This is a genomic window from Thermus sp. KWY1 (assembly GCF_057547025.1).
The window spans coordinates 248,524-343,020 of sequence record NZ_BAAJPG010000023.1 but is presented as its reverse complement, the minus strand read 5'-3'; the positions used below and the strand labels follow the sequence as shown (position 1 = coordinate 343,020).

At 65.5% G+C, this 94,497-nt stretch carries 109 protein-coding genes and 1 tRNA gene; 51 read left to right on the top strand and 59 right to left on the bottom strand.

What is annotated here, in order from left to right:
• The coding region (locus AC27GT_RS08530) for a transposase family protein (RefSeq protein ID WP_487223479.1) at positions 1-166 on the bottom strand (166 nt) is incomplete at its 3' end.
• A 71-nt stretch (positions 167-237) separates the two neighbouring features.
• Here AC27GT_RS08530 and AC27GT_RS08525 point away from each other — a divergent pair.
• From AC27GT_RS08525 to AC27GT_RS08510, 4 genes are all read left to right on the top strand, one after another.
• Positions 238-1,188, top strand: a complete 951-nt coding sequence (locus AC27GT_RS08525) for a potassium channel family protein (RefSeq protein WP_487223935.1) — start codon at positions 238-240, stop codon at positions 1,186-1,188.
• Positions 1,185-2,630: an NAD(P)H-hydrate dehydratase gene (locus AC27GT_RS08520; protein WP_487223934.1), complete on the top strand. Its 1,446-nt coding sequence runs from the start codon at positions 1,185-1,187 to the stop codon at positions 2,628-2,630. The genes AC27GT_RS08525 and AC27GT_RS08520 overlap by 4 nt, the downstream gene beginning before the upstream one ends.
• A gap of 136 nt (positions 2,631-2,766) precedes the next feature.
• On the top strand, positions 2,767-3,645 hold the full coding sequence (gene thrB, locus AC27GT_RS08515; protein WP_015717953.1) for a homoserine kinase: 879 nt from the start codon (positions 2,767-2,769) through the stop codon (positions 3,643-3,645).
• Positions 3,630-4,370 carry a DUF4388 domain-containing protein gene (locus AC27GT_RS08510; RefSeq protein ID WP_041438679.1) on the top strand — a complete coding sequence of 247 codons (741 nt, stop codon included), beginning with the start codon at positions 3,630-3,632 and terminating at the stop codon, positions 4,368-4,370. Before thrB ends, AC27GT_RS08510 begins: the two co-directional genes overlap by 16 nt.
• 65 nt (positions 4,371-4,435) lie before the next feature.
• Here AC27GT_RS08510 and AC27GT_RS08505 read toward each other — a convergent pair whose 3' ends face one another.
• Genes AC27GT_RS08505 through AC27GT_RS08495 form a run of 3 tightly spaced genes read right to left on the bottom strand, consistent with a single transcriptional unit; the run spans position 4,436 to position 5,258 of the window.
• On the bottom strand, positions 4,436-4,519 hold the full coding sequence (locus AC27GT_RS08505; protein WP_008632889.1) for a 30S ribosomal protein THX: 84 nt from the start codon (positions 4,517-4,519) through the stop codon (positions 4,436-4,438).
• A gap of 10 nt (positions 4,520-4,529) precedes the next feature.
• Positions 4,530-4,823, bottom strand: coding sequence for a 30S ribosomal protein S20 (gene rpsT / locus AC27GT_RS08500; RefSeq protein ID WP_015717955.1), 294 nt, complete (start codon positions 4,821-4,823; stop codon positions 4,530-4,532).
• Between the two features lie 57 nt (positions 4,824-4,880).
• On the bottom strand, positions 4,881-5,258 hold the full coding sequence (locus AC27GT_RS08495) for a hypothetical protein (RefSeq protein ID WP_015717956.1): 378 nt from the start codon (positions 5,256-5,258) through the stop codon (positions 4,881-4,883).
• Positions 5,259-5,280: 22 nt separating this feature from the next.
• Between AC27GT_RS08495 and tyrS the strand changes: the two genes are divergently transcribed.
• Positions 5,281-6,585, top strand: a complete 1,305-nt coding sequence (gene tyrS / locus AC27GT_RS08490) for a tyrosine--tRNA ligase (protein WP_487223933.1) — start codon at positions 5,281-5,283, stop codon at positions 6,583-6,585.
• Here the strand turns inward: tyrS and AC27GT_RS08485 are convergent.
• From AC27GT_RS08485 to AC27GT_RS08375, 23 genes are all read right to left on the bottom strand, one after another.
• Positions 6,582-7,136, bottom strand: a complete 555-nt coding sequence (locus tag AC27GT_RS08485; protein ID WP_015717958.1) for a QcrA and Rieske domain-containing protein — start codon at positions 7,134-7,136, stop codon at positions 6,582-6,584. The two genes, tyrS and AC27GT_RS08485, sit on opposite strands and share 4 nt — an antisense overlap.
• Positions 7,133-8,113, bottom strand: a complete 981-nt coding sequence (locus AC27GT_RS08480) for a c-type cytochrome (RefSeq protein ID WP_015717959.1) — start codon at positions 8,111-8,113, stop codon at positions 7,133-7,135. Before AC27GT_RS08480 ends, AC27GT_RS08485 begins: the two co-directional genes overlap by 4 nt.
• Positions 8,110-8,541 (bottom strand): cytochrome c-type biogenesis protein, encoded by a 432-nt coding sequence (locus tag AC27GT_RS08475; RefSeq protein WP_015717960.1) that lies wholly within the window; start codon positions 8,539-8,541, stop codon positions 8,110-8,112. Before AC27GT_RS08475 ends, AC27GT_RS08480 begins: the two co-directional genes overlap by 4 nt.
• The gene (locus tag AC27GT_RS08470; protein WP_049775673.1) at positions 8,538-9,074 is read right to left on the bottom strand and encodes a TlpA family protein disulfide reductase; all 537 of its coding nucleotides are present in this window, start codon (positions 9,072-9,074) and stop codon (positions 8,538-8,540) included. The genes AC27GT_RS08475 and AC27GT_RS08470 overlap by 4 nt, the downstream gene beginning before the upstream one ends.
• A gap of 20 nt (positions 9,075-9,094) precedes the next feature.
• Positions 9,095-11,026 (bottom strand): heme lyase CcmF/NrfE family subunit, encoded by a 1,932-nt coding sequence (locus AC27GT_RS08465; protein WP_015717962.1) that lies wholly within the window; start codon positions 11,024-11,026, stop codon positions 9,095-9,097.
• Positions 11,023-11,451, bottom strand: a complete 429-nt coding sequence (gene ccmE / locus AC27GT_RS08460; protein ID WP_015717963.1) for a cytochrome c maturation protein CcmE — start codon at positions 11,449-11,451, stop codon at positions 11,023-11,025. Before ccmE ends, AC27GT_RS08465 begins: the two co-directional genes overlap by 4 nt.
• Positions 11,452-11,542: 91 nt before the next feature.
• Positions 11,543-12,229 carry a cytochrome c biogenesis protein CcsA gene (ccsA, locus tag AC27GT_RS08455; protein WP_219760111.1) on the bottom strand — a complete coding sequence of 229 codons (687 nt, stop codon included), beginning with the start codon at positions 12,227-12,229 and terminating at the stop codon, positions 11,543-11,545.
• Positions 12,230-12,300: 71 nt separating this feature from the next.
• Complete coding sequence (locus tag AC27GT_RS08450; RefSeq protein ID WP_015717965.1) at positions 12,301-13,023, bottom strand: heme exporter protein CcmB; 723 nt, start codon at positions 13,021-13,023, stop codon at positions 12,301-12,303.
• Positions 13,020-13,589, bottom strand: coding sequence for an ABC transporter ATP-binding protein (locus AC27GT_RS08445; RefSeq protein WP_038031175.1), 570 nt, complete (start codon positions 13,587-13,589; stop codon positions 13,020-13,022). The genes AC27GT_RS08450 and AC27GT_RS08445 overlap by 4 nt, the downstream gene beginning before the upstream one ends.
• Before the next feature lie 77 nt (positions 13,590-13,666).
• Positions 13,667-14,335 carry a cytochrome c biogenesis protein CcdA gene (ccdA, locus tag AC27GT_RS08440; RefSeq protein WP_487223932.1) on the bottom strand — a complete coding sequence of 223 codons (669 nt, stop codon included), beginning with the start codon at positions 14,333-14,335 and terminating at the stop codon, positions 13,667-13,669.
• Between the two features lie 9 nt (positions 14,336-14,344).
• A complete protein-coding gene (locus AC27GT_RS08435) occupies positions 14,345-14,893 on the bottom strand; it encodes a c-type cytochrome (protein WP_487223931.1) in 549 nt (182 codons plus the stop codon).
• A complete protein-coding gene (gene soxC / locus AC27GT_RS08430; protein ID WP_487223930.1) occupies positions 14,886-16,169 on the bottom strand; it encodes a sulfite dehydrogenase in 1,284 nt (427 codons plus the stop codon). The genes AC27GT_RS08435 and soxC overlap by 8 nt, the downstream gene beginning before the upstream one ends.
• Positions 16,170-16,234: 65 nt before the next feature.
• Positions 16,235-17,524: an FAD-dependent oxidoreductase gene (locus tag AC27GT_RS08425; RefSeq protein ID WP_487223929.1), complete on the bottom strand. Its 1,290-nt coding sequence runs from the start codon at positions 17,522-17,524 to the stop codon at positions 16,235-16,237.
• Between the two features lie 27 nt (positions 17,525-17,551).
• Entirely contained in the window at positions 17,552-18,403 is an 852-nt protein-coding gene (locus AC27GT_RS08420) for a translation initiation factor 2 (RefSeq protein ID WP_487223928.1), read from the bottom strand.
• Positions 18,400-18,846 (bottom strand): rhodanese-like domain-containing protein, encoded by a 447-nt coding sequence (locus AC27GT_RS08415; protein WP_038031178.1) that lies wholly within the window; start codon positions 18,844-18,846, stop codon positions 18,400-18,402. The genes AC27GT_RS08420 and AC27GT_RS08415 overlap by 4 nt, the downstream gene beginning before the upstream one ends.
• Positions 18,847-18,848: 2 nt before the next feature.
• Positions 18,849-19,652, bottom strand: coding sequence for a sulfur oxidation c-type cytochrome SoxA (gene soxA / locus AC27GT_RS08410; protein WP_015717973.1), 804 nt, complete (start codon positions 19,650-19,652; stop codon positions 18,849-18,851).
• A gap of 3 nt (positions 19,653-19,655) precedes the next feature.
• The gene (soxX, locus tag AC27GT_RS08405) at positions 19,656-20,219 is read right to left on the bottom strand and encodes a sulfur oxidation c-type cytochrome SoxX (protein WP_038031180.1); all 564 of its coding nucleotides are present in this window, start codon (positions 20,217-20,219) and stop codon (positions 19,656-19,658) included.
• Positions 20,216-21,937 (bottom strand): thiosulfohydrolase SoxB, encoded by a 1,722-nt coding sequence (soxB, locus tag AC27GT_RS08400; protein ID WP_487223927.1) that lies wholly within the window; start codon positions 21,935-21,937, stop codon positions 20,216-20,218. Before soxB ends, soxX (AC27GT_RS08405) begins: the two co-directional genes overlap by 4 nt.
• Positions 21,934-22,512, bottom strand: coding sequence for a sulfur oxidation c-type cytochrome SoxX (gene soxX / locus AC27GT_RS08395; protein WP_487223926.1), 579 nt, complete (start codon positions 22,510-22,512; stop codon positions 21,934-21,936). Before soxX (AC27GT_RS08395) ends, soxB begins: the two co-directional genes overlap by 4 nt.
• 10 nt (positions 22,513-22,522) lie before the next feature.
• Complete coding sequence (gene soxA, locus AC27GT_RS08390; RefSeq protein WP_487223925.1) at positions 22,523-23,305, bottom strand: sulfur oxidation c-type cytochrome SoxA; 783 nt, start codon at positions 23,303-23,305, stop codon at positions 22,523-22,525.
• 53 nt (positions 23,306-23,358) lie between these two features.
• Positions 23,359-23,685, bottom strand: a complete 327-nt coding sequence (gene soxZ, locus AC27GT_RS08385) for a thiosulfate oxidation carrier complex protein SoxZ (RefSeq protein ID WP_487223924.1) — start codon at positions 23,683-23,685, stop codon at positions 23,359-23,361.
• 11 nt (positions 23,686-23,696) lie between these two features.
• Positions 23,697-24,149, bottom strand: coding sequence for a thiosulfate oxidation carrier protein SoxY (gene soxY / locus AC27GT_RS08380; RefSeq protein ID WP_015717979.1), 453 nt, complete (start codon positions 24,147-24,149; stop codon positions 23,697-23,699).
• A complete protein-coding gene (locus AC27GT_RS08375) occupies positions 24,142-24,576 on the bottom strand; it encodes a SoxW family protein (protein WP_038031190.1) in 435 nt (144 codons plus the stop codon). Before AC27GT_RS08375 ends, soxY begins: the two co-directional genes overlap by 8 nt.
• Before the next feature lie 229 nt (positions 24,577-24,805).
• On the opposite strand from AC27GT_RS08375, the gene cycA reads away from it, so the two are divergent.
• The 5 genes from cycA to AC27GT_RS08350 all read left to right on the top strand — a co-directional run bounded on the left by cycA (position 24,806) and on the right by AC27GT_RS08350 (position 28,085).
• The gene (cycA, locus tag AC27GT_RS08370) at positions 24,806-25,252 is read left to right on the top strand and encodes a cytochrome C-552 (RefSeq protein WP_487223923.1); all 447 of its coding nucleotides are present in this window, start codon (positions 24,806-24,808) and stop codon (positions 25,250-25,252) included.
• Positions 25,253-25,307: 55 nt separating this feature from the next.
• On the top strand, positions 25,308-26,258 hold the full coding sequence (locus tag AC27GT_RS08365) for an ABC transporter ATP-binding protein (RefSeq protein WP_054392190.1): 951 nt from the start codon (positions 25,308-25,310) through the stop codon (positions 26,256-26,258).
• Positions 26,255-26,866, top strand: a complete 612-nt coding sequence (locus AC27GT_RS08360; RefSeq protein WP_015717983.1) for a thiamine diphosphokinase — start codon at positions 26,255-26,257, stop codon at positions 26,864-26,866. Before AC27GT_RS08365 ends, AC27GT_RS08360 begins: the two co-directional genes overlap by 4 nt.
• 70 nt (positions 26,867-26,936) lie before the next feature.
• Positions 26,937-27,012 (top strand) — tRNA-Lys (locus tag AC27GT_RS08355).
• A 47-nt stretch (positions 27,013-27,059) separates the two neighbouring features.
• On the top strand, positions 27,060-28,085 hold the full coding sequence (locus AC27GT_RS08350; protein WP_158305237.1) for a DUF815 domain-containing protein: 1,026 nt from the start codon (positions 27,060-27,062) through the stop codon (positions 28,083-28,085).
• Here the strand turns inward: AC27GT_RS08350 and pyrG are convergent.
• Positions 28,082-29,731: a CTP synthase gene (gene pyrG / locus AC27GT_RS08345; protein ID WP_038031196.1), complete on the bottom strand. Its 1,650-nt coding sequence runs from the start codon at positions 29,729-29,731 to the stop codon at positions 28,082-28,084. The genes AC27GT_RS08350 and pyrG overlap by 4 nt on opposite strands.
• A gap of 136 nt (positions 29,732-29,867) precedes the next feature.
• Between pyrG and rplM the strand changes: the two genes are divergently transcribed.
• Both rplM and rpsI read left to right on the top strand, forming a co-directional pair.
• A complete protein-coding gene (gene rplM, locus AC27GT_RS08340) occupies positions 29,868-30,299 on the top strand; it encodes a 50S ribosomal protein L13 (protein WP_015717986.1) in 432 nt (143 codons plus the stop codon).
• Positions 30,299-30,685 (top strand): 30S ribosomal protein S9, encoded by a 387-nt coding sequence (gene rpsI, locus AC27GT_RS08335; protein ID WP_015717987.1) that lies wholly within the window; start codon positions 30,299-30,301, stop codon positions 30,683-30,685. Before rplM ends, rpsI begins: the two co-directional genes overlap by 1 nt.
• Here rpsI and AC27GT_RS08330 read toward each other — a convergent pair.
• From AC27GT_RS08330 to AC27GT_RS08295, 8 genes are all read right to left on the bottom strand, one after another.
• Positions 30,682-33,300, bottom strand: a complete 2,619-nt coding sequence (locus AC27GT_RS08330) for a UvrD-helicase domain-containing protein (RefSeq protein WP_487223922.1) — start codon at positions 33,298-33,300, stop codon at positions 30,682-30,684. The genes rpsI and AC27GT_RS08330 overlap by 4 nt on opposite strands.
• Positions 33,297-35,507: a PD-(D/E)XK nuclease family protein gene (locus AC27GT_RS08325; protein WP_015717989.1), complete on the bottom strand. Its 2,211-nt coding sequence runs from the start codon at positions 35,505-35,507 to the stop codon at positions 33,297-33,299. The genes AC27GT_RS08330 and AC27GT_RS08325 overlap by 4 nt, the downstream gene beginning before the upstream one ends.
• 144 nt (positions 35,508-35,651) lie before the next feature.
• Positions 35,652-36,089, bottom strand: coding sequence for a hypothetical protein (locus AC27GT_RS08320; RefSeq protein ID WP_038031287.1), 438 nt, complete (start codon positions 36,087-36,089; stop codon positions 35,652-35,654).
• A 106-nt stretch (positions 36,090-36,195) separates the two neighbouring features.
• Entirely contained in the window at positions 36,196-36,774 is a 579-nt protein-coding gene (locus AC27GT_RS08315) for a hypothetical protein (RefSeq protein ID WP_487223921.1), read from the bottom strand.
• 24 nt (positions 36,775-36,798) lie between these two features.
• Positions 36,799-38,103, bottom strand: coding sequence for a sensor histidine kinase (locus AC27GT_RS08310; protein WP_487223920.1), 1,305 nt, complete (start codon positions 38,101-38,103; stop codon positions 36,799-36,801).
• On the bottom strand, positions 38,078-38,731 hold the full coding sequence (locus AC27GT_RS08305) for a response regulator transcription factor (RefSeq protein ID WP_015717993.1): 654 nt from the start codon (positions 38,729-38,731) through the stop codon (positions 38,078-38,080). Before AC27GT_RS08305 ends, AC27GT_RS08310 begins: the two co-directional genes overlap by 26 nt.
• Positions 38,728-40,683 (bottom strand): protein kinase domain-containing protein, encoded by a 1,956-nt coding sequence (locus AC27GT_RS08300; RefSeq protein ID WP_015717994.1) that lies wholly within the window; start codon positions 40,681-40,683, stop codon positions 38,728-38,730. The genes AC27GT_RS08305 and AC27GT_RS08300 overlap by 4 nt, the downstream gene beginning before the upstream one ends.
• Positions 40,683-41,438, bottom strand: a complete 756-nt coding sequence (locus AC27GT_RS08295) for a PP2C family protein-serine/threonine phosphatase (RefSeq protein ID WP_015717995.1) — start codon at positions 41,436-41,438, stop codon at positions 40,683-40,685. The genes AC27GT_RS08300 and AC27GT_RS08295 overlap by 1 nt, the downstream gene beginning before the upstream one ends.
• 23 nt (positions 41,439-41,461) lie before the next feature.
• Between AC27GT_RS08295 and AC27GT_RS08290 the strand changes: the two genes are divergently transcribed.
• Positions 41,462-43,213, top strand: a complete 1,752-nt coding sequence (locus AC27GT_RS08290) for a hypothetical protein (RefSeq protein WP_038031204.1) — start codon at positions 41,462-41,464, stop codon at positions 43,211-43,213.
• Between the two features lie 41 nt (positions 43,214-43,254).
• Entirely contained in the window at positions 43,255-44,460 is a 1,206-nt protein-coding gene (locus AC27GT_RS08285; protein ID WP_038031205.1) for an MFS transporter, read from the top strand.
• 1 nt (position 44,461) lies between these two features.
• On the opposite strand, the gene hemB is transcribed toward AC27GT_RS08285, so the two are convergent.
• A complete protein-coding gene (gene hemB / locus AC27GT_RS08280; protein ID WP_015717998.1) occupies positions 44,462-45,442 on the bottom strand; it encodes a porphobilinogen synthase in 981 nt (326 codons plus the stop codon).
• A 30-nt stretch (positions 45,443-45,472) separates the two neighbouring features.
• Between hemB and AC27GT_RS08275 the strand changes: the two genes are divergently transcribed.
• The 6 genes from AC27GT_RS08275 to AC27GT_RS08250 are packed head-to-tail and all read left to right on the top strand — an operon-like array spanning position 45,473 to position 47,747.
• Positions 45,473-45,790, top strand: a complete 318-nt coding sequence (locus tag AC27GT_RS08275; RefSeq protein ID WP_015717999.1) for a YbaB/EbfC family nucleoid-associated protein — start codon at positions 45,473-45,475, stop codon at positions 45,788-45,790.
• 1 nt (position 45,791) lies between these two features.
• Entirely contained in the window at positions 45,792-46,376 is a 585-nt protein-coding gene (gene recR, locus AC27GT_RS08270) for a recombination mediator RecR (RefSeq protein ID WP_015718000.1), read from the top strand.
• Positions 46,377-46,392: 16 nt separating this feature from the next.
• Positions 46,393-46,803: a roadblock/LC7 domain-containing protein gene (locus tag AC27GT_RS08265; protein ID WP_015718001.1), complete on the top strand. Its 411-nt coding sequence runs from the start codon at positions 46,393-46,395 to the stop codon at positions 46,801-46,803.
• Entirely contained in the window at positions 46,791-47,120 is a 330-nt protein-coding gene (locus AC27GT_RS08260; protein ID WP_015718002.1) for a roadblock/LC7 domain-containing protein, read from the top strand. The genes AC27GT_RS08265 and AC27GT_RS08260 overlap by 13 nt, the downstream gene beginning before the upstream one ends.
• Positions 47,121-47,133: 13 nt before the next feature.
• A complete protein-coding gene (locus AC27GT_RS08255) occupies positions 47,134-47,484 on the top strand; it encodes a roadblock/LC7 domain-containing protein (protein WP_371180293.1) in 351 nt (116 codons plus the stop codon).
• The gene (locus AC27GT_RS08250) at positions 47,481-47,747 is read left to right on the top strand and encodes a DUF3467 domain-containing protein (protein WP_015718004.1); all 267 of its coding nucleotides are present in this window, start codon (positions 47,481-47,483) and stop codon (positions 47,745-47,747) included. The genes AC27GT_RS08255 and AC27GT_RS08250 overlap by 4 nt, the downstream gene beginning before the upstream one ends.
• A gap of 48 nt (positions 47,748-47,795) precedes the next feature.
• Here AC27GT_RS08250 and AC27GT_RS08245 read toward each other — a convergent pair whose 3' ends face one another.
• Positions 47,796-49,604: a S9 family peptidase gene (locus AC27GT_RS08245; protein WP_038031207.1), complete on the bottom strand. Its 1,809-nt coding sequence runs from the start codon at positions 49,602-49,604 to the stop codon at positions 47,796-47,798.
• A 65-nt stretch (positions 49,605-49,669) separates the two neighbouring features.
• On the opposite strand from AC27GT_RS08245, the gene AC27GT_RS08240 reads away from it, so the two are divergent.
• From AC27GT_RS08240 to AC27GT_RS08225, 4 genes are read left to right on the top strand one after another with little or no spacing between them, the layout of a single operon-like run.
• Positions 49,670-50,398 (top strand): Nif3-like dinuclear metal center hexameric protein, encoded by a 729-nt coding sequence (locus AC27GT_RS08240; RefSeq protein WP_038031210.1) that lies wholly within the window; start codon positions 49,670-49,672, stop codon positions 50,396-50,398.
• Positions 50,395-50,994 carry a dTMP kinase gene (tmk, locus tag AC27GT_RS08235; RefSeq protein ID WP_015718007.1) on the top strand — a complete coding sequence of 200 codons (600 nt, stop codon included), beginning with the start codon at positions 50,395-50,397 and terminating at the stop codon, positions 50,992-50,994. The genes AC27GT_RS08240 and tmk overlap by 4 nt, the downstream gene beginning before the upstream one ends.
• 7 nt (positions 50,995-51,001) lie before the next feature.
• The gene (locus tag AC27GT_RS08230) at positions 51,002-51,487 is read left to right on the top strand and encodes a DUF192 domain-containing protein (RefSeq protein ID WP_015718008.1); all 486 of its coding nucleotides are present in this window, start codon (positions 51,002-51,004) and stop codon (positions 51,485-51,487) included.
• A 1-nt stretch (position 51,488) separates the two neighbouring features.
• Positions 51,489-51,938 carry a DUF192 domain-containing protein gene (locus AC27GT_RS08225; RefSeq protein ID WP_015718009.1) on the top strand — a complete coding sequence of 150 codons (450 nt, stop codon included), beginning with the start codon at positions 51,489-51,491 and terminating at the stop codon, positions 51,936-51,938.
• A gap of 18 nt (positions 51,939-51,956) precedes the next feature.
• Here the strand turns inward: AC27GT_RS08225 and AC27GT_RS08220 are convergent, their stop codons facing one another.
• Both AC27GT_RS08220 and AC27GT_RS08215 read right to left on the bottom strand, forming a co-directional pair.
• A complete protein-coding gene (locus tag AC27GT_RS08220; RefSeq protein WP_015718010.1) occupies positions 51,957-52,892 on the bottom strand; it encodes a prohibitin family protein in 936 nt (311 codons plus the stop codon).
• Between the two features lie 51 nt (positions 52,893-52,943).
• Positions 52,944-53,171, bottom strand: coding sequence for an FmdB family zinc ribbon protein (locus AC27GT_RS08215; RefSeq protein WP_015718011.1), 228 nt, complete (start codon positions 53,169-53,171; stop codon positions 52,944-52,946).
• 75 nt (positions 53,172-53,246) lie between these two features.
• Between AC27GT_RS08215 and AC27GT_RS08210 the strand changes: the two genes are divergently transcribed.
• Positions 53,247-53,768 carry a 5-formyltetrahydrofolate cyclo-ligase gene (locus AC27GT_RS08210; protein ID WP_234944426.1) on the top strand — a complete coding sequence of 174 codons (522 nt, stop codon included), beginning with the start codon at positions 53,247-53,249 and terminating at the stop codon, positions 53,766-53,768.
• A 37-nt stretch (positions 53,769-53,805) separates the two neighbouring features.
• On the top strand, positions 53,806-54,435 hold the full coding sequence (locus tag AC27GT_RS08205) for an HAD family hydrolase (protein ID WP_487223919.1): 630 nt from the start codon (positions 53,806-53,808) through the stop codon (positions 54,433-54,435).
• Here the strand turns inward: AC27GT_RS08205 and AC27GT_RS08200 are convergent.
• The 3 genes from AC27GT_RS08200 to AC27GT_RS08190 all read right to left on the bottom strand — a co-directional run bounded on the left by AC27GT_RS08200 (position 54,411) and on the right by AC27GT_RS08190 (position 56,972).
• Positions 54,411-55,832, bottom strand: a complete 1,422-nt coding sequence (locus tag AC27GT_RS08200; protein WP_126200522.1) for an S-layer homology domain-containing protein — start codon at positions 55,830-55,832, stop codon at positions 54,411-54,413. The two genes, AC27GT_RS08205 and AC27GT_RS08200, sit on opposite strands and share 25 nt — an antisense overlap.
• Positions 55,833-55,899: 67 nt before the next feature.
• Positions 55,900-56,427 carry a type I phosphoribosyltransferase gene (locus AC27GT_RS08195; protein WP_015718014.1) on the bottom strand — a complete coding sequence of 176 codons (528 nt, stop codon included), beginning with the start codon at positions 56,425-56,427 and terminating at the stop codon, positions 55,900-55,902.
• Positions 56,428-56,435: 8 nt separating this feature from the next.
• The gene (locus AC27GT_RS08190) at positions 56,436-56,972 is read right to left on the bottom strand and encodes a phosphoribosyltransferase family protein (RefSeq protein WP_026329118.1); all 537 of its coding nucleotides are present in this window, start codon (positions 56,970-56,972) and stop codon (positions 56,436-56,438) included.
• Between the two features lie 22 nt (positions 56,973-56,994).
• Between AC27GT_RS08190 and AC27GT_RS08185 the strand changes: the two genes are divergently transcribed.
• On the top strand, positions 56,995-57,423 hold the full coding sequence (locus AC27GT_RS08185; RefSeq protein WP_015718016.1) for a bifunctional nuclease family protein: 429 nt from the start codon (positions 56,995-56,997) through the stop codon (positions 57,421-57,423).
• On the top strand, positions 57,423-58,190 hold the full coding sequence (locus AC27GT_RS08180; RefSeq protein WP_487223918.1) for a metallophosphoesterase: 768 nt from the start codon (positions 57,423-57,425) through the stop codon (positions 58,188-58,190). Before AC27GT_RS08185 ends, AC27GT_RS08180 begins: the two co-directional genes overlap by 1 nt.
• Here AC27GT_RS08180 and AC27GT_RS08175 read toward each other — a convergent pair.
• Entirely contained in the window at positions 58,171-58,494 is a 324-nt protein-coding gene (locus AC27GT_RS08175) for a histidine triad nucleotide-binding protein (protein WP_038031216.1), read from the bottom strand. The two genes, AC27GT_RS08180 and AC27GT_RS08175, sit on opposite strands and share 20 nt — an antisense overlap.
• A gap of 10 nt (positions 58,495-58,504) precedes the next feature.
• Positions 58,505-59,809 carry a MiaB/RimO family radical SAM methylthiotransferase gene (locus tag AC27GT_RS08170; protein WP_038031218.1) on the bottom strand — a complete coding sequence of 435 codons (1,305 nt, stop codon included), beginning with the start codon at positions 59,807-59,809 and terminating at the stop codon, positions 58,505-58,507.
• Between the two features lie 152 nt (positions 59,810-59,961).
• On the opposite strand from AC27GT_RS08170, the gene AC27GT_RS08165 reads away from it, so the two are divergent.
• The 5 genes from AC27GT_RS08165 to AC27GT_RS08145 all read left to right on the top strand — a co-directional run bounded on the left by AC27GT_RS08165 (position 59,962) and on the right by AC27GT_RS08145 (position 66,647).
• Positions 59,962-64,128 (top strand): LAGLIDADG family homing endonuclease, encoded by a 4,167-nt coding sequence (locus AC27GT_RS08165; RefSeq protein WP_487223917.1) that lies wholly within the window; start codon positions 59,962-59,964, stop codon positions 64,126-64,128.
• A gap of 61 nt (positions 64,129-64,189) precedes the next feature.
• Entirely contained in the window at positions 64,190-64,741 is a 552-nt protein-coding gene (locus tag AC27GT_RS08160) for a Uma2 family endonuclease (RefSeq protein ID WP_487223916.1), read from the top strand.
• Positions 64,741-65,352, top strand: a complete 612-nt coding sequence (locus AC27GT_RS08155) for a phosphoribosylanthranilate isomerase (protein WP_487223943.1) — start codon at positions 64,741-64,743, stop codon at positions 65,350-65,352. Before AC27GT_RS08160 ends, AC27GT_RS08155 begins: the two co-directional genes overlap by 1 nt.
• A 7-nt stretch (positions 65,353-65,359) precedes the next feature.
• Entirely contained in the window at positions 65,360-66,154 is a 795-nt protein-coding gene (locus AC27GT_RS08150) for an inositol monophosphatase family protein (protein ID WP_487223915.1), read from the top strand.
• A 13-nt stretch (positions 66,155-66,167) separates the two neighbouring features.
• Positions 66,168-66,647: a flavin reductase family protein gene (locus AC27GT_RS08145; protein ID WP_038071872.1), complete on the top strand. Its 480-nt coding sequence runs from the start codon at positions 66,168-66,170 to the stop codon at positions 66,645-66,647.
• Here the strand turns inward: AC27GT_RS08145 and AC27GT_RS08140 are convergent.
• On the bottom strand, positions 66,644-67,030 hold the full coding sequence (locus AC27GT_RS08140) for a M67 family metallopeptidase (protein WP_019550842.1): 387 nt from the start codon (positions 67,028-67,030) through the stop codon (positions 66,644-66,646). The two genes, AC27GT_RS08145 and AC27GT_RS08140, sit on opposite strands and share 4 nt — an antisense overlap.
• A 47-nt stretch (positions 67,031-67,077) precedes the next feature.
• Here AC27GT_RS08140 and AC27GT_RS08135 point away from each other — a divergent pair, with 47 nt between their 5' ends.
• The 6 genes from AC27GT_RS08135 to AC27GT_RS08110 all read left to right on the top strand — a co-directional run bounded on the left by AC27GT_RS08135 (position 67,078) and on the right by AC27GT_RS08110 (position 75,245).
• A complete protein-coding gene (locus tag AC27GT_RS08135) occupies positions 67,078-69,078 on the top strand; it encodes an elongation factor G (RefSeq protein WP_487223914.1) in 2,001 nt (666 codons plus the stop codon).
• A 12-nt stretch (positions 69,079-69,090) separates the two neighbouring features.
• Entirely contained in the window at positions 69,091-69,999 is a 909-nt protein-coding gene (locus AC27GT_RS08130) for an AAA family ATPase (RefSeq protein WP_487223913.1), read from the top strand.
• 14 nt (positions 70,000-70,013) lie between these two features.
• Positions 70,014-72,410 carry a phosphoenolpyruvate synthase gene (gene ppsA, locus AC27GT_RS08125; RefSeq protein ID WP_487223912.1) on the top strand — a complete coding sequence of 799 codons (2,397 nt, stop codon included), beginning with the start codon at positions 70,014-70,016 and terminating at the stop codon, positions 72,408-72,410.
• A gap of 25 nt (positions 72,411-72,435) precedes the next feature.
• Positions 72,436-73,053: a PAQR family membrane homeostasis protein TrhA gene (gene trhA, locus AC27GT_RS08120; protein ID WP_038071875.1), complete on the top strand. Its 618-nt coding sequence runs from the start codon at positions 72,436-72,438 to the stop codon at positions 73,051-73,053.
• 33 nt (positions 73,054-73,086) lie between these two features.
• The gene (locus AC27GT_RS08115; protein WP_015718029.1) at positions 73,087-73,761 is read left to right on the top strand and encodes a response regulator transcription factor; all 675 of its coding nucleotides are present in this window, start codon (positions 73,087-73,089) and stop codon (positions 73,759-73,761) included.
• A 77-nt stretch (positions 73,762-73,838) separates the two neighbouring features.
• A complete protein-coding gene (locus AC27GT_RS08110) occupies positions 73,839-75,245 on the top strand; it encodes a sensor histidine kinase (protein ID WP_015718030.1) in 1,407 nt (468 codons plus the stop codon).
• Here AC27GT_RS08110 and AC27GT_RS08105 read toward each other — a convergent pair.
• From AC27GT_RS08105 to AC27GT_RS08060, 10 genes are all read right to left on the bottom strand, one after another.
• Positions 75,199-75,570: a DUF2089 domain-containing protein gene (locus AC27GT_RS08105; RefSeq protein WP_038031236.1), complete on the bottom strand. Its 372-nt coding sequence runs from the start codon at positions 75,568-75,570 to the stop codon at positions 75,199-75,201. The genes AC27GT_RS08110 and AC27GT_RS08105 overlap by 47 nt on opposite strands.
• Positions 75,564-75,836 carry a hypothetical protein gene (locus AC27GT_RS08100; protein ID WP_038070400.1) on the bottom strand — a complete coding sequence of 91 codons (273 nt, stop codon included), beginning with the start codon at positions 75,834-75,836 and terminating at the stop codon, positions 75,564-75,566. The genes AC27GT_RS08105 and AC27GT_RS08100 overlap by 7 nt, the downstream gene beginning before the upstream one ends.
• Positions 75,833-76,204, bottom strand: coding sequence for an SHOCT-like domain-containing protein (locus AC27GT_RS08095; RefSeq protein ID WP_054392177.1), 372 nt, complete (start codon positions 76,202-76,204; stop codon positions 75,833-75,835). Before AC27GT_RS08095 ends, AC27GT_RS08100 begins: the two co-directional genes overlap by 4 nt.
• Position 76,205: 1 nt before the next feature.
• Positions 76,206-76,895 (bottom strand): SHOCT-like domain-containing protein, encoded by a 690-nt coding sequence (locus tag AC27GT_RS08090; RefSeq protein ID WP_487223911.1) that lies wholly within the window; start codon positions 76,893-76,895, stop codon positions 76,206-76,208.
• The gene (locus AC27GT_RS08085) at positions 76,885-77,082 is read right to left on the bottom strand and encodes a hypothetical protein (protein ID WP_038031244.1); all 198 of its coding nucleotides are present in this window, start codon (positions 77,080-77,082) and stop codon (positions 76,885-76,887) included. The genes AC27GT_RS08090 and AC27GT_RS08085 overlap by 11 nt, the downstream gene beginning before the upstream one ends.
• Before the next feature lie 66 nt (positions 77,083-77,148).
• Positions 77,149-77,901, bottom strand: coding sequence for a cytochrome c biogenesis protein CcsA (ccsA, locus tag AC27GT_RS08080; RefSeq protein WP_015718036.1), 753 nt, complete (start codon positions 77,899-77,901; stop codon positions 77,149-77,151).
• Positions 77,898-79,076, bottom strand: coding sequence for a glutamyl-tRNA reductase (hemA, locus tag AC27GT_RS08075; RefSeq protein WP_038031247.1), 1,179 nt, complete (start codon positions 79,074-79,076; stop codon positions 77,898-77,900). Before hemA ends, ccsA (AC27GT_RS08080) begins: the two co-directional genes overlap by 4 nt.
• 75 nt (positions 79,077-79,151) lie before the next feature.
• Positions 79,152-79,826: a uroporphyrinogen-III synthase gene (locus AC27GT_RS08070; RefSeq protein ID WP_487223910.1), complete on the bottom strand. Its 675-nt coding sequence runs from the start codon at positions 79,824-79,826 to the stop codon at positions 79,152-79,154.
• Positions 79,798-80,163, bottom strand: coding sequence for a carboxymuconolactone decarboxylase family protein (locus tag AC27GT_RS08065; RefSeq protein WP_487223909.1), 366 nt, complete (start codon positions 80,161-80,163; stop codon positions 79,798-79,800). The genes AC27GT_RS08070 and AC27GT_RS08065 overlap by 29 nt, the downstream gene beginning before the upstream one ends.
• Positions 80,160-80,819, bottom strand: a complete 660-nt coding sequence (locus AC27GT_RS08060; RefSeq protein WP_487223908.1) for an HAD family hydrolase — start codon at positions 80,817-80,819, stop codon at positions 80,160-80,162. The genes AC27GT_RS08065 and AC27GT_RS08060 overlap by 4 nt, the downstream gene beginning before the upstream one ends.
• An 84-nt stretch (positions 80,820-80,903) precedes the next feature.
• On the opposite strand from AC27GT_RS08060, the gene AC27GT_RS08055 reads away from it, so the two are divergent.
• Genes AC27GT_RS08055 through purB form a run of 3 tightly spaced genes read left to right on the top strand, consistent with a single transcriptional unit; the run spans position 80,904 to position 83,362 of the window.
• Positions 80,904-81,464: a YceI family protein gene (locus tag AC27GT_RS08055; protein WP_487223907.1), complete on the top strand. Its 561-nt coding sequence runs from the start codon at positions 80,904-80,906 to the stop codon at positions 81,462-81,464.
• Positions 81,461-82,039, top strand: coding sequence for an intradiol ring-cleavage dioxygenase (locus AC27GT_RS08050; protein ID WP_038031255.1), 579 nt, complete (start codon positions 81,461-81,463; stop codon positions 82,037-82,039). The genes AC27GT_RS08055 and AC27GT_RS08050 overlap by 4 nt, the downstream gene beginning before the upstream one ends.
• Before the next feature lie 12 nt (positions 82,040-82,051).
• The gene (purB, locus tag AC27GT_RS08045; RefSeq protein WP_487223906.1) at positions 82,052-83,362 is read left to right on the top strand and encodes an adenylosuccinate lyase; all 1,311 of its coding nucleotides are present in this window, start codon (positions 82,052-82,054) and stop codon (positions 83,360-83,362) included.
• Between the two features lie 11 nt (positions 83,363-83,373).
• On the opposite strand, the gene AC27GT_RS08040 is transcribed toward purB, so the two are convergent.
• On the bottom strand, positions 83,374-83,937 hold the full coding sequence (locus tag AC27GT_RS08040) for a Uma2 family endonuclease (RefSeq protein WP_026329014.1): 564 nt from the start codon (positions 83,935-83,937) through the stop codon (positions 83,374-83,376).
• A gap of 73 nt (positions 83,938-84,010) precedes the next feature.
• Here AC27GT_RS08040 and purC point away from each other — a divergent pair, with 73 nt between their 5' ends.
• The 6 genes from purC to purF are packed head-to-tail and all read left to right on the top strand — an operon-like array spanning position 84,011 to position 89,935.
• Positions 84,011-84,706, top strand: a complete 696-nt coding sequence (gene purC, locus AC27GT_RS08035) for a phosphoribosylaminoimidazolesuccinocarboxamide synthase (RefSeq protein WP_487223905.1) — start codon at positions 84,011-84,013, stop codon at positions 84,704-84,706.
• A gap of 2 nt (positions 84,707-84,708) precedes the next feature.
• The gene (purS, locus tag AC27GT_RS08030) at positions 84,709-84,963 is read left to right on the top strand and encodes a phosphoribosylformylglycinamidine synthase subunit PurS (protein WP_015718047.1); all 255 of its coding nucleotides are present in this window, start codon (positions 84,709-84,711) and stop codon (positions 84,961-84,963) included.
• Positions 84,960-85,643, top strand: coding sequence for a phosphoribosylformylglycinamidine synthase subunit PurQ (purQ, locus tag AC27GT_RS08025; RefSeq protein WP_487223904.1), 684 nt, complete (start codon positions 84,960-84,962; stop codon positions 85,641-85,643). Before purS ends, purQ begins: the two co-directional genes overlap by 4 nt.
• Entirely contained in the window at positions 85,640-86,353 is a 714-nt protein-coding gene (locus AC27GT_RS08020) for an HAD family hydrolase (protein WP_487223903.1), read from the top strand. Before purQ ends, AC27GT_RS08020 begins: the two co-directional genes overlap by 4 nt.
• Positions 86,353-88,557: a phosphoribosylformylglycinamidine synthase subunit PurL gene (gene purL / locus AC27GT_RS08015; protein ID WP_487223902.1), complete on the top strand. Its 2,205-nt coding sequence runs from the start codon at positions 86,353-86,355 to the stop codon at positions 88,555-88,557. Before AC27GT_RS08020 ends, purL begins: the two co-directional genes overlap by 1 nt.
• Positions 88,544-89,935 (top strand): amidophosphoribosyltransferase, encoded by a 1,392-nt coding sequence (purF, locus tag AC27GT_RS08010; RefSeq protein WP_015718051.1) that lies wholly within the window; start codon positions 88,544-88,546, stop codon positions 89,933-89,935. Before purL ends, purF begins: the two co-directional genes overlap by 14 nt.
• A gap of 41 nt (positions 89,936-89,976) precedes the next feature.
• On the opposite strand, the gene AC27GT_RS08005 is transcribed toward purF, so the two are convergent.
• Positions 89,977-90,252: a hypothetical protein gene (locus tag AC27GT_RS08005; RefSeq protein ID WP_038030014.1), complete on the bottom strand. Its 276-nt coding sequence runs from the start codon at positions 90,250-90,252 to the stop codon at positions 89,977-89,979.
• 116 nt (positions 90,253-90,368) lie between these two features.
• Between AC27GT_RS08005 and glyA the strand changes: the two genes are divergently transcribed.
• Genes glyA through AC27GT_RS07990 form a run of 3 tightly spaced genes read left to right on the top strand, consistent with a single transcriptional unit; the run spans position 90,369 to position 94,391 of the window.
• Complete coding sequence (gene glyA / locus AC27GT_RS08000; RefSeq protein WP_015718053.1) at positions 90,369-91,592, top strand: serine hydroxymethyltransferase; 1,224 nt, start codon at positions 90,369-90,371, stop codon at positions 91,590-91,592.
• A gap of 22 nt (positions 91,593-91,614) precedes the next feature.
• Positions 91,615-93,219, top strand: a complete 1,605-nt coding sequence (locus AC27GT_RS07995) for a DNA repair protein RecN (protein ID WP_038030017.1) — start codon at positions 91,615-91,617, stop codon at positions 93,217-93,219.
• The gene (locus tag AC27GT_RS07990; protein ID WP_038030020.1) at positions 93,216-94,391 is read left to right on the top strand and encodes a GGDEF domain-containing protein; all 1,176 of its coding nucleotides are present in this window, start codon (positions 93,216-93,218) and stop codon (positions 94,389-94,391) included. The genes AC27GT_RS07995 and AC27GT_RS07990 overlap by 4 nt, the downstream gene beginning before the upstream one ends.
• On the opposite strand, the gene AC27GT_RS07985 is transcribed toward AC27GT_RS07990, so the two are convergent.
• The coding region (locus tag AC27GT_RS07985) for a MarC family protein (protein ID WP_487223942.1) at positions 94,375-94,497 on the bottom strand (123 nt) is incomplete at its 5' end. The two genes, AC27GT_RS07990 and AC27GT_RS07985, sit on opposite strands and share 17 nt — an antisense overlap.

The following is a 94,497-nucleotide window of genomic DNA, read 5'->3' as shown; positions in this document are numbered from 1 at the left end:
GGGGCAAGAGGTGGGGGTTGGCGCGGGCGAAGCGTTCCACGCCCCTCAGGGAGTCCACGCGGGAAAGAAAAGCCACCAGGATGAGGGCCAGGAGGCCCCAAAGGGGGTACTGCCGGTTGCGGGCCCGGGGGTCGGGGATCTGGGACAGGGCTTCGCGCAGGGTCATGCCCCCTCTTTACTCCAGGAGCCGCATATAGGTCAAGTCTGCTTCTTCCCCTCTTTCTCGTCTTTGCCACGGTGCTCCTGGGTACCCTGGGTTTTTACTTACTCTGGAAGGACCAAGGCGCAACCTGGCTGGATGCCCTCTACATGACCTTCATCACCATCACCACCATCGGCTACGAGGAGGTATACCCTTTAGACAGCACCGGGCGCATCCTTGCCATGCTGGTAGCCTCGGTGGGCGTGGGCAGCCTTTTCTATCTCTTTAGCGTGATCATGGACACGGTCGTTAGCCTTCGCCTGGAAGGAACCTGGAGGCAAAGGGAAATGAATCGGATCAGCAACCATGTCATTGTGGTGGGGCTTGGGCGTGTGGGGCGGCAAGCGGCTTTGGAACTGAAGGCCTCCGGGATTCCCGTGGTGGCCTTGGACCCGAGCGAAAGCGCCCACCAGTTTGCCCAGGAAAACCACATCCTCCTTCTCAACAAAGATGGAACCGAGGATCAGTCCCTGATCGAAGCGGGGATCCTCCGCGCCAAGGGCCTAATCGCCACCACCAGCAACGACGCCACCAACTTGCTGGTGGTGCTCAGCGCCCGAACCTTAAAGCCGGACCTCTTCATCGTGGCACGGGCCAGCGACGAAAGCGCCATACCCAAGCTCCTTAAGGCAGGCGCCAACCGCGCCATCAGCCCCTATGCCATCGGAGGGCGTCGGCTGGCCCATCTCATCCTTTCCCCACGGGTGGTGGATTTTTTTGAAACCGTCCTGACCGGCAAGGAAAACTTCAGCTTGGAGGAAATCTCGATCCAGAAGGGAAGCCCCCTTGATGGCCTTGCTTTAGGGGAACTACAGGCTCGAGGTTGCCAGGCCAGCATCCTGGCGGTGTTTCGGGGAGCCGAGCCGCTGCCTCGGCCTCCTTTAGACTTCCGCCTACTGGCCCATGACCGCATCCTGGCTCTGGGCACCACCCAACAGCTGGAGCAACTGGAAAAGCTGGCCTCTGCGGTATCCTCTGAACCATGAGGCTCTTCACCCCCGAGGCCATGCGGGAAGCCGACCAGAAGGCGGTGGAAATGGGCTACCCCTCCCTTCTCCTGATGGAGTGGGCGGGGATGAAGGCAGCCCGGGTCTACCAGGAGCTTTTCGGCCATCGCCCCGCCGTGGTTCTCGCCGGCAAGGGGAATAACGGCGGGGACGGGCTGGTGTTGGCCCGGCACCTCCACCTGGCCGGGGTGCCGGTACGGGTCTTTGCCGCCGAAGGCCAAGGCGGGGATGCCCTTTTGGCCCGAGGGGCCCTCGAGGCCCACAGCCTGGAGATCCGCCCCCTCGAGGAAGCCATCTGGAACCGGGAAGAAGTGCTGGTGGACGCCCTCTTCGGCACCGGGTTAAAAGGCCCCTTAGAGGGTTTCCATGCGGGTTTGGTGGAACGGATGAACGCCTCCGGGCTTCCCATTCTGGCCCTGGACCTGCCCTCGGGGCTTCCCTTTACCCCCCATGTGCGGGCTGCGGCCACCGTGGCCTTCGCCGCCTTCAAAACACCCCATCTCCTCCACCGGGAAGCCTGCGGGAAGCTCTTCCTGGCGGACATCGGCCTGCCCAAAGTCCTCGTGGAGCGGGAGGACCTTCCCGAGATCGCCACGCCGGAAGGACTTCTCCCCCTCCTGCCCAAGCGGCCCCTCACGGCCCACAAGGGAAGCGTGGGCCGGGTGGGGGTCTTGGGAGGCTATCGGGGGGAGGGGCTTCGCTACGCCGGGGCCCCGGTGCTTTCCGCTCTGGGAGCCTACCGCATGGGGGCGGGGTTGGTGCACCTGGTGGCTCCTGAAGGCACTCCCTTGGAGCCCCTCGAGGCGGTCTTCCACCCCGTCCAGGCTCCTGCCTTGCCGTCCATGCGGGTAGAGGCCCTGGCGGTGGGGATGGGAGGAGGGCCTTGGGGCCGGGAATGGGCCCTAAAAGCCCTGGAAGCCCGGCTTCCCACGGTGCTGGACGCCGATGCCCTGCACCTGGAGGTCCTCGAGGCCTACCGCAAGGCGGGTGTACCCACCGTCCTCACTCCCCATGCGGGAGAAGCGGGAAGGCTTTTGGGGATGCCCCCAGAAGAGGTTGCCAGGGATCCCCTGCAGGCCGCCCGGACCCTGGCGGAACGCACGGGGCTCACCGTGGTCCTCAAAGGGAACCCCACCGTGGTGGCCCAGGGAAGCCGCCTTTCCGTGAACCCTACCGGCAACCCCGCCCTGGCCACCGGAGGAACGGGGGATGTGCTCTCCGGGGCCATCGCTGCCCTTTTGGCGGCGGGCCTTTCCCCCTTTGACGCCGCCCGGCTCGGGGTCTACCTCCACGGCCTGGCAGGGGACCTTTTAGCCCAGGAAAAAGACGTGGGCCTCCTGGCCAGGGAGGTAGCGGAGGCCCTGCCCAAGGCGCGGAAGGTGCTTTCCGAAAGCTCCATCCCCCCGTGGCGCACGGTCTAACCCCCAAAGATCCCGCATCCTTCCCTACTCCTTGAGAGGGCAGGCCCTGAAGGCCATGAGAACGGGCTAACCCATCTCCCCTTCCCGCCCGATCCAACAGGAACCCCCTGGTATGCTGATGTGAGGTTTGGCGCTTATGCAATCCTTTCCGCGCCTCTACGTCCCCGCCACCCTGGCCAACCTGGGCTCGGGGTTTGACGCTTTGGGGGTGGCCTTGGACCTCTACCTGGAGGTGGAGGCCGTGCCCGCCCGAGAGGACACCTTTCTCTACCAAGGGGAGGGCCAGGTGGAGGGCAAGGACAACCTGATCCACCAGGGTTACCGGGCAGGGATGCGGGCTTTAGGCCTACATCCTGAACCCCTTCTCATCCGGGCCTTCAACCCCATCCCCCTGGCCAGGGGAATGGGAAGTTCCTCCGCCGCGCTGGTAGCCGGGGTAGCCCTGGCGGACCAGTACTCGGGGGGAAGGCTGGGGCGGGAAGGAGTTTTCCAGGTGGCCGCTAGCTTGGAAGGCCATCCGGACAATGTGGCTCCGGCGGTTTACGGGGGGTTCGTGGCCGCCCTGGCCGATCCCCCCCTGGCCATCCCCCTTCCCAGGCCCCAGGGGGTCTACTTTGTCCTGGCCATACCCCCTTACGAAGTGCCCACCCCCCTGGCCCGGGCGGCCTTGCCCGAGAAGGTTCCCTTAAAGGATGCGGTGTTCAACCTGGCCCGCAGTGCCCTTTGGCCTGCTGCCCTCTACTCAGGAAGGCTCGAGGCCCTACGGGAAGCCTGCCGGGATCGCCTCCACCAGCCCCATCGCGCCCACTTGATGCCGGGGATGCTGGAGGCCATAGAAGCTGCCCTCGAGGCGGGGGCCCTGGCAGCCTTTGTGGGGGGAGCGGGTCCCACCGTGGCCGCCTTGTCCCGGGAGGATGAGCTGGAGGAGGTGGCGAAGGCCCTGGAGGGCTACCGGGGCGAGGGGCGTACCCTAATCTTGGGTATAGGGGAGGGATACTTCTGGAAGGAAACCTGAACGCCATCCCTCTTGTGGAGCTTTTGGAGCTGATCCACGGCCACCGGCGCTCCGGAGTCCTGGAGCTCTCCGTGGGCTCCCTGCCCCTCTCCCTGCGCTTCGCCGGGGGGGAGGTGGTGGGGGCGGCCATCCTGGACTGGGAAGGCCTCGAGGCCCTCTTCAGCTTCCCCCTGCATCCCCAGGAGGGGGTTTTCCGCTTCGGGGTAACCCCGTCCGCCGCGGACAAACCCCTCATGCCCTTCTCCACCCTCCTGGGGGAGTGGGCCCGGGTCAACGACGAGTGGGACCGGTTCCGCACCCTGGTGGACTCGCCCAGCCGGGTCCTCGAGGCCATCCGGCCCAAGCCTCCCTACGAGGTCTTCCAGGGGGGGAAAAGCGTGCGGGCGGCCGCCAAGGCCTGGCAGGTTCCCCTCCTCATTGCCATGGAAAGGGCCTACATGGGGGTAAGGGAAGGGGACCTTTACCCCCTTCGCCGCTATGCCTGGTACGCCCTAAGGATCAAGTACCAGGGAAGGAAGGGGAAGACCCTGGAGGAGTTCGGCCAGCTTCAGGCCCTCCTGGACGGCACCCGCAACCTGGGAGAGGTGATCGCCTCGGGGGTGCCCATCGGCCTGGTGCGCCGGTACCTGGTGCAGGCCCTGGCCTCAGGGGAACTCACCCCCCCGGGCCGGGGATGGCTCCTGAGGGACCTCACCTGGGAAATGGAAAAAGAAGAGAGCGCCTAGAGGAAACCCCCTAGGCCCTCGGCCTCCAAGAATCCCACCCCCTGGCTCCGCCCAAGGGGGTGGTCCTACTTCTTTTTGCGCGGACGGTACTTGCCGTAGGTGCCCCGCCAGATCTTGCCCCTACGGGTGCGACGGTCGCCCTTACCCATGCCCTCCCTCCTAGGCGCTCACCGCAGAGAGGTACTTCTGCACCTTGCGCATAAGGCGCGACTTCCTCCGAGAAGCGGCGTTCTTGTGCAGGGTGGACCCCTTGGCCGCCTTATCGATAAGGCTCTGCGCCATGCGCATGATCTTCAAGGCTTCCTCGGCCTTGCCCTCCTGGGCCAGAAGCACGGCCTTCTTGCTCAAGGTCTTGATGGCCGACTTCTTGGCCTTGTTGCGAAGCCTGCGCTTCAAAGACTGCCGGTGCCGCTTCAGAGCGGAAAGGTTCCTCTTGGGCTTCTTCTGCGCCATCGTTCTCCCCTCGTGCCCCTTAGGGGCAGACCAGGCCTAAGTGTAGCATACCCCGCCTCAAGGGGCAAACTTGGTGGTGACCCAGTCGTAGCGCACCCGGCCCTTGGCTCCTTGAAGCTGAAAGCGGAGGAGGTACTCCCCGGGGCTTGCAGGAAACCGCGCCTCCTCCTGGAAGCTCCCCGAGTAGACCCTTTCCCCCACCACACGCCCGTCCCGGAGAAGGGCCACGGAAAGCCGCCCCTCCTCGAGGTCCCCGGACACCTTGACCTTCACCGCATCGTAAAGGCCGCTCACCCGGATGGGGTACTGGGCCTCCCCGGTGTACTTCCAGTAGAAAACCGGCAGGAAGGGTGGGTAGCCCACGGCCAGGCCATACCGCTCCGCATACCAGTAAAGGCCAAGGGCCAGCAGGGCCAAAAGGAGCAGGGTCCGCATTGCCTTAAGTATACTTGGGCTCATGGCAGGCGCCGACACCAAGCCTTCTCCGGAAGAAGCCTTGGCCCTCCTCAAGCGGGGGGCCGAGGAGATCATCCCCGAGGAGGAACTCCTCCTAAAGCTAAAGGAAGGCCGCCCGCTGGTGGTCAAGCTGGGGGCCGACCCCACCCGGCCCGACCTGCACCTGGGGCATGCGGTGGTCCTGAGGAAGATGCGCCAGTTCCAGGAGCTTGGGCACAAGGTGGTGCTCATCATCGGGGACTTCACGGGCATGATCGGGGATCCCTCGGGGCGGAGCAAGACCCGGCCTCCCCTGACCCTCGAGGAAACCCGGGAAAACGCCAGAACCTACGTGGAGCAGGCGGGGAAGATCCTCAGGCAGGAACCCCACCTCTTTGAACTCCGTTACAACTCCGAGTGGCTGGAAGGCCTCACCTTCAAGGAGGTGGTGCGCCTCACCTCCCTCATGACCGTGGCCCAGATGCTGGAGAGGGAGGACTTCAAGAAGCGCTACGAGGAGGGCATCCCCATCTCCTTGCACGAGTTCCTCTACCCCTTCGCCCAGGCCTACGACTCCGTGGCCATCCGTGCGGACATCGAGATGGGGGGCACAGACCAGAAGTTCAACCTCCTGGTGGGCCGGGAGGTGCAACGGGTCTACGGCCAACCCCCCCAGGTGGCCTTCCTCATGCCCCTTTTGGTGGGCCTGGACGGGCGGGAGAAGATGAGCAAGAGCCTGGACAACTACATTGGGGTGGCGGAGCCCCCCGAGGTGATGTTCAAGAAGCTCATGTGGGTGCCCGACGCCCTTCTGGAAAGCTACTTCCGCCTCCTTACCGACCTGGAGGAGGCCGAGATCCAAACCCTTCTAAAGGCGGGTCCCGTCCCCGCTCACCGGGTCCTGGCCCGCCTCCTCACCGCCGCCTACGCCCTCCCCACCATCCCTGCCCGCATCGACCGGGCCTTTTACGAAAGCCTTGGCTACAGCTTTGAAGCCCTGGGCAAGGACAAGGAAGCCGGGCCGGAAGCCGTGCGCCAGGCGGAGGCACGCTACGACCAGGTGGCCAAGGGAGCCATTCCCGAGAACATCCCCGAGGTGGTCATCCCCGCCTCCGAGCTCAAGGAGGGGCGCATCTGGGTGGCGAGGCTTTTCACCCTGGCAGGCCTCACCCCTTCCAACGCCGAGGCCCGAAGGCTCATCCAGAACCGGGGCCTCAGGCTGGATGGGGAGCTTATAGAGGATGCGGGCCTCGAGGTGGACCTCTCCCGCCCCCGCATACTCCAGCGGGGGAAGGACCGCTTCGTGCGAGTACGGCTTGCCGACTAAGAACCCTCCATGGGCCTCAAGGGCACCTCGTGCCCCGTGGCGTAGAGGGTGTCCCCTTCCGCCTCGAGGCGCAAGCGGGGCAGGGGGTAGCGGGGGGGCCCGTACACCGCCTTCCCCCCAAGGAGAGGGTCAAAGGCCCCAAAGTGGCAGGGGCAGCCCAAAAAGGGTCTTTCGTAGCGGAAGTTATAGAGGATAGAAGCCGCCTCGGGATCGGGCACATAGTTCACGGTGCAACCCTGGTGGGTGCAGATGCGGCTTACGGCCAGGTAGTGTTCCTCCCCCAGGGAAAGCCCCCCCAAAACCGGCTCGGGCAGGCGGAGGAGAAAGGCCTTCAAGGGCCCTAAGGGCAAGGGATACTCAAAGGGCTTCGCCTGCCACACGGCAAGCTCCCCCCGCCGGGCCACCGCCACCTTCGGCCCCCCCTTCCAGGTGGGCTCTCCTACCCCTGGCCTTGGGCGGAAGCGGAGGTTATAGGTGCGCACCCCAAACCAGAGGAAAAACCCCCCGGCCACCGCCACCGGGATGTAGAAGACAAGGTCCCGCCGCCTCATAGGCCGGATAGGTAGTCCAGAAGGGCCTTCAGCTCCCCCTCGCTTAAGGGCACCGCCGGCATCTGGCCCCGGCCCTTGAGCACGATCTCCCTCACCGCCTCAGGGGCTTTCAGGATGGGGTTTCCCTTAAGCCTGGGCCCCACTCCCCCCTGGGCCTCGGCTCCGTGGCAGGCGGCACAGCGGGCCTGGTAGACCGTTTTCCCGTCCGTTCCCCCCTGGGCCTGGGCGCGGGCCATGGCGATGAGGCCCTCCACCCTTTCCCTGGCCTCCCCGCCCACCTCCAGATACTTTTCCCAGGCGGCGATGGCCTCCTTCGCCTGGCCCTTCTGGAAGTAAATGTTCCCGAGGAAAAGCCAGCCCTCCGCGGCCTTGGGGTCAGCGTGCTGGGCGATCTCCAAGAACATCTGGGCTTCCTCCAGCCGCCCCCCCATGAAGAGGAGGATCCCCACCCGCCGCACGGCCTCGATGTTGGTGGGATCCTTCTTAAGCACCGCCAGGTAGGCCTCCGCCGCCTGGTCAAAGGCCTTGAGCTCATAGGCCCGCCTTCCCCAGGCCAGGAGGTCCGCCACCTCCCCGGTGCGCCTGGCCTTGTCCTGAAGCGCCTTAAGTTCCCGGGCTTCGGCCCGGGCGGTCACCGTAGTCTCCCCGGGAAGCCTGGGCAGGGTGTAGCGCCAAAGCCCTACCCCCAGCAGGACCACCACCCCCAGGGCTAGGGCCACGGGCCAGGGATTGAAGGGACGAGGCTTAGGGGGGCGCCAACCGTCCAAGGCCCGTTCCAGCTCCACCATCCGGGCCATGGCCAGCTTCTTCTCCTCCCCTTCCAGGCTCTGCACCTCCTCCTTCAGGACCTCGAGCTCCTTGAGAAGCTCCTCCCGCCGAGGAGGCTCGGGGAAGGGTTCCCGGGGCCCCCGAAGAGGCCTTAAAGCCAAGTAGAGACCAAGAAAAAATAGAACCAGAAAGATAAGGGTGGCCATCATGCGGGAGGCTCCTTAAGCCGGCGCTCCGCCTCCTCCAGAAGCTCAGGCGGCAGGGGTTTCTTGGGCCGGAAGTAGGCGAAAAGCCCCAAGCCCAAAAGGACCAGACCCAAAACCGGCAACACCCAGACCCAAAGGGTCACTCCCCGCCTGGGAGGCTCGTAGAGGATCCACTCCCCGTACCGGTCCACGAAGAAGGCCTTGATCTCCTCCTCCGTCTTCCCTTCTTGAAGCATCTCGGCGATAATCCGCCGCATCTCCACCGCCACCCCGGAGTTGCTCTCCGCTGCCGACTCCCCCTGGCACACGGGGCAACGAAGCTCCCGGGCGATGGCGAAGACCTCGGGGGAGAGATCAGGGGGTGGGGAGGCTGGGTTTTCCTGGGCCCAAACCCCTAGGGCCAGGAAGAACAAAAGCGCCCAAACCCTCATGGCAACACCTCCTTCAGGTATTGCTCCAAGGTGGTCTGATCGATGGCCCCGGCGTGGCGGACCACCACCCGGCCCTCCCGGTCGATAACGAAGGTCTCCGGGACCCCGTACATCCCGTAGTCCACCCCCACCCGGCCCCTGGGGTCAAAGACCTGGGGGAAGGTGAGGCCAAACTGCTCTATGAAGCGCAACGCATCCCCCTCCTTGTCCTGGGTGTTGATGCCCACAAAAAGTACCTGGTCCCTATGCCGGCGCCAGGTGGCCTCGAGGACCGGAGCCTCCTCGTAGCAGGCAGGGTAGCACCAGCTGGCCCAGAAGTTGAGCACGATGGGCTTCCCACCGAGATGGTCGGAAAGCTTGAAGGTTTTCCCCCATTCCTCTTGGTAAGGGGAAAGCACCGGCAGGGTGAAGTCCGGGGCCGGACGGCGCTCCTTGGCCAGCACCGAGGGAAGCTCCTTGGGGTTTCGCTGCATCCCCCAGTAGAAAAGCCCCCCCAGGGCCAAGACCACAAGGAGCCATAGCCAGCTCCTCAAGCTGTTCCCTGCGGGAAACCTCACGCTGGGCTCACCCCCTTAACCTCCTCCCGCCCCGCCGCCGGCCAAAGGATGTACAGGGTTCCCAGGGCCAGAAGCCCCCCCGCCACCCACATCCAGAAGACCAGGGGGGTAACGATGAGGCGGATGGAGGCCCACTCCCCCTTCTCCCGGTCAAAGTCCATGAGGAGGAAGTAGTAGTCGTTGCCCGGGGTGTAGACCACCTTGGGGGCCGGTAAGGGGGAGTTCATCTGCGGGTAAAAGTGAAGCCTTGGCCGCACCTCCCCGAAGCGGTCCGTGCGCAAGGAAGCCTCCACGGCAAACCGCCTCCCCTCGTCCAAGGCCCGCACCCCCAGGAACTCCATGCGCACTCCGCCCACCTCCCAGGCCTGCCCACGGTAGAGGGTTTTCTCGCTTTCCAGGCGGTAGGTCTGGCTGAAGGCGATGCCGAGGCCCATGAGGGCCACGGCGAAGTGGACCAACAGGCTTCCCACCCGCCTGCGGTTTTCCAAAAATCCCCAGGGGGAAAGCCCTGCCCTAAGGCGGGCCAGCACCCCCTCCCGCACCAGGAGGAGGATGGCGGCGGTGTTGTAGAGGAAAAGCCCCACCGCCAGGGAAGCCCCGAAGGTATAGCCCCGAAGAAGCCCAAGCAGGGTACCCAGGAGAAGGACAGCCAGGAGCATGTAGAGGTTTCGGAAAACCTCCGCCCTAGGCCTCCGCCAGGGCAAAATGGGCCCTACCCCCATGAGGAGGAGGATACCCACCCCAATGGGAGCGGAAACCTGGTTGAAGAAAGGGGCCCCCACGCTCACCTTAGCCCCGGTGAAGGCCTCCACCAAAAGGGGATAGAAGGTGCCGAGCACCACCACCAAGGCCCATCCGGCGAAGAAAAAGGCCCCGAGGAGAAGGGCCCCTTCCCGGGAAAGGAGCCGGAAAACCGCGGTGTCCCGCACCTCCCGGCTGACCCGGGAAAGAAGGCCAAGCCCCAAGCCAGTAACCAGGAGGAAGAAGCCCAGGAAGGCAGGCCCCACCGGCCCCTCGGCAAAGGCGTGGACCGACTGGATCACCCCGCTCCGGGTGAGGAAGGTCCCCAGCACCGTGGCGGCGAAGGCCAGGGTGACAAAGGCGAAGTTCCAGGCCTTAAAGGCCCCCCGGGTCTCCTGGACGATGGCGGTGTGCAAAAAGGCGGTGGACAACAGCCAGGGGATGAAGCTGGCGTTTTCCACCGGGTCCCAGGCCCAGTACCCACCCCAGCCCAGGACCTCGTAGCTCCACCACATCCCCGCCACCTTCCCGGCGGTGAGGAAACCCCAGGCGATCAGGGTCCACCACCGGGTCTCCCCCACCCAGGTCTGGTAGCGACGCACCACCATGGCCGCCACCGCATAGGCGAAGGGCACGCTCAGGCCCACGAAGCCCAGGTACATGAGGACCGGGTGGACGGCCATCATCCAATGGTTCTGCAAGAGAGGGTTGGGCCCATTGCCATCCGCTGGCGGGTTGGGCAGGGTTTGGAAGGGGCTGGCGATGGTGGCCATCACTCCGAAGAAGAAGACCTGGACGCCGAAAAGTACCGCCAAAACCAAGGAAGCCCGCCAGGGGTCCAGGGGTTTGCGGCTGGCCAAAAGGGTGTAGAGGGTTTGCAGCAGGCCCCAAAGGAGGATGCTCCCCTCGAGGGCCGCCCAGGGAGTCACCAGGGTAACCCAGAGGGGATCCTGGGTGGAGTGGTTGCGGGCCACGTAGGCCAGGCTGAAGTCGTGGGTGAGAAGGGCCCATTCCAGGGCCAAGAAGGCCGTCAAGGCCGCCAGGAAGGCGGGAAGGACCAAGGCCTTGGCCCCTGTCAGGAAGCGCCCGTCCCCCTGGTGGTAGGCGAGGAGGGAAAGAGCCAGGCCCAAAAGGCTAAAGGCCAGGGCCAGGCTGACGCCCAGGTTGCCCAGCAGAGCAGGGGTCATTTGGCCTCCTCAATGAGCTTGCGCACTTCCTCCGGAGTCCAGCCCGCCTTGGGAGCCTGGTAGGTCTCGGAGTGTTTCACCAGGAGGTTGGTGCCGTGGAAGACCCCTTCCCGGAAGCGGCCCTCCACCACCACCCCCTGCCCCTCCTTGAACATGCCCGGAGGCGTGCCCTTGTGCACCACGGGCACCTCCGCCACCCCATCGGTGAGGATGAAGCGGAGCTCCAGCTGATCCTTGTCGTAGTGCACGGTGCCCTGCTTGACCAAGCCCCCCAGGCGCACGGGACGGTTCTGGTAGCGCCCCTGATCCTGCAGGTACTCGGAGGGGGTGAGGAAGTAGACCAGGTTCTGCCCCAGACCGCCGAAGATGAGGTAGGCCAAGGCTCCCAGGATGACCCCGAGTCCGATCAGGTACTTGGCCCTCATTTCGCCCTCCGGTAGCGCCAGAAGAGGTAGGCCAGGTAACCGAAGACCGTGAGGTAGGTGAGGGCGTAGACCCAGGTGACGAAGACCTCGCTCATGCCTCCTCCTTCCTGGCCTCCAAGGCGGCCAACAGGGAGCGGAAGCGCACGAAGCCCAAGTAGAGGAGGGTGAAGACGAAAAGGTTGAAGAGGAGGGCCTGGAGCATGGCAGGGTCCATGTGGATCTTCCCCGTGGTGAGGTCGATGGACTGGGTTTGGTGCAGGCTCCGCCACCACTTCACCGACATGTAGCTGATGGGCACGTTGATGAAGCCAAGAATGCCCACCGCCGCCGCCGCCTTTCTCCTCAGCTCGGGGTCCTCGATGGCCCCCCTGAGGAGAAAGTAGCCCACATAGACGGCAAAGAGGATGGCGGTGGTGGTGAGCCTGGGCTCCCAGGTCCAGTAGACCCCCCAGGTGGGCCGGGCCCAGAGCATCCCCGTCACCAGGGCCAGCCCCATGAAGACCAGGCCGATCTCGGCGCTTGAGCTGGCCACCCGGTCGTAGCGGGGATCCTGGCGGAAGAGGTAGAGGAGGGAGTAGAGGAAGGTGACGAAGAAGGCCAGATAGCCAAGCCAGGCCCCGGGCACGTGCAGGTACATGATGCGGGCCAGATACCCCTGGTTCACGTCGGGGGGAGCGGAAAGGGCCAGGTAGAGCCCCACGGGGAGAAGCAGAAGCCCCAGCCCCAGGAAAACCCAGGTGAGGGCGTCCGGGCGGTCGGGTTGCGCAACCTTCAGCATGCTTGTACCTCCATGACCCCTAGCATAGCCAAGGGAAGGGTTAAAAATCTGTGGCCTCCATACCGCCAAACCTAACCTTCCATAACCACCGGGAAAAGGAGGGCACTGGCGGTGAGGTAGACCACATCAAAGACCAAAAGAAGCTGCCACCAATCGGAGATCTCCGCCACGGGAAGGCCCTCCGCCAGGCCCGTGGTGGCCCGCACCGAGGCCAGGACCACGGGGACCACCAAGGAGAAGAGGAGCAGGGGCAAAAGCACCTCCCGTCCCCGGAGCCGGGCCAGAAGACCGGCGTAAAAGGTGGCCACGCTGGCGTAGCCCAAGACCCCCAGGACCAGGGTCAGGAAGAGGGGGAAAAGGCGCTCCAGGGGCAGGTAGAAGAGGCCCGCCGCCATCAAAAGGGCAAGGGCAGCCAGGGGTAGGAGAAGGAGCATCTGGAAAAGAAGCTTGCCGAAGTAGATCCACTCCTTGCCCCCGGGAGCCAGGAGGAGGTCGTCCAAGGTGCCCTCCTCCACCTCGAGGGCAAAGGCCCGGGTGGAAAGCAGGGTGCTCCCGAAGGCCAAGGCCACCCAAAGCACCCCGGGGGCAGCCCGGCGCAAGGGCTCCTCCTCCGGCCCCAAGGCCAAGGCCATGATGAAGAGCATCACCGCAAAAAAGGCCAGGATGGAAAGAAGCCCCGAGCGGTCGCGCACCTCGAGGCGAAGATCCCTTAAGGCCAGCAAGACCACCCGGCGCACCACCCCTACCCTACCCTGCTCGGCAGCCTCGGGCCACCCTTCCACGGGAAGCTTCATGCCACCCCCAGCTCCAGGGTGCGGTCCGCCACCCGCTCGGCCAGGGTGCGGTCGTGGGTGGCCAGCACCACCCCTGCCTTCTTCCGGGCCTCGGCCAAGGTGGCAAGAAGAAGCTCCCTCCCCCCTTTGTCCAAGGCGGTTTCGGGCTCGTCCAACAGCCAGATATCGGGGAAGAGAAGGGTAAGCCGGGCCAAGGCGAGCCTCTTCTTCATGCCGCTGGAGAAGGCGTAAAGGGGAAGGTCCCCGGGCAGGCCAAAGCGATCCAGGGCTTCCTCAGGTTCTTTGCCCTGGTGGTGGAAGGCCAGGTCGTAAAGGAGGTGCTCCCGGGCGGTAAGGTGGCGGTGGAAGGCCGGGGGGTTGGGCAGGAAAAGGGTCCTGCCCGCCCGTTCCACCTGCCCCCGGGTGGGCTTGAGAAGCCCGGCCATGAGGCGCAAGAGGGTGGTCTTCCCCGAGCCGTTGGGCCCCAAGAGGGCCACCACTTCCCCCCGCTCCAGGGTAAAGGAAAGGTCCCGGACCACCCAGTCCCGGCCGAAGCGCTTGGAGATCCCCTGCAAGCGAAGCAACATGCCTATACCAGTTTAGGGGTATCCTCGGGGGCCATTCGTCCCTCTTAGAGGAAAAGACCCCCGAGGTTCCCTCACCCCTACAAGTTCTTCTGCAGCCACTCCGGCGTAATCCGGAGGAAAAAGGAGTTCAAGGCGGTGTAGGTCCCCGTGACAAGCAAAATCCCCACTACCAGGAGCACCACCCCCGCCAGCAACTCCACGTAGTGGGAAAGCCGCCCGGCCCTCCTCAGCCACCCCTTAAGCCGGTCAGCGAAAAGGGCCACCAACAAAAAGGGCACCGCCAGGCCCAGGATATAGGCCAAAAGAAGCCCCACCCCACCCCCCACCGCCGTCAGGGTAAGGATGGCCCCCAGGATGGGCCCGATGCAAGGGGTCCAGCCCAAGCCCAGGCTGGCTCCCAGGAGCAGAGCCCCCAGGGGGCGCCCCGTTTCCCCCTCGTAGCGGAGGTTCACCCCCCACCTGGGCCTCAGGCCCAGCATGTACAGGCCGAAGAGGATCAGGATCACCCCCCCCACCCGGGCCAGGGTCTGGCGGTGCTCAAACAGAAGTCCGCCCACCAGGGTAAAGGGCAAACCCAGGAGGAAAAAAACCACCCCGAAGCCCAGCACAAAGAAAAGGGCGTTGAAAAGGGGGCGCCCCCGCTCTCCCCCCAGGTAGAAAAGGTAGGTGGGCACCAGGGGAAGGACGCAAGGGGAGAGGAAGGAGAGCACCCCCGCCAGAAAGGCCGCTGCCAGAGAAACGCTCATGCCTCTATCCTAGGGCAAGGTGAGCCAGGGAAAACGGCGCTTGGTCTCAGGGTCCAGATCCAGAAGCTCCCGAGCGGGCATCCTCACCTGGGGCAGGGTCTTCTGGTTGATGGGCTCGTGGGCATCTATGATCCCGTTCATGTAGAGGAGGAAAGCCACCAGGTGGTAAACCTCCTCATTGGTAAGCGTACCTTCAGCCCCAAAGGGCATGGCCCGCCGGATGTAGTCGTAAAGGGTGGTGGCGTACTGCCAGTAGTTGCCGATGGCAAACTCCGCTGGCTCGGTGGCAGGGGTGATGGGGAAGGGCTCGGCCACCAGCCGGTTGAAGGGGTACCCCTCCCCCCGGGCCCCATGGCAGGAGGCACACTTTTCCGCATAGATCCGCTCCCCTTCCTCCACCCTCCCCTCCCCCGGGGGAAGCCCCCGGCCGTCGGGGAGAACCACCGGCCTAAGGTCGTACTGGGCTGCCAGTTCCTCGGAGATAGGGGTGCCCAGGTTGTACCGGGCTCCCACCGCCAAGCCCAAAAGGGCCAAAAGAACCAGGATGCGCTTAGCCATCGAACACCTCCCCGTCGCAACCCCCCACGGGTCCAAACGCCTGCTGGCCCAAGGGCCTATCCCCGTTCACCACCCGGCCGTCGGGCAGGATGCGCCAGGCCTGGATGGCGTTGTAGTGGTAGCGGTTGTTCCTGCCCCACTTCTTGAAGAACTCCTCCCGGGTGGGCTGGGTGTTCCCCTTCTCGTCCCAGGCCCGGCTCCAGAGGACCACCTCCTTGCCATCCCAGTGCCAGGGCATCTTGAAGCGCACGAAGGCGTAGCGCTCCACCGGGGGTTCCAGGGTGGCCTGGCGCCAGGTCTTCCCCTCGTCGAAGGAGATCTCCACCTTGGTGATCCGCCCGTACCCGCTCCAGGCCAGGCCGCGGATCTCGTGGAAGCCCGGCTTGATCTGCTGCAAGCCCGAGGGGTAGGTGATGATGGACTCGGGGTCCATAACCCACGTGAAGGCCAGCACCTTACCATCCGCCATCACGTCGGTGTACTCGCTGGTTTCATCCTTGGCCATGGCGGGAAGGTCCGTGACCAGGATGCGCCTAAGCCACTTCACCTGGATGCTTCCCTCCCAGCCCGGTACCACCAGGCGCACGGGATACCCCTGCTCGGGGCGCAAGGCCTCGCCGTTTTGGGCGTAGGCCACCAGCACGTCCTCCATGGCCTTCTCCAGGGGCAGGGAGCGGGTGTAGGCGGCGGCATCCATGCCCTCGGGGATGAGCCACTTGGCCCCGGGCTTCACCCCCGCCTCCTTGAGGAGCAAAGCCAAGGGAACCCCCGTCCAGCTGGCGTTGGAGGCCAGGCCCCGGCTTCGGGTGGCGGTGAGGTTGGGGTCCGGGGGGTTGCGGTAGCCGTTTTGCCCGTTTCCGGCGCACTCAATGAAGTAGGTGCGGGTCACGGAGGGGAAGCGTTTCAGGTCCTCCAAGGTGAAGACCAAGGGCCTTTCCACCATCCCGTGAATCACCAGGCGGTACTTGGCCGGATCCACCTGGGGCACCCCTCCGTGATGCCGCTCAAAGTGGAGGCCGTTGGGGGTGATGACCCCGTCCAGCTTCTCCAGGGGAGCGAAGTCGGCCCCGGAGTGGCGGGTGCGCAGGTTGGGGGAGATGTAGCGCACCACTCCCTCCTCAAAGGGGCTCCTTTGGCCGTACTCGGAAAGGGGAGCCCCCAGGGTCTTCATGGGGGCAAAGGTTTCCTCGTCCCAAGGGGGCGTCTGGGCCCTGGCCTTAAGGAGGCCCAGCACGCCTCCTGCACCCAAGAGCCGGAAGAACTTCCTTCGGTCCATATACCCTCCTATGGTATTTCTAGACTACAAAAAACCCCGCCCCCAATGGGGGCGGGGGAAAACCCTTAGGCCGGGCCGAACATGTCGTTCCAAAGCCCCGTGGCCCAGCCGATGGCAGCGGTGCCGTTGGCCGCCGAGCGCTGGTTGTCCACGGAGCCCTGGGACTTGATCTGCTTGGCCGCCTCGTCCCAGGAGTAGTTGGCCGCCACCCAGATAGCCTCCTCCTTGTCCACGAAGGAGTAGCAGATGTTGTGGGGAAGCTCCGGGGGAATCTCCGCCAAGGGCTTACCTTTAAGCCGTTCTGCCAGGTGCCGGGCCACGATGGTGCCGGAAACGTAGGCCACCATCCCGCTCTTGGGGTAAGGGGTGTTCCCGGTAATGTCCCCCACCAGGTAGACGCGGTCGTCCTTCTCCGAGAGGAAGTAGGGGACCTTCACGTTGGCCCAGCGCTCCCCCAGGCCCGCGGTGCGCACCAGCTCCCCCGCCTTCATGGGCGGAATGATGTCGGCCACGGTGAAGGGCACGTCCCCGAGCTCCGTCTTCACCACCTTCTTCCCGTAGTCCAGGCCGGTGATCCGAGTGTTGGGCACGTACTCCAGGTAGTCCTTGTAAAGCTCGTTGTAGGCAGCCAGGAAGCCCGGGGCCTTGGAAACAGGCTGAGGGTTGGCGTCCAAAACGATAAGCTTCCCCTTAACTCCCTTGGTCTTAAGCCGCCAGGCCAGCATGGCCGCCCGCTCGTAGGGCCCCGGGGGGCAGCGGTAGGGAGGGTTGGGGATGTACATGACCAGTTCCCCACCGGTTTCGTCAAACTGGTCCAGAAGCCTCCTGAGGGCGATGTGCTCGAAGGGCTTGAAGCCCACGGGCATGAGGTGCTTCACCTCGGCGTAGCCGGGGATGGCCTCGTACATGTAATCGATGCCCGGGGCCAGGACCAGGTAGTCGTAACCGATGTACCCACCAGCGGTCCGCACCAGGCGGCGGTCCCGGTTGATGTCCAACACCCTCTCCTGGACAAAGATCACCCCGTCCTTGACCACGTTGGTGTAGTCAAAGACCAGCCACTCCAGGGGCTTGACCCCGGCCAGGAAGAGGTTGGACATGGGACAGGACATGAAGATGGGCTTCTGCTCGATGAGCACCACCTCCACATCCACCCCGGACTGGACCAGCTTCCGGGCCACCGTGGTGCCACCCCAGCCGCCCCCGATCACCACCACCCGCGGCTTGCGGGTGCGGGGGAGAAGGGTGGCCGGACGGCTGTAGAACTCCTGGGCGAAAGCTGGGCTCGAGATCGCCCCGGCAGCGGCCAAGGCTGCCCCCGTCTTCAACACCTGACGCCGACTAACCTTGCTCATACTCCCTCCCTCTTCTTGACCAGCCTCTTATTGGCCAGGGCGGTAAGGAGTCCCGCCCGTGGCTTCCAGGATCTGGCTCATGACCTGGCGGGCTTCCTGAAGCATGGGCACCGCCGGCGTGCCCATCACTCCGGGCATGATGGTCATGAGCATGGGCTCGATGGCACCCACCAGGACGTCATTGCCCATCTGCATGGCGAAGAAGCGGCAAGGAGCGGCGAAGCCTCCCGCAGGCTGGGTGAGGAACATGATCCGGGCCCATTCGCTCTTGCAGGGCATGATTACGGTCACCGGGCCCACCTTTACGTTGGGGAGAAGGTTAAGCCCGTTGGAGGTGAGCTCCGTTTCCACCATGAGCACCACATCCTCCACCTTGGCGGAGGGCACCCGGTACATGAGGGCGGGCATCATGCCGCTAGCGGGATCGGGCATCATGGCGGGAGGCAGGCGCTTCACGATGCCAAGCCTTCCCAGGGCCGCCTCGAGGCGCCACACCAACCGCTCCACCTCACCCCCGTACACCTGGAGCATGGAGAAGAGGAGGCGCCCGTCAAAGGTGCCCACCGTGAAGCTGTTCCCCTGGCCGGTGATGAAGACCGTGGGAGGCAGGACGATGGCGGCCATGGGGTTTTTGGAAACCGCCTCAATGCTTCCCTTATCCGGCTTCAGCACCACCAGGCGGTACTCGGGGAAACCCGGGCCCGTCACCTGCCGCACCTGCTCCCCCAGGTTTAGAACCCGGTCTGCCTCGAGGCCCACGGACTTCAGGGCGGAGAGGGTCTTGGCCTCCACCTCTTCCAGGGAGCCTTTAACCTCCACCACCAAAGACTGCGCCAAACCCAACCCCAAAAGGGCCACCAAAGCCAAAAGCTTCCTCATTGCGAACCTCCTTCCACTTCCAGGCCGGCGTCCAGCCAGCCCTTAAAGCCGTGAGCGATGTTCTTGGCATTCTTGTAGCCAAGCGCTTGCAAATATGCGGCCACCACCGCCGAAACGCTTCCCGAGTTGCAGTAGACCAGGATCAGGGCCTCCTTGTCCTTGGGTAGCTCATGAAGGCGATCGGGCACCTGGCCGGCGTAGATGTGCACCGAACCCGGTATATACCCCTTCTTCCGCTCCTCCTCCGTGCGCACGTCCAGGATAAAGGGATCAAAGAGGAGGAGGTCCTTGGCCTCGGTGGGATACACCAGATAGCTGGCGGGGGGCACGCGCTTGAGGAACTCCCCAAAGGCCTTCACCCAGTCCCCCCCCGCCCCCCCTCCCCCCTGGGCCCGGGCCAGGGGAAGGAGGGGAAGAAGGGCAAGGAGGTGGCGGCGGCGCATGGCTAGCGGGTGAAGAAGGGCAGCTCCTCAAAGGAGTGCCCAGCCTTGGTGGCCTCGGCCAGCATGTACACGGTCAGGGCGATGTGGACATCCGAGTAGAACTCCGGCTTGGGAATGGCGATGGATTCGTAGCAGAAGTTGATGCGGTCCTCCATGGTGTAGAGCCGGTCCTCCTCAAAGCGGTAGGCGGGCCACTCATTGCCCAGACCCTGCTTGGGGCTCCGCACCGGGGAAAGCCGTACCCTCTGGCCGGCATACTGGTCGTGGCAGATGGCGCAGCTCATGTCCCGGGCCCCGGCGCGGGTGTACCAAAGCTCCCGCCCCAGGTTGTACATGGCCAGCTCCGCCGGGTGCTTGGGCACCACCTGGATCTTGGCCTTGGAGGAGAAGGAAGCGATGTAGGTGGTGATGGCCCTAACCTCGTCCCGTTTGATCTCCGCCGGCTTGTACCCCTGTACGGTCTGCATGCAGGTGTACACCCGGGTTTCCAGGTCCTCCACCCGCTTGCTGTCGGAGAAGTACTTGGGAAGGATGGCGTAGACTCCCTCCAAAACTCCCTTCCCCTTGCCGAAGTCGCACTCCTCCAGGGTCTTGCCGCTTGGCCCCTTGCGGAAGAAGAGCTCCTTCCCCTCCTCCACAAAAAGATCCCCCGGGAGCACGCCGAAGGTCTCCAGGTACATCTGCCGCTGGCGCATGGCCTCCTCAAAGGGATCCAGGGGCTTTTGCTGCTGCGTATAGGCCCCCAAGCCCGCCAAGGCCCCCAAGGCCAGCACACCCAGGAAAACTAAGCGATTCCTTCTCTTCACGGCTCACCTCCGGTTGATGGGGGACTCGGGGTCCAGAAGAAAGGCCACCAGGTCGGCGGTTTCCTCCGGGGTAAAGAGGCCGTGCACCCCGCCACGGTACATCAGGGAGCAGGGCACGAAGGCCCAGGCGTTGAAGATCTTCTCGTAGGTGTAGCGCACCACCGCCTCCGAGGTGCCCCGCTGCCCATAGTTGGTCAGGCTCGGCCCCATGGTGCCGTGGGCCACCTCGCTGGCGACCCCGGCGTGGCAGGCGTAGCAGTTACCCCGCTTGGGATCGGTGAAGACCTTCTCCCCGTTTTTCCAGTCTCCCATGAGCTTGCCGTTTGCCGGGTACTTGATGAGGGCCTTCTGCTCCGCCAGGAAAGTCGGGATGAGATCCGGGGGAAGCTTATCCCGGTACTGGGAGCAAAGGGCCTGCCCTTTGTCCTGGGAGAGCATCACCTTGGCAAACTCGTGGCCGCCCGCATGCAAAGCCGCCTCAAAGCGGGCCCTAAAGGGACTCACCTGGGTGAGGCCAAGCCCCAAGATGACCACCGAAACTAACAAAATTGACGCCTTTTTGGTCATGAACTCACCTCCGGCACACGGTAGTTACGTCCCAACACGCGCACGTTGGGCTTGGGCAAAACCCTTATGCGCCCAGCGGCTTTGAGGTACTCCTCGAGGACCTGGTAGATGGGCCTGGGCTCGTACCCCGCCTTGGCCTCCCCCACCCGCTGGAGCCTTCCCCCATAGGAGGCCGCCAGGTACCGGCGATTGGGATCCAGGGGCTTGCCGCCCACCTCCACCTCCCGGATGCGCTTGCCGACGGGGGCATCGGGGTCCAGCACGTAGCAGAGGCCGTAAACCCGGCTCACGTCCCCGCCCTGCTGGTAGAAGGGATCGGGGGTAAAGACGTTGCTGGCGATATCCTCCAGGGTGTTCCGGATCTGCTCCCCCCGTAGCCAGAAGAGGTAAAGGTCGGGGTAGGTAAAGCCCAGGTAGGCGTAGAGGTGGTCCCGGGTGATGGCCTGGCCGGGAAGGATAGTGGTACCCCAGCGCACCGCCGGGCTGAAGACCAGGTCCACTTCGGGATAAAGAGCCTTCACCGCCTGCCCCACCAGCTCATCCCAGGTGGAGTAAAGGGTGTCCCGCTTGTAAAGCAGGGATTCGGAAACCGCCAGGGGCTCGAAAAGGTGCTGCCGGTGGGGAGCCAGGGTCTTTTCCAGGAAGGCCTCCACGTCGGGAGCCCCCGGGAGATGACGGGCCAGAACCGGCAGGATCCTGAGCCGGAGGTTGGCAATACCCCCCTTGAAAAGCTCCAGGTCCACCCGCATCAGGGCCTTGCCGGCCGCGCTTCCCGCCACGATCCAGGTCTTGCCCACCCGCCAGGGGGAAGGGGTGAGGTCGTGGGTGTGCCCGGAAAGGATGAGGTCAATGCCCTTCACCCGCTCCGCCAAGGCGGCGTCCAGCTGGAGGCCGTTGTGGGAGAGAAGCACCACGGCATCCGCCCCCTCGGCCCGAGCCTGATCCACGGCCTCCTGCAAGCGGCGCACATCCAGGGCAAAGGAAAGGCCTTCCGTGAACTCCTCGGGGTGGGAAACCTTCACGTAGGGATAGGTGGCCCCCACCACGGCCAAGGCGTAGCGGCCCATTTGGTGAATCCGGTAGGCAGGGTAAAGGGGGTCGCCGAAAAGCTCATCCACCACGTTGTAGGAAAGGTGCTCGCCCTTAAGCTTCTTGAAGAGTGCCTCGGCCCGCTCCCGCCCTAGGGTCCACTCCCAGTGGGAGACCATGTGGTCCACCCCGACGAGGTTCTGCCAGTCCACGATGGCCTCTCCCTGGGTGAGGAGGGAAAGACCGGAGTTGGTCCAGGTATCCCCCCCGTCCAACACCAGGGCCTTGCTCCCCTCGGCCTCCACCTGGGCCTTTTGCCTGCGGATAAGGGCGGTGAGGGCGCTCAGACCCCCGATGGGACCGAAGGCCTTGGCCAGCTCCACGAAGTCCAGGTAGCTGAGCAGGTAGGCCAAGGGGGTCTTCCGCTCCACCCCGTAGTAGCGCAGGATGGCCTCCCCAGTGAGGTAGCCAGGCCTCCCCATAAGGGGCTTAGGGGGGATGAGGTTAGGAGGCTCCATGAAGTAGTGGGGGAAGGCCTGGCCGTGGAGGTCGGAGAAGTAGAGAAGGGTGGCGTTGCCGTAAGGGGGAAGGTCATAGAGGCGGGAAGGATTCTCCAGAACCTGGGCCAAAGCCTTGGGCCCAAGCCCTCCTAGGACGGAAAGCCAAAAAAGCAGCTCCCTTCGGTTCATTTAGACCCCACCGCCGGCTTGGTGTTGAAGTCGCTTTCCGGATCCAACAGGTAGGCCACCACGTCTGCGATCTCCTCGGGGGTCAAAAGCCCCTGGGCCCCGAAGCGGTACATGACCGTGCAGGGGAAATAAGCCCAAGAGTTGTAGATGACCTCGTAGGTGTAGCGCTGGACCGCCTCGGACTGGCCCCGCTTGAGCCCGTATTTCTCCAGGCTGGGCCCCACGTCCCCGCCCAGGTGCACCGGGGAGCCAAAGTGGCAGGAGAAGCAGTTGGCCTTCTGCAGGTTGTTGAAGATGGCCCCGCCCTTCTTCCAGTCCCCCATGAGCTTGCCGTTCGCCGGGTACTTGATGAGGGCCCGCTGCTCCTCGAGGAACTTGGGGAGAAGATCGCCGGGCAGGCGGTTGCGGTGGATGGAGCAAAGGGCCTGGTCCGGACGCTGATTAAGGAAGACATCCGCGTAGGTCTTGCCACCCGTCTTGATGGCCTCTAGCTCGGAAGGGCTAAAGTACGACTGGGCCAGGGCCACCACCAGGGGCGCAGCCAAAAGGATGGGGATAAGCTTCTTTACCTTCATCGCCGCCTCCTCACCGCACGAAAGCCGGCCACTCCTCCACCACCGCCCCGTTATTCTGGTAGGCCATGAAAAGCTCGAGGGCTAGGATGGGCAGGGAGTAAAGAGCAGGCTGGGGATGGCCGATGTTGCCGTAGCAGGCCCGGATGCGGTCCTGCATGGTCCAGATCTGGTCGTTGGAGTAACGGTAGGCAGGCCAGTGGGTCCAGGACTTGTCCTTGCCCAGGACATCCGCATAGGGAAGCACCCCCGCCCGCCGACCCACGTAACTCACGTGACAGGTGGCGCAACCCACGTCCCGAGCCCCACTGCGGGCGTAGAAAAGCTTTTCCCCAAGGGCGTAAAGCTCCCGTTCCTGGGGGAAGAGAAGGCGCACCTGGATGGGCTTGCCCGTGGAGAAGCTGGCGATATAGAAGGCAACGGCCACCACCTCCTGCCGCTTGACCTGGTCAGGCCGGTAGCCCTGAACCTGGGTCATGCAGGTGACGATGCGGCTATCCAGGTCCTCCACCTTGTTGGTATCTAGGAAGTAACGGGGTAGCCTGGCCGCCGCTCCTTCCAGAACTCCCTTCCCCAGGCCAAAGTCGCACTCGGCCATGGTCTTGCCCTTTGGCCCCTTGCGGTTAAAGAGCTCCTTGCCCTGCTCCACGATGAGCTCCGTGGGCAGGATCCCCGCGGTTTGCAAAAGGAGCTGCTTTTGCCTCTTGGCCTCCTCCCGCGGGTCCACCTCTCCCTGGGCCAAGACCAGGCCAAGCAGGAAAAGCACGCCCACCATCCACCAGGACCGTAGAAGCATACCTTTACCTCCGCACCATGCCTGGCGCCCGGGGTTACCCCCGGGCGCCACCCTTAGGCCAGCTCCAGCTTTACCGTGCCCTCGCCGGTATCCCCGTCGGTATCCTTAAGCTTGACGGTAAAGGTCCCCGCCTTTTCCGCCTTGAACATGAAGCCGTAAAGGGGGTTGGCGCTGGTGGAGGGACCGGGCTTAGCCTCGGCCACCTTCTCCCCCTCGAAGTAGACCTCCACCTGGTTGATGTACTTGGCGGGGATGAACTTGCCCTCGGCATCCCGGCGGGTGCCAGGCTCGTTGGGATGCTGGGCCACTACCTGGAGCTTGAAGTTCTCGCCCGCCTTGGGCTTGGCCGGGGTCAAACGAACTATGGTACGAATGGCCATTTTCTACCTCCTTAACCGCAGCCACCCACAGTCACGCGGGTGCTGGCCGATGCCAAAAGGAATTTGCCGTCCGCCGTCTCCACCACCGCCCGGATAGCCGTGGTTTCCGCCAAGCGCACCCGGGTGGCGTAGTAGGGCAGGGCCTTCATGGGCATAAAGGCCACCAGGTGCGGGGTGGGGTTCTTGTCAGCGAAGAGGTGGATGGCCTTCACCTGGCTCGAGGGCAGGTTCACCTCCACCTCGGCGGGAACGTTGGCCCCGCTTTCGGCAATGGCAGGCATGGTGAGCTTGATGACGTTGGAGGGAGTAAGATCCTTGAACCCCTTGCCCAACACCGCCTGCAAGGCCTTCTCCAGGTTGGCCAGATCCTCACCCTCCAAACCCTGCGCCCTTACGGGAAGCCCCGCCAAGGCAACGGCCCCGAGGGCTACGCCAGTGGTCCTTAGAAACGCTCGCCTATTCACACGCACCTCCTTTGGCACAGATCTGACGCAGCTCCAAAAGGAACTGCGCCCGGGGCCGGCTGCCAAAAAACCGGCCCACCTCTTCCCACGCCCCCTTGCGGAAGACGAGGAAGACAAAGGTTGGGGTACCCGGCACCCGATACCGCCGGGAAAGCTCCTGACCCTCCGGGGTTTCGGTATCCACGGAGGCCACCACGAACCGGTCCTCCAGGAAGCTACTTACCTGGGGATCGGAGAGGACGAAGGTGTTCATCTGGTCGCAATAGGGGCAGTGAGGAGAGTGAAAGTACACCATCACCACCCGCCCGTGGCTCTGGGCCAAGTTCAGCGCCATGCCATAGGGATACCACCGGCCAAAGTCCGGAGCCGCCCAGGCCGCGGCCAGGGCGAGTAGGGCTAGGGACCAAAGTACCCGGTATGCGTACATCTTATACACCGCCTGGGTACACCCAAGGACATTTGTACCCTAGCACCCCCACCGGGGCAATGTCAAGCTCCTCTGACACGTAACCTTCTTTTCATAAAAACTCACTTATGAAGGCCCCTCCCCTGTACCCCCCGGGACTATACCCTTAAGAATGGCTAAAGATTTGGCTTCATTAGAGGCCTTGACAAGGAGCCAGGGACAAAATACCCTGATACCCCGGAGGGTAAAGATGAAGCGGACCCTAACGGCTCTCCTCCTTATCGGCAGCCTGGCCTTCGCCCAGGCAGACGGCGCCAAGCTTTTCAGCCAGTGCGCGGGATGCCACCAGGCCAACGGGCAGGGGCTCCCCGGGGCCTTCCCGCCCCTGGCCGGGCACGTGTCCGATATCCTGAGCAAGCAGGGCGGACGGGAGTACCTGATCAAGGTGCTCCTCTGGGGCCTCCAGGGCTCGATTGAGGTGAAGGGCATGAAGTACAACGGGGCGATGCCTGCCTTTGGCCAGCTCAAGGACGAGGAGATCGCCGCCCTTCTCAACCACATCGCCACCGCCTGGGGCGACGACAAGAAGGTCCAGGGCTTCAAGCCCTTCACCGCCGCCGAGGTCAAGGCCCTGCGGGAAAAGAAGCTCACTCCCCAGCAGGTGCTGGAGGAGCGCAAGAAGCTGGGTCTGAAGTAAGGCGGGCCCGCAAGGAACCCGGGGCGTGCCCCGGGTTCCTTGTTTTAATGGAGGGGTGCTGGAGCTTGCCCTGGAGAAGCGCTTCCCGGGATTCCAACTGGCCCTGGACCTCACCGTTCGGGAAGGGGAGGTCCTGGCCCTCCTGGGACCCTCGGGTAGCGGAAAAAGCACCCTGCTGAAGCTCATCGCTGGCCTCTTTTCCCCCGACCGGGGTTTCGTGCGCTTCCGCGGGCAGGACCTCACCCCCCTGCCCCCGGAAAGGCGGGGGGTAGGGTTTCTTTTCCAGGACTATGCCCTCTTCCCCCACCTCACCGTGGCGGAAAACATCGCCTTTGGCCTGGTGGAGGCCCGCTGGCCCGGGAAGGAGCGGGAAGCACGGGTGAAGGAGCTCCTTGAGCGCATGGAGCTCACCCCTCATGCCCAAAAACGACCCCAGGAGCTTTCCGGGGGAGAACAGCAACGGGTAGCCCTGGCCCGGGCCCTGGCGCCAAGGCCACGGCTTCTCCTCCTGGACGAGCCCCTGGGAGCCCTGGACTTGAGGCTACGGGAGGAGCTCCTCTTCTTTTTGCGCAGGACCCTCCGGGCGGAAGGGGTGACCACCCTGGTGGTCACCCACGACCAGGGGGAGGCCTTCCTCCTGGCCCACCGGGTAGCCCTCCTGCGTCAGGGAAGGCTCGTGCAGGTGGGGCTTCCGGAAGAGGTGTACGCAAGGCCCAAGGACCTCTGGACCGCCCGCTTCCTCGGGCACAAGAACCTCCTCTCCCCGGAGGAAAGCCAGGCCCTGGGCTTGCCTGCCAAACCCCACCTTCTTCTGCCCAAAGCCCTCCGCCTGGGAGGGGGGCAGCCAGGGGTGGTGGAGGAACGGCTTTTCTTCGGAAACAGGGTGGGGCTTTGGGTGCGGCTTGGGAAGGTGCGGCTTTACCTCGAGGCCCTGGAAGGCCCCCCGGAGGGAGCCCAGGTCCACCTCCACCTGGATCTTTCCCAGGCGGTACCCTTGGAGGGATGAGGCGCTTCGCCCTTCTCCTAGGCGGCCCCCTCCTGGTGACGGAGGCTTTGCGGGAACGCCTAAGGGACCTCCGCCTCCTGGCGGCGGACTCCGGTGGACGGCACGCCCTGGCCCTGGGGCTTCCCTTGGAACTATGGCTTGGCGACTTCGACTCAAGCCCCCCTTGGCTCCAGCAAATCCTTCCCGCCCCCAAGGAGGTGCTTCCCCGGGATAAGGACCTGACGGACGGCGAAGCCCTGGTGCGAAAAGCCCTGGAACTGGGGGCCGAGGAAGTCCTCCTCCTAGGGGGCATTGGGGGCCGCCTGGACCACACCCTGGCCCACCTGGAGCTGGCCTTTCTGCTGGCGGAAAAGGGGGTGAGGGTAGAACTCACCGACGGGCTTACCCGGGCCTTCCCCCTCCTTGCTGGACTCCACGCCTTCCCCCTGGAAAAGGGGAGTTCCTTCAGCCTCCTGCCCTTCCCCGAGGCCACCTTGGCCGTGGAAGGAGCCTGCTGGAACCTTCCCCTCACCTCCCTCAAGGCCACCACCCTCACCCTGGAAAACCAGGCCCTCGGGCCCATCCGGGTGCGGGTGGAAAGGGGACGGGCGGTGCTTTACCTGTTCTAGCCGCCTTGACAGAGCCTTGAGGGAAGGCTACACTGGCTTTTGGCGTCAAGGCCGACGCCGTGCACACCTTGGGCCGCTAGCTCAACCGGTAGAGCAACCGACTCTTAATCGGTGGGTTACAGGTTCGAGTCCTGTGCGGCCCACCACGGAACCCCGGGGCCTTCCCCGGGGGTTTTCCTTTACCATGGGGCCCATGAGGATTCCCAAGACCCCTTTGGACCTCCTGGACCTGGACCTGCCCCGGGGTGAACCCTGGGGCTATGCCTTCGCCCAAAGCCTCCTCAAAGCCCCCTGGGCCTGGCGGGCTTTAAGGCCCACCCCGGGGCTTCTCCAGCTGATACGGCAGGACCTCGAGGTCCTCTCCCTGGAACTGGAGGGAAGGCGGAAGGAGTACCCTTTAGCCGACCTGGGGGAACGTCCCCCCCACCCCGCTGAGGAAGGGGCCCTGGCCGCCCTCCTCACCCGCGACCCCGAGGCCCTGGTCCGGGTGCTCCAAGCCCACGGGCCCTATCCCTTTGCCCTCTACCGGGCCTTCCGCTTCGCTGGCGAGGTGCGCCCCCTGGGAAGCTACCGCCTGCCCCGGGAGGACGAACTTCTGGGCTACGAAGAGCAGCTTAAGGCCCTCAGGGCCAATGCCCTCCGTTTCCTCTCGGGAAAACCCGCCCTCCACACCCTCCTCTACGGGGCCCGGGGCACGGGCAAAAGCACCGCCGCCAAGAGCCTTTTGCACCTCAGAGAAGCCCGCATGGTGGAGGTGGAGCCCAAGGCCTTGGCCCACCTGGAAAACCTGCTGGAAAGGCTGGCCCTCCTCCCCCATCGCTTCTTCCTCTTCCTGGACGACCTCTCCCTGGATCCCAAAGAGGAAGCTTTCCACCACCTGAAGGCCCTCCTGGAAGGAAGCCTGGAGGGCCCTCCGGAAAACGTTCTCTTGCTGGCCACTTCCAACCGCCGCCACCTGGTGCGCCAAACCGGGGAAAACCCCTTACCCGGGGCCGACCCCACCGCCTGGGATGAACTTCAGGACACCCTGGCCCTCTCCGAGCGCTTCGGGCTGGTCCTCACCTTCCCGCCTTTTGACAAGACCCTTTACCTGAAGGCAGTGGCCCACCACCTGGGCCGCTCCTTGACCCCGGAGGAGGAAAGGGAGGCCCTGCGTTTTGCCCTGCAAAAAGGCTTCTCCGGGCGCGTGGCCCGGCAGTTCGCCCGAAGCCTGCTTTAAAGGCCTGCGTGCTTTAACGCCGCCTCCACGAAGCCCGCAAAGGGAGGGGAGGGGCGCATGGGCCGGCTCTTGAACTCGGGGTGGCTTTGCAGGCCCAGGAAGAAGGGGTGGTCCCTGAGCTCGATGGCCTCCACCAGCCCCGCCCCCCGGCCCCGCATCCCCGGGGTGGTGGCGGAGATCACAAGCCCAGCCCGCTCCAGCTGGTCCACGTAGAGGGGATTCACCTCGTACCGGTGGCGGTGGCGCTCCAGCGCCTCCTCCTTCCCGTAAAGGCGGTGGAGGAGGGTACCCGGGCGGATGCGCATGGGCCAGTCCCCAAGGCGCATGGTGCCCCCCAGCCCCTCCACCTCCAGCTGTTCGGGCATGAGGTCTATAACCGGGTGGGGGGTGTAGGGGTCAAACTCCGTGGAGTTGGCCCCCTTGAGCCCGGCCACATGCCGGGCAAACTCGATGACCGCAATCTGCAACCCCAGGCAGATGCCCAGATAGGGGATTCCCTTTTCCCGGGCGTACTGGGCCGCCCGCACCTTACCCTCAATGCCCCTCACCCCAAACCCCCCGGGGACCAGGATGCCGGAAACATCCCTAAAGGCCTCGTCCAAGTCGGCCCCCTCGAGGCCCTCCGCATCCACCCACTTCACCTCCACCCGGGCCCCGTGCCGGATACCCGCATGCTTCAAGGCCTCCAGAAGGGAGAGATAGGCATCCGGCATCTTCACGTACTTGCCGGCGATGGCGATCCTCACGGTGCGCTCGGGGTGCTTCAGCACCCTCACCGCCTCCTGCCAGAAGGAAAGGTTGGGGAAGACGGCCTCGAGGCCTAAGGCCCTTTCCACCACCCGGCCCAGGCCCTGCTCCTCGAGGAGGAGGGGTATCTCGTAGATGTGCTCCACATTGGGGCTGCTGAACACATGCCCCGGGCGCACGTTGGTGAACAGGGCCACCTTCTTGCGCACCTCCTCCGGCACCGGTTTCACCGAGCGGAGAACGATGGCATCGGGCTGGATGCCCACGCTCCTCAGGGTGGCCACGGAGTGCTGGGTGGGCTTGGTCTTGAACTCCTCGCTGGTTTCCAGGTAGGGGACCAGGGTGAGGTGGATGTAGAAGGTGTTCTCCTCCCCCTCATCAAAGCGAAACTGGCGGATGGCCTCCAGGAAGGGAAGGCTCTCGATATCCCCCACCGTGCCCCCCACCTCCACCACCACCACCTCGGCTCCCTGCTCCTCCGCCACCTTGCGGATGCGGTCCTTGATCTCGTCGGTGATGTGGGGAATCACCTGCACCGTCTGGGAAAGGTACTCCCCCCGGCGCTCCTTCTGGATCACGGAAAGGTACACCTGGCCCGTGGTGAGGTTGTTGCCCCGGGAGAGGTCCAGGTCCAGGAAGCGCTCGTAGTGGCCGATGTCCAGGTCGGTTTCCGCCCCGTCGGCGGTGACGAAGACCTCCCCATGCTCATAGGGACGCATGGTCCCCGCATCCACGTTCACGTAGGGGTCGATCTTGATGGCGGTAACCCTATACCCCCGGGCCCGAAAGAGGGCTCCCAGGGAAGAGGTGAGGATGCCCTTGCCCAGGCTGGACACCACACCCCCGGTGACAAACACGTACCTCCTCGGCCTTTGCGTGCTCTCGGAAACCCCGTTCACGGGACTTCAGCCTACCACATCTGGCAAAAGACCCCGGGGTTATGGTACAGTTTTCTTTGGCGTTCTTGCGGGGTCCCCCGATCCCCCGGCAAGAACATGGTGCCTGGCACACAGAGTTGAAGGAGGGCCCAAACGCATGCAGCCCAAGACGTACATACCCAAGGAGATCGAACCCCGGTGGGTTCTCATTGACGCCGAGGGCAAAACCTTAGGGCGGCTGGCCACGCAGATCGCCACCCTGCTACGCGGCAAGCACCGCCCCGACTGGACCCCCAACCTTCCCATGGGCGACTTCGTGGTGGTGATCAACGCCGACAAGATCCGGCTCACCGGCAAGAAGCTGAAGCAGAAGATCTACACCCGGTATAGCGGCTACCAGGGGGGCCTGAAGGAGATCCCCGCGGAAAAGATGCTGGCCACCCACCCGGAGAGGGTGCTGGAGCATGCGGTAAAGGGCATGCTCCCCAAGGGGCCTCTGGGGCGGAGGCTCTTCAAGCGCCTCAAGGTCTACGCCGGCCCCACCCATCCCCACCAGGCCCAGAAACCCGTTAAGCTGGAGGTCAAGTGATGGAGCAGTACTACGGCACCGGTAGGCGCAAGGAGGCGGTGGCCCGGGTCTTTTTGAGGCCCGGAAGCGGCAAGGTCACCGTGAACGGCCAGGACTTCCAGGACTATTTCCAGGGCTTGGTAAGGGCGGTGGCGGCCCTCGAGCCCCTGAGGGCCGTGGATGCCCTGGGGCGCTTTGACGCCTACATCACCGTGAAGGGGGGCGGCAAGAGCGGCCAGATCGACGCCATCAAGCTGGGGGTGGCCCGGGCCCTTCTCCAGTACAACCCCGACTACCGCGCCAAGCTGAAGCCCCTGGGCTTCCTCACCCGGGATGCGCGGGTGGTGGAGCGGAAGAAGTACGGCAAGCACAAGGCCCGCCGGGCACCCCAGTACTCCAAGCGCTAAAGAGGGTCCGGCTCAAGCCCCTGGGAGAGGATCCCGGGGGCTTTTTCCAACTCCCGAAGGGCCTCCTGAAGCTCCTCTGGCGAGAAGACGTGAACCCTTTCGTGCCTTAAATAGACCAAACGGGCCTCGGCCTCCACCCCCCAGGCCCGCCGCACCGCCTCCCAGTAAAGGGCTAACTGCAAGCGGTAATGCTCCGGGGCCATCCTCTGGTCGGTCTTGTAGTCCTCCAGGTACCACCTGTCCCCCACCCGGTAAAGCCGGTCCAGAACCCCATACCAGACGGTGCCCGCAAGGGGCAGGACCAGGGGAAGCTCAGCGTGGTCCTCCTCCCGGTTTTCCAAAGCGGGAAGGACTTCCCCCATCATGCGCCGGTGGTTCCAAAGGAGGAGCCGCACCTCCGCAAGGAGGCGCTTTTGCTCCTCCTCGGAGAAGGGGAAGGCCACCTCCTGCAGGAGGAGGGCCCGCATGGCCTCCTCGTCCCCCGGATCCAGGTTGCGGGCTAAAGCGTAGTGCACCAGGGTGCCCAGGGCCCGGGAGTACTCGGGGAGGGTTTCGGCCTCGAGGGCCTGGGAAAGAGCCAAAGGCTCCCCCTCCCCCTTGCGGTAAGCGCTGGGGGAAAAGACCGGGGGAAAGCGCTTGGACGGGATGCGGTGCTCCGCGTAAGGGGCGGGGGGCTGGGGTTCAGGAAGAAGTGGGGGGGAGGGCAAGGGAGGAAGGCCCGCCAAGGGGTGGCGGTGCACCAGGGGGTCCTGGTCCGCAGGCCCCAGGCCCAGGTCCATGAGAGCCTCGGCCCAGGGTCCAGGCCGTTCGGAAAGGCTTCCCGTGAGGAGGAGGACGTCCCTGGCCCGGGAGAGGGCCACGTAAAGGAGCCGCAGGGACTCCTCCTCCTGGGCACGGGCCAGGGTCCTTCTCAGGTTTTGGTACCCCTCCGTCCCCTCCAGGGCCACCTCGCCGTCTAAGCCCACCAGCACGGGTTCGGACCTCCCTCCCTCGTGGCGGGCGAGGTCAAAGACCGCCACCACCGGCCACTCCAGGCCCTTGGCCGCGTGGACCGTGAGGAGCTGCACCCCTTCTCCCCCCTCGGGAAGCTCGGAGGTTTCCGGGTCCTCGGCCCGCACTTTTAGCCACTCCAAAAGGGCCTCGAGGTCGGGGAAGCGCTCCTCCGCGGCCAGGAGGAGAAGGGTGTCCAGATTGGCCCGGGCCCTCCGGGAAAGCCGCCTTAGGAAGACCTCGTCCCGCACAAGGGCCTTCAGGGCCTCGAGGGGACGCAAGCCCGCAAGCGTCTTGAGCCCATCCAGGCGCATCCGCACCTCCGGGGGAAGGAGGGGAAGGGGATCTTCCGCCTGCAGGGCCTCCTCCACCTGCCCGAGGTCCACCCCCACGAAAGGACCCCTCAGGAAAGCCAGGAGGGAAATGCGCTCCTCAGGGCTTGGGGGACCCTCCAGCAGGGCGAGGCGCAAAGCGTGGTAGACATCCCGCACCTCGGGCCTCTTGAAGAAGCTCTGCCCCCGCCTGAGGACGTAAGGAACCCCCAGGGCCCGGAAGGCCCTTTCCAGGAAGGGAAGGCTTGCCCGGCTCCGCACCAGGACCGCCATCTCCCGGTAGGCATGGCCCTGGCCCTGGAGGGCCGCAAGCCGCTCCACCAGAAGGGCCGCCTCCTTCTCCCGTTTTTCCGGCAAGCCCCCCTCCCCCACCACCCAGTGGACCTCCACCAGGCCCTCCTCCTCCCTTAAGGGCACCACCGGCACCCGCTCGGGCTCGGGGAAAAAGCGCTCCACGAAACAGTTCAGGAAGCGTGCCACCGCTTTGGCGTGGCGCCGGGTTTCGGCGAGGCGATGGACCTCCGCCGCCTCCTTGAGGGCCTGGCGGAAGACCTCCACCCGGGCGTTGCGGAAGAGGTAGATGGACTGCTTGGGATCCCCCACGGCCACCACCTGCACCCCCGCCTCCTCCAGGACCCGGAAGAACCGCCCCTGCAAGGGGTTCACATCCTGGTACTCGTCCACCAGGAGGTAGGGAAAACGCTCCACCACCCTTCTCACCGCCTGGGGATGTTCCAGGAGACGAAGGGCCAGGGCCTCGAGGTCCCCTGGCCCCAGGGCCTCCCGCGTGCGCCGATGGTAGCCGGAAAGGACCTCCTGGAACAGCTCAAGAAGCCCCTCCGCCCCGGGCAGGGCCCGAAACGCCCCCGCCAGGGAGCGCTTCCGGTAAAGGGCGAGGAGGGACCCCTCCAGAGCTGGGTCCAGGCCCTTCAGGTAAAGGAGGCTTCGCGCCTCCTCCAGGAAGAGGGCTTCGGCCAAAAGCTCGTCCAATAGGGCAAAGTCCGGGTCCAGGGAGAGGAGGGGGGCGGTGTGGCGGATGGCCTCGGCCATGAAGCCGTGGATGGTGGTGAAGACTGCCCCGTAGACCTCCCGCTGCGCCTCCTCTGCCCAAGAAGCGGAGGAGAGCCTGATCACCTCGCCTTGGATGCGCCGCCTCAGCTCCTCCGCCGCCTTGCGGGTGAAGGTGACGGCAGCCATGCGCCGGAGGGGCACCCCCTGGCGCAAGAGCGCCAGGAGCTCCCCCACCAGGGCGTGGGTCTTGCCCGTGCCCGCGGAAGCCACGTAGAGCCTCATGCCTCCTCCTTGCGGCAGATGTCCGCCAGACCGCAGGCGTAGCAGTGGTAGCCGGGCCTCGGGGAAAACCCCCCTTTTCCCCAGCGAGGAAGCGCCTCCTTCACAAGCGCCCGAACCTCCTCCAGCTGGGGAGGCCTGTCCCCCTTGCGGTAGGGGTTCTTGCGGTAAGGACGGGGTTCCCCCAGAAAGGCCCAGGTCCAGAGGTGGACCTCCTCCACCTCCTTCCTCCGCAAAAAGGCCCCGAGGGCGTACCACTCCGTCCAGCGCCGCCGGGGGCTCAGATCGGGATCCCCCCCTGGGGGGAGGAGGCGGTAGAGGTGTACCACCCGCCCCCCTGCTTCCCGGCGCACCCCGTCCAGGCGCAGGGTGAAGCGCTCCCCCGGCCAGCGAGCCCAAAAGACCATGCCCTTTAGGTGCTCCTGGTGGAGAGCCAGCCAAGGACCCACCTCCGGATGCTGGGAAAGCTCGTCTACCCTCTCGGGGAAGAGGTGCCAGCCCAAGGCCCCATCCTCCGGGCGAAGGGGAAAGCGCTCCAGATAGGTCCGAAAGGGGCACTCCCCGTGGCGGCGGAGAACCTCCAGGTGGGCTGGGGGGGCGTGGGAGGTGGGGAGGGGTGGGGTGAAGGATTCCTCCGGCAGGGCCTCGAGGCGGCCTGAAGGCAGCAGGGGCTCGGGCCTCATTCCCTTCTCCAGGGGTTCGTAGGCCCCCGAAGGTCCCGCCTCTGGGTAGAGGAGATAGACCTCCTCCCCCCGGGTGGAAAGCGCCTGGAGGAAAAGGGGGTCAAGGCCCCGGAGGCGCCGAGGGAGCCTCCTGAGAAGCCCCCGCTCCCGCAACTCCTCCAAAAGGAAGTAGTCCTCCCCTTCTCCCAGGGTGTAGCGCCCCGCCACCCAGTCCAGCACGTAAACCCGCCTGGCCCGCACCCCCATGGCCCGAAGCGGGGGGAGGAGGGCCACCCCCCGGAGGGGTTCTTTAGGCAGGGCCTCATCCAGAAGGAGGCTCCGCCACCAGGCCAAGGGGTTTCGCCCATCCGCCCGCAAAGCCAGGCGAAGCCGGGAGAGGAAGAGCTCCTTGGCCGCCACCCCAAGCCGCTCCAAGACCTCCTCCGCCCAGGCCAGGAGATCAGGCCCGGGAGTGCGCAGGGCCAAAAACGCCTGCCATTCCTGAAGCAAGCCCTCCCTTTCCGCCAAAAGCGCCAGGGCCTCTTCCCCCGCAAGCCCAAGCCGCAGGGCCCTCCGGCCCAGGGCGGAAAACCCCAGGGCCAGAAGGTCCCGCCCGGTGGGCATGGGGTTCAGGAGGGCCAGGACCCTTTCCCCCTCCTCCGTGTCCGCCAAGGCCCCCTCCCGCCCGTCGTAAAGGGGCAAGCCGTACTCGTCCTGAAAGAGGAGAAGCCCAGGGATGCGGTCCTCCGGGGCCACCACCATCACCTCAAAGGGGTCCAAACCCTCGCCCCCCAGGTCCCTCGAAGCCAAAGCCCGCTTGAGGGCCCTCAGGAGGTGGCGAGCCTCCTCCACCGGGTTGGCCAGGGCCCAGACCTCCTTCTTCACCGGCCTTTGGGAAAGGGTCTGCCAGGGTTCCAGCCCCTCCGGAAGAAGCTCCAGGGTGAGGAGGACGGGTACCTCCCGGGCCAGGCGCTTAAGGAAGCGGAGGTCCAAAGGACCCACCTCCCGGAAGCCGTCCACCACCACCAGATCGGGCCTAGGGAAAAGGCGGAGGGGCACGCGGCCCGCCCGGTGGCGGAAATCGTCGTAGTCCAAAGCCTTTTCCTTCAGGCGCTCGTAGGCGAAGTAAACCCGCCTGAGCCTTCCCGCCTCCCCCTCCTTGGGCAGGGCGAAGGGGGAAAGGCCAAAGCGCTTGAGTTCCGCAATGGCCCGGGCGAAAAGCCGGGCCTCCCCGGGGGCGACCCCTTCCCCGTAGAGGTCTCTAAGGGCCTCCCCCACCAGGGCCACCCTTCCCGCCCCGGGAAGCAAGGGCCCAAGCCGGCCCACCTCCGCCAGCACCCGGTAGTAAAGGGCCTGGAAGGACATGAACTCCAGGCCCAGCACCGCCCCTTCCCCCCCGAAAAGGCGGTACACGTAGGCCCTTTGGTGGGGCAGGCCCACCCAGTAGACCCTCCCCCGCCGCTTCAGGACCTCCAGGGCCCATTCCCGGGCCAGGGTGGTCTTCCCCGAAGCGGGGGGGCCCAGGAGGGGATAGAGGCCCGGCTTCATATGGGGGCATTTTAAAACCGGAAAGCCCGGGAACCCGTGATACCCTTTCGTGCCGAACCCTACCCCTTACACCCTCCAAGAAAAAGGCTTGCGGAAGGGATCTTCCGGGGCCTCCAACCTGGCGAAAACCAGGTTGGCGCTATATCAGGGAATGGCTTCCGGGGAAAGGGGCAGGGGAGTGAGATCCAAGCCCAGGCGCAACACCCCCACCACCCGCCCCCGGTGGAGGACGAAACAGCGGTACCCCTCCGGCAGGACCAGCACCCGCCGGGCCAGGGAAAGCTCCCGCAGGAAGAAGAAGGGGCGCATCCGCATGGGCTTTCCGCGGATGGGGCCCATGTAGGGCATGGGCCTGCCCCCCTCGAGGGCCAAGAGAAGCAGGGGCCTCTCCCCCACCGGCTGGCCCAGGACCAGGACCAGGGTATCCCCTTCCCGGTAGAGGGCCTGGACCTCGAGGGTCCGCACCACCTTAAAGCACTGGGTCAGCACCTCTTCGGGCGAGGGGCCAAAGCCCTTGGGGCCCTCCTCCCCCAGGGCCCAGCCCCCGAGGGCCAGGAGGAGGAAGACCCCAAGCCACCGCATCCTTCCCAGTTTGACCGGTCTGGCCTTGTACCCCTTCTCGCCCATATCCGTCCCGGGATGGGGTTAACCAGGGTCCCCACCCTGGCCTGGCCAGGGTGGGGTGGGCTTAGAAGCCCCGCTCCGCCGAGATCAGGGCCAAGGCCGCCCGGGCCAACAGGAAGGCCCGTCCAGGCTCCTTGGAAAGCCTATTCTTGGCCTCGGCCACCAGATCCTTCACCAGGCTGTCCTGGGCCCGGTAGTAGGCGAGCTCCTTCTCCGCCCGGTCCACCACACTCGGGACCCGCTGGGTCAAGCGGGCATCCGGGCCCGGCCGCCCCTTACCCCACGGGGCAAAGGCATGGCCCCTGGGTCCAAAGGGATGGTGCATCCCCATCCCCATACGGGGGGCTGGCCTCGGCCCCCGGGCCTGCACCTGGGGTTCCCCTGAGGCTGCCCGGAAAAGGAGAAGGGCGGCCTGGGCCTCCCGCGCCGCCTTGAAGTACGCCTTGGCCTCGTAGCTCTTCTCCGCCCGGGCCTTCACCTCCTTGGCCCAGGCGAGAAGCTTTTCCTCCCCCGTGGCCCCCTGGGCCACCGCCTGGAGCCTGGCCAAGGCCGCCGAGGCTACCGCCGCCTGCTGGTAATCCGTGCCTTGGGCCAAGGAAAGGCCCGCCATCAGGAGAACCAAACCCATGAGCAGCTGTTTCATTCCCTATCACCTCCGAACTGGAGGCTATTCCCTCTGGCTAAAGGGCGCATCGGGCGAAACCTTAAGGGAAGCCAAAGGCAGGTAGAGCCCCACCGCCGCCCCGTCCTGGTTGTCCACCCACGCCCTTCCCCCATGGGCCCGGGCCACCGCCGCCACCAAGGCGAGGCCCAGGCCCGTGCCCTTTCCCCCATGGACAAAGGGCTCCAGGGCCCGGGGCAAAAGCTCGTTGGGGAAGCCGGGCCCGGAGTCCACAAGCCAAAGCCAAACCCCCTCCCTGTCCCGCTGGATCCTGGCCTTAAGGGGAAGCTTCCCGTGGCGGCGGGCGTTGTCCAACACGTTTTCCACCGCCAGGGCGAGAAGCTCGGGGTCCGCCAGAACCTGGCCTTCCCCTTCCACCTCCAGGCCCCATCCCCCCAAGAAAGCCCGCAGGTCCAGGGGGATGAGCCTGGAGGAGGTGGCCTCGAGGCGGGATAACCTGAGGAGCCCGGAGAGCAAAGCCTCCATCCTTTCCGCCTCCCGTAAGGCCCCGGCGAGGGCCCTGGGTTCGGGCTTGCGCAGGAGCACCTCCAAGTACCCCTTCAAGGCAGCCAGGGGATTGCGGAGCTCGTGGGAGGCATGGCGGGCAAACCGGCGGGCCGCCTCCTCCTTCTCGGAAAGCTCCCTAAGAAGCCCCCCCACCTGGGCCAGGCGGCTGTTTAAGGCCTCCACCAAGGGCCTCAGTTCCGCCAGGCCCGGGTCGGGAAGGGGGCTTAGGTCCTCAGGCCGCCGGGCCTCCAGGAGGTTGGCCAGCTGCCCCAGGGGGCGAAGGGCCCAAGCGAGCCCCAGGGCGGAAAGCAGAAAGATAGCCAAAAGCACCCCTCCACCCCAGGTGGCGTAGAGGAGGAGAAGCCTCCGCCCCAGGCCGGCGACCCCCTCCAAGGGGACCGCCAGGCCGAACCCTCCCTCCTCCCGGGGCAGGGCCACGTAGAGTACCCCCCGCCACACTCCCTGGTAGGCTCGTCCCTGAGCAAGGGCCTCGAGGAGACCAGGGGGAAGGTTGGGGGAGGGCACCTCGGTGAAGGCCACCCCCTCCTTCCCTATCACGAAGCCCGTGCCGCCCCCATAGACCTGGGCCAGGCGGAAAAGCTCAAGAAGAAGGGCCTCCTCTTCTCCAGGTCCCTCCTCCCCAAGGAGGTAAAGCCGGGTGTAAAGGGCCCGGCGCAGGTCCTCGCTGGCCGCTCCTTCCGCCTCCCTGGCGGAAAGAAAGGCCAGGGGCAGGGCCAGAAGCAAGAGGGCCAGGAAGAGAAGGGCAAAAAGCCTCCCCCTAAGGGAGGAAAAGGCGGTAGCCATAGCCGCGCACCGTCTGGATGGGGTTGGGCTCCCCCAGGGCCTTCCTTAAGAGGGAGAGGTGCACCTCCAAGGTGGCGGGATCCACCTCCTCCCCCCAGACCCTCAGCATCAAAGCCTCCTTAGAAAGCACCTCCTCCGGGGACTCCAGAAAAGCCTTCAGGAGGAGGAACGCCTTGGGGGGAAGGGAAAGCCTCCTCTCCCCCCGGAAGGCCTCCATGCGCCTGGGATAAAGCCTCAGGTCCTTGTAGGCCAAAACTTCCGGGGCCTCCTTCCCCCTATGGGCGCGGCGCCAGAGGGCCTCGAGGCGGGCCAGGAGCTCGGAGAGGCTATAGGGCTTGACCAGGTAGTCGTCCGCCCCCTCCTTGAGGCCCTTCACCCGCCACTCCACCGCATCCAAGGCGGTAAGCATCAGCACGGGCACCTCCGAGCGAGCCCGGATATCCTTAAGCAGGGAAAAGCCATCCCTTTCGGGCAGAAGCACGTCCAAAATCACCACCTCCGCCCAGGGAAGGAGGCTTAGGGCTTCCTTTGGGCTTTCCGTGGCCTTGACCTCGTGCCCCTCGAGGGAAAGCCCAAGCTCCAAGGCCTCCCGAACCCCTGGGTCGTCCTCCACCAGAAGCACCCTCATGCCGGGTTCCGCCAAAGGGCCAGGGCCCGCACGGGGGCGTACACCTCCAAGGGCGGCAGGGCCTCCCCGGTCTTCAGGTCTATGCGATGGATGCGGCTCGCCCCGCGCCTGGCCGCATAGAGAATGCCCCCGAAGGGCAGAAGCTCCACCAGGCTCATGCGGTCCTCCCCCTCCAACAGGGGCAGGCTGTAGGAGGCGAGAAGGGATCCCGCCAGATCCAGCACCCGCACCTTGGCCGCCTCCACATCGTAGAGGTAAAGCCTCTCCCCCTCCACCCCCACCCCACCGAGAAGCCTCAGCTCCTCGCTTTCCTTGGAACGGCGGAAGGCATAACGGGAAAGGTAGCGCCCATCCAGGGCCAGGCGTTGCACCTGGCGGTTGCCGTAGTCCAGGACGAAAAGGAACTCCGGCGTGGCCGCCAGGGCCTTGGGATCCTGGAAGGTGCCCCGGCCCGGCCCCTGGCCGCCAAAGCGCTCCTGGTACTGCCCCTTCAAATCGAGCCGGCTCACCGTGGCGGTCTCCGAGTCCAGGACAAACAGGCTACCGTTGGCCACCGCCAGGGCCGCGGGAAAGAGGAACTCCCCGGGCTTCATGCCGTAAGGCCCGGCGGAAAGGAGGAGCTCCCCTTCCGGGGAAAAGCGGTGAAGGAGCTTGGCCCCGTGCTCAAAAACCGAGATCCAGATGCCCCCCTCCCCATCGGCGGCCACGGAGAGGGGAGGAGCTGGGAAGTAACCCGGCCCCGAGCCAATGCCGGAAAGGAGCCGGGCAGCGGTACCGGAAAGGTCCAGAAGCCGCACCGTGCCCTTTTTGGCCTCCACCCCCAAGAGCAGGTAGAAGGGGTGGGGCAGGCCCCGCTCCTCCTCCCAGGAGGCGGAAAGGCCCTGGATCACCTCGTCCAAGGAGGGGCGCTTGGCCGGGTCCTTCTCCAGCATCTTCAAGACCAAGTCGGAAAGAACCTGGGGAATCTGGGGATTGAGCTGCTTAGGAGGGGTGGGCACCTGGAAGATCTGCTGGTGAATCACCGTCTCATACCCCCCGGTGAAGGGGGGCTGGCCGGTGAGGGCCTCGTAGAGAACGATACCCAGGGAGTAGATGTCCGAGCGGTGGTCCAGCTTCTGGCCCTTGGCCTGTTCCGGACTCATGTAGACCGGGGTGCCGATGCGAGCCCCGGTGATGGTGAGGCGGGTGAGCACCTTACCGGCGGCGATGCCAAAGTCCATGAGCCGCACCCCCCTGGGGTCCACGCCATCCTCCCTGAGGGCCCCTTTGAGCACCATGATGTTCCCCGGCTTGATGTCCCGGTGGACGATCCCCTGGGCGTGGATGTGCTTAAGGGCATCGGCCACCCGGGCGAGGATGGCCGCCGCCTGCTTCAGGGAAAGGCGCCTTTCCTCTATAAGCTTGTCCAGACCCTCCCCCTCCAGGTACTCCATGGCGATGAAGTGCACTCCATCCACCTGGCCATGGTCGTAGACCTTGACGATGTTGGGATGGTCCATCTTGGCCAGGACCTCCGCTTCCCGGTGGAAGCGGCGCACGAAGCGGGGGTCGCCCACAAAGCGCTCCTGGGGAACCTTGAGGGCCACCAGGCGGCCGGTTTTCCTATCCTTGGCCTTGTACACGGTGGCCATGCCCCCCACGCCCACCTTCTCCAGGATCTCGTACTGCTTCTCCAGAGCCCGGGCCTCCTCCGTGGTCTTGGAACCGGAGGAAGCCCGTCCCTGGGTACGGGAACGCCTTTGAACCCTCCGCCGGGGACCCAGGTAGACCCGGGGTGAGGCCAGCAACCCCAGGCCCATAAGCAGCCAGGGGAAAACCACCTCCGCCCGGGCCCCCGTGGCCCAGGCGGCTCCCGAGAGGAGGAGCAGGAGGAACCAAAGGGGCCAAGGGGAAAGGCGAGAGGCCAGGGCTGCGGTGAGGAGAACCAGGAGGAAGGCCAGAAGCCCCTGCATCACTCCACCCGTAAGGCCACGGCGGTGACGTTGTCGTCCCCGCCCCGACGCAAAGCCTCGGCCAGGAGCCCCTCGAGGCTCGCCTGCAGGTCCTTGCCCAAGACCCACTCCTCCTCGGGCACTAGGCCGTAAAGCCCATCCGTGACCAAAAGCACCCCTTCCCCCGGACCCAAGTGCACCTCCTTGAGGTCAAAGCGAGCTTCCGGCAGGCCCAAGGCCCGGGTGAGGACGTTGCGGTAGGGATGGCGCTCGGCCTCCGTGCGGGTCAGAACCCCTTCCCTCAAGCGCTCCGCCACCCAGGAGTGATCCTCGGTGAGCCGCTTAAGCCCCTTGGGGGTGAGGTGGTAGGCCCGGGAGTCCCCGATGTGCCCCACCACCCCCTCCTTGAGCCAGTCCGCATAGAGGAAGGCGGTGAGGGTGGTGCCCATGCCCTTCTTCCCAAGCCTTTCCGCCTCCTTCTCCACCCGCCTGGCCGCCAGGGTGAAGGCCTTCTCCATCACCTTGGAGAGGCCCACCGCTGGCCGGCCTCCCTTCAGGTGCTCCGCATAGGCCCGCACTGCCTCGGAAATAGCCTCTATGGCCACCTTGCTGGCCCACTCCCCTGCCTCCATCCCCCCCATGCCGTCGGCCACCGCCAGGAGGAGGAGGTTACCCTGGGGGACCTCGAGGCGCATCACCCGGTGGAAGTCCTCGTTGTTCTGGCGGCGGCCCACGTGGGAGACCGCGGCCACGCTGTACCGGGGAGCAAGGCGCATCGGACCCATTATAGGATGAATGGGTGGAGCACCTGGCCGACCTGGTGGACCTCTACGAGTACCGGGTAGAGGACCTGGCCGCAGGCCGCACCCCTAAGGGGGGGAAGAGGGCTCTTTTACAACTGAGGGCCTTCCTCATCCAAACCCGCCTGCCAGGGCCTTTGGCCAAGCGCTTCCGCCAGGCCGATGCCCGCTTCCGGGCCCTGCGGCAAAGCCTTACCCCTTCCCCGCCCCCGGAGCCCCCTTCCCTGGACCTCCCCACCCCGGCCCTGGAGAACCTAGAGGAACCCCCTGCCACCCAAAAGCCTTCCCCCTTGCGGGCCATCGCCTTAAAGGTATGGCGCCTCCTGGCAGAGCGGGAGGCCAAGGCCCGGGCCAAGGACCTCCTGGCGGGGAGGCGGGAGGAACTCAGGCTCATCCACGCCTTCTTGCAGAACTACCTGGAGTACCGGGAAAAGGAAACCTTCAAGCGGGACTTCAACCTCTCCCGCTTCCACCCCACCCACCCCATCCCCTCTCTTTCCGATAGCCTCATGGACCTCGAGGACCCCAAGGTGGCCGAGGCCCTGGTGATGGAGTTTCTGGAAACCGCCCTGCACCTTCCTCAGGACCTTCCCTTGCCCCCTGAGGAAACCCGCACCTATATCCGCCGCTTCCTGAACCGCATCCTGGAGTGGGACGACGCCTACGGCCTTCCCCCCAAGCGGGACCTCATGCCCTTGAAAAAAGCCCTGGAGGAAACCAAGCGTCTGGGGGCAAGCGCTCTGGAAATCGCCCGGTTGGAAGAACGCCTTAGGAAAGAGGCCCAGGAGGAAAGGCGGCGGGAGCTCCTCTTGGAAGAGGAACGGCGCCGCTTCCGCGTGGCCCTGGAAAAGGTCATCGCCCTCCTGAACCTGCTTCCCACCCCGCAAGGGGAAACCCCCTGGCCCCGGGTTCCCGAGCCCGGCCAGGGGGAGGAAAGCCTCCTTACCTTGCCCTTGAGGCCAGGGCGGATCCCCTTGGGACCCCTCACCCTCACCCTAAGCCAGGTGGAAGGAACCTGGCACCTGGGTTTGGGCGGGGAGGATTATGTGCTGGAGGACACCCTGGTGATTCCCTGGGAGGACCTCGAGGTCCTGGCGGTACGGGAGGGGGATCTCCTCCACCTGAGGCTCGAGGCGCGAAGCGGGCTCAGGCTTTACGAGCTCCTGGCCGAGGGACGGATCCTGGCCCTTCTCCTAAGCCCCAACCAGGACTACGTCTACCTGCGCCTCCTCAGGGCCCTTTCCGCCCGATTGAAAGGCGAGTTCAGCCCCCAGGCCTTTGGCCCCGAGCTGGCGGAGAAGTACCGCCAGGCCCCCTGGGAAGCCCTGCAGGACTTCGCCCGCAAGGTTTTGGAGCTCGCCCTGAAACGCCTGGGTGGGGCGGACCCCACCCCCCTCCTCAAGGAGGTGGGCCAGGCCCTGGGGCAGGAGCGGGAAGCCCTGGTTTTGGCGGAGGCCTTAAGGGAGTACCTGGGCCGCCGCCCCCCCACCCGGGAAACCCTGGGGGGGGAGGTGCACCTGCTTTCCATCGGGGCCGAGCCCCTGGCCCTCAAGGTGGGGCAAACCGTTCTCTCCCTGCGCCCCAGGAACGCTCCTTCCGGCGACCCCCAGGAGGACGTCCTTTACGTGGGCCAGGCGGGCGAGGTACCCCAAAGGCTCAAGGACCTTCTGGTCTACCGCCTCCCTGAAGGAACCGTGATCCTGGCCCGAGAGGGAAGGCGGCTTGCTTACCTGGTGATGGAAAACCCTTGACTTAAAGCCATTCCTGGTATACTCCCGGGCAAGGGGGTAGTATGAAAGTTTTGCGGCACAAAGCCTTTGCCCGGTTAATCCTCTCCTACCTGGTTTCCCAGGCGGGGAGCAAGGTACACCGGGTGGCCCTCCTGGTGCTGGTCTATTTGCTCACAGAAAAGGCCCTTTGGGTTTCCTTGGTCCTGGGAGTCCAGCTTGTGGGCACCGTGGTCTTCTCCCCCCTCCTTTCCGCCTGGGCTGACACCCAGGACCGCAAGCGGCTCCTGGTGTGGTCCGACCTTCTTCGGGCTCCTTTGGTGGCCCTTATCCCCCTCCTTGGGGCCAAGAGCCTTCCCATCCTGCTTCTTCTGGTCTTCCTGATTGAACTCCTGCGGGACCTCCATGACCCCATCCAAAACGCCGTGGTCCCGGACCTGGTCCCCAAGGAAGAGGTGGATGAGGCCAACAGCCTGGTGCTTCTTGCCGACCGTCTTTCCGAGGTGCTTTTCGTGGGGGCGGCAGGGGTGCTGGTGGCGGCGGTGGGGCCTGCCTTTGCCTTCTATTTGGATGCCGCCACCTACCTGGCCTCAGGGTTCATCCTGATGGGCCTTCCCTCCCTAAAGCCCCAGAGGCTTCCCAAGGCGGCCTTCTTCGCCCGGGTGAAGGAGGGAATCGGCCACCTCGCAGGCCATCCCGCCCTCCGCCGGGCGGTGGGCACCCTCTTCGTGGCCGCCGCCTTCGGCTCCGTGGAAACTGCCCTGGGGGTGGTGCTGGCCATCAAGTGGCTCAAGGTGGGCTCGTCGGGATTCGGCTTCATGGAAGCGGCCATGGCTTTAGGGGCCATTCTGGGAGGGCTTGCTATCCCCTATCTCCTAAAGCGCCTTCCCCGGGAGAGGCTTTTCCTCCTGGGGCTTTTCCTCTACGGCCTCTTTGAAGCCTCCATCGGGGCCTTTCCCCTCTTCGCCTGGGTGCTCCTGGCCTTTTTCATAAGCGGCTTCCTCAACATGGCCTTCATCGTCCCCGCCCGCTCCATCCTGCAGCTCAACACCCCCCAGGAGATGCGGGGACGGATTTTCGCCGCCTTCAGCGCGGTGATGAACGCCGCCGTCCTCCTGGGCACCCTGTGGGGCGGAGCCTTGGAGGGATGGTTGGGGGCCCCCCGGGTCTTCCTGCTGGCGGGGGCCATGGTGAGCCTGGCGGCAGGCTATACCCTCCTCACCGGGGGCATCCCCGCACCCCAGGAAACCCGCCAGACACAGGAAGCTTAACCTAGGCCTCCTTCAGCCAGCGGGCCACTTCCAAGGCGTAGTAGGTAAGGATCCCCTGGGCCCCGGCCCGCCTTAGGGCGTAAAGGCTTTCCAGAACCGCCCTCTTTTCGTCCAGCCAGCCCCTCTGGCCTGCCGCCTTCAGCATGGCGTACTCCCCGGATACCTGGTAGGCGAAAAGGGGCTTGGAAAACCGCCCCTTAAGGGCGTAAAGCACGTCCAGGTAGGGAAGGGCCGGCTTGACCATGAGCATGTCGGCCCCCTCGAGGTCATCCAGGCTGGCTTCCCGCATGGCATCCCAGAGGCCGGCCTTCGGGTCCATCTGGTAGCCCGTACGGTCCCCGAACTGGGGGGCGCTCCCTGCCGCCTCCCGGAAGGGGCCGTAGAAGGCGGAGGCGTACTTCACCGCATAGGAAAGGATGGGCACGTGGGCAAAACCCCCCTGGTCCAAGGCCTCCCGGATGGCCTTGACCTGCCCGTCCATCATGGCGCTGGGGGCCACCACATCCGCCCCCGCCTGGGCCTGGGAAAGGGCGGTCTTGGCCAAAAGCTCCAGGGTGGCGTCGTTATCCACGTAAAACCCCAAGGGGCCTTCCCGCACCACCCCGCAGTGGCCGTGGTCCGTGTACTCGCAAAGGCAGGTGTCGGCCATGACGAGAAGCTCGGGAAACTCCCGCTTCAGAAGGCGGATGGCCCGCTGGACGATGCCCTCTTCCGCATAGGCTCCATGCCCCAGGGAATCCTTCTCTTCCTCGGGCAACACGCCAAAGAGAATCATCCCGCCCAGGCCCGCCTTGAGCACCTCCTCCGCCAGGCGAGGAAGCTGGGCCAGGGGGTGCCGGAAGACCCCGGGCATGGAGGAAACCTCCTCCGGCTCCCCTCCCTCCTTCACAAAGACTGGCAGGACCAGGTGCCTTGGGCTAAGCTCCACCTCCGCCACCAAGGGCCTTAAAAGGGGCGAACGCAGCCTTCTTGGACGCTCCATGACTTCCACTATACTCAGGGAGGAGGGAGCATGAACCTGCAGAAGCTCTTGAAGGAAGCGCAGAAAGCCCAGAAGAAAGCCGCCGAGATCCAGGAGCGGCTGGAAACCCTGACCGTGGTGGGCACGGCCCAGGGTCTGGTGGAGGTGGAGGCCAACGGCCACGGCAAGATCCTGGCGGTCCGCCTGAAGCCCGAGGTGCTCAAGAACTTCCAGGAGGACCTCGAGGGCCTGGAAGACCTCCTCCTGGTGGCCATCCAGGACGCCCAGAGGAAGGCCCACGAGCTTTCGGAGAAGGTAATGGCCCGGGAGCTGGGGGGCGTGGGGCAGATGCTGGGCAAGCTCTTCTAGGATGAGGTACCCGGAAAGCCTCCTCAAGCTGGCCCGCGCCCTCTCCCGCCTGCCTGGGATCGGCCCCAAGACCGCCCAGAAGCTTTCCCTTCACCTGGCCTTCCACCGGGAGGAGGCCGAGGAGCTGGAAAGGGCCCTGGCGGGCCTCGAGGCCCTGGGCGTCTGCCGGGTCTGCGGCAACCTGGCGGAGGGGGAGCTTTGCCCCATCTGCCAGGACGAAACCCGGGACCGGTCGGTGATCGCCGTGGTGGAAACGGTCTCCGACCTGTACGCCCTGGAACGGAGCGGGGAGTTCCACGGGCTTTACCACGTGCTGGGTGGAGCCTTGAACCCTCTGGAAGGAGTGGGTCCAAGGGAGCTCAACCTGGAAAGCCTCTGGGCCAGGCTTTCCGGGGTGGAGGAGGTGGTCCTGGCCACCTCCATGACCGTGGAGGGGGAGGCCACCGCCCTCTTCCTGGCGGAGGAGCTCAAGCGCCGGGGGATCAGGGCCAGCCGCCTGGCCTACGGCCTCCCTGTGGGGGGAAGCCTGGAGTACGTGGACGAGGTAACCTTAGGCCGGGCCCTGGAGGGGAGGAAACCCCTTTAGGCCCTGGGGAAAGGGCATGGAGGAGCTTCTGCAACACCTCCTGGACCAGGTGGAGGGGGCCTTTGCCGCCGCCATCGGCACCCTGGACGGGCTCCTGGTGGAAGGAGCCAGGCGCAGGCGGGTGGACCTCGAGGCGGCCGTGGCAGAACACGCCGCCCTTTTGCGCCAGGCCAAGGCTGCCTACGCCGGAAGCCTGGGCACCCCCCGGGTGCACGAGCTTTTGGTGGGGGGCCACCCCGTGGTAGGCTATGTCCACGTGGTGCGTAGGGCAGGCCCACGACCCCAGGGACCCGTGCCTCGAGGCAAGGGACACGAGGAGCTTTTCCTCCTTCTCCTCATGGCACCGGAAGCCAACCTGGGCCAGGCGCGCCTGCAAACAGCCAAGGCCGCGGAAAAGCTGGCGGAGGTGGCGGGATGGCTTACCTAGAGAGCCTGGCCCCCTTTGGCGTCAAGCGGGCGGTGCTCACGGGCCTGGACGGCCTGGTCATCGAGGCCCTGGGCCGGGGCAACCCCCCGGCGGAGGTCCTGGCGGCGGAGCTGGCCTCCCTGGTGCGGCACATGACCCCCTTGGCGGAAGCCCTCTCCGGGGAGGTGCGCCGCTTCACCCTGGCCACGGAAAACCACGAGATCCTGGCCCTCAGGGTGGGGGAGTACGTCCTGGGGGCGGTCATCGAGCGGGGCATGGACCGCAAGGCCGTGGGCCAGGAGTTAACCCGCATCGCCCTTAAGGTGCAGAACCTCTGACGGTTAAGGAGGCATGGTGGAGCAAGCCCTACAGGAACTCAAGGCCACCAAGGGGGTACGGGTGGCCGCCCTCCTCAGCGAGGACGGGTTCGTGGTGGAAGAGGCCCGGGAAGGGGATGCCCCGGAGGCCAGCCTTCTTTCCGCCCGAGCGGCCACGGTGCTGGGGACCGCCAAGGCCCTGGCCCAGACCCTGGGCCAGGAAGGGGTGGAGGAGGTCATGGTAGAGTACCCCGAGGGGGCCCTGCTTTTGGTGCCCCTTCCCGGCTATCACCTGCTCCTTCTTCTGGACAGCGTGAGAAGCCTGGGGCGGGTACGCCTAGCCTTGAAAAGGGCCGTACCCAAGTTGGAGGAGGCGCTTCGATGAGCGAGCTAAAGCTGGACATCCAAATCGACAAGGACGTGGCCCTGGGCCGGTACACCAACCTGGCCCTCATCGCCCACACCAAGAACGAGTTCATCCTGGACTTCGCCCTGTTGCAACCCCAGGGCGGGGCCATGGTGGTCAGCCGGGTGATCACGAGCCCCCAGCACGCCAAGGCCCTTCTCCGGAGCCTGGCGGAAAACGTGGCCCGGTACGAGGAAACCTTCGGCCCCATTCCCGAGCCGGTGGCGGAAAGCCAGGCCTAAAGGAATGCCACGGGTCCCCGCCCTGGCACAAGCCAGGGCGGGGTAGCCCTAGAGGTTTTCCCGCCACCAGTCCAAGTAGGCCTTGAGCCGGGCGATCCTGCGGTCTGGCCTTCCGGAGCGGGAAAGCTCGTGCCCTTCCTCGGGTACCCGGAAAAAGCGGGCCTTCACCCCCAGGTGGAGAAGGGCTGTGTACCAGGTCTCCCCCTGGTCTATGGGGCAACGGTGGTCCTGCTCGGAATGGACCACCAGGGTGGGCGTCCGCACCTGGTGGACATGGCGCAAGGGGCTTTTCTCCCAAAGCACTTCCGCCCTCTCCCAGGGCCTGGCCATAAGCTCCATGAAGGTGAAGCGGGGGCCGATGTCGCTGGCCCCGAAGAAGCTGAACCAGTTGGCGATGCTCCGGTCGGTGACCGCCGCCTTGAAGCGACCGGGGTGGCGGGCGGTGAGCCAGTTCACCATATAGCCCCCGTAGCTTCCCCCCGCCACCCCCACACGGCCAGGATCCAGGGGGAAGCGGGCCAGAACGTGGTCCAAGAAGCCCAGGAGGTCCCGCTCGTCCCGCTCCCCCCATTCCCCCTGGAGCAGGGCGAAGTCCTGGCCGTAGCCGGTGGACCCCCTTGGATTGGCGAAGGCCACCGCATACCCCGCCTGGCGGAAGAGCTGGAGTTCCAGCATGGGCGCCCGCCCGAAGGCGGTGTGGGGCCCCCCGTGGATGTACAGGATGACCGGGTGGGGTCCTTGCCCTTCCGGAAGCAGGACCCACCCCGGCACCCGGTGCCCTTCCGGGCTCGGCCACTCGGTGTAGATGGGCTCGGCCAGGGGCAGGGAAACCCCCTCGTTGGGGTCGTAGACCCCCAGGGGACCCCAAAGCCGGGCCGGATGGGTAAAGTCCTCGGTGAGGAGGAAGAGGCCCCGCTCCGTGTGGGCAAAGGAGAGGACGCTCCCCTCCACGCCCAGGGCCTCGGCCTCCCCCTCGAGGCCCACCCGGTAAAGCCTTCCCGTCCCCTCCTCCGTGCGCACGATATAGACCCCATTTCCGGCCCACCTGGGCCCCTGGGTATGGGCCCCGTGGCGGAGATCGGAGTTGATGGAGTTCTGCAGGCTACCCTCAAAGAGAACCCGAACCTCCCCGCCATGCAGGTGGTAAAGCCGGGCCTCCGTGCCCCCTCCCCGTTCAAAGGCGTGGCCCAGGAAGAAAAGCCCTTCCGGACTCCACTCCAGGGCAAAGATGGGGCCAAAGCCGCCGTAGACCTTTTGCAACCTGCCTTCCTTAAGCAGGTAGAGGGTATCCCGCCACTCCGCCTGCGCCCCCTTATCCTCGGCCATCACCAGGTAGAGCCCTTCGGGGGAAGGCACCATCTCCCTGGGGGCAGGGTAGCGGTCCAGAAGAAGTTTCTTCTGACCCCCCTCGAGGGCATAAAGAGCCACATTCCCCTCGGGCAGGAGGCCCCGGCCGTCGAACTTGAAGGGCCACCCCTCGTACATGCGGGGGCCACCCGGCTTGGGAGCCTCCTTCAGGGCCAGGAACACCACCTCCCCTTCAGGACCTAGGGCGTAGTCCAAGACCCCCGGGGTTTCCGTAAGCCTCTCCGCCTCCCCACCCCTTAGGTCCAGGCGGAAAAGCTCCTGGACTTCCCCCACCTTCCGCAGGAAGTAGACGTACGGATGGGCATAGCGGGGCTTTTTGGCTTCCTCCTGGGTGAGCAAGCGCAAGGTGCCGTCAAAAAGGGCCAGCCTCGAGCGGTACCGGGGCGGGTCCCCCTCCTGGATATCGGTCAGCAGGAAAAGGGGGAAGCCATCGGGGCCAGGGGTGAGGTCCGACAGGAAGCGGAGCTTGAAAAGGATTTCCGGTTCCATGCCTCCATAATACTGACCGGTCATTCGCCTGCCCCCAGGTCCGCCTTTCCGGTAAGCTGGGCGCCATGGACCGGGACGAGCTGGTGCGCTACCTGGACACGTACCTGCGCTTGAAGGACTTCCCCCAGGACCTCTCCTTAAACGGGCTGCAGGTGGAGGGAAAGAAGGAGGTGCGCAAGGTGGGGGCGGCGGTGGATGCCGCCGAGGCCATCTTCCAGAAGGCCCTCGAGGAGGGGGTGGACTTCCTCCTGGTCCACCACGGGCTTTTCTGGGGCAAACCCTTTCCGATAGTGGGCCACCACAAGCGCCGCCTGGAACTCCTCTTCCAAGGGGGCATCAACCTCTACGCCGCCCACCTTCCCCTGGACGCCCACCCCGAGGTGGGCAACAACCACGAGCTGGCCAGGGCCCTGGGCCTGGTGGAGCAGGAGCCCTTTGACGTGGGGGTGAAGGGGCGCTTTCCCCTTCCCACTCCCTTGGTCCAGGTGGCGGACATGCTGGGCCAGCTCACCGGGATGCAGCCCTTGGTCCACCAAGGGGGCAAAGGCCTGGTGGAAACGGTGACCATCGTATCCGGCGGGGCAGCGAGCCTCATCGGCCAGGTGGACACGGACCTCTTCATCACCGGGGAACCCAAGCATAGCGTCTTCCACGAAACCTTTGAGCGGGGCCTAAACGTCATCTACGCCGGCCACTACGACACCGAGGTCTTCGGGGTCAAGGCCCTGGCCCGGCACCTGGAGGCCCGCTTCGGCCTGCCCTGGGTCTTCCTGGACCATCCCACGGGGCTATGAAGGGCTTCTTCCTCACCCTCGAGGGCCTGGACGGATCGGGCAAAACCACCCAGGCCCGGCTCCTGGCCCAGTTCCTGGAGGAAAAGGGGATAAAAGTGCGCCTGACCCGGGAGCCCGGCGGGGGGCTTCCGGGAGTGCGGGACCTCCTTTTAAAGGGAGAAGCCCTTTCCCCGGAAGCCGAGTACCTCCTCTTCAGCGCCGACCGGGCGGAGCACGTGCGCAAGGTGATCCTTCCCGCCCTGGAGGAGGGCTTTTGGGTCATCTCCGACCGCTACCTGGACTCCAGCCTGGCCTACCAGGGTTATGGCCAAGGCCTTCCCCTTCCCTGGCTTAAGGAGGTGGCCAAGGAGGCCACCCTGGGCTTGAAACCCGACCTCACCTTCCTCCTGGACCTGCCCCCGGAGGAAGCCCTTAAGCGGGTATCGGCCCCGGACCGCCTGGAAAGGATGGGGCTACCCTTCTTCCAGCGGGTACGCCAAGGCTACCTAAAGCTGGCGGCGGCGGAGCCCGAGCGCTTCAGGGTGCTGGACGCCACCCGTCCTGTGGAGGAAGTCCAGGCCGCCATCCGCTTTGGCATCCTTCCCCTTCTGCCATAATGACCCTATGCGCTTTTTCCCTCCGGCCCGGCGGCGTGGCCTCAGGATAGCCCTATGGCTTGCCCTGGGGCTTTGGGCCTTAGGCCAGGGCCTTTCCTTTCCCAAAAGCACCCTCTTCGTGGAGCAAGGAGGCAAGCGCTACCTCCTGAGGGTGGAGGTGGCGGACACCCCTGAGCGCCAGGCCCAGGGCCTCATGTTCCGCAAAAGCCTGGGGGAGGATGAGGGCATGGTCTTCCTCTTCCCCACCCCCACGGCCGGAGGCTTCTGGATGAAAAACACCCTCATCCCCCTTTCCATCGCCTTCTTTGACCGTCAGGGGCAGATCCTCCGCATTCTGGACATGGAGCCCTGCCGCAAAGATCCCTGCCCCGTGTACTACCCGGGGGTGGTGTACCAAGGAGCCCTCGAGGTGAACCAAGGCTGGTTCCAAAGGCGGGGCCTCACCCCTGGGGCCAGGGTGGGGGGTGAGGCCCTGAAGCTCTGGCCCAAGTAAGGTGGAACGAAACCCCTTCTTCCCCCTGGTGGCCTTTGCCCTGCTGATCGCCCTTTCCGTCTTTTCCTTCATGGGCTACCTGCTCGCCGCCAGGAGGCTGCAAACTCCCCCTCCACCCCAAAAGGTGGTGGTGGAAACCGCCCATGGCCAAAGGGTACTCCAGGCCCGTTTAGCCCGCACCCCGGAGGCCTGGAGCCGGGGCCTGGGGATGCGGAAGGAGGAGCTCGAGGCCCTCCTTTACCTGTTCCCCGAAGCCACCGACGCCCCCTTCAGCGCCCAGGGCTACCGCTTCCCGGTGGTGCTGGCCTTTCTGGACGCCAAAGGCCGGGTGCTCAAGGTGGCCAGGCTCCACCCTGGGGAAACCTACGCTCCAGGCCTCGCCTACCGGGGGGTGCTGGAGGTGCGGGAGGGCCTCCTGGAAATCGTCCCTGGGGACCGTGTGAGGCCTTAAGCCTGCCCGCAACCCACCCTAGCGCCCTTGAGGGGCCTGTTGCATCCCCCTCAGGTCCAGGAGAAAGTTCCCCGTGCTGGGGACAAAAATGGTCTGCACCCCAGGAGCCAGCTTCTCGGCGAAGGTGAGCTGGACCACCTCAGGAGCGTTTTTCAAAGCCCGGCCCCTGAGTTCTATGGCCTTGGCCTCCCCTTCCGCCCGCAGAATGGCCGCATCCCGTTCTCCCTGGGCCTCAATGACTCGGCGCTGGGCGGCGATCTCCGCCTGCTTGCGGCGGTTGATCTCGATCTGCACCTGCTGCTCAGCGGTCTGTTTCTCCTCAATCACCTTGGCCACGGTTTCCGGGATGCGGATCTCCCGCAGTAGAACAGACACGAGCTCAATGTGGTACTCCCGGAGGGCTTCCTCGAGGCCCTGGATCACCGAGGCCTCCAAGGCTGTGCGCTGGGTGCTGATGAGTTCAGCGGCATTGTACTGACCCACGGCGTCCCGCACCTTGGAGCGCACCTGGGGCACGATTAGGGTTTCCAGGTAGCCAGGCCCAACCTCCTGATGAAGTCTAGGGGCCCGGTCCTTGAGGATGCGATACTGCACGGTGACATCCACGCCTATCTCCAGACCCTCCTTAGAGCGAGCTCGGATCGAGGTATCCGCCCGCTTTTCCCCCTCGTGGGGGGCGGAAAGGGTCACCTCCTTGACCCGGGCATCGTAAAGGATCACCTGCTGCCACCCCGGCACCACGAAGTGCACCCCTTCCCCCAAGGGGCTCGATTGCACCCCCCGGAGGATGTTAAAGACCACTCCCACATACCCAGCAGGCACCACCACAAAGCTATTGGCCAGAACCAGGAGCGCCACCCCAAGACCCACAAGAGGAAGCGCATACCTTCGTCTAGGGGTAAAGAGGAGCCCCACCCCCAGCAGGACCAGCGCCAGCACCGCTAGATTGAGCATGAAAAGAGTATAAGGCCCGAAGCTAGAGCTTCGGGCCTGGACGCACCGGGGCTACTCCTCCTTCTTGCCCTCCGAGCTTTCCGACTTGGAGCCGGAGTCCTTCTTGGCGTAGTCCTTCACGTGCCAGCCCGAGCCCTTGAAGATGATGGCGGGAGGGGTGATGACCCGCTTCAAGGGCTCGCCGGTTTCCGGGTGCGCCTTGAGAGGTTCGTCGTGGAAGCTCTGTTCAAACTCGTAGTAGTTCCCCGTCTCCAGGCCCTTGTAGACGTAGACTGGCATAGCTACCCTCCTGTCCGGCCATTTTGACACTCGGCTACCTTGAGTGTCAAGGGGGTGGAGTGGTACCCTCCCCCCGTGGACAAGCCCGCCCTGCGCCGGCACTGCCTCCGCCTCTGGCGAACCCTGGACCGAAAGCGCCTTTCCGAGCAGGTGGTGGAGGTTCTGGTGCCCTGGCTTAAGGCCAGGGGCTTCCGGGCCATCCTCCTTTACCATCCCCTGCCCCACGAACTGGACCTCCTTTCCCTCACCCGGCTTTACCCTGCCCGCTACTACCTGCCCAAGGTGGCCGGCACGGGGCTTACGGTTCACCCCTTAGGCCCCTTGGTCCCCGGGCCCTTCGGCCTCCTGGAACCCACCACCCAGGCGGTGGACCCCCAGGTTCTGGACCTGGTGGTGGTCCCCGGGTTGGCCTTTGATGAGGAGGGCTACCGCCTGGGGCACGGCAAGGGGTATTATGACCGTTTCCTGGCCACGGTCCGGGCCGAGAAGCTTGGGGTCATCCCCAAGGCCCTGCTATTTCCCCGCCTTCCCCGGGATCCCTGGGACGTGCCGGTAAGCTCCTTGGCCACCGAGGAGGGGGTGCATCCGGTCAAATGACCCGTGGGTCAGACCCGGGGGTGCTACACTTAGGCCCATGCGGGGAGCCCTTTTGGATCGGGACGGGGTTCTGCTCCTCTTGGACGAGGAAGCCCTTTACAAGAAGGCTCTGGAGCTTTCCATCCACGGGGCTGGCCTGGAAAAGACCCTGGCGGTTCTGGCCCGGGCGGTGCGGGAGGTTAACGAGGTGGTCCGCACCCTTCAGGTGCGCACCCTCGAGGAGGAAGCCACCTTTTGGAACACCCTGGTTCAAAAGGTGGCTGAGGAGCTTGGGCTTTCCGGCCCCGGGAAAACCTCCTTATCCAAGGAGCTCCACTCCTGGCGCTACTACCACTTCATGCGCAAAGCCCCTGGGGCGGAAGCCCTCCTGCGGAGCCTCAAAGAACAGGGGCTTAAGGTGGGCGTGCTCTCCAACACCTTGCCAAGCCTACGGGAAAGCCTGGCCTACCACGGCCTGGATGCCTACGTGGATGGCTTCTTCGCCTCCTGCACCCTGGGGGTGGCCAAGCCTGACCCCAGGGCGTTCCAGATGGCCCTCGAGGTCCTGGGCCTGGCTCCGGAGGAAACCCTCTACCTGGACGACGACCCGGAGAACGTGAAAGTAGCCCGCAGGCTGGGCCTGCGGGCTGAGGTGTATAGCCCCTACCAAAGGGTCGTGGGCAACTGAACCCGCACCAGCTTTCCGGCGGCTACCGTGAGGAGGCGGTCAGGAGCCTCAGCGCCCAAACCCCAGGCTTCCGCAAGGGGGACCTCCGCCACCAGAACCTTGCCCACCGGTCGCACCGGCACGGGGCTCCGCTCCTCCAAGCTCCCTTCATCCCAGGCGCTGAAAGCAATGTCTTCCCCAGCATTCAAGTTAACCCGGTAGAGGCGGGCCTTCTGGCCAGAAGTCTCCAGAACCAGGAGGTTCTTGGCCTCCGGCCAGGCAATCCCCGCCACTTTAGCCCCTACTTCATCCAGAAGGTACACGTATTCCGCATAAAGGCCCACAGGGTTGGTGAGGAGGAGAACCAGTCGCACCACCCGGCTGGGGCAGTCGCAAAGGGGCCTGGCGTTGGCAAGAAGCAGATAGTTCCCCGATGGATCCAAGGCCAGGTGGCCCTCTTTCATGTTCTTGAACACCGGTGGCAGGACGCCTTTGCCCCCAGGGGCACCTACGGGCACATACCGCTGCCGTCCATCCTCCAAGGCACCGGCTTTAAGAACCCACGGGGGAAGCGCCGCCAGGGCAGCGGAAGCAGCCCCAATCTCCTCCAACCCTCCGGGGGCTATCCGGTACACCTTCTCCTCTCCCAGCACCACCGTGCGGCCCAAGCTGGTACCCACCCAGCGGCCCGGCACTTCCATAGCCTCCACCAGGACAGGCTTCATCCCCGAAACCCCACCTTCCCCAGCTGGCATGGGCCCGGCCGTGGAGTGGGGAGAAGAAGGAACCGGCTGGGCCACAGATTGGGAGGAGGGCGAGGCCGGCTTGGTTAAACGGGAGCCCATCACACCCTGCAAACCTGCCAAGGCCCGGACCAGCTGATAGCGGTTCACCTTCGCTTCCACGCCAAACGAGCCATCGGGATTCGGATCCATTAGGCCCGTACCCAACACCTTCCGCACCGCAGACGCCGCCCAGTGATCGGCCGGCACATCCCAGGGAAGAGGCGCCTCCTTGGCCAGGGAAAACCTGTCCAGAAGTTTGGCCAGCACCACCGCAAGCGCCCCCCGGGTCAGGGGCTCCGTTCCGCGGAAGGTACCGTCGGGATAACCTGTGATTAAACCCCAGGAAACCGCCAAAGCCAGGGGCTCCAACGCCCAGTGTCCCTTGGGGACATCGGGAAACGTCACCGCCCTAGCTTCCGCTCCCAAATCCCTAAGAACCCTACCCAGGGCCGTGGCCAGCTGGTAGCGGTTCAAGGGCTCCTGCCCGCGAAAGGTACCGTCGGGATAACCCTGAAGCCACCCAGCGGCCACCACCCGTTCCACCTGCTCCGCCAAAGGTCCTGGGGGAATATCGGAAAAGGCCGCCCAAGCCACGCCCATGAGGAAAAGAACCGTCGCCCCTACTCTCTTCATAAAGACCCCCAACAAAAATAAACAAGAGGCCTGGATCCTGTCCAGGCCTCCCATCATTTCTAAATCCCTATAGCACGGGAAGCTCAGCCACGGTCAGCACTTCCAAAGCAGGCGTACCCTGGCGGAAGGCGGCGATCCGTCCCACCACCCGTCCCCCTGCCCGGAGCACCATCCTCTCCATGGCCTTCATGGTTTCCCCGCTGGAAACCACATCGGATATCAAGGTCACCTTCTGGTTAAGAAGCTTCTCGGCGAAACGCCGGTCCAGCCAGAGCACCTCCCCCACCCCCAGGGTCAGGGTCTGCACCTCCTGGATGATGGGATCCTCCATGTAGGGGCGGCGCCGCCTTCTCGCCACCACGTAGGGTAATCCCATCTCCTCCGCAAGGACGTGGGTGAGGGGGATCGGGCTCGTTTCCGTGGTGAAGAGTACCTCGGTACCCGCGGGCACCAAGGGCTTTAGGGCCTGGGCTGCCGCCCGCACCAGTTCAGGGTCCCCCAAAAACTCCACCAGGGGGATCCGCCGTCCTGGGAGGGGCTCGATGAGGGGCACGTGGCGGGTGACGCCGCCGATGGTGATGGGATAGGTTTCCATAAAACCTCCTATTCCGGCTTGAAGAGGGGCAGGTGGCCTAAAGCGATGACATCCTGGCGGGGCGTGCCCTCGGTGAAGACCGCCAGCACCGCCACCACCTGGCCCCCCACGCTCTCAATGAGCTCCCGGAGGCCCGAAAGGGTGGAACCCGTGGACACCACATCGTCCACGATGGCCACCTTGTGCCCCCGGATGAGGGGGATATCCGCCCCATCCAGCACCAGAAGCTGGGGCTTGCCCGTGGTGATGGAGAGCACCTGGCGGCTCACAGGGTTGATCATGTAGGGCTTCTCCGTCTTCCGAGCCACCACATAGGGCTTCTTGGCAATCCGGGAAAGAGCATGGGCCAAGGGTACCGCCTTGACCTCAGGGGTGACCAGGGTTTCCACCTCAGGGGGTAAGCGCTTGGCCAGCTCCTCGGCGGCGGCCTCGGTGAGCTCGGTGTCCCCCAGAAGGTTTAGAAGGGCCACGGCCACATCCGGCCCCACCTGGACGATGGGAAGCTCGCGCCGAACCCCAGCGATCTCCACAGGGTAAGTCCTCACGCCGCTAGTCTATACTCAAGGTATGCTGAACGCCAAGATCGAGACCCTGGGCGTGGACCCCCAGAACGGGAGCGTGGTGGTCCTGCTCAGGACGGAGAACGACAAGCTTCTCCCCATCGTCATCGGTCCCCTCGAGGCCCACCACATCGTGGTGGCCTTGCAAGGCGAAAAACCCCCGCGCCCCCTTACCCCCGACCTCCTCCTCTCCGTGATGGAAATGCTCCAGGGGAAACTCCTGCGTGTGGAAATCATCGACCTGCGGGACGGCACCTTCTACGCCCGACTCATCCTGGAACACCGGGGCATTGAGCTGGAGGTGGACGCAAGGCCCTCCGACGCCATGGCCCTGGCCCTTAGGGCCGGGGCCCCCATCCTGGTGGCCGAGGAGGTGGTGGAAAAAGCGGGGGTGGAGGAAGCCAGCCTAAAGCCCCACGGAGCCGCTGAGGCCTAGTGCGCAGGCTCCTTTTCCTCCTTCTTTCCCTTGGACTGGCCTTTGGCCAGCGGGTGGCGGTCGTGGGGGATTGGGGCCAGGACACTCCGGGCCGGGCCCAGGTGGCCAGCCTGCTCCGGACCGAGCACGCCCGCAAGCCCCTGGCGGCCCTCTTCACCGCGGGGGACAACTTCTATCCCCGGGGGCTGGTGGTGGAGCGTTTCCTAAAGGAGCTTCCTCCCATACCCCTTTACCCCGCCTTCGGCAACCACGATGCCCCCAACCTCGAGGGCCAGCTCAAGCGCTTCCAGCTGGAAAGACCCTATTACCCAGTGCGCCTGGGGGCAATGGAGTTCTTCATCCTCTACACGGAAGGAGACCTAAAGGCCCAGCGGGAATGGCTGGCCCAGGTCCTTAGCCGCCCGCAGGCACCCTGGCGGGTGGTGATCCTCCACCGCCCCCTTTACTCCTCGGGGCTACACGGGGGAAGCCCGAGCCTAAGGAGTCTCCTCGAGCCCCTTCTACGCCAACACCGGGTACCCTTGGTCCTGGCGGGCCACGACCACCATTACGAGCGCCTCCAGGTGGGCTTCACCACCCACCTGGTGGTGGGCGGAGGCGGGGCAGGCCTCTACCCCACCAAGCCTCCTTCCCCCTACACCCAGGCCCTGGCGGTGGCCCACCACGCCCTTTTCCTGGAGGCGGAAGGGGAAACCCTGGTGGGCTACGCCCTGGACCCTAGCGGCCAGGTGCTGGACCGCTTCGTCCTCAAGAAGGACTCCCCATGACGTGCACGTGCACGTGGAAAACCTCCTGTCCTCCCTTCTCCCCCACATGCACCTGGACCTTATACCCCTCGAGGCCCAGGACCCGGGCTACCCGGGTTGCAGTGCGGAAGAGAGCCCCGAGCTTCCTCTCCCCCTCCTCCGTGTCGGGGTAGTCGGAAAGCTTCGCTATGTGTTCCTTGGGCACCACCAACACGTGCACCGGGGCCTTGGGCCTTATGTCGTGGAAGGCCACGAAGCCCTCATCCTCGTAGACTTTCCGGGAAGGAAGCTCTCCGGCGATGATGCGGCAGAACACGCACTCCATGGAAAAAAGTCTACCTTATGGGGAGTTCCAAGGGAAGCAAAGCCTCCTCCACCCTTTCCACCCGGCCCAAAAGGGTGTATCCCTCCGCTCCCTCCACCCGCGCCAAAACCGTATCCCCCGGCCGGGCAGAACCGGAAAGGCGGGCCTCGTAGTAGTCGGGGGTGTGGCCGAGAGCAAGGCCCCCCTGGATCCTCTCCACCAAAACCTCCACCTGGCTTCCCAGCTTGGGCCTGATGCGCTCCTCCGCAAGACGCTGGGCCAAAGCGATGATCTCCTTGGTGCGCCGCTTGCGCACCTCCGGCGGCACCTGGGGCATGGAGGCCGCCCGGGTCTTGGGACGGGGGGTATAGGTGAAGGCGTGGACCCGGGTGGGCCTAAGCTCCTCCAGAAAGGCCAGGGTTTCCTGGTGCTCCTCCTCGGTTTCCGTGGGAAGCCCGGCGATGACATCCGTGGTGAGGGCAAAGCCCGGGATGAGCTCGTAGGCCCTCTGCACCAGGTTGCGGTAATAGGCCTTGTCGTAGCGGCGTCCCATGAGCCTTAGGAGGCGGTCCGAACCCGTCTGCAGGGAAAGGTGCAGGTGGGGCCTGATCCCCGGGGCATACCGGGCGATGATCCTAAGGAGGTCCTCCCCCGTGTCCTCGGGTTCGATGGAGGAAAGCCGCACCTTGGCCCCCAGGTGGTAGAGGTCCTCCACCAGACCGGCAAGGCCCCTGGGGTGGCCCCGGTAGCTTCCAAGCCGCACCCCCGTGAGCACGATCTCCTTTATGCCCATCCTCAGAAGGGCCTCCGCCTCCGCCAAAGCATCCCGGTAATCCCGATGCCGTTCCTTGCCCCTTAGCCGGGGGATGATGCAGTAGGCGCAGCCCACCTGGCAGCCATCCTGCACCTTCAAAAAAGCCCGGACCCGGCTATTGAGAAGCCCCCTCTCCCCCGCCCCCCAGAACTCGTTGGGGGGGGTGGTGATGGGATCCGAGGGAAGCCCGAAATGCTCCAGGATCACCTTGGGAAGCTCCGCCTTGCGGGAGTTGGGCACCACGGCGTCGGCACCCAGCTCCCGCACCTCCTCCGGGGAAAGCTCGGCGTAGCACCCCGTGACCACGATGAAGGCCCCTGGGTTGGCCCGCCTGGCCCGGCGGATCTCCTTGCGGGCATCGGCCTCGGCGGTGGTGGTCACGGCGCAGGTGTTGATGACCACCAGGTCGGCCCCCGCCTCGAGGGGAACCACCTCCGGCCCCAGGGCCTTGAGGAAACCCAGCAGGGCCTCGGTTTCCACCTGGTTCACCTTGCACCCGAGGGTGCGGAAAGCCGCGCGCATCCTTCCCATTCTGGTAGGCTAAGGGAGCTTAGTCAACAACCGGGAGCAGAGTGTGACCCTCCCCACTTGCCGGGAAAACCCCAAAGGTTGTAGTATTTCAGGCGTCTGCCCCAAGATGTGGGGGAAACACCCCGAGGGGGTCTGGAGGATTTATGGAACGGTATTTCTTTGACGATCACGCGCAAGCCATCGCCAGGCGCCAGTATTTCCAGGAAGGGGACGGGGATATCCTCGGCATGTTCCGCCGGGTGGCCCGGGAGATCGCCAAGGTGGAAAAACCCGAGGACCGGGCCTACTGGGAGGAAAAGTTCTATGACCTCATGGCCTCCAAGCGCTTCTCTCCCGGCGGGCGCATCCTGGCCGGGGCAGGCACCCCCCACGGCAACCTCCTGAACTGCTTCGTGCAGGGAGCCACCCAGTACCCCCCGGAAAGCTTCGATGGGATCATGGAGGTGGCCAAAAAGCTGGCCCTGGTCACCAAGGTGGGCGGGGGGAACGGGGTCAACCTGGACCCCTACCGCTCCAAGGGGAACCGCCAGCGCCGGGCGGTGCGGGGCGTGGCCTATCTTTCCGCCCGCCACCCCGACGTGGCCGACTTCATCCGGGGCCTCATGCGCCCCCCCACCAACCCGGAAGGGGAAAAGGAGGAGATCGCTCTGAAGAACTTCGTGCGGGCGGTCTACGGGGAGGTTTCCCCTGAACTTAGGGACCTGGCGGAACGCTACGGGGTCCTGGTGGTCCAGGAACCCCCTCCCGGAGCCATCCAGGTACCCGACGACATGGGGGGCATTGTGGAAGCCGCCAAAGAGGCAACCGCCTTGGCCCTGAAGGGCCTCGAGCCCCACGTGGACTTCTCCCTCCTTCGGCCCGAGGGAGCCCCCATCCGGGGCTCCGGGGGTACCAGCTCCGGCCCGGTGAGCTTCCTCATGGAGATCTTCGACAACTTCCTGGAGTGGGCCGCCCTAGGAGGGGAGGAAGCCGGGCCCGTGGCCACCTTACGGTATGTGTACGCCCCGGTGCTCCGGGTGGTGAGGCAGGGCGGGACCCGCCGCGGGGCGGGGATGGCTACCCTTTCCATAGAGCACCCCGACCTCCTGGACTTCCTCACCGCCAAGGACCTGGACCGGGAAAAGGCCGAGGGGGATATCTCCACCTTCAACATCTCCGTCCTGGTCACCGAAGCCTTCATGAAGGCCCTCGAGGAGGACGCCCTCTGGCCCGTGACCCCCATTGAGGTGCCGGGAAAGTACTACCCCCATCCCCTAGGAAGCACCTACACGGGCCAGATCCCTGCCCTGCCGGAGCGGGAGGATGGGGCCAAACCCGTCCCCCTTTTCGGGGGCAAGGTTCCCGCCCGCTGGCTCTGGCACGAGATCGCCTGGCACGCCTGGGCCACCGGGGAGCCAGGGCTTATCTTCGTGGACCGCATCAACGAGCTTTCCGCCCTCAAGGGCCTCGGGCCCAGGTACCAGATCCGCTCCACCAACCCCTGCTTTGTGGGCTCCACCCGCATCCCCACGGAAAGGGGCCTCGTCCCCATCGAGGAGCTTGCCCAGGAAGGGGGTAGCTTCTACCTGGTCACGGACGCCCGGGCCCCCCTTGGAGGGATGGGGCGGCCTGCCTCAGGTAAGGGTGCGGTAGTGAGAAAAGCAACCCAGGCCTTCTTCACCGGGGTGAAGCCCGTAGTCCGCCTCCGCACCCGGGAGGGGCTAGAGCTCACCCTCACCCCGGACCACCTCCTCCTGACTCCGAGGGGGTACAAGGAGGCGGGGAGCCTGAAGCCGGGGGACAAGGTCCTGGTGCAAAGCGGCGAGGGGCTTTTCCCCAAGGAGGACACCCTGCCCGCCCCTGCCCTGGCCGTGGCCCGGGAGCGGGTGGCCACCGCAGGGGGACGGGGAGGAAAAGGCCGGGCGGACGTCCGGGAAAAGTACCACAACCTCCCCACCCATTGGAGCCGGGAGCTCGGGATAGCCCTAGGCTGGCTTTTAGGGGACGGCTACCTGCGGGAAGATGGGGTGGGCTTCTACTTCTCCCGCAAGGACTTCGCCGCCCTCAGCTGGCTTCCTGACCTTCTCCGGGACTGGTTCGGCGGAGGAAGCCTCCAGGAAACCCCCTCTAACACCTTCCACCTCCACTTCAACCGCATCCCCGCGGAGTTCTTCCAGGCCCTAGGGGTTAAGGTCGCCAAGGCCACGGAGAAACGGGTCCCGGAAAGCCTCTTCCGTGCCCCCAGGGAAGCCGTGGTGGGCTTCCTCCAAGGCCTCTTCAGCGCCGATGGCTCGGTGCAGGTGAACAAAGAGGGATTCTGCTCCGTTCGCTTAAGCTCCTCCAGCACTCACCTGCTCCAGGACGTCCAGCTCCTCCTCCTCAACCTCGGGATTTACGCAAGGATTTACCTGAGGCGACAGGGGAGCTCCAAAGACTTACCGGATGGCCGCGGGGGGATGAAAAGCTACACAATTGCTCCCCAGTACGAGCTAATCATCTATGGCGCCGACCTGGTGGCTTTCGCACAAAAAGTCGGCTTCTTGCAACCTGAGAAGAATGCCCACCTAGGGGAGCTCACTAGCCGCAAAAGGCGCTCGAGGCACGCTTTCCAAGCTACGGTGAAGAGCGTGGAACCCGCGGGAGAGGCCCCCGTCTACGACCTTACTGAACCCGTGACCCATAGCCTCATCGCTAATGGTGTTGTGGCTCACAATTGCGGTGAGGTCCCCCTCACCGTGGGCGAGCCCTGCGATCTTGGGGCCTTGAACCTAGCCGCCTACGTGAAGGAGGGGGAGTTCCAGATGGAGGAGTTCAGGAGGGATGTCCACACGGCCATCCGCTTCCTGGACAACGTTCTGGACGTGAACAGGTTCGCCCTTCCCGACAACGAGGAGGCGGCCAAGAAGCTCAGGAGGCTTGGCCTCGGGGTCATGGGCCTGGCGGACGCCCTCATCAAGATGGGCCTCCCCTACTCCTGCGAGGAGGCCAGGGAGAAGGTCTACGAGATCATGTCCGCCATGCGGGAGGAGGCCATCAAGGCCTCGGAGGCCCTCGCAAAGGAAAGGGGGGTCTTCCCCCTCTACGAGGCGCACCGGGAGTACTTTGAGGCCCTGGGAATCAAGCCCAGGCGCAACGTGGCCCTCCTCACCGTGGCCCCCACCGGCACCACCAGCATGGTCATGGGGGTTTCTAGCGGCATCGAGCCCGTCTTCAGCCCCTTCGTGTGGCGGCGGATCGGCGGGGAGTACAAGCCCCTCCTCCACCCCCTCTTCGTGGAGCTGATGGAGGCCTACCCACCCCATCCCGATTACGAGAAGGACGGAAAGTGGGACTGGGAGAAGATCATCGCCGCCATCCAGGAGGACGGGCACGGCTCGGTCAAGAACCTTCCCTTCGTCCCCGAGGCGATTCGCCGGGTCTTCGAGTGCGCCCACGACATCCATCCCCTGGACCACGTGCGGATGCAGGGAGCCGTGCAGCGAGCCTTCGACGCCGAAGGGTACGCCGGAAACTCCCTCTCCAAGACCATCAACCTCCCCAACCACGCCACTGTGGAGGAGGTGGAGGCCGCTTATCTGGAGGCCTACCGCACGGGGTGCAAGGGCATCACCGTCTACCGGGATGGCTCCCGGGAGTTCCAGGTGCTCACGGTGAGGAAAGAGGAGAAGAAGTCAGAGGAGGACAAGGAAGAAGCTCCCTTGGCTTCCCGCCCTGCTCCCCAGGCCCCCTCGCCAGCGCCTCAACCGGGCACCCCCATGTACGAGCGCCCGGGCAGGCTCATGGGCTTTACCGACATGGTCAAGCTCCTCTCCCCCGACGGGGGCAAGCGGAGCTTCCTGGTCACGGTGAACATGCTGGGGGGAAGGCCTATAGAGGTCATCCTCACCTCGGGCAAGGCGGGGGACGAGGCCAACGCCGACTCCGAGGCCCTGGGCCGGGTGGTTTCCATCGCCCTCCAGTACGGGGTGCCCCCGGAGGCCATCGTGAGAACCCTCAGGGGCATCAACGGCGGTCTTTACGGCACCTACCAGGGTAGGCTGGTTTCCAGCAAGGCGGACCTGATCGCCGTGGCCCTGGAAACCATCCCCGAGGTCCTGAAGGGGGAGGCCACCGCTGCCCCCAAGGCAGCCCCTGGCCAGCCCCGTGGGGGCTACCTTGACGAGTTGACCGAGGTACCCGCTCTCTCTGGCGGTTCGCTCGGGGTATGGGGGCCCCAAGGCGGCCTGGCCCTGGCGGGAGCCACCAAGTGCCCCTCCTGTGGGGAGGTGGCCCTGGTGCGGGAGGAAGGATGCTACAAGTGCCAGGCCTGCGGCTACTCCAAGTGCGGTTAGACCTCAGGTAAGGGTGTCCAGGCCCCACCAGCCGCCCTGGTGGGGCCCTTAAACTAAGGGCATGGTACAGCCTCGGCGCTTCACCCGCGAGGAGTACCACCGCCTCCTGGAAGCCGGCGTGATTCAGGAGGACGAACGGGTGGAGCTCATAGAAGGTACCGTGGTGGAGATGAGCCCCATAGGAAGCCAGCATGCGGCCGTGGTGAAAAGGCTCAATGCCCTCTTCCACCAAACCCTGGCCGGCCAGGCCCTGGTGGGGGTACAGGATCCCATTCGGCTTTCCCCCCTCTCCGAACCCCAGCCCGACCTGGTTCTCCTAAGGCCCCGCCCGGACTTCTACGCCCAGGACCACCCCGGTCCGGAGGACATTTTTCTTCTAGTGGAGGTGGCCGAGGCTTCCCTAAGCTATGACCGCCAGGTAAAGCTTCCCCTTTATGCCCAGGCAGGGATTCCCGAGGTGTGGCTGGTGAACCTCGGGGAAAGGAGGGTAGAGGTTTATCGGAATCCCCTGGGAGGGGGCTACCAGGAGATGCGGGAGCTAGGCCCTGAGGATACCCTATCCCCCATGGCCTTCCCCCAGGTTTCCCTGAAGGTAAGGGAGCTTCTGCCTTGATCCGCATCAAGATCTGCGGCATCACCCGGCTGGAGGACGCCCTTCTGGCGGAAGCCCTGGGGGCCTTCGCCGTGGGATTCGTCTTTGCTCCGGGCTCCAGAAGGCGGGTGGACCTCGAGGTGGCCCGGGCCATCTCGGAGGCTTTGGGCCCCTTTGTGGTTCGGGTAGGGGTCTTCCAAAACCAAGGCCCCGAGGAGGTGCTGAGGCTTGCGGAACGGGCCAGGCTCCAGGTGGTCCAGCTCCATGGCCAGGAGCCCCCGGAGTGGGCGGAGGCCATCGGCAGGCACTTTCCCGTCATCAAGGCCTTTCCCCTAACCGGTCCTGCGGATCCCGGCTGGGCCCAGTACCCCGCAGGCGCCCTTCTGCTGGATAGCAAGGCTCCAGGAAGCGGCCAAACCTACCCCAGGGACTGGGCCAAGCCCCTTTTGCAAACGGGAAAGCGCATCATCCTGGCCGGTGGGATAACCCCCGAAAACCTGGAGGAGGTTCTGGCCCTGAGGCCCTACGCCATCGACCTGGCCAGCGGGGTGGAAAGGGCCCCGGGGATAAAGGACGAGGCCAAGCTAAAAGCTCTTTTCGCTAAGGGAAGGGTCTGGAATCCCGGCGTATGATGGGGAAGTGATTGGCAGGAAGCATCCCTACTTCCCCTACCTCGAGGCCATGCTGGAAGCCGCCCACCTGGCCAAGGGCATCCACGCCTATTACCAAGCCAAGGGCTTCACCCACGGCACCAAGTCCGGCCCCACCGACCTGGTTACCCAGGCGGACCGGGAGTCGGAGGAAGCCATCAAGGAACTTCTCCTTTCCCGCTTCCCCGAGGCGGGCTTCTTGGGGGAAGAGGGGGGAAGCGAGGGGGGCAAGGCCCTCCGCTTCATCGTGGACCCCTTGGACGGCACCGTGAACTACGCCCATGGCTTTCCCTTCTATGGGGTCTCCCTTGCCCTCGAGGTGGAAGGGAAGATCCAGGTGGGGGTGGTGCTGGACACCAGCCGGGACGAGGCCTTTTACGCGGTACGGGGGGAAGGCGCCTTCCTAAACGGCCGGCCCATCCGGGTCACGGAGCGGAAGGAGCTTTTGGGAAGCCTCCTCGCCACGGGGTTTCCCTACGATGTGGCCAAGGACCCGGAAAACCTCACCTACTTCCACCGGGCCTTGTCCAGGGGACTCCTGGTGCGCCGGCCGGGGGCGGCGGCCTTGGACCTGGTGTACGTGGCTGCCGGGAGGCTGGAGGGCTTCTGGGAGGTGAAGCTGAACCCCTGGGATGTGGCCGCAGGCTGGCTCATAGTGGAGGAGGCGGGGGGCACGGTCACCGACCTGGAAGGAAGGCCCTACCGCCTTGGGCACCGCTACATCGTGGCCACCAACGGCCACATCCATGAGGCCCTCATCCAGACCCTCCTGGCCCAGGGCTAGAATGGAAACCGGTATGGACCTCGAGGCCAAGAAGAAAGTCCTGCGGAGCTTCACCTATGGCCTTTACATCCTCACAGCCAAGGACGGGGAGGACTACGCCGCCGGCACCGTGAACTGGGTGACCCAGGCCTCCTTCACCCCTCCCCTCGTCGCCCTAGGGGTTAAGCGGGATAGCCGCCTGCATGAGCTTATCCAGCGCACGGGCAAGCTGGCCCTCATGACCCTGGCCCAGGACCAGAAACAGATCGCCCAGGATTTCTTCAAACCCACGGTGCGGGAGGGAAGCACCCTGAACGGCCATCCCTTTGAACCCTCCCCCACCTTTGGCCTTCCCCTCCTCACCGAGCTTCCCTACTGGCTCGAGGCCGAGGTGCGCCACATCTACGAGGGCGGGGACCACAGCGTGGTGGTGGCCGAGGTGGTGGAGGCCGGGGTGAGGCAGGAGGCCAAGCCCCTCATCATGTGGGACACGGGCTGGTTCTACGGGGGCTAGGGCAGCAAGGCCACGGGTACCTCCAGTCCTTCCGGTAGAAGGAAAGCCCTGACCCCATCGGTGCCGAAGATGACATAGGGCACCCGCCAGCGGGCCTCGCGGATATCGGTGGGGCTGGGGAAGGCAGGCCCCCGGGGATGGGAGTGGTAGATGGCCAGGAGGGCTAGACCCTCCCTTTCCATCTCCTTTAGGGCCCGAAGCAGGGCCAAGGGCTCGGCCAGATATCCCACCAGAGGCTCGGGATGGGCGTTGGGCAGGGGAATCACCCTCTCCACCTCCCGCCTCCCCGCCCAAAGCCCCACCCCTTCCCTGGGCGCCTCCTTTTGGAGGTGGGTGCGGGTTTCCTCCAAAAGCCTCCTGGGCACGTAGAGCACTTGGGACAATCGCCCCCTCCTTAGGCCTATACTATGGGCACCAAGAAGGAGGGAAGATGATCCCAGGAACCTCTCCCATCCGAACCGTGGCCCTGGTGGGCCATGCGGGAAGCGGCAAAACCACCTTGACCGAGGCCCTGCTTTTCCGAACTGGGGCCAAGGAACGCATGGGCCGGGTGGAGGACGGCACCACCACCACCGACTACACCCCCGAGGCCAAGCTCCACCGCACCACGGTGCGCACCGGGGTGGCCCCCCTGAAGTACAAGGACCACCGCATCTTCCTCCTGGACGCCCCGGGCTACGGGGATTTCGTGGGGGAGATCAGGGGGGCTTTGGAGGCCGCCGATGCCGCGCTGGTGGCCGTATCCGCGGAAAACGGGGTGCAGGTGGGCACGGAAAGGGCCTGGACCGTGGCCGAGCGGCTTGCTCTTCCCCGCATGGTGGTGGTCACCAAGCTGGACAAGGGCGGGGACTACTACGCCCTTCTGGAGGACCTCCGGGCCACCCTGGGGCACATCCTGCCCATCGACCTGCCCCTTTACCAAGGCGGGCGCTGGGTGGGGCTCATCGACGTCTTCCACGGCAAGGCTTACCGGTACGAGAACGGGCAGGAGGTGGAGGTCCCCGTGCCCGAGGAGGAGCGGGAGCGGGCCGAGCGCTTCCGCCAGGAGGTCCTCGAGGCCATCGTGGAAACCGACGAAGCCCTTCTGGAAAAGTACCTGGAGGGGGAAGAGGTGACCGGGGAGGCCCTGGAAAAAGCCTTCCACGAGGCGGTGCGCAAGGGCCTCCTCTACCCGGTGGCCCTGGCCTCGGGCACGGAAGGCATCGGGGTCCTGCCCCTCTTGGAGCTGATCCTGGAGGCCCTCCCTTCCCCGGAGGAACGCTTTGGGGAAGGCCCCGCCCTGGCCAAGGTCTTCAAGGTGCAGGTGGACCCCTTCATGGGCCAGGTGGCCTACGTGCGCCTTTACCGGGGCAGGCTGAAGCCAGGGGATACCCTCCAGAGCGAAGCGGGCGCCATCCGCCTACCCCACCTCTACGTGCCCATGGGCAAGGACCTCCTGGAGGTGGAGGAGGCGGAAGGAGGCTATATCCTGGGCCTCCCCAAGGCGGAAAACCTCCACCGGGGCATGGTGCTATGGCAGGGGGAACGGCCGGAAAGCGAGGCGGTACCCTTCGCCCGCCTGCCCGAGCCCAACGTGCCCGTGGCCATCCGGCCCAAGGGCAGGACCGACGAGGCCAAGCTGGGGGAGGCCCTGAGGAAGCTTCTGGAGGAGGACCCAAGCCTCAAGCTGGAGCGCCAGGAGGAGACGGGGGAGTTCCTGCTTTGGGGACACGGGGAGCTTCACCTCACCACCGCCAAGGAGCGCCTGGCCGACTACGGGGTGGAGGTGGAGTTCTCCGTGCCCAAGGTCCCCTACCGGGAAACCATCCGTAAGGTGGCCGAGGGGCAGGGCAAGTACAAGAAGCAGACCGGGGGGCACGGCCAGTACGGGGATGTGTGGCTGAGGCTGGAACCCGCCCCCGAGTACAGCTTTGAATGGCGCATCACCGGGGGGGTGATCCCCAGCAAGTACCAGGAGGCCATTGAGGAGGGGATCCTCGAGGCGGCCAAAAAGGGGGTCCTGGCGGGCTACCCGGTGATGGGCTTCAAGGCCATCGTCTATAACGGCTCCTACCACGAGGTGGACTCCTCGGACCTCGCCTTCCAGATCGCCGCCAGCATGGCCTTCAAGAAGGTGATGGAGCTGGCAAGCCCGGTTCTTCTGGAGCCCATCTACCAGATCAAGGTGATCGCCCCGCAGGAACGGGTGGGGGATATCCTCTCCGACCTCCAGGCAAGGCGGGGACGCATCCTGGGCATGGAGCAGGAAGGGGCCCTGGCGGCGGTGCGGGCTGAAGTACCCTTGGCGGAGGTTTTGGAGTACTACAAGGCCCTGCCCAGCCTCACCGGGGGGGCAGGGGCCTACACCCTGGAGTTCAGCCACTACGCGGAGGTGCCCCCCCACCTGGCGCAGAAGATCGTGCAGGAGCGCAAGAGCGCCGAGGAAACCTAAGCCTTGGAGGCCATGGCGGAAACCCCCCTTCAAGCGCTTTCCCGGCTCCGGGAGGCCCTGCAGGAGGTCCTCTTCGGCCAGGAGGAGGCCATAGAGGCCCTTCTGGCCACCCTGCTGGCCCGGGGGCACGCCCTTTTGGAGGGCGTTCCGGGCCTGGGAAAGACCCTCCTGGCGGAAAGCTTCGCCAAGGGAAGCGGCCTAAGCTACAAGCGCATCCAGTTCACCCCCGACCTCCTGCCCCAGGACCTCACGGGAAGCGAGGTGTTCCGGGAGGGGCGGTTTGAGTTCGTGAGAGGCCCCCTCTTCGCCCAGGTGGTCCTGGCGGACGAGATCAACCGGGCCCCGCCCAAGGTGCAGTCGGCCCTCCTCGAGGCCATGCAGGAACGGGCGGTGACCGCAGGAGGGGTGCGCTACCCCCTGCCCGAGCCCTTCTTCGTGGTGGCCACGCAAAACCCTTTAGAGCTTGAGGGCACCTACCCTCTCCCAGAGGCCCAGCTGGACCGCTTCACCGCCAAAATCCCCTTCCGCCCCCCCAGGCGGGAGGTGTGGCTCAGGATCCTCACGGAGGAGCCCCGGATTCCCGAACCCCTGGGGGTGGACTTCCCCAAGGCCCAGGAGGAGGTGCGGGGGGTCAGGGTGGCCAGGGAGGCCCTCGAGGCCATCACCCACGTGGCCTTTCTCACGCAGGAGGACCGGCGCCTGCGCATGGGCCTCTCCCCCCGGGGGGCCAAGGCCTGGCTGGCCCTGGCCCGGGCCTTGGCCTACCTCAGGGCCAAGCCCCTGGTGGACTGGAAGGAGCTTAGGGACGCAGCCTTCCTGGCCCTTCCCCATCGGCTTTTCCTCACGGAGGAGGCCCTTTACGAGGGGGAAAGCGCCGAGGGAATCCTGAAGGAGCTTCTCAGGAAGGGGGGCATCCCCTAGGAAGGAGGCAGGGTATGCGCTGGATCCGGTTTTTTCACGAGGTGGGCCTGGAGGATGTGGCTTTGGTGGGGGGTAAGAACGCCTCCCTGGGGGAGATGATCCGGGAGCTAAGCCCCCTGGGGGTGAAGGTGCCCGGGGGATTTGCCACCACCAGCGAGGCCTACTGGTATTTCCTCACGGCCAACGGCCTCAAGGAGGCCATCGCCCAGGAGCTTAAGGACCTGGACCCCGATGACCCCATCCTCCTGGCCCGGGCAAGCCGCCGCCTGAGAAACCTGATCCTGAAGGGGGAATACCCCGAGGACCTGGAGGAGGAGATCCGCCAGGCCTACCGAACGCTTTCCCAGGAAGCCGGGGAGGAAGCCCTCCCTGTGGCCGTGCGCAGCAGCGCCACCGCCGAGGACCTCCCCACCGCCAGCTTCGCCGGGCAACAGGAAAGCTACCTCTATGTGCAAGGGGAGGAGGAACTCCTCCTCCATGTGAAGCGGGCCATGGCCAGCCTCTTCACCGCCCGGGCCATCAGCTACCGGGCCCACATGGGCTTTGACCACCTGAAGGTGGCCCTCTCCGTGGGGGTGCAGCGCATGGTGCGGGCGGACACCGCCACAAGCGGGGTGATCTTCACCCTGGACCCCGACACCGGCCACCGGGGCTTCGTCTACATCACCGCCATCTACGGACTGGGGGAGAACATCGTCCAGGGGAGGGTGGGACCCGACGCCTACTACGTGCACAAGGAAACCCTCAAAGCCGGCTACCGGGCCCTGGTCCACAAGAAACTGGGCCCCAAGGAGCTTACCCTGGCCTTTGACCCCAGGGAGGGCCGGCTGAGAAACCGTCCCACCCCTCCTTACCTCCGGAACCAGTTCGCCCTTTCCGAGGATGAGGCTCTCCTCCTGGCCGACTGGTCCATCCGGATTGAGGAGCATTACAGCGGGAAGCGGGGAACTCCCACCCCCATGGACATCGAGTGGGCCAAGGACGGGCCCACGGGGGAGCTTTTCATCCTGCAGGCCCGGCCCGAAACCGTGCACTCCCAGAAGGCCCCGGTGCTCCGCATCCACCGCCTTTTGGAAAGGGGCGAGGTCCTGGCCGAGGGCCTGGCGGTGGGGGAAGCCATCGCCACGGGAAGGGCCCGGGTGCTTAAGGACCCCAAGGAGATGGATCGCTTCCAGGAGGGTGAGGTCCTGGTCACGGAAACCACCAACCCCGACTGGGAGCCCATCATGAAGCGGGCAGCGGCCATCGTCACCGAACGGGGTGGGCGCACCTCCCACGCCGCCATCGTGGCCCGGGAGCTGGGGGTACCGGCGGTGGTAGGGGCGGTGGGAGCCACCCGGCTCATTCCCGAGGGAGAAGAGGTCACGGTCTCCTGCGCTGAGGGGGAGGTGGGGCGCGTCTACCGCGGGGCCCTGGCCTTTGAGGTGGAGGAGGTGCGCCCGGAAACCCTCCCCAGGACCCGCACCCGGATCCTGGTCAATGTGGGTACCCCGGAGGAGGCCCTAAGGGTAAGCCTCCTGCCCACGGACGGGGTGGGGCTATTGCGCATGGAGTTCGTCTTCGCCAGCCACGTGCGCATCCACCCCCTGGCCCTAACCCGCTTCGAAACCCTGCCCGAGAAGGTGCGGCGCCAGGTGGAGGAGCTCACCGAGGCCTACCCCGACAAAAGGGCCTACTTCGTGGATACCCTGGCCCAGGGGATCGGCCTCATCGCCGCGGCCTTTTACCCCAGGCCCGTCCTCCTCCGCTTCTCCGACTTCAAGACCAACGAGTACGCCCGCCTCGTCGGGGGGCACCTCTTTGAGCCCAAGGAGGAAAACCCCATGCTGGGCTGGCGGGGGGCGAGCCGCTACTACCACCCCGACTACAAGGAGGGCTTCCTCCTCGAGGTGGCGGCGGTCAAGAAGGTGCGGGAGGAGATGGGCCTCAAGAACCTCATGGTGATGGTGCCCTTCTGCCGCACCCCCGAGGAGGGGGCCAGGGTTTTGGAGGTGATGGCGGAGGGAGGCTTGAAACGGGGAGAGGAGGGCCTCGAGGTCTACGTGATGGCGGAGATTCCCTCCAATGTCCTCGAGGCTGAGGCCTTCGCCGAGCTCTTTGACGGGTTTTCCATCGGCTCCAACGACCTCACCCAGCTGGCTTTAGGCCTGGACCGGGATTCGGAACGGGTGGCCTGGCTCTTCGACGAAAGGCGGGAAACCGTCAAACTCCTCTCGGCCATGCTCATAGAAAAGGCCCACGCCAAAGGGAAAAAGGTGGGCATCTGCGGCCAGGCCCCTTCCGACTACCCCGAGTTCGCCGCCTTCTTGGTGGCCAAGGGCATCGACTCCCTAAGCCTCAACCCCGACGCCCTCCTGCGCACGGTGAAGAAGGTGGCGGAGATCGAAGCCGCCCTGGGCCCTGGTGCCTGAAGCCCAGGCCAGGGTACGCTGGGGCATGGTCCGTGAACCCTTTAACGCCCTAAGCCATGCCCTGGGGGTGCCCCTAGCCCTTTTGGGAAGCGCCTTCCTCCTTCTCCTCGCCCCCAGGGAGGTCTGGCCCGCTCTCCTCATCTTCGGGCTCACCATGGCCTTCATGTTCGGTGCCAGCACCCTTTACCACGCCCTGCGGGTGGGGGATCGGGCCCTGGCCTGGCTCAGGCGGCTGGACCATGCGGCCATCTTCCTCTTCATCGCCGGAAGCTACACCCCCTTTCTGGTGGAGGGCCTTCAGGAAAGCTGGAAACCCTTCGCCCTGGGCCTGGTGTGGAGCCTGGCCCTCCTGGGGGTGGGCTTCCGCCTCTTCTTCCTCAGGGCACCCCGGTGGCTCTACACCCTGGCCTACCTGGCCCTGGGTTGGCTTTCCGTCTTCTTTCTCCCCAAGCTCCACCTGCCCCTTCCCACCTTCGGCCTTATGGCCCTCTCCGGGGCCTTCTACACCCTGGGAGCCTGGGTGTATGCGAGAAAGAAGCCGGACCCCTGGCCGGGGAAAGTGGGGTTTCACGGCCTGTGGCATCTCCTGGTCCTTGTGGGAAGCCTTTTTATGTACCTGGCGGTTCTAAGCCTGTACACCTAGCTTTCTCATGAGAAAGTGAGTATCCTGGAGGGTATGGAACCTCCCCTCATCCTGATCGTGGAGGACGAAAAGGACATCGCCCGCTTCATCGAGCTGGAACTGCAAGCCGAGGGCTACCGCACCGAGGTGGCCTACGACGGCATCACCGGCCTTTCCCGCTTCCGGGAGGTGAACCCCAACCTGGTGATCCTGGACCTGATGCTTCCCGTCATGGACGGGATCGAGGTGGCCAAGCGCATCCGCAAGACCTCCAACGTGCCCATCCTCATCCTCACCGCCAAGGACCGCATCGAGGACAAGGTGGAGGGCCTGGACGCCGGGGCCGACGACTACCTGGTGAAGCCCTTTTCCATAGAGGAGCTCCTGGCCCGGGTGCGGGCCCACCTGCGCCGGGTGAGCCCGGCCATCACCGGGGAGATCAGGGTGGCGGACCTCATCATCAACCTCGAGGGCCGCGAGGTTTTCCGAAGCGGGCGGCGCATCGAGCTTTCCAACAAGGAGTTCGAGCTCCTGGAACTTCTCGCCAAGAACCCCGGGAAGGTCTTCAGCCGCTACGAGATCGAGGAAAAGGTCTGGCCTGGCTACCAGGGGGGAAGCAACGTGGTGGACGTCTACATCGGCTACCTGCGCAAGAAGCTGGAGGCCGCAGGGGAAAGGCGCCTGATCCACACGGTGCGGGGCGTGGGGTACGTGCTCCGTGAGGATTGACGCATTCCTCCCATGCCCCACCTTGAAGCAGCCCTAAGGGCCTCCTCGCCGGGGTTCCAAAGCCAGGGCAGGGCGGTATGACCCTGCGCTCCCGCATCACCCTCCTCACCGCAGGCCTCCTCCTGGTAACCCTCTTGGTGCTGGGGCTGGCCCTGGAAGGCCTCTTGCGGGGCTTCCTTTACCGCTCCCTGCGCCAGGAGCTTCTGGAGGCCAGCAACCAGGTGGTCCGCCTCCTGAACCTGGGCGGCCAGGCCCTCCTGGAGGCCGGGCTTCCCGCAAGCCTCTATGCGGAGCTCCAGCTTCTTCCCGAGGAAAACCCCGCCCTTCTGGCCCGGGAAGGGGGGATCAGCCTGCAGAAAAGCCCCGCCTTAGGAAGTCAGCGCCTGCTCCTAAAGGAGGCGGACTACCACGCCCTTCTGGAGCGGGGCGAGGCCTGGGCCTACGCCGAGCTGCCGCGGGAAGGACCCCCCTTAAAGCTTCTGGTCTACGCCCGCCGGGTGGAGGTCAACCTGGGGGGAACCGTGTGGCAGGGAGCCCTCTTGGTGGGAAAGCCCGTGGAGAACCTGGAGAGCACCCTCTCCCAGTTCGCCCGCATCTATGCGGGTACGGCGCTTCTCGTGCTCCTCCTCTCCATCCTCCTGGCCAGGAACCTGGTGGCCCGGGCCCTGGAACCCCTGGAATGGGTGGCCCGGCGGGCCGAGGCCATCACCACCCGCCCCGAACCCCTGCCCGAACCCGAGGGGCGGGACGAGGTGGCCACCCTGGTGCGGGCCTTAAACGGCATGCTTTCCCGGATGCAGCAGGCCTTCCTGGCCCAGACCCGCTTCCTCCAGGATGCCTCCCACGAGCTCAGAACCCCCATCACCGCCATTCTGGGCCACGTGGGCTTCCTGCTGCGCCGCACCCCCCTCACCGAGGCCCAGCGGGAGAGCCTCGAGGTGGTGAAGCGGGAAGCGGAGCGCATGGGGAAGCTGGTGTCGGACCTTCTGGAGCTCTCCCAAACCGGTTCCTGGCGCATGGAACCGGCCCCTGTCCGCATCCAAGACCTCCTGGAGGAGGTGAAGGAGGAGTTCGCCAAGAGCTTTGAGGGGGAGATTGAGGTGGAAGCCTCCCCAGAGCTTTGGGTGCAAGGCGACCCGGACCGGCTCCACCAGGTCCTGGCCAACCTCCTCTCCAACGCCATCAAAGCGGGGGCCCGGCACATCTGGCTCAGGGCCTTTGACCTGGGGGAGAAGGTGGTGGTGCGGGTGGAAGACGACGGGGAAGGCATCCCCAAGGAGCACCTTCCCCACCTTTTCGAGCGCTTCTACCGGGTGGACAAGGCCCGGGACCGGGAGCGGGGGGGGTCGGGGCTGGGCCTCGCCATCGTGAAGGCCATCCTCGAGGCCCACGGGGGGGAGATCTGGGTGGAAAGCGAGGTGGGCAAGGGAACGGCCTTCAGCTTCTCCCTTCCTTCAGCCGCGCCACCGCCTCCTCCACGCTGATCTCCCCCCGGCGCAAGGCCTCCAACACCTCAAGCCTGTCTTCCCCTTCCTCTGCGGCCTCGTAGCCCAGGGCCTTGAGGAGAGCGTCCAGCCGCGCCCGCACCGTGGGGTAGGAAACCCCTAGGATCCTCTCCACCTCCTTCAGGTTGCCCCGGGCCTTCACGAAAAGCCGCAGGAAGTCCAGGTGGTCCTTGGAAAGGAGGGCGAACTCGTTCAGCTGGAAGCGGCCGTGCACCTCGGTACCGCAAGAGGGGCAAAAGAGGGCCTTCACCGCCAAAGGAGCCTCGCAGGCCGGGCACCGCACGGGAACGGGTTTCATCACCATAGCCCCACCTTGATCTCCACTTCCTCCGCCTCCACCTCCAGCAGGGTTAAAGGCGGCAACACCCTAAAGGTCCAAAGGGCACCAAGAGGCAAGGGAATAGGCGCTCCTCCCCGGAAAAGGGCCCGGGTGTTCCACACCCAGAGGGCGAGGAGCAAACCCCACTCCAGGGCGCAAAGGGGAAGGGGGAGGACCAGGGGCAGGGGGAAAGGCCCCCGCACCCGAAGGTAGAGGAACCTGGGGCGCAAAGGGGGCCAAGCTGGCCTCACACCACCTCCACCAGCACCTGCACTGGATTGCCCTCCTCCTCCGCCTCGATCTCCACCAGTTTCCCCTCGGGCACCCCCTCCCGCACCAGGCGCAAGAGGTCCTTCAAATGTACCCCCCGGTCCTCCAGGGTGAGCTTGGCCTCTTCGGGCAGGAACTTCTCCAGAAGCTCCGCCAAGGCCAGGGGAAGGTTCACGTGGACCCGAACCGGCTTCCCCTTGTCGTGGGCCTGGATCCGCACCCTGAGGAGCCTGGCAGGAATCTGCGCCCGGGGCCTGGGTTCCTCCACCGCCTGAAGCAGGGCCAGGGCCTCCTCTACCCCAATCTCGCCGGAACGCACCATTTCCAGAATACGCCGTTTTTCCTCCATCTTATGCCTCCAGTTCCAGATTCCCCATGGCCACCCTGGCCCTGAGCTTGGCCTTCCCCTCTCCCAAGGACCAGCGCCGCCCGCCAGGGGCCGCCACCTGCCGCCAAGGTCCCGCCACCTCGAGGCCCCCCAGGCGCACCTGGGCCTCCACCTCCAGGTCCGAACCCGGCAGAAAGCGGAGCTCGGCGTTGCCCGCCCGCACCTCCAGGCGGTGCTCTCCATCCCGAAGGAAAAGGCCTGCTTCCAGGTTGCCTCCCGAAAGGGCCAGGTCCAGGCCCAAAAGCCCATCCCCTTCCAGGTTGGCCCCTAGGGCCCGGCCCTTGAGGACCACCCCGGCAAGCTCCACGTGGCTTCCCTTGGCCAAAAGCAAAACCTCGGCCCCCTCGGGAACCTTAAGCCTCCCCTCGCCCAGGGAAACCCGATAGACCGGGATCCCGCCCTCCAGGACTACCCCTCCACCCTCCGCCTCCAGCCCCTCCAACCCCGCCACCCCCACCACCTCGAGGCTGGCCCCGAACGCCTGCACCTGAACCCGAAACCCCTGGGGGTCAAAGACCTGGGAGGCCTCCACAGGAGGCCTTTCCCCACCAGCCAAGTCCCTTCCCTCCAGCACGGAAAGAAGCTCCAGGGCCTCCTCCGGGGTAAGGACCCCTTCCCTTACCATCTCCAAAATGCGCCGCTTATCCTCCATAGGAAACCTCCCCAAGCTCCGCCGGAGCCTCCGGGGCAAGCCTCTGGGCCCACCGCAAAAGAACCCGGGCCAGCCTCAGACGCCAGGGAGAACGAAGGGGCCTAAGGAGCCTCTCCCGCTCCGCCTCCAAAAGGAGCTCCTCGTGCCTCCTCTTCCCCACCCCCGGGTCCCACCATGGGCTCCACATCCTTCACCTCCTTGTGAAGGATTATAAACCCGTTGTTCCCAATCTGTCAAGTTGAGGTTTCCATATCTAAAACCCCAGGCCCGAAGGATGGCGGGAACCCAGGAAAGGAGCGCCGATGAAGGCGAAGAGCAAAAGGGCATAGGCCAGCAGGAGCAGGGCCATGCGCGGGTAGCCCTGAAGCCGCTCCTCGAGGAGGAAGTAAAGGGTGAGGCCCAGCCAGCCCAGGAGCACGGAGATCTCCTTGGGATCCAGGGCCAAAGGGCTACCGAAATACCCCCAGGCCCAGGCCATGCCGCTGGTCAGGCCCAAGGTGGTGGCCAGGTACCCCACCCGAAGGTAGCCCTGCTCCAGCCGCCTCAGGCTCCAAAGGGGGGCGGAAAGCAGGGCTTTTTCCGGCACCGACCTTAGGCGCAGGTCCTGCATGGCGCACATCACCCCTGCCCCCACCCCCACCGCCAGGGCCAGGTAGGCCACCAGGAAGGCCCCGGCGTGCACCAGGGTAAGGAGGAGGGGCAGGCTTCCCCCCGGATGGGGCAGGGCCTTGAGGGCAAAGAGGCCAAGGAGCATGGCCAGGAGAACCAGGTAGCGGCGGAGAGGGGTAAGCCTCGGCCGAAGCAAGAGGCTCTCCCCCCGCAAGGCCAAAAGCCCCCCCAGGACCAAGGCGGGCTGGGCCGGACCTGAGAAAAACCCCTTGGCGAAGGCATCGGCCAAGGCGGCCCCCAGGTACAGAAAGGCCCCGAGGAAAAGCCCTCGAGGCCAGAACAACCCCACCGCCAGGAGGAGAACCCCCACCAGGGCCAGCAGGGAAACCGCGGTCATAGCCGTGGGGGACGGAAGGCCAGAAGCGGGCACTCCCCAGGGCAGGGAGGACCCTGGAGGAACTCCTGGGTCCGGGCCTTTACGGCCAGAATCCAGGGGTGGGCCCTACGCCCCGCCTCCTTGTGCCAGGTAAGGGGATCGGCCTCCGGGTACTCCCGCACCACCTCCTTATAGGCCAGGCCCTTCAGGGCCCGTATGGCCTCCCGCACCCGGTGGCCCGCATACCACTCCAGGTAGTCCCCAATGGCTCCCTCTATGAGGACCTCCACCTTGGGCACCTCGCCCTGGCGGGCCTTTAGGTTCTTCTCCACCACCCGCTTTAGGTCGTCCAGGTTGTACAGGTAGGCCTGGGGCAGGCGGCCCACCCGGGGGTCGATGTTCCGGGGCAGGGCGATGTCGATGAGGAAAAGGGGCTTGGACCGCCTCGGCAGGTCCTCCGGGCGCACCAGGTAATGGGGGCTGGCGGCGGAAGCCACCACCAGGTCCGCCTGGCGCAGGACCTGGGGAAGGGCCTCGAGGCCATAGGCCTCCCCTGCAAACCGCTCCGCCAGGGCCCTGGCCCTCTCCACCGTGCGGTTCACCACCAAAACCCGGTCCACTCCCTGGGCCTTCAGGTGGGTAAGAAAGAGCTCCGCCATTTCCCCCGCCCCCAAAACCGCCACGGCAAGGCCCGTGAGGTCCCCGTACACCGCCAGGGCCAGGTCCAAGGCCGCGTAGGCCACGCTCACCGCTCCCGCCCCGATGCCGGTTTCGCTCCGAGCCCGCTTGCCGAGGGCGATGGCGGACTGGAAGGCCTTCTCCAATAGGCTTTCCGTGGCCCCATATTTCCGGGCCAGGAAGAGGGCCTCCCGCACCTGCCCCAGGATCTGCGCCTCCCCCATCACCAAGGAGTCCAGGCCCGCCGCCACCCGAAAGAGGTGCCGCAGGGCCTCTATTCCCTCCTTCTGGTAGAGGTGGTGGGCCTCCACCCCCCGCGCAAGGAGGAGGGCTTTGGCCTCCTTAGGGCTTCCCACCCCGTAGATTTCCGTGCGGTTGCAGGTGGAAAGCACCACCGCCCTGCCCAGGGTGCGCAGAGCCGCCGGCAGGGCCACCGCTGGGTCCAGGGCCGCCCGCTCCCGCACCTCCACGGGGGCGGTCTTGTGGGAAAGGCCCACCAGGTAAAGGGGCAGGGCCATAGTCTTTCGACAGTATACGCCACCCGGGTAGGGACAAGAATCCCCCTTCTTAGGGATTAACCCTTAACCGAAGCCCTATGAGAGCGCCCGAAGTATGGCCTGGAAAAGCCCTTCCAGGCCCGGCTCCGCCGCCTCCCACACGGCAAAGCCCAGCCGCCTGGCCTCTTCCCCCGTGCTGGGGCCGATGCAGGCCGCCTTGGGCCTCCTAGGGGTCTTTAAGGCGTAGGCCCTGGCGGCGCTTGGGCTGAAGAAGGCCACCACCTGGGCCCTTTCCAAAAGAGCCAGCTCCTCTGGGGAAAGCTCCCTCTCCCGGGTAGCGTACACCTCCACTCGCTCCACCGCCACCCCCCGGGCCCCGAGGCCTTCCTCCAAATCCTTCCCCGCCAGATCCCCCGCCACAAAGAGCACCCTTTGGGCTGGGGGAAAGGCCGCCGCCAGGTCCTTGGCCGTGGCCCGGGGAGGGACGAAAGCAGGGGATAGGCCCCCCTGGCGCAGCACCTCCCCCGTCCCTTCCCCCACCGCCGCCACCTTGAGAAGGGGCCTTCCCGCCTTTTCCCAGGCCCAAAGAAGCCTCTTAGCCCCCTCTTTGGAGGTGACCGCCACCCAGTCCGCCTGGAGAAGTCTTCCGGGAAGGACCTCGAGGCCCGGCAGGTCCACCTGCTCCAAAAGGGCCACCTCCGCCACCTCAATCCCCAAGGCGCGGAGCCGGTCCAATAGCCCCTTATCCTTCCCGCGGGTCAGCAGGACCACGGCCTTTAAGGACCTTGTGAAAGAGCTTCATGGCGGCCAGGGCCCGGGGGAAGCCCAGGAAAATGGCGGACTGCAGGATGGTTTCCCGCACCTCCTCCTCGGTGGCGCCTACCCGTAAAGCCCCCTCCAGATGGGTGGCCAGCTCCTTAGGGCTACCCAGGGCGATCAGGGCGGTGATGGCCAGGAGTTCCCGGGTTTTGAGGTCCAGCCCCGGCCGGGCCAGGACCTCCTCGTAGGCGAAGTCCCGGATGTAGCGGAAAAGATCCTCGTCCACCTCCTTCAGACTTGCCTCAATGGCCCCTTGCTTCTCCCCCCAGATGGCCTGCCGCACGCTCATGGCAGGTAGTCTAACACCCCCTCCAGCCGGTGGAGGGCCTGGGGGTTCTCCCCCAGGGGGTCAAAGAGGAGGGGTTTAACCCCAGCCCCCTGAGCCCCGACCCAATCGGCCTCCGAATCCCCCACGTGCACCGCCTCCTCGGGAGCCACGCCCAGGGCCTCGAGGGCCTCCTGGAAAAGCCTGGGGTCGGGTTTGGCCACCCCGGAAAGGGCGCTCACCGAAAGGTGCTGGAAGTAGGGCCTTAAGCCCACCACCTCCAGGATCTCCGGCAGGGTGGCATCCCAGTTGGACACCACCGCCAGGGCATAGCCCCGCTCCTTCAGGGCCTGTAAGGTGGCCTCGGCTCCGGGAACCACGGGCCAGAACCGGGGGTTCCTCCAGTTTTCCACCAGCTCCCGGCTCAGGGCCTCGGCGTGCTCCTCGAGGCCCATCCCCGTAAAGAGCCTCCGGTGGAACTCCCGCCAAAGCCCCAAGGCGGTTTCCAGATCCCGGGCCTCTAGATGATGGTCCTCATAGAAGCGAAAAGCCGCCAAGGCCGCCGTCCTGGGATCCCTCCTGGGCTTAAGGCCCCGTTCCTCCAAAAAAGGCAGGAGCCAAAACCGGGGGCTTGCCAGGATCAGGGTGTTGCCCACGTCAAAGAGCACCGCCCGGGTCATGAACCCAGTGTATACCCTGGCTTCTCTAACGGGTGTCTAACCTCCACCTGCTATGGTTTTTATAGCAAAAGGAGGTGGTAAGGCATGCGATGGCTTGTATGGACCCTGGTATTGCTGGTTCCCAGCCTGGCCCAGAGCTTTGAGGTGGTTTCCGGGGAAGCCCGCTACCGGGTGCGGGAACAGCTGGTCCAGATCGGCATCACGGACGCCGTGGGCACCACCCAGGCGGTAAAGGGGCAGGTGGCCCTCCAGGGCACCAGGGCCACGGGGGAGTTCGTGGTGGACCTGAGGGAACTCCGAAGCGACCAGCAACGGCGGGATAACTACCTCAGGCAAAACACCTTGCAAACGGACCGCTTCCCCACCGCCACCTTCCGGCCCAAGGAGGTGAAGGGCCTTCCCAGCCCCCTGCCCCAAAGGGGCAAGTTCCCCGTGCAGGTGGTGGGGGACCTCACCATCCGGGACGTGACCCAGGAGGTGGTGTGGGAGGGGGAGGCGGAGTTTTCGGGGGAAGAGGTGAAGGTTCGGCTTAAGACCGAGTTTCCCTTCGAACGGTTCCAGCTGACCCAGCCCCGGGTGCCCATCCTCCTCAGCGTGGAAAACCGCATCCGGCTGGAGGTGGACCTCAGCTTGAGGCGAAAATGAAACGGCGCACCCTGTTAGGGCTTCTCCTCTCTCTTCCCCTGGCGCGGGCCCAGTGCCCGCCCACCCCGGCCCTCACGGAAGGGCCCTACTACCTTAGGGAGGTACCCCGGCGGAGGGACCTGAGGGAAGGGCTTCCCGGAATCCCCCTTCGGCTTACCCTCCGGGTGCAGGACCGCACCTGCCAGCCCCTTGGGGGCGTGCGGGTGGACCTCTGGCACACGGATGCCCTGGGGCGCTACTCGGGGGTGAACGCCCCCGGGGTCTTCTGCCGGGGCTGGCAGCCCACGGACCACCAGGGCCAGGTGGAGTTTCTCACCCTCTTTCCCGGCTGGTACCCAAGCCGCACCCCCCACCTGCACCTCCGGGTGGAGGCGGGAGGCAGAAGCTTCGCCACCCAGCTTTTCTTCCCCGAGGAAGTCCAGCGCCAGGTCTACGCCCAACCCCCCTACGCGGAAAGGGGGATGCCCCGGATCGGCAACCGCCAGGACATGATCTTCCGGGCCGACCTCCTCCTGGCCCTGAAGCCCGAAGGGGAGGGTTATGGGGGAAGTTTCGTCCTTACCCTGCCCTTTTAGTACCCTTAAAGCATGGTCCCCCGTTACCAGACCCCGGAGATGGCCGAGCTATGGTCGGAGGAAAACCGCTACCGCATGTGGGCGTTGGTGGAGGCCTATGCCCTCGAGGCCTGGGAGGCCCTGGGCCAGGTGCCCAAAGGGCTTTCCCAAAGGCTTCTTGTGCACCTAAAGGAGCATCCCCTGGACGCCCGCTTCGCCCAGAGGGTAGCGGAGCTGGAGGAGGTCACCCGCCACGACCTGGTGGCCTTCACCCGGGCCCTGGTGGAGTGGACCGGGGACGAGGAGGTGGGGCGCTACCTGCACCTGGGCCTCACCAGCTCGGACATCGTGGATACCGCGCAAAACGCCCTTTTGGTGAGGGCCTTGGACCTGATCCTCGAGGAGCTATCCGGGGTCCAGGAGGAGCTCAAGCGCCTGGCCCTCCGCTACAAGCACACCCCGGCCATCGCCCGCACCCACGGGGTCCACGCCGAGCCCACCAGCTTCGGCCTCCGCTTCCTGAGCTTTTACGCCGCCTTTCAGCGGGACAGGGAACGGCTTGAGCGCGCCCAGAAGACCATCGGGGTGGCCATGCTCTCGGGCTCGGTGGGGAACTACGCCCACATCCCCCCGGAGGTGGAGGCCCACGTGGCCCGGCGGCTTGGCCTTAGTCCAGAACCCCTCTCCACCCAGGTGGTGCCCCGGGACCGGCACGCGGAGGTGCTGGCCGCCCTGGCCATCCTGGGGGGGAACCTGGAGCGGGTGGCGGTGGAGCTTCGCCACCTCCAGCGCACAGAGGTGCTGGAAGCCCAGGAGCCTTTCCGGGAAGGCCAGACGGGAAGCTCCAGCATGCCCCACAAGAAAAACCCCGTGGGTTTGGAAAACCTCACCGGGATGGCCAGGCTCCTTCGGGGATACCTGGGCCCCTCCCTGGAAAACATCGCCCTGTGGCACGAAAGGGACATCTCCCATTCCTCCGTGGAACGGGTCATCCTCCCCGACGCCACCACCGCCAGCCACTACGCCCTTAGGCGGTTAAAGGGCATCCTGGGGGGCCTGGTGGTCTTTGAGGCAAACCTCAAGCGGAACCTGGACCTCACCCGGGGCCTGGTCTACTCCCAGCAGGTGCTGAACGCCCTCATCGCTCAGGGCCTTCCCCGGGACAGGGCCTACGCCATCGTGCAACGCAACGCTCTAAGAAGCTGGGAGGAGGGCCTTAGCTTCGCCCAGCTTTTGGAAGAGGACCCGGAAAACCCCCTCAAGGGGGAAAGGCTTAGGGCCCTTTTTGACCCTGCGCCCTTCCTAAAGCACGTGGACGCCATCTACGCCCGCTTTGGGCTTTGAGGGGAAAACCGTTACCACAAAGGGGCCAGCTGGAGGGCGAAGCCCGGGAGTTCCGGTTCCAGGGAAAGGGTGTCCACACCCTCAAAGCGCTCCGGCTCCTTTCCCGGCCTGTACACCTCCACGGTCCGGGTATAAGGGTCCACCAGCACCCCCAGGCGCGCTCCCTCCTTAAGGTAAAGGGTCATCTTGGCCCTGAGCTCCTCTATCCCTTGCGAGGAGGAGCGCACCTCAAAGACCACGTCCGGGACCAAAGGAGGAAACCCTTCCTTCTCCTCCTCCGACAAAGCCTCCCACCGCTTTTTTCCCACCCAAGAAGCATCCGGGGACAGGATGGCCCCGCCCGGCAGCTTGAACCCCGTGGAGGCGTCAAAGACCACCCCCAGACCCCTTTCCTCGTTCCAGCGGGCCAGCTGATACGCCAGCTGGAGGCTCCGCCGACCACTTTGCCCTCCTGTGGGACTCACCCAAAGCCTCCCCTCCGGCGACCGCTCAAACTGGTAGCCGGGATTGCGCTCCGAAAGCAGCCAAAGCTCCCTTTCCCCGATGGGGCGCAGAAGGTCCAGGGATAGGGCCATACCTTCCTCATTGTGGCACCCTCCGGGCTTAAAATGAAGGCTGGAGGGGACCAAGGTCCCGAAGCGGAGGCACATGGAAAAGCTTTACGAGGGCAAGGCGAAAATCCTTTACCCGGAAGGGCCCGACACCCTCAGGGTTTACTTTAAGGACGAGGCTACGGCCTTCAACGCGCAGAAGCGGGGCCTCATCCCCGGGAAGGGAGTGGTCAACAACAAGGTCTCGGCAACCCTCTTCCGCTACCTGGAAGCCCACGGCGTGAGAACCCACTTCCTCGAGGAGCTCTCCGACCGGGAGATGCGGGTCCTACGGGTGGAGATCCTCCCCCTGGAGGTCATCCTCCGCTTCAAAGCAGCGGGGAGCTTCGCCAAGCGCTACGGGGTGAAGGAGGGCACCCCCCTAAGGGGTCCCTTGGTGGAGTACTCCCTTAAAAGCGACCCTCTGGGCGACCCCTTGATCTGCCCCGAGGCCATTTTGGCCCTGGGCCTGGCCACGGAGGAGGAGCTTTCCCAGGTGAAGGCCACCACCCTGAAGGTAGGGGAGCTATTGCGGAACTTCTTCGCCCAAAGGGGGCTGGACCTCGTGGACTTCAAGCTGGAGTTCGGCAAAAGGAACGGGGAGATCCTTCTCGCCGACGAGATCTCCCCCGACACCATGCGCCTTTGGGACCAAAAGACGGGAGAGCCCATGGACAAGGACCGCTTCCGCAAGGATCTGGGAGGTGTGGAGGAAGCCTACCAGGAGGTCCTCCGGCGGGTTCTAAGGGGGTAGCCATGCCCAAGTACCAGGCCACCCTGCTCATTGAGCTCAAAGAGGGCATCCTGGACCCCCAGGGCCGGGCGGTGGAAGGAGTTTTGAAGGATCTGGGCCACCCCGTGGATTCGGTGCGGGTGGGGAAGGTCCTCGAGGTGGTCTTCCCCGCGGAAACCCTCCTGGAGGCGGAGGAGAAAGCCAGGGCCATGGGGAAGCTTTTGGCCAACCCGGTGATGGAGGTCTTCACCCTGGAGGCCTTAAAGGAACTCCCATGAAGTGGGCCATCATCCGCTTCCCTGGCTCCAACTGCGACGAGGACGCCCGCTTCGCCTTGGAGAAGGCGGGCTTAAAGGCGGAGTACGTCTGGCACACGGAAACAAGCCTGAAGGGCTTTGACGGGGCCTTCTTGCCAGGAGGCTTCAGCTATGGAGATTACCTGAGGGCCGGGGCCCTGGCGGCCAAAAGCCCGGTGATGGAGGAGGTAAGGCGCTTCGCCCGTGAAGGGCGGCCCGTGATCGGGGTGTGCAACGGCTTCCAGGTGCTCACCGAGGCCGGGATCCTTCCCGGGGCCCTTCTCGCCAACCTGAACCTGCACTTCACCTGCAAGGAAGTGGGGGTAAGGGTGGAGCGCAACAACCTCCCCTTCACCCGCCTCTACCAGAAGGGGCAGGTCCTTAGCCTGCCCATCGCCCACGCCGAGGGCCGCTACTATGCGGACGCCGAGACCCTGGCCCGGCTGGAGGGAGAAGGCCTGGTGGTCTTCCGCTACGCCCCCTTAAAGGGGGAAGCGGACTACAACCCCAACGGGAGCCTCCACGACATCGCCGGCATCACCAACGAGAAGGGCAATGTCCTCGGCATGATGCCCCACCCCGAGCGGGCGGTGGATGAGGTTTTGGGCGGCACGGATGGGCTCCCCTTGTTCCTGGGGCTCTTAGAGGAGGTAACGGGATGAAACCCAAGGCCATCACCTTTGACTTCTGGGGCACCCTCTTCACGGAGGGAAAGGCGTTTTTGGAAAAGGTCATGCCCGCCCGGTACGAGATCCTCCTGGATGCCCTATCCGAGGCCGGGCACCCGGCGGAGGAGCACGAGGTGCGGGAAGCCTACCGCCAGGCGGCCATCGCCTTTGAGGAGGCCTGGAAGGCCGGGGAACACATGTCCGTATACGACCGGGTGGCCCGCATCTTCGCCCTTCTCGGGGCTCCCCATGACCCCGGGCTCATCGCCCTCACCGCCAGGAAGCTGGAGGAAAGCTCCCTTCTGGTGGACCTCGAGGCCCTCCCTGGAGTGGGGGCGTTGAAGGAGCTGGCCAAGAAATACCCCCTGGCCTTGGTTTCCGACACCGGCCTCACCCCGGGCCGTCTTATCCGGGAACACCTGAAGCGGCAGGGGCTGGATGTCTTCCAAGCCTACAGCTTCTCCGACGAAACCGGCTACGTGAAGCCCAAGCCCGAGGCCTTCCGGGTGGCCCTCGAGGCCCTGGGCGTGGCCCCGGAGGAAGCCCTGCACGTGGGCGACCTGCCCCAGACGGACATCAAGGGAGCCTTCGCCACCGGCTACCCCTGGGCGGTGCAGTACGTGGGCCTGAGGGAGGTGAACGGGGAGATCAAGGCCACGGCCAAGATCAAGGACCACCGGGAGCTTCTTCCCCTTCTCCAGTGATGGAAACCCTAGCCCAAGAAATCGGCATCCCGGAAGAGGAGTACCGGGAGATCAGCAAGAGGCTTGGCCGGGAGCCCAACCGGGTGGAGCTTTTCCTCTTCAAGGTGATGTGGAGCGAGCACTGCGCCTACAAGAACTCCCGGCCCCTTCTGAAGCAGCTTCCCAAGGAGGGGGAGGCCGTCCTGCAGGGCCCGGGGGAGAACGCCGGCGTGGTGCGCATCGGCGAGGGCTGGGCGGTAGCCTTCAAGATCGAAAGCCACAACCACCCCTCGGCGGTGGAGCCCTTCCAGGGTGCCGCCACCGGGGTGGGGGGGATCATCCGGGACATCATGAGCATGGGGGCCCGGCCCATCGCCCTGCTGGATTCCTTGCGCTTTGGCCCCCTGGGGGACGCCCGAAGCCGCTACCTCCTCAAGGGGGTGGTCTCCGGCATCGCCCACTACGGCAACGCCATCGGGGTCCCCACGGTGGGCGGGGACCTCTACTTCCACGAGGGCTACCGGGAAAACCCCCTGGTGAACGCCATGTGCCTGGGGCTTCTTAGGGAGGAGCACTTAAGGCGTAGCCAGGCCTCCTTAGGCCGGCCCATCTACTACGCCGGGGCCAAGACGGGAAGGGATGGGATTGGGGGTGCCGCCTTCGCCAGCCGGGAGCTTTCCGAGGACAAGGAGGAGGACCGGCCGGCAGTCCAGGTGGGGGACCCCTTTTTGGGAAAGCTCCTCATGGAGGCCACCCTCGAGGCCATCGAAAAGGACCTGGTGGAAGGCGTCCAGGACATGGGGGCGGCAGGGCTCACCAGTAGCCTCTCGGAGCTGGCCCATAAGTCGGGCCTCGGGGTGGAGCTGGATCTAGACCGCGTCCCCACCCGGGAAAGGGACATGAGCCCCATAGAGCTTCTCCTCTCCGAAAGCCAGGAGCGCATGGTCCTGGTGCCCAAGGAGGGCAAGGAGAAGGAGCTGGAAAAGGTCTTCCAGCGGTGGGGCCTGGACTGCGTGCCCGTGGCCAGAACCATCCCCGAACGGGTCTTCCGCGTCCTCTTCCGGGGCGAGGTGGTGGCCGAGGTCCCCACGGAGGCCCTGGCGGAAGCCCCCACCTACGTGCGCATCGGAAGGGAGGACCCCGAGATCCGAAGGCTCCGGGAGATGCCCCTTCCCCCGCTTGCCGCCAACCCCCAGGAGGTTCTTCTCCAGCTCCTCGCCTCCCCCAACCTGGCAAGCCGGGAACCCGTCTACGAACGCTACGACCACCAGGTGGGAACCCGGACCGCCCTGGTGCCGGGCAAGGGGGATGCGGCGGTGCTCTGGGTGAAGGGAACCCACTTGGGCATTGCGGCCAAGGTGGACCAAAACCCCAGGTATAGCCGCCTCCATCCCCGGCTTGGAGCCATGCACGCCTTGGCGGAGGCCTGCCGCAACGTAAGCGTGGTGGGGGCAAAACCTCTGGCCTACACCGACGGCCTCAACCTGGGAAGCCCGGAAACCCCGGAAGGCTACTTTGAGCTCCAGGAAACCATCGCCGGCCTTAGGGAGGCCAGCGAGGCCCTGGGGGTGCCGGTGGTTTCCGGAAATGTATCCCTTTACAACGAAAGCGGGGGCTGGCGCATCCCCCCCACGGCCATGGTGGGGGTAGTGGGGGTCTTGGACATAAGAAGGCGGGCAGAGATGGGCTTCCGCCGCCCGGGAGAGGTGATCCTCCTTTTGGGAGAGGAGAAGGGGGAGCTTGGGGGAAGCGAGGTCCTCCACCTCCTTACGGGCCTCGAGACGGGCCATCCACCCAAGCTGGATCTGGAGCGGGAGAAGCGGGTACAGGAGGCCATCCGGGAGCTCATCGGCTTGGGCCTCACCCGCACCGCCCACGACCTGGCGGAAGGAGGGCTTTTGGTGGCCCTGGCGGAGATGACCTTCCCCTACGGCCTGGGGGCCACGGTGGAGGTGCGCACCCGGGGCCTCGAGCAGCCGTCAGGCCAGCTTGCCACCCTCTTCGGCGAGGCGCCGAGCCGGATCCTCTTCACCGTGGCCAAGGAGGACCTCAAGGAGGTCACCTTCCGGCTGGAGGAAAGGGGCCTTCCCTACCGCGTCCTGGGCGAAACCGGGGGGAATACCCTCACGGTCCTCACCCCGGATGGGGTGCTAGAGTGGGAGGTACAGGAGCTCCTCGCCGCCTGGAAGCGGCCCCTGAGGGAGGTGCTGGATGGACAAGCCTAGGGAAGAGTGCGGGGTCTTGGGGCTTTGGAGCGAAGAACCCCTGGACGCGGCGGGGCTACTCCATCTGGGCCTTCTCGCCCTCCAGCACCGGGGGCAGGAGGCGGCGGGGATTGCCGTATCGGATGGGAAGGAATTCCTGGTAGAGAAGGATCTCGGCCTGGTGAACCAGGTTTTTACGGAGGAGCGCCTGGCCCGCCTGCGCCTGGGGGAAGCCCGGCTGGGCCTGGCCCACACCCGCTACTCCACCACGGGCTCCAACCTGCGCTTCAACGCCCAGCCCCTCACCGCCCGCACCGCCCACGGGGTTCTGGCCATCGCCCATAACGGCAACTTCACCAACGCCAAGCCCCTTCGCGACCGGCTTCTAAGGGAAGGGGCCACCTTCCAAAGCACCTCGGACACCGAGGTGATGCTCCTCCTCCTCGCCCGCTTGGGCCACCTCTCCCTCCCCGAGGCGGCCGCCGAGGCTATGAAGGCCCTGGAAGGAGGGTATTCCATCCTCCTCATGGACCGCAGAACCGTGGTGGCCCTCCGGGATCCCCACGGGGTGCGGCCCCTGGCCATCGGCAGGCTTCCTAAAGGCTACGCCTTTGCCTCCGAGCCCCCGGCCCTCGAGCTCATGGGGGCCCGCTACCTCCGGGATGTGCGCCCGGGAGAGGTGGTCTGGGTGGAGGAAGGCGAGCTTAAAAGCCTCCAGGCCCTTCCCCCAAACCCCGCCCCCTGCGCCTTTGAGTGGATCTACTTCGCCAGGCCCGATAGCCTCCTGGACGGGGTGGAGGCCTACGAGGCCCGGGTGCGCATGGGCATGGAGCTCTTCCGGGAAGCCCCGGCCGAAGCGGACATGGTGGTGCCGGTGCCCGACTCCGGCATCGGGGCGGCGGTGGGCTACGCCAAGGCTAGCGGCCTTCCCCTGGAGTACGGCCTTTACAAGAACCCCTATGCGGGCCGCACCTTCATCCAGCCCACCCAGGCGCTGAGGGACCTGAAGACCCGCTTGAAGCTCTCCCCCACCTCGGCGGTGCGGGGCAAGCGGGTGGTGCTCATCGACGACTCCATCGTGCGGGGCACCACCAGCCGCCACATCGTGGCCATGCTGAAGGAAGCAGGGGCCCGGGAAGTCCACTTCCGGGTTTCCAGCCCCCCCATCCGCTTCCCCTGCTACTACGGCATCGACACCGCCGCCCGTAAGGAGCTCATCGCCGCCGAGAAGAGCGTGGAGGAGATCCGGGCCTTCATCGGGGCGGATACCCTGGCCTTCCTCTCGGAGGAAGGGGTCAGGCGGGCCATCGGGGGGCCCGTGTGCCTGGCCTGCTTCAACGGGCGCTACCCGGCCGGGGTGCCCGTGGAAGGGGAAAAACTGGCCTTGGAAATCCTCTAGGCCCTATTCCTAATCCCCACCCTAGCCAAGCCTGGAGGGTACTAGCCCCTCGAGGCCAGCCCCCGCTTCAGGAAAAACCCCGCCCCAAGGCCCAGGAGAAACCCCACCAGCAGGAAGATAAAGGCGAAAGCCCCGGTGGAAGCCAGGTGCCAGCCGAAGAACCAGTAGCTGCACACCGCATACCGCTCCACCTGCACCCGGACCAGCTCCGGCAGGTCGCGGCTGGAGGTGAAGTTGATGAGAATAATGGCCACAAGCAGGATAGCCAGGGTCAGGGCAAGCCCCCACTTCAAAATCGGGAAAACACTTCCTTTCATGTCCCAAGCTTACCAAAGGAAAGACCCTTTCCGGGGTACTTCCGCCTCCTCCTAAGGCCCCGGTTCCCGGTAAAGGTAACCTGGTAGCGCCCCGGTGCAGGGCCTATAATCGGCCTATGGTCAGGACCAGCTTACGGGACGAGGCCCTTTTTCAGCTCATCGCCCTGGAGGAAAAGCGCCAGCGGGAAGGCCTGGAGCTCATCGCCAGCGAGAACTTCGTCTCCGCCCAGGTGCGGGAGGCGGTGGGAAGCGTCCTCACCAACAAGTACGCGGAGGGCTACCCGGGTGCCCGCTACTACGGGGGATGCGAGATCATCGACCAGGTGGAAAGCCTGGCCATCGAGCGGGCCAAGGAGCTCTTCGGGGCCGCCTGGGCCAACGTCCAGCCCCACTCCGGCTCCCAGGCCAACATGGCGGTGTACATGGCCCTCATGGAACCGGGGGATACCCTCATGGGCATGGACCTGGCCGCGGGAGGCCACCTCACCCACGGCTCCAAGGTGAACTTCTCCGGGAAGCTCTACAAGGTGGTTTCCTACGGGGTCCGGCCCGACACCGAGCTCATCGACCTGGAGGAGGTGCGACGCCTGGCCCTCGAGCACCGGCCCAAAGTGATCATGGCGGGCGCCAGCGCCTACCCCCGCTTCTGGGACTTCAAGGCCTTCCGGGAGATCGCCGAGGAGGTGGGGGCCTACCTGGTGGTGGACATGGCCCACTTCGCCGGCCTGGTGGCGGCGGGGCTCCACCCCAACCCCCTCCCCCACGCCCACGTGGTCACCAGCACCACCCACAAGACCCTAAGGGGCCCGAGGGGTGGGCTCATCCTCTCCAACGACCCGGACCTGGGCAAGAAGATCGACAAGATCATCTTCCCGGGCATCCAGGGCGGGCCCCTGGAGCACGTGATCGCCGGCAAGGCGGTGGCCTTCTTTGAGGCCCTGCAGCCCGAGTTCAAGGAGTATAGCCGGCTGGTGGTGGAAAACGCCAAGCGCCTTGGCGAGGAGCTGGCCAAAAGGGGCTACCGCCTGGTCACGGGGGGAACCGACAACCACCTCTTCCTCCTGGACCTCCGCCCCAAGGGCCTGACCGGCAAGGAGGCGGAGGAGAAGCTGGATGCCGTGGGCATCACCGTGAACAAGAACGCCATCCCCTTTGACCCCAAGCCCCCCAGGGTCACCTCTGGGATCCGCATCGGCACCCCGGCCATCACCACCCGGGGCTTCACCCCGGAGGAGATGCCCCTGGTGGCGGAACTCATCGACCGGGCCCTCATGGAGGGGCCCTCGGAGGCCCTGCGGGAGGAGGTTAGGCGGCTCGCCCTCGCCCACCCCATGCCCTAGGGAAGCCTTAGAATGGAAGAAGATGCTCAAGCGCCTCGAGGTGCGTAACCTCGCCGTCATCCGCGAGGCTACCCTGGAGCTCGGGCCTGGGCTCAACGTCCTCACCGGGGAAACCGGGGCGGGGAAAAGCCTCCTGGTGGACGCTTTAGCCCTCCTCCTGGGGGCCAGGTCCGAGGGGCTTTTGGGGCCTTTTGGCGACAGCCTCCTGGTGACCGCCTTCTTCCAAGGTGAGGGCGAAGAGCACATCCTCTCCCGCCGCGTTGGGGGCCGCTCCACCCCCCGGATCGATGGGGAGGTGGTGAGCCTCAAAGAACTCCAAGAGGAGGCGGAAAGGTGGCTTTCCCTCCACGCCCAGCACACGGCCATCGCCCTCCTCTCCCCCAAAAGGCAACGGGAGCTTCTGGATGCCCTGCTGCCCCCGGGCCTCCTCCAGGAGTACGGGGAGGCCTACAGGAAGCATCAGGCCCTCCTTGCGGAAAAGCGCACCCTGGAGGAAGCCCTGAGGGCCAAGACCGAGCGGGAGGACCTCTTGCGCTTCCAGCTCAAGGAGATCCTGGAGGCAAGCCCCAGGCCTGGCGAGGACCAGGAGCTGGAGGCCGAGGCGCAAAAGCTTCGCCATCTGGAAGCCCTGAGGGAGCGCTCGGGAAAGGCCTACGCCCTCCTGGCGGAAGGAGGTGCCCTGGATCTTCTTCAGGCAGCCCTGCGGGAGCTAAGGGCGGGAAGCCGCTTTGACCCGGCCCTCGAGGCCCTGGCTAAGGACCTGGAGGCGACTTTGGAGGGAGGCCGGGCCGTGGCCCGGGAGCTGGAGGACTACCTGGAAAGCCTGGAAGGAGATCCCAGCCGCCTGGCCCAGCTGGAGGAGCGCCTTTCCCTTCTGGAAAGGCTTAAGCGCAAGTACGGCCCCACCCTGGAGGAGGTCCTGCGCTACCGGGAAAGGGCAGAGGAGGAGCTGAAGGCCCTGGAGGGAGGGGAAGAGCGGCTTTTGAAGCTGGAAAGGGCTTTAAGGGTGGCCTCGGAGGCCCTCTATAAAGCGGGGGAGCGCCTTTCCGAAGCCCGCCTCGAGGCGGCAAGGAAGCTGGAAAAGGAAATGGAGACGGAGCTTTCCGCCCTGGGTTTCCCGAAAGCCCGCTTCCAGGTGGAGCTCAAGCCCCTTCCCGAACCCGGACCCCAGGGCCTGGAGGAGGTCCTCTTCCGCTTCTCCGCCAACCCCCACCTTCCCCCCGCTCCCCTTTCCGCAGCCAGCGGCGGGGAGCTCTCCCGCATCGCCCTGGCTTTAGCCCTCCTCACCGGGGCCGAGGCCCCCACTGTGGTCTTCGACGAGGTGGACACCGGGGTGGGCGGGGAAACCGCCTGGAAGGTGGCGGAAAGGCTCGCCCAGCTGGGCCAGGCCCGGCAGGTCCTGGTGGTCACCCACCTGCCCCAGATCGCCGCCCGCGCAAAGAGGCACCTCAGGGTGGTGAAGGAGGGGGAAGAGGTGCGCATCGAGGTGCTGGAAGGGGAGAAGCGCATACGGGAGCTCGCCCGCCTCCTCTCCGGCCAGTACACCGAGGCCGCCTTGGCCCACGCCCGCCTCCTTCTGGAAGGAAACGGCCACCTTGCACAGGATTGGGTGGAGGCCCAGGAATGAATCCCCTCGAGGCTCCCTACCCCGTCTATCTTGTCCGGGAAACGGAGGTGGTGCGCAACTCCCTGGCCGAAGGCCTCCCCCTCCCCCAGGGGGACACCCTGGAGGTGGGGACGAAGACCTACCAGGTGGTGCGCCTGCCCGCCCCGGAGGGCACCTACCTGCTTCTCCTCGAGGTCAGCCATCTGGCCGTGCGGGCCAAGGCCTACCAAAGCCTCCTTCGGGTGCTGAAGGGGCTCATGCAGCACGAGGAGCCGGAAGGCCTTCTCAAGGACTTGATCCGCGAAGCCGTGGCGGTGGTGCCAGGAGCCGAAGCGGGCAGCATCCTCCTAAGGGAAGGAGCCTTCTTTTACCTGGTGGCCCAGGAAGGTTTCAGCGAGCGCCTGCTCATGGCCCGCACCTCCTTGGAGGAGGAGCTCTTCTGGTACGGCCTGGGAGTGGACAACTGGCAAAAGGGCCGGCCCCGGGTCCTCAAAGGGGAGGAGGTGCGGCACCTTTCCAGCCTGAGCACCGTGGAGGCCAGGCCCCTCTTCTTCGAGCACGGCCGCCTTCTGGAAATCCAGGCCACCTTGGGCCTGCCCATCGTCCTGGAGGGGGAGGTGCTGGCCACCATGAACCTGGATAGCTTCTCGGACCCCGAGGCCTTCGGCCCCCTTTCCCTGGAGCTGGCCCAGGCCTTCGCCTTGGAAGCCGCCCTCCTCCTCAAGGCCCTTAAGGAGCGCCAGGCCCTGCAGGAGGCCGCCCGCACCGATCCCCTCACCGGCTTGGGCAACCGCCGGGCCCTGGAGGAGGCCTTTCCCCTGCTCCTGCAGGAAGCCCGGACCCTGGGGGAGCCTTTGTCCCTGATCTACTGGGACCTCAACGGCCTTAAGGCCTTGAACGACCGGGAGGGCCATGCAGTGGGCGACCAGGCCCTGAAGAGCCTGGCCCAGGCCCTAAGAAACCTCTCCCGCCGCCGCGACGTGGCCTTCCGCATCGGCGGGGATGAGTTCGTGAGCCTCCACCTGGGCCTGAAGGCGGAGGAGATCCCCACCCTCATCGCCCGGCTTCAGGAGAACCTGCCCTACCAGGTGGCCGCAGGGGGGCTTCTGGTGGAGGGGGAGGACCTGGAGGCCCTCCTCAAGGAGGCCGACAAACGCATGTACCGGGCCAAGAGGGCTAGAAAAGGGCTTTAACCCCATCCGCCACGTACTGCACCGCCAAGGCCGCCAGGAGGATCCCCAAGACCCGGGTGACCACGTTCACCCCCGTGCGGCCCAGGGCCCGGCGCACCTGGGCCGA

What these genes read in the sequence shown, in the direction of transcription:
- AC27GT_RS08245 (WP_038031207.1), bottom strand. Translation starts at nt 49,604, where the DNA reads ATGGAACCGGAAATCCTTTTCAAGCTCCGCTTCCTGTCGGACCTCACC.
- AC27GT_RS08205 (WP_487223919.1), top strand. Translation starts at nt 53,806, where the DNA reads ATGCGGGGAGCCCTTTTGGATCGGGACGGGGTTCTGCTCCTCTTGGAC.
- soxX (WP_487223926.1), bottom strand. Translation starts at nt 22,512, where the DNA reads ATGAAGGTAAAGAAGCTTATCCCCATCCTTTTGGCTGCGCCCCTGGTG.
- AC27GT_RS08135 (WP_487223914.1), top strand. Translation starts at nt 67,078, where the DNA reads ATGATCCCAGGAACCTCTCCCATCCGAACCGTGGCCCTGGTGGGCCAT.
- AC27GT_RS08275 (WP_015717999.1), top strand. Translation starts at nt 45,473, where the DNA reads ATGAACCTGCAGAAGCTCTTGAAGGAAGCGCAGAAAGCCCAGAAGAAA.
- AC27GT_RS08250 (WP_015718004.1), top strand. Translation starts at nt 47,481, where the DNA reads ATGAGCGAGCTAAAGCTGGACATCCAAATCGACAAGGACGTGGCCCTG.
- AC27GT_RS08020 (WP_487223903.1), top strand. Translation starts at nt 85,640, where the DNA reads ATGAAACCCAAGGCCATCACCTTTGACTTCTGGGGCACCCTCTTCACG.
- AC27GT_RS08330 (WP_487223922.1), bottom strand. Translation starts at nt 33,300, where the DNA reads ATGAGGCTCTACGTGGCTTCCGCGGGCACGGGCAAGACCCACGCCCTG.
- ccmE (WP_015717963.1), bottom strand. Translation starts at nt 11,451, where the DNA reads ATGAGGGCCAAGTACCTGATCGGACTCGGGGTCATCCTGGGAGCCTTG.
- AC27GT_RS08090 (WP_487223911.1), bottom strand. Translation starts at nt 76,895, where the DNA reads ATGGAGGATAAGCGGCGCATTTTGGAGATGGTAAGGGAAGGGGTCCTT.
- AC27GT_RS08160 (WP_487223916.1), top strand. Translation starts at nt 64,190, where the DNA reads ATGGTACAGCCTCGGCGCTTCACCCGCGAGGAGTACCACCGCCTCCTG.
- AC27GT_RS08050 (WP_038031255.1), top strand. Translation starts at nt 81,461, where the DNA reads ATGAAACGGCGCACCCTGTTAGGGCTTCTCCTCTCTCTTCCCCTGGCG.
- AC27GT_RS08305 (WP_015717993.1), bottom strand. Translation starts at nt 38,731, where the DNA reads ATGAGGGTGCTTCTGGTGGAGGACGACCCAGGGGTTCGGGAGGCCTTG.
- AC27GT_RS08165 (WP_487223917.1), top strand. Translation starts at nt 59,962, where the DNA reads ATGGAACGGTATTTCTTTGACGATCACGCGCAAGCCATCGCCAGGCGC.
- AC27GT_RS07995 (WP_038030017.1), top strand. Translation starts at nt 91,615, where the DNA reads ATGCTCAAGCGCCTCGAGGTGCGTAACCTCGCCGTCATCCGCGAGGCT.
- purQ (WP_487223904.1), top strand. Translation starts at nt 84,960, where the DNA reads ATGAAGTGGGCCATCATCCGCTTCCCTGGCTCCAACTGCGACGAGGAC.
- AC27GT_RS08415 (WP_038031178.1), bottom strand. Translation starts at nt 18,846, where the DNA reads ATGCGCCGCCGCCACCTCCTTGCCCTTCTTCCCCTCCTTCCCCTGGCC.
- AC27GT_RS08215 (WP_015718011.1), bottom strand. Translation starts at nt 53,171, where the DNA reads ATGCCAGTCTACGTCTACAAGGGCCTGGAGACGGGGAACTACTACGAG.
- ccdA (WP_487223932.1), bottom strand. Translation starts at nt 14,335, where the DNA reads ATGAGCGTTTCTCTGGCAGCGGCCTTTCTGGCGGGGGTGCTCTCCTTC.
- AC27GT_RS08105 (WP_038031236.1), bottom strand. Translation starts at nt 75,570, where the DNA reads ATGGTGATGAAACCCGTTCCCGTGCGGTGCCCGGCCTGCGAGGCTCCT.
- AC27GT_RS08285 (WP_038031205.1), top strand. Translation starts at nt 43,255, where the DNA reads ATGAAAGTTTTGCGGCACAAAGCCTTTGCCCGGTTAATCCTCTCCTAC.
- AC27GT_RS08040 (WP_026329014.1), bottom strand. Translation starts at nt 83,937, where the DNA reads ATGGCCCTATCCCTGGACCTTCTGCGCCCCATCGGGGAAAGGGAGCTT.
- soxB (WP_487223927.1), bottom strand. Translation starts at nt 21,937, where the DNA reads ATGAACCGAAGGGAGCTGCTTTTTTGGCTTTCCGTCCTAGGAGGGCTT.
- AC27GT_RS08485 (WP_015717958.1), bottom strand. Translation starts at nt 7,136, where the DNA reads ATGAGGCGGCGGGACCTTGTCTTCTACATCCCGGTGGCGGTGGCCGGG.
- AC27GT_RS08265 (WP_015718001.1), top strand. Translation starts at nt 46,393, where the DNA reads ATGGAGGAGCTTCTGCAACACCTCCTGGACCAGGTGGAGGGGGCCTTT.
- AC27GT_RS08115 (WP_015718029.1), top strand. Translation starts at nt 73,087, where the DNA reads ATGGAACCTCCCCTCATCCTGATCGTGGAGGACGAAAAGGACATCGCC.
- thrB (WP_015717953.1), top strand. Translation starts at nt 2,767, where the DNA reads ATGCAATCCTTTCCGCGCCTCTACGTCCCCGCCACCCTGGCCAACCTG.
- AC27GT_RS08005 (WP_038030014.1), bottom strand. Translation starts at nt 90,252, where the DNA reads ATGAAAGGAAGTGTTTTCCCGATTTTGAAGTGGGGGCTTGCCCTGACC.
- AC27GT_RS08320 (WP_038031287.1), bottom strand. Translation starts at nt 36,089, where the DNA reads ATGCGGTGGCTTGGGGTCTTCCTCCTCCTGGCCCTCGGGGGCTGGGCC.
- purL (WP_487223902.1), top strand. Translation starts at nt 86,353, where the DNA reads ATGGAAACCCTAGCCCAAGAAATCGGCATCCCGGAAGAGGAGTACCGG.
- ppsA (WP_487223912.1), top strand. Translation starts at nt 70,014, where the DNA reads ATGCGCTGGATCCGGTTTTTTCACGAGGTGGGCCTGGAGGATGTGGCT.
- AC27GT_RS08350 (WP_158305237.1), top strand. Translation starts at nt 27,060, where the DNA reads ATGAGGATTCCCAAGACCCCTTTGGACCTCCTGGACCTGGACCTGCCC.
- AC27GT_RS08480 (WP_015717959.1), bottom strand. Translation starts at nt 8,113, where the DNA reads ATGATGGCCACCCTTATCTTTCTGGTTCTATTTTTTCTTGGTCTCTAC.
- AC27GT_RS08435 (WP_487223931.1), bottom strand. Translation starts at nt 14,893, where the DNA reads ATGGCTAAGCGCATCCTGGTTCTTTTGGCCCTTTTGGGCTTGGCGGTG.
- AC27GT_RS08195 (WP_015718014.1), bottom strand. Translation starts at nt 56,427, where the DNA reads ATGGAAACCTATCCCATCACCATCGGCGGCGTCACCCGCCACGTGCCC.
- AC27GT_RS08095 (WP_054392177.1), bottom strand. Translation starts at nt 76,204, where the DNA reads ATGGAGGAAAAACGGCGTATTCTGGAAATGGTGCGTTCCGGCGAGATT.
- AC27GT_RS08465 (WP_015717962.1), bottom strand. Translation starts at nt 11,026, where the DNA reads ATGACCCCTGCTCTGCTGGGCAACCTGGGCGTCAGCCTGGCCCTGGCC.
- AC27GT_RS08185 (WP_015718016.1), top strand. Translation starts at nt 56,995, where the DNA reads ATGCTGAACGCCAAGATCGAGACCCTGGGCGTGGACCCCCAGAACGGG.
- AC27GT_RS08420 (WP_487223928.1), bottom strand. Translation starts at nt 18,403, where the DNA reads ATGAGGAAGCTTTTGGCTTTGGTGGCCCTTTTGGGGTTGGGTTTGGCG.
- AC27GT_RS08495 (WP_015717956.1), bottom strand. Translation starts at nt 5,258, where the DNA reads ATGCGGACCCTGCTCCTTTTGGCCCTGCTGGCCCTTGGCCTTTACTGG.
- AC27GT_RS08055 (WP_487223907.1), top strand. Translation starts at nt 80,904, where the DNA reads ATGCGATGGCTTGTATGGACCCTGGTATTGCTGGTTCCCAGCCTGGCC.
- AC27GT_RS08295 (WP_015717995.1), bottom strand. Translation starts at nt 41,438, where the DNA reads ATGCGCCTTGCTCCCCGGTACAGCGTGGCCGCGGTCTCCCACGTGGGC.
- recR (WP_015718000.1), top strand. Translation starts at nt 45,792, where the DNA reads ATGAGGTACCCGGAAAGCCTCCTCAAGCTGGCCCGCGCCCTCTCCCGC.
- AC27GT_RS08175 (WP_038031216.1), bottom strand. Translation starts at nt 58,494, where the DNA reads ATGGAGTGCGTGTTCTGCCGCATCATCGCCGGAGAGCTTCCTTCCCGG.
- AC27GT_RS08475 (WP_015717960.1), bottom strand. Translation starts at nt 8,541, where the DNA reads ATGAGGGTTTGGGCGCTTTTGTTCTTCCTGGCCCTAGGGGTTTGGGCC.
- AC27GT_RS08360 (WP_015717983.1), top strand. Translation starts at nt 26,255, where the DNA reads ATGAGGCGCTTCGCCCTTCTCCTAGGCGGCCCCCTCCTGGTGACGGAG.
- AC27GT_RS08170 (WP_038031218.1), bottom strand. Translation starts at nt 59,809, where the DNA reads ATGCGCGCGGCTTTCCGCACCCTCGGGTGCAAGGTGAACCAGGTGGAA.
- AC27GT_RS08240 (WP_038031210.1), top strand. Translation starts at nt 49,670, where the DNA reads ATGGACCGGGACGAGCTGGTGCGCTACCTGGACACGTACCTGCGCTTG.
- soxX (WP_038031180.1), bottom strand. Translation starts at nt 20,219, where the DNA reads ATGACCAAAAAGGCGTCAATTTTGTTAGTTTCGGTGGTCATCTTGGGG.
- AC27GT_RS08425 (WP_487223929.1), bottom strand. Translation starts at nt 17,524, where the DNA reads ATGAGCAAGGTTAGTCGGCGTCAGGTGTTGAAGACGGGGGCAGCCTTG.
- soxC (WP_487223930.1), bottom strand. Translation starts at nt 16,169, where the DNA reads ATGGACCGAAGGAAGTTCTTCCGGCTCTTGGGTGCAGGAGGCGTGCTG.
- rpsI (WP_015717987.1), top strand. Translation starts at nt 30,299, where the DNA reads ATGGAGCAGTACTACGGCACCGGTAGGCGCAAGGAGGCGGTGGCCCGG.
- AC27GT_RS08110 (WP_015718030.1), top strand. Translation starts at nt 73,839, where the DNA reads ATGACCCTGCGCTCCCGCATCACCCTCCTCACCGCAGGCCTCCTCCTG.
- ccsA (WP_219760111.1), bottom strand. Translation starts at nt 12,229, where the DNA reads ATGCTGAAGGTTGCGCAACCCGACCGCCCGGACGCCCTCACCTGGGTT.
- purF (WP_015718051.1), top strand. Translation starts at nt 88,544, where the DNA reads ATGGACAAGCCTAGGGAAGAGTGCGGGGTCTTGGGGCTTTGGAGCGAA.
- tmk (WP_015718007.1), top strand. Translation starts at nt 50,395, where the DNA reads ATGAAGGGCTTCTTCCTCACCCTCGAGGGCCTGGACGGATCGGGCAAA.
- tyrS (WP_487223933.1), top strand. Translation starts at nt 5,281, where the DNA reads ATGGCAGGCGCCGACACCAAGCCTTCTCCGGAAGAAGCCTTGGCCCTC.
- AC27GT_RS08450 (WP_015717965.1), bottom strand. Translation starts at nt 13,023, where the DNA reads ATGAAGCTTCCCGTGGAAGGGTGGCCCGAGGCTGCCGAGCAGGGTAGG.
- rplM (WP_015717986.1), top strand. Translation starts at nt 29,868, where the DNA reads ATGCAGCCCAAGACGTACATACCCAAGGAGATCGAACCCCGGTGGGTT.
- soxA (WP_487223925.1), bottom strand. Translation starts at nt 23,305, where the DNA reads ATGCTTCTACGGTCCTGGTGGATGGTGGGCGTGCTTTTCCTGCTTGGC.
- purB (WP_487223906.1), top strand. Translation starts at nt 82,052, where the DNA reads ATGGTCCCCCGTTACCAGACCCCGGAGATGGCCGAGCTATGGTCGGAG.
- hemB (WP_015717998.1), bottom strand. Translation starts at nt 45,442, where the DNA reads ATGGAGCGTCCAAGAAGGCTGCGTTCGCCCCTTTTAAGGCCCTTGGTG.
- rpsT (WP_015717955.1), bottom strand. Translation starts at nt 4,823, where the DNA reads ATGGCGCAGAAGAAGCCCAAGAGGAACCTTTCCGCTCTGAAGCGGCAC.
- AC27GT_RS08220 (WP_015718010.1), bottom strand. Translation starts at nt 52,892, where the DNA reads ATGCTCAATCTAGCGGTGCTGGCGCTGGTCCTGCTGGGGGTGGGGCTC.
- hemA (WP_038031247.1), bottom strand. Translation starts at nt 79,076, where the DNA reads ATGGCCCTGCCCCTTTACCTGGTGGGCCTTTCCCACAAGACCGCCCCC.
- AC27GT_RS08445 (WP_038031175.1), bottom strand. Translation starts at nt 13,589, where the DNA reads ATGTTGCTTCGCTTGCAGGGGATCTCCAAGCGCTTCGGCCGGGACTGG.
- cycA (WP_487223923.1), top strand. Translation starts at nt 24,806, where the DNA reads ATGAAGCGGACCCTAACGGCTCTCCTCCTTATCGGCAGCCTGGCCTTC.
- AC27GT_RS08520 (WP_487223934.1), top strand. Translation starts at nt 1,185, where the DNA reads ATGAGGCTCTTCACCCCCGAGGCCATGCGGGAAGCCGACCAGAAGGCG.
- AC27GT_RS08145 (WP_038071872.1), top strand. Translation starts at nt 66,168, where the DNA reads ATGGACCTCGAGGCCAAGAAGAAAGTCCTGCGGAGCTTCACCTATGGC.
- glyA (WP_015718053.1), top strand. Translation starts at nt 90,369, where the DNA reads ATGGTCAGGACCAGCTTACGGGACGAGGCCCTTTTTCAGCTCATCGCC.
- AC27GT_RS08060 (WP_487223908.1), bottom strand. Translation starts at nt 80,819, where the DNA reads ATGACCCGGGCGGTGCTCTTTGACGTGGGCAACACCCTGATCCTGGCA.
- AC27GT_RS08255 (WP_371180293.1), top strand. Translation starts at nt 47,134, where the DNA reads ATGGTGGAGCAAGCCCTACAGGAACTCAAGGCCACCAAGGGGGTACGG.
- soxZ (WP_487223924.1), bottom strand. Translation starts at nt 23,685, where the DNA reads ATGGCCATTCGTACCATAGTTCGTTTGACCCCGGCCAAGCCCAAGGCG.
- AC27GT_RS08300 (WP_015717994.1), bottom strand. Translation starts at nt 40,683, where the DNA reads ATGCAGGGGCTTCTGGCCTTCCTCCTGGTTCTCCTCACCGCAGCCCTG.
- AC27GT_RS08375 (WP_038031190.1), bottom strand. Translation starts at nt 24,576, where the DNA reads ATGTACGCATACCGGGTACTTTGGTCCCTAGCCCTACTCGCCCTGGCC.
- purC (WP_487223905.1), top strand. Translation starts at nt 84,011, where the DNA reads ATGGAAAAGCTTTACGAGGGCAAGGCGAAAATCCTTTACCCGGAAGGG.
- AC27GT_RS08130 (WP_487223913.1), top strand. Translation starts at nt 69,091, where the DNA reads ATGGCGGAAACCCCCCTTCAAGCGCTTTCCCGGCTCCGGGAGGCCCTG.
- AC27GT_RS08310 (WP_487223920.1), bottom strand. Translation starts at nt 38,103, where the DNA reads ATGGCTACCGCCTTTTCCTCCCTTAGGGGGAGGCTTTTTGCCCTTCTC.
- AC27GT_RS07990 (WP_038030020.1), top strand. Translation starts at nt 93,216, where the DNA reads ATGAATCCCCTCGAGGCTCCCTACCCCGTCTATCTTGTCCGGGAAACG.
- AC27GT_RS08065 (WP_487223909.1), bottom strand. Translation starts at nt 80,163, where the DNA reads ATGAGCGTGCGGCAGGCCATCTGGGGGGAGAAGCAAGGGGCCATTGAG.
- AC27GT_RS08230 (WP_015718008.1), top strand. Translation starts at nt 51,002, where the DNA reads ATGCGCTTTTTCCCTCCGGCCCGGCGGCGTGGCCTCAGGATAGCCCTA.
- ccsA (WP_015718036.1), bottom strand. Translation starts at nt 77,901, where the DNA reads ATGACCGCGGTTTCCCTGCTGGCCCTGGTGGGGGTTCTCCTCCTGGCG.
- purS (WP_015718047.1), top strand. Translation starts at nt 84,709, where the DNA reads ATGCCCAAGTACCAGGCCACCCTGCTCATTGAGCTCAAAGAGGGCATC.
- AC27GT_RS08085 (WP_038031244.1), bottom strand. Translation starts at nt 77,082, where the DNA reads ATGTGGAGCCCATGGTGGGACCCGGGGGTGGGGAAGAGGAGGCACGAG.
- AC27GT_RS08260 (WP_015718002.1), top strand. Translation starts at nt 46,791, where the DNA reads ATGGCTTACCTAGAGAGCCTGGCCCCCTTTGGCGTCAAGCGGGCGGTG.
- AC27GT_RS08315 (WP_487223921.1), bottom strand. Translation starts at nt 36,774, where the DNA reads ATGAAACAGCTGCTCATGGGTTTGGTTCTCCTGATGGCGGGCCTTTCC.
- AC27GT_RS08325 (WP_015717989.1), bottom strand. Translation starts at nt 35,507, where the DNA reads ATGAAGCCGGGCCTCTATCCCCTCCTGGGCCCCCCCGCTTCGGGGAAG.
- AC27GT_RS08200 (WP_126200522.1), bottom strand. Translation starts at nt 55,832, where the DNA reads ATGAAGAGAGTAGGGGCGACGGTTCTTTTCCTCATGGGCGTGGCTTGG.
- AC27GT_RS08505 (WP_008632889.1), bottom strand. Translation starts at nt 4,519, where the DNA reads ATGGGTAAGGGCGACCGTCGCACCCGTAGGGGCAAGATCTGGCGGGGC.
- trhA (WP_038071875.1), top strand. Translation starts at nt 72,436, where the DNA reads ATGGTCCGTGAACCCTTTAACGCCCTAAGCCATGCCCTGGGGGTGCCC.